At 63.1% G+C, this 113904-nt stretch carries 106 protein-coding genes, 2 tRNA genes and 1 pseudogene (2 of these 109 running past the window's edge); 64 read left to right on the plus strand and 45 right to left on the minus strand.

Annotated features, from left to right (window positions below):
* The 3 genes from PCO31110_RS26155 to PCO31110_RS11050 all read left to right on the plus strand — a co-directional run.
* A protein-coding gene (locus tag PCO31110_RS26155; protein WP_281350620.1) for a hypothetical protein crosses the window boundary here: on the plus strand, window positions 1–34 show its 3' end. 98 nt of this gene lie to the left of the window's left edge; the window shows 34 of its 132 coding nt (coding positions 99–132); the start codon falls outside the window, past its left edge; it ends in the stop codon at window positions 32–34.
* A 12-nt stretch (window positions 35–46) separates the two neighbouring features.
* Window positions 47–1294 carry a formyl-CoA transferase gene (frc, locus tag PCO31110_RS11045; RefSeq protein WP_010806390.1) on the plus strand — a complete coding sequence of 416 codons (1248 nt, stop codon included), beginning with the start codon at window positions 47–49 and terminating at the stop codon, window positions 1292–1294.
* Between the two features lie 121 nt (window positions 1295–1415).
* A complete protein-coding gene (locus tag PCO31110_RS11050) occupies window positions 1416–2189 on the plus strand; it encodes a fumarylacetoacetate hydrolase family protein (RefSeq protein ID WP_150586974.1) in 774 nt (257 codons plus the stop codon).
* Window positions 2190–2251: 62 nt separating this feature from the next.
* On the opposite strand, the gene PCO31110_RS11055 is transcribed toward PCO31110_RS11050, so the two are convergent.
* Window positions 2252–3277: a LysR family transcriptional regulator gene (locus PCO31110_RS11055; protein ID WP_010806392.1), complete on the minus strand. Its 1026-nt coding sequence runs from the start codon at window positions 3275–3277 to the stop codon at window positions 2252–2254.
* A gap of 252 nt (window positions 3278–3529) precedes the next feature.
* Here PCO31110_RS11055 and PCO31110_RS11060 point away from each other — a divergent pair, with 252 nt between their 5' ends.
* The 6 genes from PCO31110_RS11060 to PCO31110_RS11085 all read left to right on the plus strand — a co-directional run bounded on the left by PCO31110_RS11060 (window position 3530) and on the right by PCO31110_RS11085 (window position 9616).
* Complete coding sequence (locus PCO31110_RS11060; protein ID WP_010806393.1) at window positions 3530–3904, plus strand: HAD family hydrolase; 375 nt, start codon at window positions 3530–3532, stop codon at window positions 3902–3904.
* Between the two features lie 42 nt (window positions 3905–3946).
* Window positions 3947–5077 carry a Re/Si-specific NAD(P)(+) transhydrogenase subunit alpha gene (locus tag PCO31110_RS11065; RefSeq protein ID WP_150690449.1) on the plus strand — a complete coding sequence of 377 codons (1131 nt, stop codon included), beginning with the start codon at window positions 3947–3949 and terminating at the stop codon, window positions 5075–5077.
* Between the two features lie 16 nt (window positions 5078–5093).
* Window positions 5094–5432, plus strand: coding sequence for an NAD(P) transhydrogenase subunit alpha part 2 (locus tag PCO31110_RS11070; protein WP_010806395.1), 339 nt, complete (start codon window positions 5094–5096; stop codon window positions 5430–5432).
* A 1-nt stretch (window position 5433) separates the two neighbouring features.
* Complete coding sequence (locus PCO31110_RS11075) at window positions 5434–6873, plus strand: NAD(P)(+) transhydrogenase (Re/Si-specific) subunit beta (RefSeq protein WP_150690450.1); 1440 nt, start codon at window positions 5434–5436, stop codon at window positions 6871–6873.
* Between the two features lie 108 nt (window positions 6874–6981).
* Window positions 6982–7932, plus strand: a complete 951-nt coding sequence (locus tag PCO31110_RS11080) for a LysR family transcriptional regulator (protein WP_150690451.1) — start codon at window positions 6982–6984, stop codon at window positions 7930–7932.
* A gap of 433 nt (window positions 7933–8365) precedes the next feature.
* Complete coding sequence (locus tag PCO31110_RS11085) at window positions 8366–9616, plus strand: MFS transporter (RefSeq protein WP_174979517.1); 1251 nt, start codon at window positions 8366–8368, stop codon at window positions 9614–9616.
* Between the two features lie 25 nt (window positions 9617–9641).
* On the opposite strand, the gene PCO31110_RS11090 is transcribed toward PCO31110_RS11085, so the two are convergent.
* A complete protein-coding gene (locus PCO31110_RS11090) occupies window positions 9642–10400 on the minus strand; it encodes a 2-keto-4-pentenoate hydratase (protein ID WP_150690453.1) in 759 nt (252 codons plus the stop codon).
* A gap of 287 nt (window positions 10401–10687) precedes the next feature.
* Between PCO31110_RS11090 and PCO31110_RS11095 the strand changes: the two genes are divergently transcribed.
* Window positions 10688–11407, plus strand: a complete 720-nt coding sequence (locus PCO31110_RS11095; RefSeq protein ID WP_010806400.1) for a GntR family transcriptional regulator — start codon at window positions 10688–10690, stop codon at window positions 11405–11407.
* A 75-nt stretch (window positions 11408–11482) separates the two neighbouring features.
* Here PCO31110_RS11095 and PCO31110_RS11100 read toward each other — a convergent pair whose 3' ends face one another.
* The gene (locus PCO31110_RS11100; RefSeq protein WP_010806401.1) at window positions 11483–12157 is read right to left on the minus strand and encodes a GntR family transcriptional regulator; all 675 of its coding nucleotides are present in this window, start codon (window positions 12155–12157) and stop codon (window positions 11483–11485) included.
* 210 nt (window positions 12158–12367) lie between these two features.
* Between PCO31110_RS11100 and PCO31110_RS11105 the strand changes: the two genes are divergently transcribed.
* From PCO31110_RS11105 to mdtD, 5 genes are all read left to right on the plus strand, one after another.
* Window positions 12368–13147 carry an enoyl-CoA hydratase/isomerase family protein gene (locus PCO31110_RS11105; RefSeq protein WP_036662718.1) on the plus strand — a complete coding sequence of 260 codons (780 nt, stop codon included), beginning with the start codon at window positions 12368–12370 and terminating at the stop codon, window positions 13145–13147.
* Window position 13148: 1 nt separating this feature from the next.
* A complete protein-coding gene (locus PCO31110_RS11110) occupies window positions 13149–14387 on the plus strand; it encodes a CaiB/BaiF CoA transferase family protein (RefSeq protein ID WP_010806403.1) in 1239 nt (412 codons plus the stop codon).
* Window positions 14388–14553: 166 nt separating this feature from the next.
* Window positions 14554–16425, plus strand: a complete 1872-nt coding sequence (locus PCO31110_RS11115) for a glycoside hydrolase family 15 protein (RefSeq protein WP_150690455.1) — start codon at window positions 14554–14556, stop codon at window positions 16423–16425.
* Between the two features lie 131 nt (window positions 16426–16556).
* Window positions 16557–17108 (plus strand): FlxA-like family protein, encoded by a 552-nt coding sequence (locus PCO31110_RS11120; protein ID WP_150690456.1) that lies wholly within the window; start codon window positions 16557–16559, stop codon window positions 17106–17108.
* Between the two features lie 125 nt (window positions 17109–17233).
* Window positions 17234–18673, plus strand: a complete 1440-nt coding sequence (mdtD, locus tag PCO31110_RS11125; protein ID WP_150690457.1) for a multidrug transporter subunit MdtD — start codon at window positions 17234–17236, stop codon at window positions 18671–18673.
* 9 nt (window positions 18674–18682) lie between these two features.
* On the opposite strand, the gene PCO31110_RS11130 is transcribed toward mdtD, so the two are convergent.
* The 3 genes and pseudogenes from PCO31110_RS11130 to PCO31110_RS26340 form a co-directional block, all read right to left on the minus strand.
* On the minus strand, window positions 18683–19942 hold the full coding sequence (locus tag PCO31110_RS11130; RefSeq protein WP_150690458.1) for an ABC transporter substrate-binding protein: 1260 nt from the start codon (window positions 19940–19942) through the stop codon (window positions 18683–18685).
* 413 nt (window positions 19943–20355) lie between these two features.
* Complete coding sequence (locus tag PCO31110_RS11135) at window positions 20356–23763, minus strand: autotransporter outer membrane beta-barrel domain-containing protein (protein WP_442417704.1); 3408 nt, start codon at window positions 23761–23763, stop codon at window positions 20356–20358.
* A gap of 6 nt (window positions 23764–23769) precedes the next feature.
* Window positions 23770–23919 (minus strand): annotated as a pseudogene (locus PCO31110_RS26340) (ESPR domain-containing protein); the annotation flags it as partial.
* Window positions 23920–24073: 154 nt separating this feature from the next.
* Between PCO31110_RS26340 and PCO31110_RS11140 the strand changes: the two are divergent.
* The gene (locus PCO31110_RS11140; RefSeq protein WP_150690460.1) at window positions 24074–24907 is read left to right on the plus strand and encodes a helix-turn-helix transcriptional regulator; all 834 of its coding nucleotides are present in this window, start codon (window positions 24074–24076) and stop codon (window positions 24905–24907) included.
* Window positions 24908–25152: 245 nt separating this feature from the next.
* Here PCO31110_RS11140 and PCO31110_RS11145 read toward each other — a convergent pair whose 3' ends face one another.
* The 4 genes from PCO31110_RS11145 to PCO31110_RS11160 are packed head-to-tail and all read right to left on the minus strand — an operon-like array spanning window position 25153 to window position 28745.
* Complete coding sequence (locus PCO31110_RS11145) at window positions 25153–25806, minus strand: PqiC family protein (protein ID WP_010806410.1); 654 nt, start codon at window positions 25804–25806, stop codon at window positions 25153–25155.
* Entirely contained in the window at window positions 25803–27467 is a 1665-nt protein-coding gene (locus PCO31110_RS11150; protein ID WP_010806411.1) for a PqiB family protein, read from the minus strand. Before PCO31110_RS11150 ends, PCO31110_RS11145 begins: the two co-directional genes overlap by 4 nt.
* On the minus strand, window positions 27460–28104 hold the full coding sequence (locus PCO31110_RS11155) for a paraquat-inducible protein A (RefSeq protein ID WP_010806412.1): 645 nt from the start codon (window positions 28102–28104) through the stop codon (window positions 27460–27462). Before PCO31110_RS11155 ends, PCO31110_RS11150 begins: the two co-directional genes overlap by 8 nt.
* Window positions 28101–28745 (minus strand): paraquat-inducible protein A, encoded by a 645-nt coding sequence (locus PCO31110_RS11160; protein ID WP_010806413.1) that lies wholly within the window; start codon window positions 28743–28745, stop codon window positions 28101–28103. Before PCO31110_RS11160 ends, PCO31110_RS11155 begins: the two co-directional genes overlap by 4 nt.
* Before the next feature lie 205 nt (window positions 28746–28950).
* Here PCO31110_RS11160 and fdnG point away from each other — a divergent pair, with 205 nt between their 5' ends.
* The 7 genes from fdnG (at window position 28951) to PCO31110_RS11195 (ending at window position 38238) form a co-directional block, all read left to right on the plus strand.
* Window positions 28951–32019 (plus strand): formate dehydrogenase-N subunit alpha, encoded by a 3069-nt coding sequence (gene fdnG / locus PCO31110_RS11165; RefSeq protein ID WP_144265792.1) that lies wholly within the window; start codon window positions 28951–28953, stop codon window positions 32017–32019.
* Window positions 32020–32028: 9 nt separating this feature from the next.
* On the plus strand, window positions 32029–32979 hold the full coding sequence (gene fdxH, locus PCO31110_RS11170; protein ID WP_010806416.1) for a formate dehydrogenase subunit beta: 951 nt from the start codon (window positions 32029–32031) through the stop codon (window positions 32977–32979).
* Between the two features lie 2 nt (window positions 32980–32981).
* Window positions 32982–33620, plus strand: coding sequence for a formate dehydrogenase subunit gamma (locus PCO31110_RS11175; protein WP_010806417.1), 639 nt, complete (start codon window positions 32982–32984; stop codon window positions 33618–33620).
* A 51-nt stretch (window positions 33621–33671) separates the two neighbouring features.
* Window positions 33672–34703, plus strand: a complete 1032-nt coding sequence (fdhE, locus tag PCO31110_RS11180; RefSeq protein ID WP_150690727.1) for a formate dehydrogenase accessory protein FdhE — start codon at window positions 33672–33674, stop codon at window positions 34701–34703.
* A gap of 10 nt (window positions 34704–34713) precedes the next feature.
* Window positions 34714–36144: an L-seryl-tRNA(Sec) selenium transferase gene (gene selA, locus PCO31110_RS11185; protein WP_150690461.1), complete on the plus strand. Its 1431-nt coding sequence runs from the start codon at window positions 34714–34716 to the stop codon at window positions 36142–36144.
* A complete protein-coding gene (selB, locus tag PCO31110_RS11190) occupies window positions 36141–38051 on the plus strand; it encodes a selenocysteine-specific translation elongation factor (protein ID WP_150690462.1) in 1911 nt (636 codons plus the stop codon). The genes selA and selB overlap by 4 nt, the downstream gene beginning before the upstream one ends.
* A 91-nt stretch (window positions 38052–38142) precedes the next feature.
* A tRNA-Sec gene (locus tag PCO31110_RS11195) sits at window positions 38143–38238 on the plus strand.
* A gap of 251 nt (window positions 38239–38489) precedes the next feature.
* Here the strand turns inward: PCO31110_RS11195 and PCO31110_RS11200 are convergent.
* Window positions 38490–39002, minus strand: coding sequence for a P-loop nucleotide/nucleoside kinase family protein (locus tag PCO31110_RS11200; RefSeq protein ID WP_150690463.1), 513 nt, complete (start codon window positions 39000–39002; stop codon window positions 38490–38492).
* Between the two features lie 25 nt (window positions 39003–39027).
* The gene (locus tag PCO31110_RS25665; protein ID WP_174979523.1) at window positions 39028–39186 is read right to left on the minus strand and encodes a hypothetical protein; all 159 of its coding nucleotides are present in this window, start codon (window positions 39184–39186) and stop codon (window positions 39028–39030) included.
* A gap of 367 nt (window positions 39187–39553) precedes the next feature.
* Here PCO31110_RS25665 and PCO31110_RS11205 point away from each other — a divergent pair, with 367 nt between their 5' ends.
* From PCO31110_RS11205 to PCO31110_RS11240, 8 genes are all read left to right on the plus strand, one after another.
* Window positions 39554–40246 carry a GntR family transcriptional regulator gene (locus tag PCO31110_RS11205; RefSeq protein WP_150690464.1) on the plus strand — a complete coding sequence of 231 codons (693 nt, stop codon included), beginning with the start codon at window positions 39554–39556 and terminating at the stop codon, window positions 40244–40246.
* Between the two features lie 54 nt (window positions 40247–40300).
* On the plus strand, window positions 40301–41602 hold the full coding sequence (locus PCO31110_RS11210) for a dicarboxylate/amino acid:cation symporter (protein WP_217427282.1): 1302 nt from the start codon (window positions 40301–40303) through the stop codon (window positions 41600–41602).
* Window positions 41599–42690: a threonine aldolase family protein gene (locus PCO31110_RS11215; RefSeq protein ID WP_150690465.1), complete on the plus strand. Its 1092-nt coding sequence runs from the start codon at window positions 41599–41601 to the stop codon at window positions 42688–42690. Before PCO31110_RS11210 ends, PCO31110_RS11215 begins: the two co-directional genes overlap by 4 nt.
* Before the next feature lie 172 nt (window positions 42691–42862).
* Entirely contained in the window at window positions 42863–43510 is a 648-nt protein-coding gene (gene ribA, locus PCO31110_RS11220) for a GTP cyclohydrolase II (RefSeq protein ID WP_010806430.1), read from the plus strand.
* A 505-nt stretch (window positions 43511–44015) separates the two neighbouring features.
* Window positions 44016–44363: a hypothetical protein gene (locus PCO31110_RS11225; RefSeq protein WP_150690466.1), complete on the plus strand. Its 348-nt coding sequence runs from the start codon at window positions 44016–44018 to the stop codon at window positions 44361–44363.
* A 318-nt stretch (window positions 44364–44681) separates the two neighbouring features.
* A complete protein-coding gene (gene mgtA, locus PCO31110_RS11230) occupies window positions 44682–47435 on the plus strand; it encodes a magnesium-translocating P-type ATPase (RefSeq protein WP_150690467.1) in 2754 nt (917 codons plus the stop codon).
* Window positions 47436–47569: 134 nt separating this feature from the next.
* Window positions 47570–48304, plus strand: a complete 735-nt coding sequence (locus PCO31110_RS11235) for a transporter (protein WP_150690468.1) — start codon at window positions 47570–47572, stop codon at window positions 48302–48304.
* Window positions 48305–48449: 145 nt separating this feature from the next.
* The gene (locus PCO31110_RS11240; protein ID WP_010806434.1) at window positions 48450–48992 is read left to right on the plus strand and encodes a MarR family winged helix-turn-helix transcriptional regulator; all 543 of its coding nucleotides are present in this window, start codon (window positions 48450–48452) and stop codon (window positions 48990–48992) included.
* Between the two features lie 24 nt (window positions 48993–49016).
* On the opposite strand, the gene PCO31110_RS11245 is transcribed toward PCO31110_RS11240, so the two are convergent.
* Complete coding sequence (locus tag PCO31110_RS11245) at window positions 49017–50249, minus strand: IscS subfamily cysteine desulfurase (protein ID WP_010806435.1); 1233 nt, start codon at window positions 50247–50249, stop codon at window positions 49017–49019.
* Between the two features lie 414 nt (window positions 50250–50663).
* Between PCO31110_RS11245 and PCO31110_RS11250 the strand changes: the two genes are divergently transcribed.
* From PCO31110_RS11250 to PCO31110_RS11305, 12 genes are all read left to right on the plus strand, one after another.
* Window positions 50664–51182, plus strand: a complete 519-nt coding sequence (locus tag PCO31110_RS11250) for a flavin reductase family protein (protein WP_010806436.1) — start codon at window positions 50664–50666, stop codon at window positions 51180–51182.
* 26 nt (window positions 51183–51208) lie between these two features.
* On the plus strand, window positions 51209–52690 hold the full coding sequence (locus PCO31110_RS11255; protein WP_010806437.1) for a 4-hydroxyphenylacetate 3-hydroxylase family protein: 1482 nt from the start codon (window positions 51209–51211) through the stop codon (window positions 52688–52690).
* 65 nt (window positions 52691–52755) lie between these two features.
* Window positions 52756–53136, plus strand: a complete 381-nt coding sequence (locus PCO31110_RS11260) for a cupin domain-containing protein (RefSeq protein ID WP_010806438.1) — start codon at window positions 52756–52758, stop codon at window positions 53134–53136.
* Between the two features lie 106 nt (window positions 53137–53242).
* Entirely contained in the window at window positions 53243–54484 is a 1242-nt protein-coding gene (locus tag PCO31110_RS11265) for an ABC transporter substrate-binding protein (RefSeq protein WP_246189811.1), read from the plus strand.
* 35 nt (window positions 54485–54519) lie between these two features.
* Window positions 54520–55209 carry a DUF2848 domain-containing protein gene (locus tag PCO31110_RS11270; protein WP_010806440.1) on the plus strand — a complete coding sequence of 230 codons (690 nt, stop codon included), beginning with the start codon at window positions 54520–54522 and terminating at the stop codon, window positions 55207–55209.
* 4 nt (window positions 55210–55213) lie between these two features.
* A complete protein-coding gene (locus tag PCO31110_RS11275; protein WP_150690730.1) occupies window positions 55214–55993 on the plus strand; it encodes an ABC transporter ATP-binding protein in 780 nt (259 codons plus the stop codon).
* Complete coding sequence (locus PCO31110_RS11280; protein WP_150690469.1) at window positions 55990–56745, plus strand: ABC transporter ATP-binding protein; 756 nt, start codon at window positions 55990–55992, stop codon at window positions 56743–56745. Before PCO31110_RS11275 ends, PCO31110_RS11280 begins: the two co-directional genes overlap by 4 nt.
* A gap of 66 nt (window positions 56746–56811) precedes the next feature.
* Window positions 56812–57657, plus strand: coding sequence for a branched-chain amino acid ABC transporter permease (locus PCO31110_RS11285; protein ID WP_370855827.1), 846 nt, complete (start codon window positions 56812–56814; stop codon window positions 57655–57657).
* A gap of 7 nt (window positions 57658–57664) precedes the next feature.
* The gene (locus PCO31110_RS11290) at window positions 57665–58696 is read left to right on the plus strand and encodes a branched-chain amino acid ABC transporter permease (RefSeq protein WP_150690471.1); all 1032 of its coding nucleotides are present in this window, start codon (window positions 57665–57667) and stop codon (window positions 58694–58696) included.
* A 126-nt stretch (window positions 58697–58822) separates the two neighbouring features.
* Window positions 58823–59314, plus strand: coding sequence for an Rrf2 family transcriptional regulator (locus tag PCO31110_RS11295; RefSeq protein ID WP_010806445.1), 492 nt, complete (start codon window positions 58823–58825; stop codon window positions 59312–59314).
* Between the two features lie 268 nt (window positions 59315–59582).
* Entirely contained in the window at window positions 59583–59873 is a 291-nt protein-coding gene (locus PCO31110_RS11300; RefSeq protein WP_174977295.1) for a DUF4148 domain-containing protein, read from the plus strand.
* A 101-nt stretch (window positions 59874–59974) separates the two neighbouring features.
* Window positions 59975–60862, plus strand: a complete 888-nt coding sequence (locus PCO31110_RS11305; protein ID WP_010806447.1) for an AraC family transcriptional regulator — start codon at window positions 59975–59977, stop codon at window positions 60860–60862.
* Between the two features lie 124 nt (window positions 60863–60986).
* On the opposite strand, the gene PCO31110_RS11310 is transcribed toward PCO31110_RS11305, so the two are convergent.
* From PCO31110_RS11310 to PCO31110_RS11325, 4 genes are all read right to left on the minus strand, one after another.
* Complete coding sequence (locus PCO31110_RS11310; protein WP_150690473.1) at window positions 60987–62222, minus strand: porin; 1236 nt, start codon at window positions 62220–62222, stop codon at window positions 60987–60989.
* 202 nt (window positions 62223–62424) lie between these two features.
* Window positions 62425–63414 (minus strand): glycerophosphodiester phosphodiesterase family protein, encoded by a 990-nt coding sequence (locus PCO31110_RS11315; RefSeq protein WP_150690474.1) that lies wholly within the window; start codon window positions 63412–63414, stop codon window positions 62425–62427.
* A 43-nt stretch (window positions 63415–63457) separates the two neighbouring features.
* The gene (locus tag PCO31110_RS11320) at window positions 63458–64231 is read right to left on the minus strand and encodes a DeoR/GlpR family DNA-binding transcription regulator (protein WP_010806450.1); all 774 of its coding nucleotides are present in this window, start codon (window positions 64229–64231) and stop codon (window positions 63458–63460) included.
* 103 nt (window positions 64232–64334) lie between these two features.
* A complete protein-coding gene (locus PCO31110_RS11325; RefSeq protein WP_010806451.1) occupies window positions 64335–64820 on the minus strand; it encodes an Lrp/AsnC family transcriptional regulator in 486 nt (161 codons plus the stop codon).
* Between the two features lie 158 nt (window positions 64821–64978).
* Between PCO31110_RS11325 and glmS the strand changes: the two genes are divergently transcribed.
* Entirely contained in the window at window positions 64979–66808 is a 1830-nt protein-coding gene (gene glmS / locus PCO31110_RS11330; RefSeq protein ID WP_150690475.1) for a glutamine--fructose-6-phosphate transaminase (isomerizing), read from the plus strand.
* Window positions 66809–67087: 279 nt separating this feature from the next.
* Here the strand turns inward: glmS and PCO31110_RS11335 are convergent, their stop codons facing one another.
* From PCO31110_RS11335 to PCO31110_RS11355, 5 genes are all read right to left on the minus strand, one after another.
* Window positions 67088–67795, minus strand: coding sequence for a COG4705 family protein (locus PCO31110_RS11335; protein WP_150690731.1), 708 nt, complete (start codon window positions 67793–67795; stop codon window positions 67088–67090).
* A gap of 229 nt (window positions 67796–68024) precedes the next feature.
* Window positions 68025–68378: a VOC family protein gene (locus PCO31110_RS11340; protein ID WP_010806454.1), complete on the minus strand. Its 354-nt coding sequence runs from the start codon at window positions 68376–68378 to the stop codon at window positions 68025–68027.
* A 20-nt stretch (window positions 68379–68398) separates the two neighbouring features.
* Window positions 68399–68818 (minus strand): DUF3224 domain-containing protein, encoded by a 420-nt coding sequence (locus PCO31110_RS11345; protein WP_150690476.1) that lies wholly within the window; start codon window positions 68816–68818, stop codon window positions 68399–68401.
* Window positions 68819–68979: 161 nt separating this feature from the next.
* Complete coding sequence (locus PCO31110_RS11350) at window positions 68980–70386, minus strand: MFS transporter (RefSeq protein WP_150690477.1); 1407 nt, start codon at window positions 70384–70386, stop codon at window positions 68980–68982.
* A 6-nt stretch (window positions 70387–70392) separates the two neighbouring features.
* Complete coding sequence (locus PCO31110_RS11355; RefSeq protein ID WP_150690478.1) at window positions 70393–71046, minus strand: DsbA family oxidoreductase; 654 nt, start codon at window positions 71044–71046, stop codon at window positions 70393–70395.
* 304 nt (window positions 71047–71350) lie between these two features.
* Here PCO31110_RS11355 and PCO31110_RS11360 point away from each other — a divergent pair, with 304 nt between their 5' ends.
* The 3 genes from PCO31110_RS11360 to PCO31110_RS11370 all read left to right on the plus strand — a co-directional run bounded on the left by PCO31110_RS11360 (window position 71351) and on the right by PCO31110_RS11370 (window position 74438).
* Window positions 71351–71863 (plus strand): cupin domain-containing protein, encoded by a 513-nt coding sequence (locus PCO31110_RS11360; RefSeq protein WP_150690479.1) that lies wholly within the window; start codon window positions 71351–71353, stop codon window positions 71861–71863.
* Window positions 71864–71947: 84 nt separating this feature from the next.
* The gene (locus PCO31110_RS11365) at window positions 71948–72568 is read left to right on the plus strand and encodes a flavin reductase family protein (protein ID WP_150690480.1); all 621 of its coding nucleotides are present in this window, start codon (window positions 71948–71950) and stop codon (window positions 72566–72568) included.
* Between the two features lie 304 nt (window positions 72569–72872).
* Window positions 72873–74438: a complex I subunit 4 family protein gene (locus tag PCO31110_RS11370; RefSeq protein ID WP_150690481.1), complete on the plus strand. Its 1566-nt coding sequence runs from the start codon at window positions 72873–72875 to the stop codon at window positions 74436–74438.
* A 61-nt stretch (window positions 74439–74499) separates the two neighbouring features.
* Here the strand turns inward: PCO31110_RS11370 and PCO31110_RS11375 are convergent, their stop codons facing one another.
* The 11 genes from PCO31110_RS11375 to ybgC all read right to left on the minus strand — a co-directional run bounded on the left by PCO31110_RS11375 (window position 74500) and on the right by ybgC (window position 85015).
* Entirely contained in the window at window positions 74500–75126 is a 627-nt protein-coding gene (locus PCO31110_RS11375; protein WP_246189812.1) for a hypothetical protein, read from the minus strand.
* Window positions 75127–75129: 3 nt separating this feature from the next.
* On the minus strand, window positions 75130–77580 hold the full coding sequence (locus PCO31110_RS11380; protein ID WP_150690733.1) for a cation-translocating P-type ATPase: 2451 nt from the start codon (window positions 77578–77580) through the stop codon (window positions 75130–75132).
* Between the two features lie 427 nt (window positions 77581–78007).
* Window positions 78008–78083 (minus strand) — tRNA-Lys (locus PCO31110_RS11385).
* Between the two features lie 106 nt (window positions 78084–78189).
* A complete protein-coding gene (locus PCO31110_RS11390) occupies window positions 78190–79305 on the minus strand; it encodes a YeeE/YedE family protein (RefSeq protein ID WP_150690482.1) in 1116 nt (371 codons plus the stop codon).
* Window positions 79306–79637: 332 nt separating this feature from the next.
* The gene (gene ybgF, locus PCO31110_RS11395; protein ID WP_254435394.1) at window positions 79638–80381 is read right to left on the minus strand and encodes a tol-pal system protein YbgF; all 744 of its coding nucleotides are present in this window, start codon (window positions 80379–80381) and stop codon (window positions 79638–79640) included.
* Between the two features lie 10 nt (window positions 80382–80391).
* Window positions 80392–80892 (minus strand): OmpA family protein, encoded by a 501-nt coding sequence (locus PCO31110_RS11400; protein ID WP_150690483.1) that lies wholly within the window; start codon window positions 80890–80892, stop codon window positions 80392–80394.
* 30 nt (window positions 80893–80922) lie between these two features.
* Entirely contained in the window at window positions 80923–82215 is a 1293-nt protein-coding gene (gene tolB / locus PCO31110_RS11405; protein WP_150619356.1) for a Tol-Pal system beta propeller repeat protein TolB, read from the minus strand.
* 102 nt (window positions 82216–82317) lie between these two features.
* Window positions 82318–83361 (minus strand): cell envelope integrity protein TolA, encoded by a 1044-nt coding sequence (gene tolA, locus PCO31110_RS11410; RefSeq protein WP_150690484.1) that lies wholly within the window; start codon window positions 83359–83361, stop codon window positions 82318–82320.
* Window positions 83358–83792 carry a protein TolR gene (gene tolR / locus PCO31110_RS11415; protein WP_023873635.1) on the minus strand — a complete coding sequence of 145 codons (435 nt, stop codon included), beginning with the start codon at window positions 83790–83792 and terminating at the stop codon, window positions 83358–83360. The genes tolA and tolR overlap by 4 nt, the downstream gene beginning before the upstream one ends.
* Before the next feature lie 21 nt (window positions 83793–83813).
* On the minus strand, window positions 83814–84488 hold the full coding sequence (gene tolQ, locus PCO31110_RS11420) for a protein TolQ (RefSeq protein WP_150586409.1): 675 nt from the start codon (window positions 84486–84488) through the stop codon (window positions 83814–83816).
* A 44-nt stretch (window positions 84489–84532) separates the two neighbouring features.
* Window positions 84533–85015: a tol-pal system-associated acyl-CoA thioesterase gene (gene ybgC / locus PCO31110_RS11425; protein WP_174979525.1), complete on the minus strand. Its 483-nt coding sequence runs from the start codon at window positions 85013–85015 to the stop codon at window positions 84533–84535.
* A gap of 292 nt (window positions 85016–85307) precedes the next feature.
* Between ybgC and PCO31110_RS11430 the strand changes: the two genes are divergently transcribed.
* Both PCO31110_RS11430 and PCO31110_RS11435 read left to right on the plus strand, forming a co-directional pair.
* Window positions 85308–86219: an NAD(P)-dependent oxidoreductase gene (locus tag PCO31110_RS11430; RefSeq protein ID WP_150690486.1), complete on the plus strand. Its 912-nt coding sequence runs from the start codon at window positions 85308–85310 to the stop codon at window positions 86217–86219.
* 307 nt (window positions 86220–86526) lie between these two features.
* Complete coding sequence (locus PCO31110_RS11435) at window positions 86527–87285, plus strand: IclR family transcriptional regulator (protein ID WP_150690487.1); 759 nt, start codon at window positions 86527–86529, stop codon at window positions 87283–87285.
* Between the two features lie 74 nt (window positions 87286–87359).
* Here the strand turns inward: PCO31110_RS11435 and PCO31110_RS11440 are convergent, their stop codons facing one another.
* The 5 genes from PCO31110_RS11440 to PCO31110_RS11460 form a co-directional block, all read right to left on the minus strand.
* Window positions 87360–87989, minus strand: coding sequence for an SRPBCC family protein (locus PCO31110_RS11440; protein WP_150690488.1), 630 nt, complete (start codon window positions 87987–87989; stop codon window positions 87360–87362).
* Window positions 87958–88488: a glycine cleavage system transcriptional repressor gene (locus PCO31110_RS11445; protein WP_150690489.1), complete on the minus strand. Its 531-nt coding sequence runs from the start codon at window positions 88486–88488 to the stop codon at window positions 87958–87960. Before PCO31110_RS11445 ends, PCO31110_RS11440 begins: the two co-directional genes overlap by 32 nt.
* Window positions 88489–88640: 152 nt before the next feature.
* Window positions 88641–89303 (minus strand): phosphoribosyltransferase, encoded by a 663-nt coding sequence (locus PCO31110_RS11450; protein WP_150690490.1) that lies wholly within the window; start codon window positions 89301–89303, stop codon window positions 88641–88643.
* Between the two features lie 116 nt (window positions 89304–89419).
* Complete coding sequence (locus PCO31110_RS11455; protein ID WP_150690491.1) at window positions 89420–90172, minus strand: sulfite exporter TauE/SafE family protein; 753 nt, start codon at window positions 90170–90172, stop codon at window positions 89420–89422.
* A 233-nt stretch (window positions 90173–90405) separates the two neighbouring features.
* Window positions 90406–91113, minus strand: a complete 708-nt coding sequence (locus PCO31110_RS11460) for a phosphatase PAP2 family protein (RefSeq protein WP_174979528.1) — start codon at window positions 91111–91113, stop codon at window positions 90406–90408.
* 468 nt (window positions 91114–91581) lie between these two features.
* On the opposite strand from PCO31110_RS11460, the gene PCO31110_RS11465 reads away from it, so the two are divergent.
* From PCO31110_RS11465 to PCO31110_RS11485, 6 genes are all read left to right on the plus strand, one after another.
* A complete protein-coding gene (locus PCO31110_RS11465) occupies window positions 91582–93204 on the plus strand; it encodes a restriction endonuclease (protein WP_150690493.1) in 1623 nt (540 codons plus the stop codon).
* A 108-nt stretch (window positions 93205–93312) separates the two neighbouring features.
* Window positions 93313–93810: a DUF2501 domain-containing protein gene (locus tag PCO31110_RS11470; RefSeq protein WP_150690494.1), complete on the plus strand. Its 498-nt coding sequence runs from the start codon at window positions 93313–93315 to the stop codon at window positions 93808–93810.
* 172 nt (window positions 93811–93982) lie between these two features.
* Complete coding sequence (locus PCO31110_RS11475; protein WP_150690495.1) at window positions 93983–94627, plus strand: FMN-binding negative transcriptional regulator; 645 nt, start codon at window positions 93983–93985, stop codon at window positions 94625–94627.
* Window positions 94628–94753: 126 nt separating this feature from the next.
* The gene (locus tag PCO31110_RS25670; protein WP_174979530.1) at window positions 94754–94912 is read left to right on the plus strand and encodes a hypothetical protein; all 159 of its coding nucleotides are present in this window, start codon (window positions 94754–94756) and stop codon (window positions 94910–94912) included.
* Window positions 94913–94963: 51 nt separating this feature from the next.
* Complete coding sequence (locus PCO31110_RS11480; RefSeq protein WP_246189813.1) at window positions 94964–95896, plus strand: DNA/RNA non-specific endonuclease; 933 nt, start codon at window positions 94964–94966, stop codon at window positions 95894–95896.
* Between the two features lie 99 nt (window positions 95897–95995).
* A complete protein-coding gene (locus PCO31110_RS11485) occupies window positions 95996–96277 on the plus strand; it encodes a hypothetical protein (RefSeq protein WP_150690496.1) in 282 nt (93 codons plus the stop codon).
* Window positions 96278–96952: 675 nt separating this feature from the next.
* Here PCO31110_RS11485 and PCO31110_RS11490 read toward each other — a convergent pair.
* Window positions 96953–97273 carry a hypothetical protein gene (locus PCO31110_RS11490; RefSeq protein WP_144265786.1) on the minus strand — a complete coding sequence of 107 codons (321 nt, stop codon included), beginning with the start codon at window positions 97271–97273 and terminating at the stop codon, window positions 96953–96955.
* Between the two features lie 234 nt (window positions 97274–97507).
* Here PCO31110_RS11490 and PCO31110_RS25675 point away from each other — a divergent pair, with 234 nt between their 5' ends.
* The 3 genes from PCO31110_RS25675 to PCO31110_RS11500 all read left to right on the plus strand — a co-directional run bounded on the left by PCO31110_RS25675 (window position 97508) and on the right by PCO31110_RS11500 (window position 99737).
* Entirely contained in the window at window positions 97508–97675 is a 168-nt protein-coding gene (locus tag PCO31110_RS25675; RefSeq protein WP_158453307.1) for a hypothetical protein, read from the plus strand.
* A gap of 35 nt (window positions 97676–97710) precedes the next feature.
* Window positions 97711–98028, plus strand: a complete 318-nt coding sequence (locus PCO31110_RS11495) for a hypothetical protein (RefSeq protein WP_150690497.1) — start codon at window positions 97711–97713, stop codon at window positions 98026–98028.
* A 248-nt stretch (window positions 98029–98276) separates the two neighbouring features.
* The gene (locus PCO31110_RS11500; RefSeq protein ID WP_010806851.1) at window positions 98277–99737 is read left to right on the plus strand and encodes a M20 family metallopeptidase; all 1461 of its coding nucleotides are present in this window, start codon (window positions 98277–98279) and stop codon (window positions 99735–99737) included.
* Window positions 99738–99839: 102 nt separating this feature from the next.
* On the opposite strand, the gene PCO31110_RS11505 is transcribed toward PCO31110_RS11500, so the two are convergent.
* The 6 genes from PCO31110_RS11505 to PCO31110_RS11530 all read right to left on the minus strand — a co-directional run bounded on the left by PCO31110_RS11505 (window position 99840) and on the right by PCO31110_RS11530 (window position 106096).
* Entirely contained in the window at window positions 99840–101102 is a 1263-nt protein-coding gene (locus PCO31110_RS11505; RefSeq protein WP_150690498.1) for a hydantoinase/carbamoylase family amidase, read from the minus strand.
* Between the two features lie 60 nt (window positions 101103–101162).
* Window positions 101163–102113, minus strand: coding sequence for a dihydroorotate dehydrogenase (locus PCO31110_RS11510; RefSeq protein ID WP_150690499.1), 951 nt, complete (start codon window positions 102111–102113; stop codon window positions 101163–101165).
* On the minus strand, window positions 102106–103038 hold the full coding sequence (locus PCO31110_RS11515) for a dihydroorotate dehydrogenase electron transfer subunit (RefSeq protein ID WP_150690500.1): 933 nt from the start codon (window positions 103036–103038) through the stop codon (window positions 102106–102108). Before PCO31110_RS11515 ends, PCO31110_RS11510 begins: the two co-directional genes overlap by 8 nt.
* A 78-nt stretch (window positions 103039–103116) precedes the next feature.
* Entirely contained in the window at window positions 103117–104379 is a 1263-nt protein-coding gene (locus PCO31110_RS11520; RefSeq protein ID WP_150690501.1) for an MFS transporter, read from the minus strand.
* 167 nt (window positions 104380–104546) lie between these two features.
* Window positions 104547–104873, minus strand: coding sequence for a hypothetical protein (locus PCO31110_RS11525; RefSeq protein ID WP_246189814.1), 327 nt, complete (start codon window positions 104871–104873; stop codon window positions 104547–104549).
* Between the two features lie 170 nt (window positions 104874–105043).
* Window positions 105044–106096, minus strand: a complete 1053-nt coding sequence (locus PCO31110_RS11530) for a porin (RefSeq protein ID WP_010806857.1) — start codon at window positions 106094–106096, stop codon at window positions 105044–105046.
* Window positions 106097–106511: 415 nt separating this feature from the next.
* Between PCO31110_RS11530 and PCO31110_RS11535 the strand changes: the two genes are divergently transcribed.
* The 6 genes from PCO31110_RS11535 to PCO31110_RS11560 form a co-directional block, all read left to right on the plus strand.
* Window positions 106512–107354 (plus strand): helix-turn-helix domain-containing protein, encoded by an 843-nt coding sequence (locus PCO31110_RS11535; RefSeq protein WP_246189815.1) that lies wholly within the window; start codon window positions 106512–106514, stop codon window positions 107352–107354.
* Window positions 107355–107484: 130 nt separating this feature from the next.
* Window positions 107485–109035, plus strand: coding sequence for a hypothetical protein (locus PCO31110_RS11540; protein ID WP_010806859.1), 1551 nt, complete (start codon window positions 107485–107487; stop codon window positions 109033–109035).
* A 387-nt stretch (window positions 109036–109422) separates the two neighbouring features.
* The gene (locus PCO31110_RS11545) at window positions 109423–110145 is read left to right on the plus strand and encodes a gluconate 2-dehydrogenase subunit 3 family protein (RefSeq protein ID WP_010806860.1); all 723 of its coding nucleotides are present in this window, start codon (window positions 109423–109425) and stop codon (window positions 110143–110145) included.
* A 3-nt stretch (window positions 110146–110148) separates the two neighbouring features.
* On the plus strand, window positions 110149–111924 hold the full coding sequence (locus PCO31110_RS11550) for a GMC family oxidoreductase (protein ID WP_010806861.1): 1776 nt from the start codon (window positions 110149–110151) through the stop codon (window positions 111922–111924).
* 29 nt (window positions 111925–111953) lie between these two features.
* Window positions 111954–113336 carry a c-type cytochrome gene (locus tag PCO31110_RS11555; RefSeq protein ID WP_168162900.1) on the plus strand — a complete coding sequence of 461 codons (1383 nt, stop codon included), beginning with the start codon at window positions 111954–111956 and terminating at the stop codon, window positions 113334–113336.
* 153 nt (window positions 113337–113489) lie between these two features.
* Window positions 113490–113904: the 5' portion of a hypothetical protein gene (locus PCO31110_RS11560; RefSeq protein ID WP_150690503.1), read on the plus strand. 53 nt of this gene lie beyond the right edge of the window; only the first 415 of its 468 coding nucleotides appear in the window; the start codon lies at window positions 113490–113492; its stop codon lies beyond the right edge, outside the window.

A 113904-nucleotide genomic window follows, 5' to 3' on the forward strand; every position in this document is an offset into this window, starting at 1 on the left:
CGTCCCGGGCGCAAGTGCCCAGGCTGCCTGCTGAACGGAGACGACCATGGGCAAGGCACTCGAAGGTGTGCGCATTCTCGACTTCACGCACGTGCAGTCCGGTCCGACCTGCACGCAGTTGCTGGCTTGGTTCGGCGCCGACGTGATCAAGATCGAACGCGCCGGACATGGCGACGTCACGCGCGATCAACTGCGTGACATTCCCGACGCGGACAGCCTCTACTTCACGATGCTCAACAGCAACAAGCGTTCGATCACGCTCGATACCAAGCACCCCGAAGGCAAGGCGGTGCTCGAGCGCATGATTCGCGACTGCGACGTGCTCGTGGAGAACTTCGCACCCGGTGCGCTCGATCGCATGGGCTTCACGTGGGAGCACATCCACGCGCTGAACCCGCGCATGATCGTGGCGTCGGTCAAGGGCTTCGGCCCCGGTCCGTATCAGGACTGCAAGGTCTACGAAAACGTGGCGCAGTGCGTGGGCGGTGCGGCATCGACGACCGGCTTCGACGATGGCCCGCCCATGGTGACGGGAGCGCAGATCGGCGACTCCGGCACGGGCTTGCACCTGGCGCTGGGTATCGTCACGGCGCTGTATCAGCGCACGATGACGGGGCAGGGGCAGCGCGTGCTGACCGCGATGCAGGACGGCGTGCTGAATCTGTGTCGTGTGAAGCTGCGCGATCAACAGCGTTTGGAGCGTGCGCGAGTGATGGAAGAGTATCCGCAGTTCCCGAACGGTCAGTTCGGCGATGCGGTGCCGCGCGCCGGCAACGCGTCGGGCGGTGGTCAGCCGGGTTGGATTCTCAAGTGCCAGGGCTGGGAGACGGACCCGAACGCGTACATCTACTTCATCACGCAGGCGCCCGTGTGGGGTTCGATCTGCAAGGTGATCGGCAAGCCCGAATGGGTCGAGCATCCGGAGTACGCCACACCTCGTGCGCGTCTGCCGCGTCTGCGCGAAATCTTCGACACGATCGAGCAGTGGACCATGACGAAGACGAAGTTCGAAGTCATGGCCATTCTCAACGAGTACGACATTCCGTGTGGCCCGATTCTCTCGATGAAGGAAATCGCGGAAGACATGTCGCTGCGCGAGACCGGGACCATTGTCGAAGTCGATCACCCGAAGCGCGGCAAGTACCTCACCGTCGGCAACCCGATCAAGCTCTCGGACAGTCCCACGCACGTGGAGCGTTCGCCGTTGCTCGGCGAGCACACGGACGACGTGCTCTCCGAATTCGGCTTCAGCGCGCAACAGATCGCCGCCTTGCGCGAAGTCGGCGCAGTGTAAGCGGCGCCGGACGGGCGCAAGTGTCTGCACGAGGCAGATGTGAACGACTCAAGACATCGAGCCCGGCGCGCGCGCGGCGAATCCTGCCGTGCTGCCGGGCCGTTACAGGAATGGCAAACGCATGAAGCTCTGGACCCGTTTCAAGACCGCACATGGCCGCATCGGCTTCGGCCTGCTGCAGGGCGATCACATTCTCGAACATCGCGGCAGTCTTTTCGATCAGCCGATTGCCACGGGCGCGACGATTGCCCGCGATGCCGTCGATCTGCTGTGCCCCTGCGAGCCCTCGAAAATCGTGGCGCTGTGGAACAACTTTCACGCGCTCGGCGCGAAGCTCGGCAAGGCCGCGCCGTCGCATCCGCTCTTCCTCATCAAACCTGCGACGTCGCTCTCCGGACCCGACGCCGTGATTCGTCGTCCGGCGTCGTATGCCGGCAAGATCGTTTTCGAGGGCGAGCTTGGCGTGGTGATCGGCAAGCGTGCGAGCAACGTGAGCGAGGAAGCCGCCCGCGATTGCATCCTCGGCTACACGTTGGTCAACGACGTCACCGCCGCTGAAATCATCGAGCAAGACGGCAACTTCGCACAGTGGACGCGGGCCAAGGGCTTCGACACGTTCGGCTGTATCGGCCCGGTCATTGCGCAGGATTTCGACTGGCGCGAGGCGGAACTGGTCACGCGCCTCGACGGCACGGAGCGTCAGCGCTACGCGCTCGCCGACATGATCTTCAACCCGTGGCAACTCGTCGCGCGTCTCTCACAGGACATGACGCTGCTGCCGGGCGACGTGATCGCGGTGGGCACATCGCTCGGCGTCGGCTCGATGAAAGAGGGCGCGCTGGTGGAAGTGAGCATCGACGGACTGGGGACGTTGGCCAATCGTATGGGCGGCTGACGAAGCAACCGATTTCACGGTGGTCGGCCGGGGTGGCAATGGCCTGAGTCGATCGCCCTTTTTCATTCGGCAGATTCGGCACGCCCCGGATCTGCCCGGCGCGGGGCGGCCCGATCGGCACCGGAGGCAGCGTGGCTTTTCCCCCTGCCTTCGGGCGGCGGCACGGGGCTCTTGTACGCCATCATGCCGTCGATGCGTTCGGCGCCTTCGGCCAGCAGGAATTCCCGGAAGGCCTGCGCAACCGGTGGCAGCCGCTTGCTGCGGCGATGCACGACGTACCAGCTTTGCCACGCGGGAAAGCCCTGCACGTCGAGCACCGTCAACTGGCCGGTCTGCAGTTCCATGCCGACGGTATGCGCCGACAGGAAGCTGATGCCCATACCTGCCACGACCGCTTGCTTGATGGTTTCCGTGCTGGCGATTTCCATCGTGATCTTCAGTTGCTGGGTGCGATGACCGAACGCGTCTTGCAGGGAATTCCAGGTGTCGGATCCGCGCTCGCGGCTGATGAACGGTTCTTGCGCGAGTCGCGAAAACGGAATCTGGCGTTCACCGGCGAGCGGATGATCGGGCGGCGCCACGATGACATAGGGGTGGGGCGCGAAGGCTTCGTTGATCGTGTCGATCTCGTGGGGCGGACGCACCATCACGGCCAGATCCGTGAGGTTTTCGCTGAGCTGGTGCAACAGTTCCTCGCGGTTGTGCACCGTAAGACCCAACGTCACGCCGGGATATCGCACGGTAAACGCGGCGAGCAGCCGGGGGAAGAAATAGTCGCCCGCGCTGATGACGGCCACGTTGAGTTTGCCGCCCGTAATGCCCTTGAGGTGATCCATTGCCTCTTCGGTTTCGCGAAAGAGCGCAATGATCGCGCGGCTGTAGTGAAGCATTTCGCTGCCCGCCGGGGTCAGGAAGATTTTCTTGCCTAGTTGCTCGAAGAGCGGGAGTCCGGCGTGTGTCTCAAGTTGCTTGACCTGTGTCGAGACGGCCGGTTGTGTGAGGTGCAATTCTTCGGCGGCGCGCGAAAAGCTCAGATGGCGCGCGACGGCTTCGAAGACCTTCAACTGACGGAGCGTGGCGTGTTTCATGCGGCGGGCTTTCGGAGTTCGAGGCGTGCGGCGGAACGGTTTCCGCTCGCGAAGTGAGATTGAGGAAGTATAAGTAATCGTTGATGGTTTGCATAATTAACTTTAACTGTCTTTTATGGGTTGGGCTGCGTAATCTGCAATGGCAGGCCCGCATGAAAGTGATGTGACAGCAAAGCGCCGGTGACATGTCGCGTCAGGCGAGAGCGGGTTCGCGTGTTCTGGAGACGATCACTGTTTTGGGAGAGCGCCATCATGTCTGTCATCGAAACGCATATCAAACCCGCCGCCCTGGCGCCGGTTGCCAACGCCCATCTGCATGCGTTCAACAACGCATTCGTCGAGTTGGGGCTGGACTGGTATTGGGATCACCACACGTACACCCGTTTGTTGCATACGACCGGGAATCAAGATTTGCCGCTGGCGTACCTTGAAGGCGCTTCGGCGCAGGCGTTGCGCATGGCTGAACTGGTGCTGATCGGGGCCTATCTCGACGGACACCAGCCGCATCTGCTGCGCGCCTACGAGCCGGAGTTCCTGTGCGACCTGATTCATTGCACGAAGGTGCGTTGCTTCGAAGCGGCCAATGACGGGCGTTCGATGCAGCCCGCGCGAGCCGCAGTGGCCTGAGTTTCACAACACGACAGGGGCTCAGACCCCGAGACAATAACTATGCATATTGGCATTCCAAAGGAGACGGCCGGCGGCGAATCCCGCGTCGCGGCCACACCGGAAACGGTGAAGAAGCTGGTGAGCGCAGGGCATCGCGTCACCGTGGAGCGTGGCGCCGGCGATGCCGCGAGCGTGCCCGATGCGGCGTATGTCGCCGCGGGCGCGTCGAGCGGCAGCGCGGCCGAGACGCTTGGCGCCGAACTGGTGCTCAAGGTCCGCGCGCCGTCGGTTGCGGAAGTTGCCCAGATCCCGCGCGGCAGCGTGGTCGTCGGCATGCTCAATCCGTTCGATGCCGAGAACAACGCTCGCATGGCGGCGGCCGGCATCGTCGGCTTCGCTTTGGAAGCCGCGCCGCGGACCACGCGTGCGCAAAGCATGGACGTGCTGTCCTCACAGGCCAACATCGCCGGCTACAAAGCCGTGATGCTCGCCGCCAATCTCTATCAACGCTTCATGCCCATGCTCATGACGGCGGCCGGCACAGTCAAAGCCGCACGGCTGGTCGTGCTGGGCGCGGGCGTTGCGGGCTTGCAGGCCATTGCCACGGCCAAGCGTCTGGGTGCGGTGATCGAAGCGTCGGACGTGCGTCCCGCCGTGCGCGAGCAGATCGAATCGCTCGGCGCCAAGTTCATCGACGTCCCCTTTGAAACCGACGAAGAACGCGAGATCGCCAAGGGCGTGGGCGGCTATGCCCGCCCGATGCCCGCCGCGTGGCTCGCGCGTCAGGCGCAACTGGTGCACACCCGTCTCACGCAGGCCGACATCGTGATCTCCACCGCGCTGATTCCGGGACGCGCCGCGCCAACGCTCATCAGTGAAGACACCGTCAAGGCCATGAAGCCGGGCTCGGTCATCATCGATCTGGCGGCCGGACGCGGCGCGAACGGGGGCGGCAACTGCCCGCTGTCGGTCGCCGACGAGGTCGTCAAAGTCCACGGCGTGACGATTGCCGGGTACACCAACCTCGCTGGCATGGTCGCGGCAGACGCCTCGGCGCTGTATGCACGCAACGTGCTCGACTTCCTGAAGCTCATCGTCGACAAGGAAGGCAAGCTCGTCATCGATACCAACGACGACATCGTTGCCGCGTGCCTGATGTGCCGCGACGGTGAAGTGCTGCGTGCAGCTTAAGGGGGGAGTCACAACCATGGAAATGATCAATCACACGGTGATCAATCTGATCATCTTCGTGCTGGCGGTGTACGTCGGCTATCACGTGGTGTGGAACGTCACGCCTGCGCTGCACACGCCGCTCATGGCGGTGACGAACGCGATCTCGGCCATCGTGATCGTGGGGGCGATGCTCGCGGCGGGTCTCACGGAAGGCAGTCTCGGCAAGACGATGGGCGTGGTTGCGGTGGCACTTGCTGCGGTGAACGTGTTCGGGGGCTTCCTCGTCACGCAGCGCATGCTCGAGATGTTCAAGAAGAAAGACAAGCCGGCAAAGGCTGCGGCTAATGACGAAGCAGCAAAGGGAGCGCACTGACATGAGCATGAATCTTGTGACGCTGTTGTATCTGGTCGCGTCGATCTGTTTCATTCAGGCGCTCAAGGGCTTGTCGAATCCGAAAATGGCGCGTCGCGGCAACGCGTTCGGCATGATCGGCATGACGATTGCCGCGCTCACGACCCTCGCGCTGATCTTCGAACTGCGCAAGCTCTCGAACGGCAATTTTTCAGGCCTCGGGCTGATTCTCGCGGGCCTCGTCGTTGGCGGCGGTATTGGCGCGTATGTCGCGCGCAAGGTCGAGATGACCAAGATGCCGGAGCTGGTCGCGGCCATGCACTCGCTGATCGGTCTGGCGGCCGTGTGTATCGCGGTGGCCGCCGTCGCCGAACCGGCTGCGTTCGGCATCGTTGCGGCGGGTCAACCGCTGCCGCCGGGCAACCGCATCGAGCTGTTCATCGGTACGTTCGTCGGCGCGATCACGTTCTCGGGCTCGGTCATTGCCTTCGGCAAACTCTCGGGCAAGTACAAGTTCCGCCTGTTCCAGGGCGCACCGGTGGTCTTCAAAGGCCAGCATATGGTGAATCTGGCGCTCGCGATTGCGATGCTCGGCTTCGGCGGCGCGTTCTTCGTCTCGCAGAGCTGGACGCCGTTCGTCATCATGACGGCCATTGCTTTCGTGCTGGGTGTGCTCATCATCATCCCGATTGGCGGGGCCGACATGCCGGTCGTGGTGTCGATGCTGAACTCGTACTCCGGCTGGGCCGCCGCAGGCATCGGCTTCTCGCTGAACAACCCGATGCTCATCATCGCGGGTTCGCTGGTTGGCTCGTCAGGCGCGATTCTCTCGTACATCATGTGCCGCGCCATGAATCGCTCGTTCTTCAACGTGATTCTCGGCGGCTTCGGGGCAACGCCCGGCGCAAGCGCAGCGGGCGGCGAGCAACAGCAACGCCCGGTGAAATCGGGCTCGCCGGATGACGCCGCGTTCCTCATGAGCAACGCCGAATCGCTGGTGATTGTGCCGGGTTACGGTCTGGCCGTGGCCCGCGCACAGCACGCGCTCAAGGAACTGACCGACAAGCTGATCGAGAAGGGCGTGAGCGTGCGTTATGCGATCCACCCGGTGGCGGGCCGTATGCCGGGCCACATGAACGTGCTGCTCGCCGAAGCCGAAGTGCCATACGATCAAGTGCTGGAAATGGATGAGATCAACGGCGAATTCGGCCAGACGGACGTGGTGCTGGTGCTCGGCGCGAACGACGTGGTGAACCCGGCGGCAAAGAACGATCCGCAATCGCCGATTGCCGGGATGCCGATTCTCGAGGCGTACAAGGCCAAGACGATCATCGTCAACAAGCGTTCGATGGCGGCGGGTTACGCCGGTCTCGATAACGAACTGTTCTATCTCGACAAGACCATGATGGTCTTCGGCGATGCGAAGAAGGTGGTGGAGGAGATGGTCAAAGCGGCGGCTTGACCCGATCGATCGGCTTGATCGGGGTATCACCGGGGCGCGCCGCCGGACGCGGCGCGCCAGCGTCATTTCAATGACTCGTTTGCTCACTTTCTGGCAGGGCACAAGCACATGAACGTATCGCTGAGACAACTCAAGGTCTTCATGGTCGTGGCGCGCAGCAAGAACTTCAGCCGCGCGGGCGCCGAGATCGGCCTGACACAGCCGGCCATCAGCCGCTGCATCAACGAACTGGAAGGGCAACTTGGCCTGCGCCTTGTCGACCGCACCACGCGCGAGGTCGCGCTGACCGATGCGGGGATCACGCTCGCCGGCAGTCTCGACCGTGTGCTCGACGAACTCGAGATCGCGCTGTTGCAGACGCACGGTGCCGAAGCACGCACGACCGGTCGCGTACGCATCGGCGCCGCACCGACGATCTCCGCGACGCTGCTGCCGCGCGTGCTGCTGGCATCGCAGGCGACGTACCCGGATATCGCACTCGCGCTCGTCGATCAGATGCAACGGGCAGTGCTCGATAGCGTGCGTGCCGGCGACGTGGACTTCGGCATCGTGGTCGCCCCGCAAGGCGCGGACGATCTCACGACCGAGCATCTGATGAGCGAGCCGTTCTGTCTGGTGTGCCGCAACGATCATCCGCTCGCCTCACAGGCGGCTGTGCACTGGTCCGAACTCTCGGGCGAAAATCTGGTGCTGCTCAATCAGAGTTCGGGCAGCCGTCCGTTGATCGACCGCGCGCTGACGACCCAGAAGGTGCAGGGCACGATCACGCAGGAACTGGGCCATGTGAGCACCATCTTCCGCATGGTGCAGGAAGGACTGGGGATAAGCGTGCTGCCGCCGCTGGCGTTGCCGCTGCCGGAGAATTCGACACTGGCCGTGCGCCCGCTGTTGCCTGCCTTCGAGCGCAATATCGTGCTCGTGCGCCGCAAGAACCGCTCGCTCTCGCCGGTGGCGCACACGGTGTGGGAGCTGATTCACTGCGTTGTTCGGGAACGCAACAAGGGGTTCGCGATAGGGGCAGAGCGTCACGTTGCTGCTGCGGCCCCTTCGGGGAATTGAATCTCCGATTCGAATCAATGACTTGCGTCCTGTCATCAAGGACTTTTCCACAGACTTGAACACAAAATCTGTGGATAAATCGGCAGCGCTTGCGGGCCGTTTGCCTGCGGGGGCGGCCGTCTGATCGCTTCTGCCGAAAACGCCATACCGATCAATCGCTTGGCGATTTTTCCGCGCTCGTTGTCCACAGCCTTGTGAACAAAAACGGTGGATAACTCGCGCCTCATCGCGTGCGGGGTGACGTCGACTTCCGACAGGTTCGTGTCGGATTGCCAAGATGCCCCGGCGCGCGGATGCACAGCACTGCCACACGGGGTGCGTTAGAATTCCTGACCTGAACGGCTCCGCATCGCGCCGGGGCTTCGCCGGTCTTTTCTTCAAACGACAACGCAGTTTTCTCTGTCGCGTCACTCCCGCGTCTCTTGCGATTCCCATGACTTCCGAAACGACGACGCCGCGCACGGGCTTTTGGCCGGCACGCGCGGCGACCATGGCATTGCTGTTTTGCAGCGGCTTCCTGTATGCGACGTGGGGTGTTCACGTGCCCACCGTCAAGGCGATGTTCGACCTGAACGACGCCAGCCTCTCTGTCGCCATGTTCGCCGTGGCGGGGGGGGCCATTGTCACGATGTCGCGCACGGCGCGCTGGGTCGGCCGCGCGGGCAGTCAGCGCGCCAGCCTCCAGTCGGGCATGGCATTGGCGCTAACAAGCGCCTTCATTCTCTCGATGCCGAGCTACTGGGGCCTCGTGGGCTGGCTCGCCCTTTACGGCGCGGCCAACGCGACTTACGACGTTGCCGTCAACGCGCAGGCCGCCACGCTCGAAGCCCGCTATCGCCAACCGATTATGGCGTCGCTGCATGGTTGCTTCAGTCTGGGCGGCATGGCGGGGGCACTCGTTGGTGGTGCGTGGCTGGCGCATCACGGCTCGCCGCAATGGCACATCGGTCTCGCCGCGTTGGTATGCGCCGTGGTGATCGTCGCCGGCGCGCGCTTCATGCAGCCCGACGTGAGGCCCGGTGAAGCGCCGGTCGCGAGCCAAGGCGCCGACAAGGCCGCCGTCCCGGTGCATCCACTGCCTGCGCTGAACGATGCCGAGCGTCGCCGGCTGCATCGCAAGCTCACGGGCTTCGGTGTTCTTGCGTTTCTGGGGCTGGTGGTCGAAGGCGCGATGTACGACTGGACGGCGGTGTACATGCGGGAAGTGGTCGCCGCGCAAGGGGCGTGGGTGGGGGCTGGGTATGCCGCATTCTCGCTCGGCATGGCGGGCGGGCGCTTTGGTGGCGACCCGGTGCGCGCCCGTATGGGCGGCGCGCGACTGTTGAGGATGAGCAGCCTGCTATGTGTCGCCGGCGTGTTGCTGGCGCTGTTCTGGCGGGCGCCTGCGGCGGCTGTCGCGGGCTTCGCACTCGCGGGCCTCGGATTGTCCAATGTAATGCCGGTCATGTTCGCCGCGTCGGGCGAGGTGGCGCGCGGTGCTGGCATGGCAAGCGCCGAAGCCATTGCGGTCATGGCGCGGCTTGCCTATCTGGGACTGCTTGCCGGACCGGTGCTGATCGGGGCGATTGCTCACGGTATCAGCTTGCCGGTGGCGCTGGGCGCGGGGCTGCTGTGCATCGTACCGATCGCCTTGCTCGCGCCGAAAATGCTGGCAGGGGCGGACGGGCGCGCAGCGCAGCACTGAAACGCCGCGTGCGCGCCGAACCCATTTACTTCAGTGTGACGGACACTTCGCCGATGCCGTCGATCGTGCCGCTCAGCTTGCCTTTGCTACTCGCGGGGATCATGCCGACGTACGAGCCGCAGGTGATGATGGCGCCTGCGCGCATGGTGATGCCGCGCTTGCCGTTGTGATTGACTAGCCACGTGAGCAGGGCGCGCGGGTCGCCACCGGTGTTGCCGGTGTGCGCCGGGGTGAGGTCGGTGCCGTCGAGCGAGAACCTGAGTTTCGGCGTCAGGTAGTTGAGCGATGCATCGTAGTCACGGCCGCTGCCGATCACCAGCGCACCGTTGTTCTGCAAATCGGCGAGCGTGAATCGGCTGTCAAGTCCTTTCGATGCGAAGCGACTGTCAGTGATTTCAATCGTGGCCAGCGTTTCGCCGACAAACATCATGGCCGCTCGCTCGTCGTAGTTGCCCGGCTTGATGTCGCGTGCCAGACGGAACGCGATTTCCAGTTCCAGTCCCGGGCGGAAGAAGTCGTCGAGGGCCAGCGTACCGCCTGCATCGCTCACGACGGATGCCGGAATCGGCGCGCAATTCGGAAGGTCCGACGGCTTTTTGGCACCCACTTTCCACGCAGCAATCGTCTCGCCGAGCAGGTCGAGCGTGCGCAACTGCACGGCATAGGCAGCGCCAGCGTCGGCCGGGAGCAGCGCCGGCGCGGGCGCGTCGATCGGCGTGTCGCCGCGACGGGTATCGGCCAGCAGTTGGGCCAGCGATTCGACAGCGGCTTGATTCTCGAACATGTTGCAGGTCTCCTGAGGGAAGGGCGATGCGCCAGGCATTTGCCGGCAGCACATAGCCCCACATCGTATACAAAATTCATGCGCCATTGCGCAGTGCAGCGAACGTGACGGCTACTTAGTGAAAACACCACCTAACGTAGTCAAAGTCGCGTTGATCTGCGAGAATCGGACTTCGAAATAATTCGTAATATTTCGTGCGGCCTGGCAGCGGTGGTGAACGCCGTCGCCCACGAAAGTGCAGTGCGTGCAGTCGATGACCTTCTTCTCAAAGTGAACGACCCGAACCTATGCACTCCGTGACCCTGAATGCCGTGCGCGATACCCTTATCCATCCGCCGGACAGCAGCGCGGCGCAGCCGATCAGCCGTCAGGCGCTGCATCATGCCGTGATGGATCGTTTGCGCAAGATGATTACCGAAGGAGCGTTGTTGCCGGGGGCTCATCTGAACGAGCGCGCTTTGTGCGAGCAGCTCGGTGTATCGCGTACGCCGCTGCGCGAGGCGCTCAAGATGCTCGCCGTCGAACGGCTGATCGAATTGTTGCCGAATCGCGGCGCGCGCGTTGTGACGCTGTCGGTCAGCGATATCGCCGACGCGTTCGAATTGCTCAGCGGTCTCGAAGCGCTGGCGGGCGAATTGGCCTGCGAGCGTATCACCCAAGCCGAAATCGACGAGATTCAGGCGTTGCATTGCGCGATGGACGCGTGTCACGCGAACGGCGATCTGTCCGGCTATTTCGACTGCAATCAGCGAATTCACGACCATATCAATGCGGCCGCCCGCAACCCCGCGCTCACACACATGTACCAATCGGTCAATCAGCGCCTGCAAGCTCTGCGATTCCGATCGAATCTGCACGCGGGCAAATGGGAGCAGGCCGTCGACGAGCATGTGGCGATGCTGCGCGCTTTGCATCGGCGCGACGGTGCCGCATTGGGACGACTGCTGCGCGCTCACCTGATGGTCAAGTGCGCGACGGTACTCGCCAGCATGCGAGCCGCCGCGTAACCCACAAGCGGCACAAGCGGTACAAGTGCGCCCCCGATACGCGCGCGCGGACGTTGCACGTTGCACGCCACCCGTTCAGGCCGCGCGGCTCATACTCACCAGCCCTTCGTTGAGCATCGCCGCCACGTAGGCGTCGGTCTTGCTGCGCAGGTGCGCCTCCATCAGCGAGCGCAATCGCTTGCCATCGCGTCGACGCAGTAGCGCAAGCATTTCCGCGTGTTCGTCGACCGCCTGACGCCAGCGCTCGGGGGTGGGCGTGAGCCGTTCGCGTACATACCGCAGACGGGCATTGAGATTGTGGAAGTACTCGGCCAGCGGGCCGTTGTCCGCCATGCGAAGAATGCTCAGGTGGATCTGCTGGTTCAGCGCAAAGTAGGCCGCGTGATCGGCACGCGCGTATGCCGATTCCATCTCATTCTGTAGCCGCGCCAATGCGTCGAGATCGGCGTCCGACGCTTTCTCGCACGCCTGCTCTCCCGAGAGTCCTTCGAGCACCGCCATCACGGCGAGCAGATTCACCACTTCATCGACGCTCACGCGTGCCACGCGCGCCCGGCGTGTGTCCGAAATCTCCACCAGCCCTTCGTTCGCCAGCCGCTTGAGCGCTTCGCGCAACGGTGTGCGAGAGACGGCCAGTGCTTCGCAGAGGGCGCGTTCCGAGAGCGGCGCGCCGGGGCGCAAGTCACCGCGCACGATGCGTGCCTTGAGGGCTTCGTATGCGGTGGCGTTCAGCGAGGCGGACGTGCTCATGCGTTATGGGCCATAAATTGGAATGCCAATTCTGATGAGGATGTGCTAGATCGTCAATCGGAAATCTCCATTTTTTGCATGTTAACCCTGATTATTTGCTTTTCCGCTTGCCAACTATCCGACGAGGAATCTATCGTTTACCGAAAATTGGTATACCAAAAATCGAAGCCGGCCGACATTGGGTACGTGCCGGTATGTGAAGGAGGCAATGTGACATCGACCGTTCTGACCGAGCGACACGGCGCAGTTGCGCGGGTCACGCTCAATCGTCCAGAGAAGCTCAATGCGTTGACCAAGCCGATGTGGCAGGCATTGGGCGATACGATTCTGACCTTGTCCGAGACACCCGGCGTGCGCTGCATCGTGCTGCGCGGCGCGGGGGAGAAATCGTTTGCGCCGGGAAACGACATTGCGGAGTTCGAAACGGATCGGGCCAACGTCGAGCAGGCGCGCGCGTATGGCGCGCTCATGCATCGCACGCTCGACGCGCTGGTCAATTGCCCGGTGCCGCTTGTCGCGATGATTCATGGCATTTGCGTTGGCGGCGGTATGGAAATTGCCGCTGCCTGCGATGTGCGTATTTGCGGGGAGTCGAGCCGTTTCGGCGCACCGATCAATAAGTTGGGGCTGGTGATGGCGCACGCGGAACTCTCGGGGTTGGTGCGGCTGCTCGGCCCGGCACGCGCGCTGGAGATCCTGCTCGAAGGCCGGATCTTCGATGCGCAAGAGGCGTTGCGTATCGGTCTCGTCAGCCGTGTGGCGGCGGACGCCGAGGTGACACGCGAAGCGCTAGCAAGTGCGCAGCGCATCGCTGCCGGAGCGCCTCTGGTCGCGCGCTGGCACAAGCGTTTCGTGCGTGAACTGGCGAGCGGTCAGCCGCTCACGCCGGCGCAGATCGATGAGGGTTTCGCGTGCTTCGGCACGGCCGACTTCCAGACGGGCTATCGTGCTTTTCTCGCGAAGACGGCCCCCGTGTTCGAGGGGCGCTGAGATGACCTGTTCCGAGCAGCGGGCCGGCGGGCCGTTACAGGGCGTCAAGGTCATTGAACTGTCGCACATCATGTCGGGCCCGGTGTGCGGCATGATGCTCGCGGACATGGGCGCGGACGTCATCAAGGTCGAGAAGATGGAAGGCGACGACGCGCGTCGATTCGCACCGATCTTGCCGCACGGCGAGTCGGCCTCGTTCATGATGCTCAATCGCAACAAGCGCGGCATTGCGCTCAATCTCAAGACGGAGGGCGGTAAGGCGGTACTGCGCAAGATGCTCGCCAGCGCCGATGTCGTCACCGAAAACTACCGTAAAGGGACGATGGAAAAGCTCGGCCTTGGCTATGAGACGCTGCGCGAGGCCAACCCGGGCCTCATCTATTGCGCCATTTCCGGCTATGGCCGCACTGGCCCGTATGCGGACAAGGGCGGCTTCGATCTGATTGCGCAGGGGCTCTCCGGCCTGATGAGTGTGACAGGCGAACCGGGGCAGGCGCCCATTAAGGCGGGCTCGCCGATTGCCGACATCAACGCGGGCATTCTGGCGGCGCTCGGCATCTCGGCAGCCTACGCGCATCGACTGCGCACCGGGCAAGGGCAGATCGTCGATACGTCGTTGCTAGAGGCCGGTTTTCAGCAAATGTACTGGGCTGCGGCCAACTTTTTCGCGAGCGGTGAGAATCCGCCGAAGCTCGGTTCTGCGAATCCCACGAGCACGCCTTATCAGGCCTTTCGTACGCAAGACGGCTGGATCAACATCGGTGCGGCCAATCAGGCGAACTACGAGCGTCTCCTACTGGTGCTCGACGCCCCCGAGATCGCTAGCGACCCGCGCTTTGCCACCAATGCAGGCCGCACTGCCCACCGCGCGGAACTTGTCGAGCGGCTCACGGGTTATCTTGTGCGCGACACCACGCAGCACTGGGTCGAGCGTCTTGATGCGGTCGGCTTGCCGGTGGGGCCTGTGCTGCCGATCTCCGAGGCGGTGACGCACCCGCAGATTCTGGCGCGTGAGATGGTGGTGGAGACGGTGCATCCGCTTGACGGCCCGACGCGCAGTATCGGTTTGCCGATTCGCTTTTCCGAAACGCCCAAGTGCACGGGCGGTCCCGCGCCCCGGCTTGGCGAACACACTTGCGAGGTGTTGGGCGAGTACGGTTTCGATGCGCAACAGGTTCACGACCTGATCACACAGGGGGCGGTGCACGCGTTGGAGGAGGTGGCACGAGCGGGCGCATGACGTATGGGGTGCGCTTGCGATGCGGATTCTCCGCGTCTTCGCAAATTGTGTAGAACTTCCCTCCCGGTGGCCGCATGCCGACGAGGCGCGTACCATAGGGCTTCACGCGCTCGCGTTCCCCGGCGCAAGCCGGGGGCACCGTTCCTCCCCTGTTCGCGAGGTGAGCATGCCGGCACGTATTGAAGATTACGCAATGATTGGCGACTGCCGCAGCGCCGCGCTGGTTGCGCGCGACGGCTCGATAGACTGGCTTTGCTGGCCATATTTCGATTCCCCTGCCTGCTTCGCTGCGCTCCTGGGCGGCCCCGAGCACGGCCGATGGAAGCTCGCTCCCGATGATCCCCACGCCACGTGCACACGGCGCTATCACGACGACACGCTGATTCTCGAGACCCGTTTCGAGACGGTGGAAGGTTGCGTTGCCGTGATCGACTTCATGCCGTTGCGCGACGGCGCCGCCGATCTGGTGCGGCTGGTCAAGGGCATACACGGCACCGTTTCGATGTCGATGGAACTGATCCTGCGTTTTGACTATGGTGCGTCGGTGCCGTGGGCGCGAGCGCTCGATGCCGACGATTCGACCGGGCCGGGCATGCGGCTCATTGCGGGCCCCGACAAGGTGGTCGTGCGCACGCCGGTGGCGATTCAGGATGTGCCGGGCAGTCTGCGCGCGCGATTCGACGTGAAGGCGGGCGACACCGTGCCGTTCGTGCTCTCCCGCGTGCCGTCGCATCATGCCGACCCGCGCGAGATCGATCCGCTCGCGGCGCTGGCCGATACCGAGCGTTATTGGCGCACGTGGGCCAACCGCTGTCAGCTTGACGGCCGCTGGACCGAAGCGATTCGCCGGTCGCTCATCGTGCTCAAGGCCCTCACGTTCGTACCGACGGGCGGCGTGGTCGCAGCGCCCACCACATCGCTTCCCGAGCAACTCGGGGGCGAACGTAACTGGGACTATCGCTATTGCTGGTTGCGAGACGCTACGCTCACCCTGCAAGCGCTCATGCTCGGTGGCTATTACACCGAGGCGAGCGACTGGAGTCACTGGCTGGTGCGCGCCGTGGCAGGCGCGCCATCGCAGGTGCAGATCATGTATGGCCTTTCGGGCGAGCGACGGCTTCCCGAATGGGAAATCGACTGGCTGCCGGGCTACGAAGGGGCGAAGCCCGTGCGCGTGGGCAATGGGGCGGTCGGACAATTGCAACTCGACGTTTATGGCGAGGTGATGGATGCCTTGCATCAGGCGCGTCTGGGCGGCCTGGAGCCGGACGATGCCACGTGGGAGGTGCAGACGAAGCTGGTCGCCCATCTCGAGACCGTCTGGCGCAAGCCGGACGAGGGCATCTGGGAGGTGCGCGGTGGACGTCAGCACTTCACGTATTCGAAGGTGATGGCCTGGGTGGCGTTCGATCGCGCGATCAAGTCGGCCGAGCGCTTCGGATTGCCGGGGCCGGTCGATCACTGGCGGCACCTGTGCAGGGAGATTCATGCGGACGTCTGCGCGCACGGCTTCGACAAGGTGCGTAATGCGTTCATGCAGGCCTACGGTTCGACAGAGATGGATGCGAGCGCGCTGATGATTCCGCTGTCGGGTTTCCTGCCGGCGGACGACCCTCGCGTCATCGGCACGATCGAAGCGGTCGAGCGCGAACTCATGCATGACGGACTGGTGCAGCGCTATCGTACGAACCGCGTCGCCGATGGCTTGCCGGCGGGCGAGGGCGCATTCCTCGCATGCAGCTTCTGGATGGTCGATTGTCTGGTGATGATCGGCCGTCACGCCGACGCCCGGAAGTTGTTCGAGCGATTGCTGTCGTTGCGCAACGACGTTGGCCTGCTGGCCGAAGAGTACGACACGCATCACGGGCGTCAGGTCGGCAACTTCCCGCAGGCGTTTTCGCACATCGCGCTCGTGCACGCGGCGATCCGTCTGGAGGCGCTTGCCGACGATGATCGGGCAGACAATGCGACGGACGAAGGTGCCGACGAAGACGAGGCACGCTTCGAGCATGTGGGGTATCGGGCGATCAGGGCCTGACGGGCGAGGAGAGGGGCCGCCGCTGGCGCGTTCTCCGGCTGACGGCGGCTACGGCTTAAGGAAATCGATCGGCTTGCCGTAAATGCTTATAAGTCCTTACTTTCTCGGTTTTTGCCGAACTACCCGTTCTCATGACCATCCTCATTTCTGCCCAGGGAAGTGCGACATCCAGGTTGCAGGACCTGTGGCAGTCGCATATCGAACAGCAACAGGCCGAGAAGGCGAAAACGGCAGACAGTGCAGTCGATAGCGCAGCCAAGTCGGGGGTGCCCGCCAGTGCCTCGAACTCGGCGGGCGCGGCCAATGCCACCAGCGCCACCGGCAACAGAGGCGCCAGCACGAATATCGGGGCGAGCGAGCGCCGCACCGATACCAATAGGGTCGATACGGCGCGTGGCGCTCAGGAGGGCGCCACGCAGACGGGCAACGCGGTGAGCAGCGGTGCAGACGCGGGCGGCAGTGGCAACCCCATCGTCGCCGGGACGATCAAGAACCTCAAGGCGATGCTGGCGAAAGTCATGGCGCAGCTCGACGCCGTGCGCAACAACAATCGGCTCCCGCCGGAAGAGAAACTCCAGCAGACGACGGCGTTGTCCGCGCAGGCGATGTCGATTCAGGCGCAGATCATCTCGCTGATGAACCCGACCAAGACGAGCGGCACGCGCGTCAATACGACGGCCTGAGACGCTTTGCCGTGACCGCTGATGCAAGATTCGCATCAGTCGGCGAAGCCAGGCGCGCTAGAATTCGGCTTTCGTTTGATTCTTCATCGCGGCATGCCCAGCCGTCATGCCTCGTCAAGGCGCGCATGAAGCAAGACAAGACTCTCACCGCCCTGCTATGGATCGTCGCGGCGGGCTTTTTCATGCAGGCGCTGGACACGACCATCGTCAACACGGCGCTGCCCGCGATGGCGGCGAGCCTTGGTGAGAACCCGTTGCGCATGCAGCCGGTGGTGGTCTCCTACTCGCTGACGATGGCCCTGCTGACCCCCGCGTCCGGTTGGCTGGCGGACCGGTTCGGCACGCGCCGTGTCTATTTCGTTGCGATTGTGCTGTTCGTCCTCGGCTCGATTTGCTGTGCGATGGCGCATACGCTGCCGCAGTTGGTGGTCGCGCGCGTGCTGCAGGGCGCGGGCGGCTCGATGCTGTTGCCGATCGGGCGTCTCGCCGTGCTGCGCACTTTTCCGGCCGGCGAATATCTGGCGGCGCTGGCCTTCGTGTCGATTGCGGGGCAGGTGGGGCCGATGATCGGTCCGGTGCTGGGCGGCTGGTTGGTGCAAGTCGCTTCATGGCACTGGATATTTCTCATCAACGTGCCGATCGGCGTCGTTGGCAGTCTGGCGGTACGGCGTTACCTGCCACATCCCACGCAAGATGAAGTGATCGACACGGGTTTCGACTGGATCGGATTCGTTTTGCTCTCGGTCGCGATGGTGTCGTTCACACTGGCGCTCGATCATCCGTTCTCCGATACGGGGTGGGGGGTGTCGTTGGGGCTGGCACTGCTTTGCATCGTCACCACGCTGGGGTACTGGCCGTATGCCCGGCGTCGTACCGCTCCGCTATTCCCGCTTGAACTCTTCGAGACGCGCAGTTTCAGTCTGGGCCTGCTGGGCAATCTCGTCGCCCGTATCGGCAGCAGCGCGGTGCCGTTCCTGTTGCCGCTACTGCTTCAGGTGGCCATGGGCTACAGCCCGCTCGCCTCGGGGCTGATGCTGCTGCCGATCGCGCTTGCCGGGGTGGTGGTCAAGCGCATGGTGACGCCGCTGGTGTTGCGCCACGGCTACACGCGCTTTCTGATGGTCAATACGGCTGTCGTCGGGGGCTCGATCGCCAGTTTTGCGCTGTTCGGCCCGGGCTGGCCGATGTGGATTGGATTGTTGCAGTTGGCGGTATTCGGCGGCGCGAACTCGATGCAGTTCGCCGCGATGAACAGCGTTACGCTCAAGGATCTCGGCACACGTCGTGCCAGTGCAGGTAACGGTTTGTTCTCGATGGCGCAGATGCTGGCGCTGGGGTTGGGGGTGACCATTGGCGGTCAGTTGCTGGCGCTGTTCGGTCATCTGGCCGGGCAGGCGGGCGAGGTGGGCATGGGCGGCACGGTGACGGGCTTTCGCCTGACGTTCGTGTGCGTTGGCCTGATTACGCTTGCTTCGGCGCTAGTGTTCCGCCGCGTGGCAGATCCGGCCGCAGTCGCTGGCGGTGGCGAGACGCAACCCGCGTCTGCCACCGATCTCAAACGCTAAGCGCGCGGCTTACTTCTTCACCAGCGCACACTTCGACTCGGCCAACGGGGCAAACGCCTTGTCGGCCGGAATTGTCTCCAGAATCTTGTACAGATCCCATTCCGACTTCGATTCGGCCGGCGTTTTGACCTGCACCAACAGCATGTCGTGCACCAGTTTGCCGTCTGCGCGAATCTGGCCGTTGCGGATCACCGGGTCGTCAATCTTCATCGACTTGAGCTTGGCCATGACGGCATCAGCCTCGTCTGTGCCCGCCGCCTGCACCGCCTTCAGATAGTTCAGCACCGCCGAATAGACGGCCGCCTGCATCATCGTGGGCATCTTCTTGTGCTGCGCGTAAAAGCGCTGGGCGAACGCCCGCGAGCGGTCGTCCTGATCCCAATAGAAGCCGTTGGTGAGAATCATGCCCTGCGCATTCTTCAGACCCATGCCATGGACTTCCGTAATCAACGACAGCAACGGCGTGAAGACCTGTTTGCCACCCTGAATGATGTTGAACTGCGAGGCCTGTTTGACAGTGTTGAGCGTGTCGGTGCCCGAGTTCGCCAACGCAATGACCTGTGCGCCGGATGTTTGCGCTCGCAGCAGATACGACGACAGATCGGGCGAGTTCACCGGGTGTTTCACCGAGCCCACAACCTTGCCGCCCTGACGCGTGAGAATCTCGCTGGCGTCTTTCTCCAACGCCTGACCGAAAGCATAGTCGGCAGTGATGAAGTACCACGACTTGAGGCCGCGACGCAGCAGCGCCTGCGAGGTCGAATTCGCGAGCGCATAGGTGTCGTACATCCATTGCACACTGTGCGCCGTGCATTGCTCGTTGCTGATGGCGGACGAACCCGCACCGGTCACAAGCGCGATCTTCTTCTTCTCGTCAGCGATGCGATCAACCGCAAGGGCGACGTTCGAGAACGTCAGGTCGGTAATCATGTCGACCTTGCCCCGGTCGTACCACTCGCGCGCAATGGTGGCGCCAGTGTCAGTCTTGCCCTGCGAATCCGCAGAGACCAACTCGATCGGCGCACCAAGCACCTTGTGATCCCGCGAGAAGTCGTCGATTGCCATGGTGGCAGCAAGCACACTGCCTTTGCCCGCGTTGTCGCTCGACACGCCGGACAGGTCAGTCAGTACACCGATCTTCACTACACCATCCGAAGTGCCGCCGGTCGGCGCGGCATGGGCGGTGGTGACGGCGTAGCCAAGCGCCGTGAGGGCGACGGATGCGGCGACGGCTATCGTGCGGCGCAAGTGGCCGGTGAGGCTGGGCATGTCTTTGTCTCCAATGTTCAAGTGATGACGCCTCGTCGGCCGCCCTCTCTTTTGGATGACTGACGCCGCAAGGCCTCGAACATATTAAACATTTCGTAATCGATTGCGCAATCCGTAATGCTGGCCGGGCGTATCGGGATTTTCCTGACCTTTCGCATTTCTGCTAGACGGCGTATGCGCCGACGTTATGCGCGGTTCACGACGCGTCGTCACGCCCCAACGACGGACCGGAGCCCCTTTCCGCCTCTCAGACATAAACCCAACTCGCTGCAGAAAGGGGCCCCGATCCGTCTCTCCCGATTCCCTTCGCTCCTCGTCCTCCCCGCTGCCTGCCGCAGCGGTGAGGACTCGCTCGACAGTTCGTCGCTGCAACTGACCACGCACGTTCAATGGCAGCGAACAATAGCAGAGCGTCAAAACCGATGGTTCACCCGTACGTAGGCAGATATTGCCGACGCATGGCTCGTGTTGATCAGCGCGTCTACACCCAGCGACACCGCGGTCGCCTTCGAGGCCTGCAGACTCACGCTGGCTCCCGTGGTCAGGAATGAACGTGGCAGATCGGTGCCCGGCGCAATAAACACGGTGCCATCCTGGCTCTGCACCTGCACGACGCGACCTCCGCCCAGCACTTCGCGCGCATACCCGAGGCGCAATTGCATATTGACGGGGCGCGCCGTATCGCCAAACGCTTTGTCAAGGGTTATACCCACGTACGGCTGCAAGCTGCGGACGTTGTCCGCACCCACTTGCAGATTCTGGCCGCTGGCTCCGTCTTCTGTGAAGCGATTGCCGTGTACGTAGGCGTAGCGCAGCCCGATATGCGGCGCAAGCGTGAAGCCGGCCACCTGCATCGGCAGGCTGGCCTGCGTGGCAGCCGTAAATTCCTGGCCGATGTGGTCACCCTCTGCGGTACCGATGCCAACGAACGAGCGCTTCTGCGAGAGGAAGTTGAGCCCGTAGCCCAGCGTGCCCGATACGTTGACCGCGCCCATCGGCTGGCTACCGTAGAGTGCCAGGCGCAGCGTGTCGATGGCGCCCGACGCGCCCGTGCCATCTTCGCCGAGCGTGGTGTGAGTGTAGCCGCTGGCCGCACCCACCATGGCGGTGCCAAGCTGACGGTCCGCACCAGCCAGGAAGCCGTATTCGTGCGTCAGGAAGCCCGGTGCGCTGCCCGTGCCTCCTACCTTCGTGCTGGTGCCTGTGGCGGTGATCCACGCGTCGGTCGATGTGGCCAGGTCCGATTGCAGGTTGCCCAATCGTCCCAGCAGTGCCGCGTTGGCCCCCTGGGCCTGCAGGAGAGCTGTCGTGCCGACGGCGGTGTAGATCGACGTGTTGGTCGGCGCCACCACCAACGGATCAGCCGCCGAGCCGGCTGCCGCCGCCAGCGTCAGGTCCACCGCATTGGCGCCGTAGTTGACGGACGACTGCAGCGTACCCAGATTGGCGCCCGCCGTGGTGGTGTTGGTGACGGCGCTAAAACGGCCCGTCACGCCATTGGTGGCGGTGAGCAGCGTGTACTGGCGTGCCGTATACGTGCCCGGATCGTACACGATGGCCAGCGTACCACCGAGCGTCGCCGAGCCACCCACATGCAGTTGCGAACCTTGTGTCGGGCTGACCTCGATCGACAGCGTGCCGGTGGCCGCCTGCACGTAATTGCCGTTCACGGTCAGCGTGCCGATGGAGCCGCCGGGCGCCACCGTCCCGCTGTTGTTCACGTTGCCCAACACCGTGCCATGGCCGCGCAGCGTTCCTCGCGTGCTCACCTGCACGTTGCCGCCCAGCACTGCGCCGGCGCTGGCCGCATCGCCCACGGCGACGGTTCCGCCCGATACCGTCGTGGTGCCGGTGAACGCGCTGCTGATGCCGTTGAGCGTGAGTGTGCCAGTGCCCTGTTTCACCAGGCCGCCGCTGCCGGTCAGGCTGCCGCCGAAAGTCTGCGACGTGTTGTCCGTCAGCGTAAGCGTGTTGGCCCCGAGCGCCAGTTGACTGCCCGATACACCGGAGAGGTGCGCCAGCGACTGGTTGCCGCCGGCCGACAACGCCAGTACCGCGTTCGACCCGGCCAATGCCACCGTCGCTGCCTGGGAGAGGCTGCCCACGCCGGACAAGACCAGGGTGCCCGCATTGACCGTCGTGGCGCCAGTGTAGACGTTCGCCCCCGACAGTGTTTGTGTCCCGCCGTTGAGCGTGAGCCCGCCCGTGCCGGCCATGCTACCGCTGAACGTGCCGCTGGCGTTGGTGAGCGTTAACGTTTGGCCCCCTAGCCTGACGGTGCCGGTGCCGGACAACGTCGTCACTGTCGTGCCTCCCTCGGTGCCGGAAATATCGAACGTGCCGTTGTTGATTAGGCCGCCGGAATTGGCAATGCTGCCCGAACCGCTCAACGCCAGCGTGCCGCCGCTGATCGTGGTGCTGCCGGTATAGCCACTTGCGCCGGCCAGCGTCTGGGTGCCGGTTCCCGCTAGCGTCACGCCACCCGTGCCGTTGATCGCGCCGCTGAATGTGGCGTTGCCAGTGTTATTGACGGTGAGCGTATGGCTGCCGAGGTTCACATTCGAGCCTGCCGCACCGGCTAGCGCGCCGATGGTTTGCGCGCCGGCCGCGCTGATATCGAACTGTGTGCCCGCGTTCGCAAGGTTGATCCTGCCGGTCGAGGCCAGGCTGCCGCCCGCGCCGAGCGCCAGCGTGCCATTGCTGATGGTCGTGTCGCCGGTGTAGGTGCTGGTGCCCGTCAACGTGAGCGTACCGGCCCCCGCTTTTGTCAGGCCGCCCACCCCGCCAATGCCGCTGGCCAGTGCGATGTTGTTGCCATTGGTGTCGAGCGTGCCGCCGTTCATGCCCAGCGCACTGAGGCGGCTGGAAATATCCGTGGTATTTCCCACGGCCCATTGCAGGCCGCCGCCGTTCAATGTGACGCTGCCCGTGCCGAGATTGCCGCCGTTGCTGAAATTGATCAGGCCGGCGTTGACGGCCGTGCCGCCTGAGTACGAATTTGCACCGGTCAGAAAGGTCGTGCCGCTGCCGTTCTGTACCACCTTGCCTGTGCCGGCGATGGCAGTGGAAAACGTGTACGAGGTGTCGGACTGATTGAAATTGATGGCGCCGAGATTACTGATACTGCCCGCCAGCCCGGTGACCGTGCCCGCGCTCGTGCCGTTGGCCGTGGCGTTGCCGATGTTGAGCGCGCCGTTACTTCCGATGGTGAAGGTGGCGCCGCTCAGGTTCAGCGAGCTGCCATTGCCCAGATTGAGCACACCGGCACCGCCAGCACCGCCGTTGCCAGAGCACCCGCAGTTGCCGCCCGTGCCACCCAGGCCGCCAATGAAGAGCTGACTACCCACCGTGACGACCGCCCCGCCGGTGAGTGTGAGCGTTCCGCTGCCGCCATCGCCACCGTTGCCGCCCCGCGTGCTGCCGGCTCCGCCCGAACCGCCGCCACCGCCGGCTCCCCCGACCAGCAGCGTGTTGACAACGTTCAGCGTCGTCCCGTTCAGGTCGAGAGTTCCCGCCCCTCCGGCGCCACCGTTGATGCCACCGAGATTGCCGCCGTCCCCGCCGCCCCCGGCACCCCCGATCCCCACGTAATCGTAAGTCGCCAGGAGTCCGCTGCTGCCATTGGCCGGGCTGGCAATTACCTGTGTTGGGTCCGGAACCCCGCTGGCGCCGCCGCTACCGGGCAAGAAAAAGTCGGCGCCCCCGTTGCCGCCGCGCACGCGCCCCGCGCCGCCATCGCCACCGCCCACGCCCTCTGTGCCGACGAGGAGCACTTCGGCCGCACGCGCAAGCGGCGCCGTCAATCCTAGCGACAGGGCCATCGCAGCACTTACCGCAACGTGCCGGCCGCGCTGGCGGGGCCCTCCCGTGCAGGTACCCTTTGCATGTGACACCGCCAATTCCGATACGGCCTGCCACACCCTCGCCGTCGCATTCCAGACCACCCGGTAAGTGCGATTCATCCCGTCAACCCTCATGATTTTTTGTGGATCGAGTCTACATAGCCGTAGCCGCGATGCTTGGCATGCTGATCGCGGCGTCCGCACAGGGCGGCCATATGACGTTCAGCACTCGAAAACAAGCAAATGTAAAATTTGTCGCAGCGATATTCCATTACCCGGAAGAGTAGTCATGCACACCGACCCGACCTTGTTGCAGGAAATCGTCCGCCTTTACGAAGCTGAGGCTGACTTGCTGACGCTGCCTGCCATCCTGTTTGAGGGGGTGGTGCGGCTGACCAACGCTGACGTGGTCACCTTGACAGAGGTTCACCATCGCACCGGCGAACTGCGTGCGCTGGTGTCGGTGGAAGACGATCCGGCCCGGCGCCAGGCGGCGTTCCAGGCTTACGCACGGCACGCGCCCAGTCACCCGTTCTGGCAGAAAGACCCGGCGTTCTTTGGCGAGCGCGCGGTGCGTGAGTCGGATGTCTTTACGGATGACGAATTCATGACGCTTCCGATGGCGCAGGAAGTGTTTTTGCCGTCCAACGCGCGCCGCATCATGGGCTTGGTGATGCTGCAGGAGGAGTACTTTTTGGAGCTCAGCGCGCACCGCTTCGTCGGCCGGCCCGCCTATAGCGATGCCGAACGCGATCGGCTCCAGGCCTTTCGCCCGCACGTGCTGCGGACATATCGCCAGGCCCAGCAGCGCACGATTGACAAGCTCCCGCCGGCGGATCGGCTGGGCTATGCGTTTCCCGAGTTGACACAGCGACAGGTGGAAGTGGCGGTGTGGGTGGCGCAAGGCAACTCGAACGAAGCCATTGCCGCCGCCATGAACATCAGCCCGGATACGGTCAAGGCGCACCTGAAAGCCATCTTCAGCAAGATCGGCACAGACAGCCGCCTCGCGCTGGCCAAACTCGTGCATACCGTGCCGCCGTTCTCGCAGATGCCGCCGCTGTGGAAACTTCCGTTGGAAACTTGGGGCACACAAACGTCGCCCGTTAGCCAATCCGTTTGATTCGGGCGCCAAGAAAAAGCGAGAAACACGGAAGGTCGACCCGGCGCCGATTCCTACATCGTGACCGTGGTGTCCTGCGGCCTCGAACAACTGGATCTGGGGGCGCTGTTTGGCATCGTTGGTCGGCATGGCGCCAACCTTGCCGGGCCATCGTCAGGTTGCGCGCGACATACGTCCCGGCTTGGTCGGGCCGGTCTTGCTCAGGGGCAGGACCGGCCGTTTTTTGAGAAAGCGGGTGAGCGCGCTCAGCCCTGGCAGCGAGGCGTTGCGCCCTGCGCGCTGGTGGCAATGGCGTTGCCGATGCCTTCCACCAGACGGTCGACCAGCCGGCGTTGTGCGGCAACCACTTCGGCAACCCCACCCGAGGCAGGCTCCGTGCCCGCAAAGCGGCAGGTCAGCATCATGTCGCCCGGCACCCGGCGAACGCTCCAGACCGCGGTGAGCGCAGCCTGTTCACCCGGCGTGGACTCAAAGCGCTGGACCGACGTCGACACCCGATACACGGCGAGCGCATCGGCACGGGGCAACCCATATACGTCCATGGCACCGAGACGCTGCGTGAGGCCGCGCGAGATCGTCGACGTCAACTCGTTCTTGAGCGGCGCGGCCCAGCGAGATTCCTCGAGAATATCGACGCGGCCACCACCGCGGGTAACGACGATTTGCGGCCGGTCAACCTGGTCGGGCACGGCTACCGGAGAGATTTCGATGGCGTAAGGCGTTGCCGGCGCGTTGGCGCTGGCCGCGGCGGCGGGGCCGGTGGCATCGGTCAGCGTGTAGAAGCTCGACGGCGGTGATGCACAACTGGCGAGCATCAACGTGAGGGCGGCTAGTGCGGCACCGGCCATCGGCGTCGCACGGCGGCGCGGGCTGCGGTTCATCTCAATGGGCCTCGTCATGGTTGCGGATCCTTCGGTTTGCCGCGCAGCAACGCCTCGGGGTGCTGCTGCAGATAGTCGGCGAGCGTGTTGAGCGAACGCAGGGTCTTGGTGAGTTCCTGCATGGCCTGACGAACGTCTTGTTGCACCGGGGCGTCTTCGGAGAGCGTGCGCTCGGCAGCGCCGAAGCTCTTCTTCGCCTCGCCGAGCGTAGCCTTTGCCTCGGGCGCGATCTCGCCGTCGAGCTGGCGGAACAGGCCCTGCGCACTGTCGAGTGTCTTGTCGAGCTTGCGCAGCGACGAGTCGAGGCTCTGCCCGATGCTGTCGAACGGAATCTTGTCGAGCTTGCTCGCAATATCGGCGATCTGCAGCTGCAACTGGTCGAGCGTGTTGGGCACGGTCGGCATGATCACCACGTCGTCGACATGTTCGGCTTTCGCGGGTTTCGCGTTCGGGAAGAAGTCGAGCGCCACATACAACTGACCGGTCAGCAGATTGCCGGTGCGCAACTGGCCACGCAGGCCACGCGCCACGAGCGCATCCAGAATCTGATGGCGGACGGCTTCAGTAGGCTCTTCGTTGTTTTTCGGGTCGCGGCGGCGCAGACGGTCGGGATAGACCTGCACCGTCACCGGCATACTGATCCGCTTGCTCACCCGGTCGAATTCCACGCCGATCGACGTCACTTCACCCAATGCAATGCCCCGGAAGTCCACCGGCGCACCGACGGACAGACCGCGCAACGACTGCTGGAAACGGAACACGACCGTGACCGGATGTGTGTCCGGCGCCTTCATCGCCGTGGTTTCATCCGGCGCCAAACGGAATTCCTGACCCGGCTTGGCCATCACCCCGGCACCCGAGTCGGCCGGTGCCTGGAAGGCAATGCCGCCAATAACCACGGACGTCAGCGACTGCGTGTTGACCTGGAAACCGCTCGAGTCGAGCCGAAGGTCGATGCCGCTTGCGTGCCAGAAGCGAGTGTTGGAGCCGACGTACTGATCGTAGGGGGCTTGTACGAAGGCGCGCAGTGTCACGCCCTTGCCGTCCTGATCGAGCGAGTAGGCTTCGATCTGTCCGACCTGAATCCGGCGGTAATAGACGGGCGAGCCGATGTCGAGCGAGCCGATGTCTGCGGCATGCAGGATGAACGGCTTGCCAGGCTGGCCGGTGGAGACGACCGGCGGCACTTCGAGACCGGTGAAGTGATTCGAGGTGTCCGCCGATTTGCCCGCGTCGGCGCCAATGTAGGCGCCCGAGAGCAGTGTCGAGAGACCGGAGACGCTGCCCCCCGCCACACGCGGGCGCACGATCCACCAGCGTGAATCCTTGACGGCGAATTTCTTGGCGTTCTTGGTGAGGTCGACGGTGACGCGCACGTGAGACAGATCGTCCGACAGTTCGATGTTCTTGACCGTGCCGATGTCGACGTCTTTGTATTTGACCTTCGTCTTCCCGGCTTCGATGCCTTCGGCCGATTTGAAGTTGATAACGACACTCGGTCCGCGCTCGATGAGTACCTTGGCAACGAGCGACAGGCCAATCAGGGCGGCCACCAGCGGAATCAGCCAGACGAGCGACGGCGCCCAGCGTTTGCGTGGTTCGATGACCGGCATGGGCAGGTCGTTGGCCCCGGACGGCGGCACCGCCTTCGGGTCTTGCGAGTCTTTCGGTTCAGTCATGATCGTCCTGTTCGGAATCGTCGTCTCGGATCTGATCCCAGATCAGGCGAGGGTCGAACTGCATGGAGGCCAGCATCGTGAGCACGACCACCGAGCCGAAGGCCAGGATGCCCGGCCCGGCCTGAATGACAGCCAGCGATTGAATATTCACGAGTGCCACCATCAGTGCGACGACGAAGACATCGAGCATCGACCAGCGGCCGATGAACTCGATCATGTGGTACAGCTTGGTGCGTTGATGCGGATTCCAGCCGGCGCCCCGCTGCGCGGTGAAGCACAGCAGCGAGAGCGCAATGAGCTTGAGCATGGGGACGAGAATGCTCGCGGTGAAGACGACGATGGCCAGATCGTATTCGCCGCTGCTCCAGAAGTAGATCACCCCGCTCATGATGGTGTCACTGGAGTTTCCCAGCAGCGAGCGCGTCTGCATCATGGGCAGTACGTTGGCGGGTATGTACAGGATCGCGGCGGCGATCAGCAAGGCCCAGGTGCGGGCAAGACTGTCGACTTTGCGCTGGTGCAGGACGGCGCCGCAACGCGGGCAGCGCGCCTTCCCGGTCGTTTTGACGGCGCGCGAGAGCTGCCCGCACGCGTCGCATGCCACGAGTCCGGCGTCTTTGGCGGAACGGAATTTCATCGTTGCACCGCCCGCGATTGTGCGGTGCCGGCCGCGTCCGGGGCCGGCGTGTGGTCGATCACGATCCAGAGATTGCGCAGGTCGTACGACAGCACCAGTGCCAGCAGCACGGTGAGCGCCCCGAACGCCCACAGCGCCACGCCAGGCAGCACGCTCGCCATGGCCGAGAGTTTGACCAGTGAAACCAGTACCCCCAGCATGAAGACTTCGATCATGCCCCACGGGCGGCAGAATTCGATGGCACGCATCACATGGAAGACGCCATATGGCTGCCGGCCCAGCGAGAGCGGGGTAAACAGATGCACCAGTGCGAGCAGTTGTAACAAGGGAAACAGCACGGTCGTGGCGAAGACCAGCAGGGCGACGAGCCACATGCCTTCGCGATACAGCGCCCAGGCGGCGCCCACGAGAGTGGTCTCCATATAGATGCCTTGCACCTCGATCTCGACAATGGGGAAGGCGTTCGCGATGGCGAACACGATCAGGCAAGTCAGGGTGAGCGCGAGCACGCGCGACAGGCGCAAATCCGGCGCGCGGTAGAGAACCGAATGGCACCGCGCGCAGCGAGCAGTCTCCTGCGGCGGCAGGTCCAGGCGACGGTGCAGCGTGTCGCAGTTCGGACATGCGATCAGGTTCGTCACGTCGTCTTCTGGGGGCAACGTATCCATTACCGGGGGGCGTGACCAAAGTGACGCACAGAATACCAAATTGGCAAGGAAGTTCCCTCGTAGTCAGGCTCAACGCATGATGCGGCACGATTTGTGCTAAGTCACGGAAAACATGCTGTCTTTGCTCTATACTCGACAAACTCCCGCATAGATTCAAAAGATTTGAGGAGAAATCCCCATGCTAAACATGTCGAGGCGCCAGTTTCTCAAAGTGAGTGGCGCAACGCTTGCCGGGTCCAGCCTGGCAATGCTCGGGTTCGCGCCCGACGCGGCACTGGCGGAAGTCCGTCAGTTCAAGCTGGCGCGAGCGACCGAAACCCGGAATACCTGCCCGTACTGTTCTGTCGCTTGCGGCATTCTCATGTACAGCTACGGCGACGGTGCGAAGAACGCGAAGAAGAGCGTTTTCCACATCGAAGGCGATCCAGATCACCCGGTCAATCGCGGTACGCTGTGCCCGAAGGGCGCCAGCCTGATCGACTTCATTCACAGCCCGAATCGCCTCATGTATCCGGAATACCGCAAGCCGGGTTCGGACAAGTGGGAACGCATTTCCTGGGACGATGCGCTCGACCGCATCGCCAAACTGATGAAGGCCGACCGCGACGCCAACTTCGTTGAAAAGACGGACGACGGCATGACGGTCAACCGCTGGTTGACGACGGGCATGCTCGCCGCATCGGCATCGAGCAACGAAGTCGGTTACCTCACGCACAAAGTCATCCGCAGTACCGGGATGCTGGGATTCGATAATCAGGCGCGTGTCTGACATGGCCCGACGGTGGCAGGTCTTGCCCCGACGTTTGGCCGTGGAGCGATGACGAACCATTGGGTCGACATCAAGAACGCGGATCTGGTACTCATCATGGGCGGCAACGCAGCCGAGGCACACCCGTGCGGTTTCAAATGGGTGACCGAGGCGAAGGCGCACAACAAGGCGCGCCTGATCGTCGTCGACCCGCGCTTCAACCGTTCGGCATCGGTCGCGGATTACTACGCCCCGATTCGTACCGGCACGGATATCGTCTTCCTCGGCGGGTTGATCAACTACCTGCTCACGAACGACAAGATTCAGCACGAATACGTCAAGAACTACACCGATTTCACCTTCCTGGTGAAAGACGAGTTCGCGTTCGAAGACGGCATTTACTCGGGTTATAACGCCGAGAAGCGTACTTATGACCGCAGCTCCTGGGATTACCAGAAGGGCGCCGACGGCTACGTGCTTACCGACCCGACGCTGCAACACCCACGCACGGTGTTCCAGTTGATGAAGCAGCACTACTCGCGCTACACCATCGAGATGGTGGAGCGTGTGTGCGGCACGCCGGCCGACAAGGTCGAGTACATCTTCAAGCAGATCGCCGAGTGTTCGACGCCGACGCGCACCATGACCATCATGTATGCGCTGGGCTGGACGCAGCATTCCATCGGTTCGCAGATGATTCGAACCGGCGCGATGGTGCAACTGCTGCTGGGCAACATCGGTGTGGCGGGCGGCGGCATGAACGCGCTGCGCGGGCACTCGAACATCCAGGGTCTGACCGACCTCGGATTGATGACCGACTTGCTGCCGGGCTACATGTCGTTGCCGAAGCAGGCCGAGCAGAGTGTCGACCAATATTTGACGGCGCGTACGCAAAAGCCGTTGCGTCCGAACCAGCTCAGCTACTGGCAGAACTATCCGAAGTTCTACGTGAGCCTGATGAAGGCGTGGTGGGGCGACGCGGCCACGGCCGAGAACAACTGGGCGTACGACTATCTGCCCAAGCTCGACAAGCCGTACGACCTGCTGCAGGTGCTCGAGTTGATGAACCAGGGGAAGATGACCGGCTACATCGCGCAGGGCTTCAACCCGCTCGCGGCCGCGCCGGGCAAGTTCAAGTGGGATCAGGCGCTCGCCAAGCTCAAGTTCCTGGTCGTCATGGACCCGCTGGCCACCGAGACGTCGGAGTTCTGGAAGAACTTTGGCGAGCACAACGACGTCGACTCCAGCAAGATCCAGACGGAGGTGTTCCGCCTGCCGACGACCTGCTTTGCCGAAGAAGACGGCGCGCTGGTCAACTCGGGCCGCTGGCTGCAATGGCACTGGAAGGGCGCCGAGCCGCCGGGCGAAGCACGCACCGACATCGAGATCATGACGGGGCTGTTCTTGCGCCTGCGCGAGATGTACAAGACGCAGGGCGGTAAATTCCCCGACCCGATCGTCAATCTGTCGTGGCCGTACGCCCAGGCGGAGAGCCCGTCGCCCGAGGAAATCGCCAAGGAATACAACGGCCGTGCGCTCAAGGACATCGTCGATCCGAAGGACCCGACCAAGGTCACACGCAAGGCCGGCGAGCAATTGGCCGGCTTCGCGGAACTCAAGGACGACGGCAGTACCTCGTCGGGTTGCTGGATCTTTGCCGGTGCCTGGACACAGGCGGGTAACCAGATGGCGCGCCGCGACAACAGCGATCCGACCGGTATCGGTCAGACGTTGAACTGGGCGTGGGCGTGGCCGGCGAACCGTCGCATTCTGTACAACCGTGCCTCGGCCGACCTCGCGGGCAAACCGTTCAATCCGAAGCACAAGCTGGTGTGGTGGAACGGCAAGGCCTGGACGGGGGCGGACGTGCCCGACTTCAAGGTCGACGAGGACCCGGCGGGCGGCATGAGCCCGTTCATCATGAACCCCGAGGGCGTGGCGCGCTTTTTCGCGAAGGCGGGTATGGCCGAAGGGCCGTTCCCCGAGCACTACGAGCCGTTCGAGACGCCGCTGGGCTACAACCCGCTGCATCCGAAGCAACCCAAGGCCACCAGCAATCCGGGCGCACGCGTGTTCCCGGACGATCTGGCGACGATGGGTACCGTGGATAAATTCCCGTATGTGGCGACGACCTATCGTCTGACCGAGCATTTCCACTACTGGACCAAGCACGCGTTGCTCAATTCGATCATCCAGCCGGAGCAGTTCGTCGAGATCGGCGAAGCGCTGGCGAAGGAGATCGGCATTGTGGCGGGCGACACGGTCAAGGTGTCGTCCAACCGGGGCTTCATCAAGGCCCGCGCGGTCGTCACCAAGCGCATTCGTGCGCTCAAGGTGGACGGCAAGACGATTCACCACGTCGGCATTCCGATTCACTGGGGCTTCAAGGGGGTGGCCAAACCCGGGTTCCTCGCGAACACGCTTACGCCGATCGTCGGCGACGGCAATTCGCAGACCCCCGAGTTCAAGTCGTTCCTGGTGAAGGTCGAGAAGGCATAGGGAGGCGCCATGGCACTGCAATCACTTGATATCAAACGGCGCTCGGCAACGACCTTGCCGTCGCCCTCTGTGCGCGAGGCGCACACGGGCGACGTCGCCAAACTCATCGACGTCTCGAAGTGCATTGGCTGTAAGGCTTGCCAGACGGCGTGCATGGAATGGAACGATCTGCGCGACGAAGTCGGCGAGAACGTGGGCGTGTACGACAATCCGCGCGACCTGTCGGCGGACTCGTGGACGCTCATGCGCTTCACCGAGTACGAAAACCCGAAGGGCGACCTCGAGTGGCTCATCCGCAAGGATGGCTGCATGCATTGCGAGGACCCGGGCTGCCTGAAGGCCTGCCCGTCGCCGGGGGCGATCGTGCAATACGCCAACGGCATTGTCGATTTTCACGAAGAGAACTGCATCGGCTGCGGGTACTGCATTACCGGGTGCCCGTTCAACATCCCGCGTATCTCGCAGAAGGACCACAAGGCCTACAAGTGCACGTTGTGTTCCGATCGCGTGTCGGTCGGGCTGGAGCCGGCGTGCGTGAAGACGTGTCCGACCGGCGCGATCATGTTCGGCACCAAGGACGCCATGAAAGATCAGGCGGCCGAGCGCATCGAAGACCTGAAGTCGCGGGGCTTCGATAACGCGGGGCTCTACGATCCGGCGGGGGTGGGTGGCACGCACGTGATGTACGTGCTGCATCATGCCGACAAGCCGTCGCTGTATCACGGCCTGCCGGATAACCCGCGCATCAGCCCGATGGTGACGTTCTGGAAGGGCATCGCCAAGCCGCTGGGCGTAGCCGCCATGGCGTTCACTGCGATTGCCGGCTTCTTCCACTACATCAAGACCGGTCCGAACGAGACGACCGAAGAGGATGAGGCGCAAGCCCGCCGGTACGATGCATCCCGCAAGGGCGATGGTCCCGATGGCCAGAAGGGCGCCGTCACGCACGAGGAGGTCTGACCATGTCGCACGAACCAAGCGATCGCAAGGACGATCTGATCGAGCGTTACAACGCCGCGGAGCGCATCAACCACTGGATTGTCGCGGGCACGTTCATTCTGCTCGCGCTTTCCGGGCTGGCGCTGTTCCATCCGTCGATGTTCTGGCTCACCCATCTGTTCGGCGGCGGGCCGTGGACGCGGATTCTGCATCCGTTCGTCGGGCTGGTGATGTTCGTCGCCTTCGTGTGGCTCGCGCTGCGGCTTGCCCGCTACAACAAGTTCGAGTCGCGCGACACGGAGTGGATGAAGAAGATCGGTGACGTGCTCGACAATCGCGAAGAGAATCTGCCGGAGGTCGGGCGCTACAACGCCGGACAGAAGCTGCTTTTCTATGTGATGGTGTTGTGCATGATCGGACTGCTGCTCTCGGGTATCGTGATCTGGCGCGCATATTTCGCGTTCTACTTCCCGATCTGGGTTGTTCGTCTGGCATCCGATGTGCATGCGGTGTGTGCATTCGTGTTGATTTGCGGCATCATTACGCACATCTACGCGGCGATCTGGATCAAGGGTTCCGTGCGCGCCATGACGCGCGGAACCGTCACCCGCGGCTGGGCGTGGAAACACCATCGCGCCTGGTACAAGCAACTCAACAAATGAGTCCGGCCCAGGTGGCCGGACGCTCTTACGAGGCCGGCCACCTTGCAACGCATTCTTGAACCCGGACAGATCGAGTCGCTCGATCGCACTTCCATTCCCCGTTTGCGCATGCCGCAGCGTGCCGAGGTTTTCTCGGCACGGGCGGCGCGCTTGCGTCAACTTGCCGACGGCCATCCGCTGGGCGACTACCTGCGGCTGATGGCCGTACTTGTCGACGCGCAGCAACGCGTGCTCGACAACTTCCAGCCAGAACGCCCGTCCGTCGAATCCATCGAGCAGGCACAGCGGCACTGCATGCCGCTCGTGCCCGCCACCGGCGGATACGACGCGGGGCGCTGGCAGCCGCTGCTCACACCGCTGCTCGACGCTGTGGCGGCGCAGCCGGACTTGCCGGCTCCGGTTCGCGGGGTACTCGATCGGATTCGTGCAACCGATCCGGCCACGCTCGAAGCTGGGGCGCTATCGCTGCTCGCCGGGCACGGCAAAGGCGTCGATGCCGCGAGCGCACCGTTTCTGATGGCCGCGCTGCAAGTGCTCTGGACGGGCGTGGCAAGCACGTTCGATGCAAGCGAAGTGCCGATGCTCGACGTGCCCAACGTCTGCCCGGTGTGCGGCACGCTGCCGGTGGCGAGCGTCGTTCGTATCGGTGGCGCGCACGAAGGCTACCGCTATCTCGCCTGCGGACTGTGCTCGACCGAATGGCATATGGTTCGCGTGAAGTGCACCCATTGCGAAGCGAGCGAACATGTCGCGTACCACGTCGTCGACAAGTCGGGGGACGCAGCGGCATCGAACGCACAAGCTTTGGCGGCAGTCAATGCCGAGGCAGACGTCGCCAAGGCCGCCGATGGCCGTCCGAAGCTCGACGAAGCGGCCAAGCGCGTTGCGTCGTCACCCATCCGGGCAGAGTCGTGCGACGACTGCCACGGCTATCGCAAGATCTTCTATCAGGACAAAGACCCGTTCGTCGAGCCAGTTGCCGATGACCTCGCGAGCCTCGCCCTCGACGTATTGATGGGCGAAGCGGGATACGCGCGGGCCAACGGGAACCCGTTGCTCTGGCAGAACACTGAAGACGCTTAAGGGGATGGGGATGGCCGAGCACGATCACGGGCTGGCGGGGGCGGCGGATCTGCCGTCGCTTGACCGGCTGCTGGGGATGCCGGAGTTTCAGGCCGCGCTGGCCGACTTTGGCCGCACACAAGTCACGGCTGCCTTGCGTCGTGATCTCGACGAATGCCGTGCGGCGGCGCTCACGGGCACGCTGACGCGTGACACGCTCACACCGGCTGCTTTCGGGGGGCGAGTGACGCACGCCCTGACCGAGCGCAACCGGGGGACGCTGCGTCCGGTCTTCAATCTCACGGGTACGGTGCTGCACACGAATCTCGGACGCGCGTTGCTGCCGGAGGCCGCCGTCGAGGCCGTCATGCAGGCGCTCACCGCCCCGGCCAACCTCGAATTCGATCTCGCTACTGGCGGACGCGGCGACCGCGACGATCTCGTCGCGCCCTTGCTGTGCGAGTTGACCGGCGGCGAGGCGGCAACTGTCGTGAACAACAACGCAGCGGCGGTGCTGCTGATGCTGGCGACGCTCGCCAAGCGTCGTGAGGTCGTCGTCTCGCGCGGCGAACTGGTGGAGATCGGCGGCGCGTTTCGCATCCCCGACATCATGACGCACGCGGGCGCGAAGCTCGTCGAGGTGGGCACGACCAATCGCACCCATGCCGCCGACTATCGCAATGCGATTGGCGACAAGACGGCGTTGCTGATGAAAGTGCATTGCAGCAACTACGAGGTTTCTGGCTTCACCAAGAGTGTCGACGTTGCCGAGGTCGTGCAGATTGCCCGGCCGCACGGTGTGCCGGTGGCGGTGGATCTCGGCAGCGGCACGCTCGCGCCGCTGGAGCGCTGGGGCCTGCCGCACGAGACGACCGTGCAGGAGACGATTGCGGCGGGCGCCGATCTCGTCACCTTTTCCGGCGACAAATTGCTGGGCGGGCCACAGGCGGGCATGATCGTCGGACGCAAGGACCTCATCGCCAAAATCAAGAAGCATCCGCTCAAGCGAGCACTGCGCGTCGGCAAACTGACGCTTGCTGCGCTCGAGCCGGTGCTGCGCCTGTATCGCGATCCGGATCATCTGACCGAGCGGCTCACCACGTTGCGGCTGCTCACGCGTACACGTGCCGACATGGCGGTGCAGGCGGAGCGTCTCGCTCCCGTTCTTGCGCAGTCGCTGGGCGATGCCTATACCGTCACCGCCGCGCCGATGGTGAGTCAGATCGGCAGTGGCGCGTTGCCCGTCGAGCAGCTTCCGAGTTATGGACTGGCGATTGCGCCTGCCGGTGGTGGCAAACGTGGCAGCGGTCGTGCGCTCGCCAAACTCGAAGCGGCGTTGCGCGCGCTGCCGTATCCGGTGATCGGCCGCATTGCCGATCAGACGTTATGGCTCGATCTGCGTTGTCTCGAAACGGAGGAAGAGGCGCGGCTCGCGCTGCAATTTGCGGAGCTTCGTGCATGATCGTGGGCACCGCAGGTCATATCGACCACGGCAAGACGAGTCTCGTTCGCGCGTTGACCGGTGTCGACACCGACCGGCTGAAGGAAGAAAAAGCGCGCGGCATTTCCATTGAATTGGGGTATGCCTACACACCGTTGCCGGATGGGGAGGTGTTGGGATTCATCGACGTTCCCGGACACGAGAAGTTGATTCACACGATGGCGGCCGGTGCGGTCGGCATCGACTTCGCGTTGCTGGTGATCGCGGCAGACGACGGCATCATGCCGCAGACGCGCGAGCATCTCGCCATTCTGACGATGTTGGGCGTGCGGCGTGGCATGGTGGCGCTGTCCAAGGCGGATCGTGTCGACGCGGTGCGTCTGGCGGCGGTGACGCAAGAGATCTCGCAATGGCTCGCGCACACCCCGCTGGCCCAGGCTGACGTGGTGCCTGTGTGCGCGACGACGCCGGGCGACGCTGGTGTGGCGCTGTTGCGCGAGTCGTTGACGCGTGCGGCGCAGGCGCTGAGCGAGTCCGGCAACGCATCGCGCCGCAACGACGCCGTGTTTCGACTGGCGGTGGACCGCGTCTTCACGCTGGCGGGCCAAGGCACGGTCGTGACCGGCACGGCGTTCGCCGGCACCGTGCACGTGGGGGACTCCCTCACGGTGATGCCGCAGGGACTGCCGGTGCGCGTACGCAGCATCCATGCACAGAACCGGCCGGTGGAAGCGGGCAAGGCAGGGCAGCGCTGTGCGTTGAATCTGGCGGGTGTCGAGCGTGACCAGCTCGGGCGCGGCGACTGGATCGTCGCTGCGGGATTGTCGGCGCCGTCGACGCATGTGGACGTCGAGCTGCATTGGCTGGAAGGCAGTGCGCCGCTCACGCAATGGTTTCCGCTGCACGTTCATTTAGGCACGGCGCATCGGCAGGCCCATACGGTGCTTCTCGAAGGCGACACGCTGGCGCCGGGGAGTACGATGCGCGTGCAGTTGGTCTTCGATACGCCTGTTTGCGCAATGCCGGGCGACCGCTTCATCGTGCGCAATCCGCAGGCGACGGCAACCGTTGGCGGCGGACGCGTGCTCGACCCGGCGGCGCCCGAACGAAAGCGTCGTTCGGCTGCGCGTCTGGCGTGGCTCGATGCCGTTGCGCGTTATCTCGATGATGACGGGCTCGATGCGCTTCTCGCGCAGTCGGCATTCGGACTGACGAGTGCGCAGGTGGTCGCGCTGACGGGGTTGCCTGCGGGGCAATGGCAGTGGCCGGCGAACGCCGTGGTGCTTCCCGAGGCGGAAGGGGGGGCACTGGCGTTTGCGCCGCAGGCGTGGGACATCGTTCGCAGCCGGGTGCTCGATGCGCTGCGCGACTATCACGCACGCGTGCCGGACGAGCCGGGTCTCGATGCTGCGCGTCTGGGCCGCATGACGTGGCCGTCGCTGGACACCTCGTGCTGGCGCATTGTGGTGCGCGCGATGTTGGCCGAAGGTGCGCTGGCGCGCACGGGTGCGTGGTTGCACCTGCCGGCGCACCGCGTCGAAATGACGGATGAGGAGAATGCGCTGGCCGAAGTGTTGCTGCAGTGCGTGGCGCGGGGGCACTTCGATCCGCCTTGGGTCCGGGATATGGGACGCGAGCTGAACGTGCCCGAAGAGCGGGTACGCTCGGTGTTGCGCAAGCTCGCGCGGCAGGCACGCGTGCATCAGATCGTTAAGGACCTGTTCTACGACGACGCGTGCATGCAGACGCTGGCGGGCATGATCGCCGGCGCGGACGGCAAGGTCGAAGCCGGCGTGTTTCGGGATGCGACGGGATTGGGGCGCAAGCGTGCGATTCAGATTCTGGAGTTCTTCGATCGTGCGGGATATACTCGCCGCGTTGGCAATTTTCATGTGCGGCGTCCCGGAGTGGTGTGGGGGGCGGCGTAAGTCAATGTTGGGGTGACGTTATCGTTAGGTCGCCTGCGCAATGCAGGAGCACTTCCCTCGTCATTGGGCAAGTGAAATTGTTTTGAATTAAGGAAGGCATCCGTATCCGGTGATGCGGCCGGGCTTCAAACCCGGTTGGGGGCGTCAGCCGCTCCCAGGTCGGTTCGACTCCGGCTGCTTTCCGCCAGAGATTCTTGTGTGGTCCAACAAAATGCCCGTCGACGCCTTACGGCCGTCAACGGGCATTTTGCTATGACGAGGGCGATTGCTCAGAGGGGCCTTCGCCGATTCAGGTTCGGCGCGTACAGCATGCGGGAATTTGAGAACAGGAATGAGTGCGTCACAGACATAAACGACACAAACAACATGGCCGACATGGCGAGCGCGGCGTTCGGGAAACCGGCCTTGCTCAGTGGCGGCACATAGGGCGAGGCTAGGTTAGCCTTGTCGGTCCCGCGGCAGATGACGAAGGATCGTGGCGACAGCCTGCTTCACCGACAGGCCGGCAGTGTCGATGACGAGAGGCTCGGTATCCCAAGCATCGTATTGACGTTCGAGCACGCTTTCCCATGTCGGCAGGTTGTGGCCGGGAATATCGGCACGTCGGCCCTCGACCCTGGCGCGGTGCATGGCTGCATCGGAGCAAATCAGCGCGACCTCGACGATAGGCACACCGGTTTCGCGCGCCACACGTCGCCAGGCACTGCGCGTCACCTGCAAGGCATTGACCGAATCCGCGACGACGGTCTGCCCAAGGCGCAAATTGTCTTTCGCCACGGCATACCCGGCGAGATAGCCGGCAGGCCCCACATCGGCACCGCAGCTTCCAGACGCGATAAATGCCTGCTCCAACGTATCGATACGCAGATAGACTGCGGCCATCTCGCGAGCGAGGGCTTGCGCCACGGTTGTTTTTCCGGCACCTGGCAGTCCGGCGAAGGCGATCAACATTTGCGAGGTTCTCACTAAGGTGCGATCACGCCGTCGCGCCGTTCGATGTTGTCAGCGCGGCCACGCCGAATCGGAAGCCCCGGCTGGCGCTGGCCGTCGAGATGTAGACGGTCGTTGGTCCGGGAATCGCGACGAGCACGGCGACGGTCGCCAGAAAGTGCGGCAGAAGATTGAAATTGATCATTCCGATGGTTTTCTGCGAAGTATCGGCAATACGGCGGAGAACGGAGGAGGGTGAGTCTGTCGCTCGTGCACCCATACGGGCCATAGCGTCGTGCGCATCGTAACACTGCTTTCACTGACAGCTTTCCTGCGTCGCGGCCGCCTTCGCCCGATCCTCAACGCTCGACGGGGTATGACAACGGGGCGTTGAGCGAAGCGATTCAACTTCACGATCGCACATCTTCCCGGCGCCTGGCGTGATCCCTTGCCGTACGCTTCCCCCCTGCCTCGCTGGCAGGGGGAAGCGGGGCTATCGTTTACCCGAAAATCCCACTGTTCAACAGATTTTCACGTTGACCGGCCAATTGTTTTTTGCTGGTATACCAGTCATGAGCCAGACACAACATACTCCCGCCCTGAGCGATTCGGCCTATAACGCCATTCGCGCCCTGATCGTCTCCGGTGAAATTCGCGCGGGCGAAGCGCTCTCCGAGCGTGCCCTGTCGGAGCGCTTCGGCGTGAGCCGCACGCCCGTGCGCGAGGCGATTCGCGCGCTCGCCAACGACGGCCTGCTGGAGATCGTGCCGATGCGCGGCACCTTCGTGCGGCAGTTGTCGGTGCGGGACCTGAGCGAGATTCACGAAGTCCGGCTCGCGCTCGAAGGCATGGCCGCGTGGCTCGCGGCGCAAAAGGGCGTGACGCCGGCGCTCCAGGAAGTCGCCGTTCGCTTGCGTGCACTGGATGCGCAGGGCGAGCAGGGCTTGCCTCTTGACGTCGACATCACGCAGCGCGTGGGCTGGCAGTTTCACGAGGCGATGTTTGCCGCGGCCGACAACGTGCGGCTCACCGAGACCTATCACGCGTTGCGCACCCAGAATGGTCTGGCGCTGCAACGCATCCCGCATTACGACGCCGAGCGCACGCGCGCCGCAGTTCGCGAACACCTCGCGATCTTCGATGCCATCGCCGCCGGGCGTCCCGAGGCGGCCCAGCGTCATGTCTGGGATCACCTCACGCACGCCATGCAAGCGCGCCTGCAGGCGCTCGTTCCTCCCACCGTGCCGCCCGGTACTCAGCGCTGATCGCCTCTGACAAGCGAAAACCGCGTCGCCACGCAATTTCCGGAGATTGTTGTCATGTCGTCACGTTCCGCCAGCAAGAAACGTCTCATCCCGTTGCCCGTCCAGATGCTCATCGGTCTGGCGCTCGGCATCGGCTGCGGTATGTTCGCCCCGGCGCTTGCCACGAAGCTCATGCCCTTGGGCACGGCCTTCGTACAGGCCGTGAAGATGATCGTCGTGCCACTCGTTTTCACCGCGATCACGCTGGGCATCTATCAGATGGGGCACAACGCCCGCGCGCTCGGAAGGGTCTCGGCCATCAGCCTCATCTACTTCTTCATCGCCACGCTGGTCTCGATCGTGATCGGACTGGGCCTGAACGCGATCTTCCATCCGGGACTCGGGGCGAATCTCGCGGCGGCACATGCGTCGGCCAAGCCGATTGCCGCCTCGGTCGACTGGACCAAATTCTTCCTGGAGATGATCCCGTCGAACATCTTCGCGGCGATGAGCGGCAGCAACCTGTTGCCGGTGCTGGTCTTCGCGGTGCTGCTCGGTCTGGCGCTCTCCACCATCGGTGAGCGTGCCAAGCCGCTCGTGGGGGTGCTCGATGCCCTCATGGGGGCCGTGTTCAAGCTGACGGACTGGATCATCTCGCTCTCGCCGCTCGCGATCTTCGCCATCATCTCCTGGCTGTTCGCAACGCAGGGTATCGGCACGATTCTCGCCCTCGTCAAACTCGTGGGCACGATGTACCTCGGCCTCGGCGTGCTGCTGGTGCTGTTCTGGATTCTGCTCAAGGCCATCGGCGAAAAGCCGCTGGAGACAACGCGCGCCATCGGTGAGCCGGTGATTCTCGCTTTCGCCACGCGCTCATCGGAAGCCACGCTGCCATTGCATATGGAGAAGCTCATCGCCATGGGGGTGCCCAAGGCCATCGCGTCGGTCGTGCTGCCGCTCGGTTACGCGTTCAACCGCGACGGCTCGATCATGTACTTCGCACTGGCCGTCGGTTTTCTGGCCGATGCGTATCACGTGCCGCTCGACATGCCGACGCTGCTCTCCATCGTGCTCGTCACCACGCTCGCCAGCAAAGGCAGCGCAAACGTGCCGTCTGGCGGGCTGGTGGCCATTGCAATGGTGCTCACGACCATCGGCGTGCCCATCGAAGCGCTCGCGATCATTGCCGGTGTCGATGCCTTCCTCGACATGGGCCGTACTGCCATCAACGTTTTCAGCAACACCGTGGCCGTCAAGCTCGTCATGAAGCTGGCCGGCATTGCCTACGAGTCGCCCGAGGCTGTGCAGGTGGCGCTTGCTGCCGAGGCCTCGTCCGCGAGCACCGGCAGCCATGCCCACGCTCAGGAGTTCGCATGACCTCAGGTAACACGGGGCGCTTTGTCGATCTGCGAAGCGATACCGTCACCCGTCCCACGGCACTGATGTGGGAAGCAATGCAGGCCGCGTCGCTGGGTGACGACACCCTCGAGGGCGACCCCACGGTACGCGCACTCGAACATCTCGCGGCGGTCATGACCGGGAAAGAGGAGGCGATGTTCGTCGTCTCCGGCACGATGGGCAACCTGATCGCCTCGCTGTGTCATGCCACACGCGGTGGCGAGGCCGTGGTCGACGCACAGTCGCACATGGCAAAGTCGGAGGCGGGCGGCATGTCGCGGCTCGCGCATCTGTATCCGGTGCTTATCCCGTCGGTGCGCGGCGAGATGGATCTCGATCAACTGGCCGGGGCGTTGCGTCCCGGCTTTTCGCGTTACGGGCAGCCCACGGCGATGGTCGGTGTGGAGTCGACCCATAACCATTCCGGCGGCTACGTGCCGTCGCTGGGGTATTTAGCCGACGTGCACGCGCTGGCGTCGCGTGCGCGGGTGCCGGTGCACATGGACGGTGCCCGCGTGTTCAACGCGGCCGCCGCGCTGGGCGTCGACGTCGGCCAGATCACCACCCATTGCGACAGTCTGACGTTCTGCCTGTCAAAGGGACTCTCCGCGCCGATGGGCGCCATGCTCGCCGGTTCGCACGCGATGATCGAACAGGCGCGCACATTCCGGCGCATGACGGGCGGCGGCTTGCGTCAGGCGGGCATTATGGCTGCGGCGGGCAAGGTGGCGCTGGAGACGATGATCACGCGCCTGTCCGACGACAATCGGCGCGCGCAACGCTTGTGGGCAGGACTCGCACAGATCGATCCTCAACTGGTGGACGCCGTGCCGTCGAAAAGCAATATCGTGCGGTTGCGTGTGGCGGAGCAGCGAGAATGCAATCCCAGCGCGTGGGAGGCGGCGCTCGCGGAGTGCGGCATTCTGGCGCGCGCGAGCGGCACTTCCATGCTGCGGCTGGTCACGCACCGTCATATCGGCGACGACGACATCGATGACGCCATCGCCGCCATTGCATCGATTCGCGATAGGTTGGTGGCGAACGCCTCACCGTTTGGCGCTGTTTGATTTCGTCCGAAGGAACGCACCGGGGGCCGAAGCCGCCGATTCGGCAGCGACTTGCAACAGTGTGTTGCACGCCGCTGCCGGCCGAAAATCGGAAATGGCGGTACACTCCGAGCACACGCCACCGCTGTCTGGTGGCACGCGACTCTCCATTTCGGCCCGTTTGAACGTCATCATGAAGTCCCCTGGTAATGCCTCTGCCACGCCCGCGTGCGACGCTGGCGAATGCGTCGAGCTTGTCGCTACCGCGACCCTGCCGACCCGCTATGGCACTTTCACCTCCCACGCATTCCGCGTCAAAGGCAGCAACAACGAGCATCTCGCGCTGGTCATGGGGGATGTGTCGACCGATGCGCCTACGCTGGTGCGTCTGCATTCGGAATGCCTGACGGGGGATGTCTTCGGTTCCTACCGCTGCGATTGCGGCGAACAACTCGACGCGGGTATGCGCAAGATCGCCGAAGCCGGCTGCGGCGTCATGCTGTATCTGCGAGGCCATGAAGGACGCGGCATCGGCCTGAGCAACAAGATTCGCGCGTATCTGCTGCAGGAGCAGGGCCGCGATACCGTTGAAGCGAACCTTGATCTGGGGTTGCCCGACGACGCTCGCGAATACGACTCCGCAGCCGCGATCCTGCGCATTCTGGGCGTGCGCTCGGTGCGTCTCATGAGTAACAATCCGAAGAAGTTCGATACGCTCACGAAGCACGGCATCCCGGTCTGCGAACGCGTGGCGCTCGACATTCCGATGCGCGAGGAAAACGAACGTTACATCCGCACCAAGCAGGTGAAGTTCGGGCACTACTTCGAAGAGAACGAATAAGGGCTGGCCGGCGAGTTCGGCCGGTGGCGCGCCGCCCCGCATTCATGCTCACAGAAATGCCGTTCGGCAGGCGCGCAAGCCCGGTCCTGTGGCTTTGGGCGGCGGTAAAGCGCCTCAATCGATAGGTAAATTCCCAACTAGGTTGCGGCGCAGCATTTTACGCTTGACGCTCCAATTTGGCCTCAGTTACCATCCGCCCTGTCTTCAATTTAAGGGGTTGTCCGTGAATTCCGATGCCAGTAGTAGTCGACCGTTGATCGACTGATTGCCTGAGGATCCACAGCCTTCCCTGTGCCGCGTCCTCATGCAGGATGCGGTGTCTAGCGCCGATAATCGCTCTTCCTGAGCGTCACCTCTTCGGCGCGATTCCCGCAGAAATTCCACTGTTGTGCCCGTGATGGGTGTTGTCGTCTTGCGCATGCCTCTGGCATCGAGACGGCACGCGCACGCGCCGACTGCCCTTGCCGCGTGCGGTAGGGGCGAATCGCAGCCATGCGAGGAAGTCATGCGAGTTTTTCAAACGTTTCAGGCTTCTCAAAGCCAATCGACGCGCACCACGCCGGTGTCGCGCCTGACCATCGTCTGCCTGGCCGAAGCCCTGGGGGCATTGCGCAAGCAGATGTTCGTCGATCTCACCGCGCTCGGGCTTCGCGCGACGCACGTCAGCATTACGCGCTGGAACGACCGCGACGAAGCGTCTGCCACCGTCACGCTCGATTGTCCGCTCGCCTCGCGTGCGTCGCTCACGTCGCTCGTCATGCGCCTGTCCGGCGAGCGTAGCGTGCGTCGCGTGGTCTGGTCCGATGACGGCACCCGTCGCGTGCCCGCCGATGCCATGCCCGCGCACGCATAGCGCGACACCGCCGATCGATGCGTCATTTCTTTGCCGCGCAGCGCGATAGCGTCTGCCGGTATGCCGAATAGCAAAACATAAGGAGTCCGATATGGAAGACGGAAGTAGCCGAATGAGGCCCGTCGGAACCGCGCGCCTGTCGCACGGACTTCCGGCGGGCGCTCCGATGCCAGATCCAAGAATTTTCGTTACTACCGACCGCGCGCCGCGCGGCGCGGCTGGGTGCGTTTGCGCGTTTTTCCGGAGACATGACATCCGGTAGCGCTTGACGAGACCGGCCGGCCGCCATGCCAGCGTAAGCCGTGCCAGGAAATCGTCATGAACAAGAACCTTCGCTCGCGCCATAAACAGCGCGGCTTTGTCGAACACTCGACAACCTCCGACCTGCCGCTCTCGGGCCCCGACGCCGTCGCCCGGCTGGCGACCGAACCACTGCAGGACGTCTTTCACACACTCGGCACCGACGAGAGCGGTCTCACGCTCGAGGATGTCGGCCAGCGCCAGACCCGCTTTGGCCCCAACGAGATCGCGCACGACAAGCCGCCCCACTGGACGGTGCAGTTGTTCAGTGCCTTCAAGAACCCGTTTGTCATGGTGCTGCTCGCGCTCGCCATCGTCAGCTTCTTCACCGACGTCTACTTCGCCGACCCGGACGACAAGGAGTACACGGGCATCATCATCCTGTTGACGATGGTGACGATCAGCGGCCTGCTGCGCTTTTTCTCCGAGTTCCGTTCGTTGCGCGCGGCAGAGAAGCTCAAGGCGATGGTGCGCACCACGGCGTCCGTTCGCCGCCGTGTCACCGTCTCGGGTGAGTCGGAACGTCACGAAGTCGCCATGCGTGAGCTGGTCGTGGGTGACATCGTGACGTTGCAGGCGGGCGACATGATTCCGGCCGACCTGCGTCTGATGGAATCTCGCGACCTGTTCATCAGTCAGGCGGTGCTCACCGGCGAGGCGTTGCCCGTCGAGAAGTACGACACGCTGGGCGCCGTTGCGCAAAAGTCGGCAGAGACGACCGGCGGGCAGGGCAATGCCAGCCTGCTCGACCTGTCGAACGTCTGCTTCATGGGCACCAACGTGGTGAGCGGTACCGCCACCGGTGTTGTCGTTGCAACGGCGGGCGACACCTATTTCGGTGCGCTTGCGAAGAACGTCGTGAGCCACAAGCGAGTCGAGACGAGCTTCGACCGTGGCGTGAACAGCGTGAGCTGGTTGCTCATCCGCTTCATGTTGGTGATGGTGCCGGTCGTCTTCATGATCAACGGACTGACCAAGGGCGACTGGGTGAGCGCCCTGACGTTCGCGCTTGCGGTGGCCGTCGGCCTGACGCCGGAAATGTTGCCCATGATCGTGAGCGCCAATCTGGCGCGCGGTGCAATGGCAATGGCGCGCCGCAAGGTGGTGGTCAAGCGTCTGAACTCCGTTCAGAACTTCGGCGCCATGGACGTGCTCTGTACCGACAAGACCGGCACGCTCACGCAAGACCGCATCATTCTCGAGCGGCATCTCGACGTGACGGGCGACGAGCAGGAGGACGTGTTGCGCCTTGGCTGGCTCAACAGCTATCACCAGAGCGGACAGCGCAATCTGATCGACGTGGCGATCATCCGTCGCGCCAACGAGATCGGTGACGCCGTGCGACCGCGCACGTTCGCCAAAATCGACGAGTTGCCGTTCGACTTCGTGCGCCGGCGTTTGTCGGTCGTGGTCGCCAACGACCGTGGCGAGCACCTGATGGTGACCAAGGGCGCCGTCGAAGAAATGTTGTCCGTCTCCACGCACGTGAAGACCCCGGCGGGCGTGCGCGCGCTCGACGACACGGCCCGCGCCATGCTGCTGGCCCGTGCCGAGGCTTACAACGAAGAGGGCTTCCGTGTCCTTGTTGTCGCGACGCGCGACATTCCGGCGGGCGAGACCAAGACGCAATACAAGACGACTGACGAAGCGGGCCTGACGGTCTGCGGTTTCCTGACCTTCCTCGATCCGCCCAAGGATTCGGCCGCGCCCGCCATTGCCGCACTGCGCGAGCACGGCGTGACGGTCAAGGTGCTCACTGGCGACAACCCCATCGTCACGATGAATGTGTGCCGTCAGGTGGGCATTGAGCCGGGTACCCCGTTGCTGGGATCGGACATCGAGCCGATGGACGACGCCAGGCTACGTGAGATCGTCGGGCACACCACGGTGTTCGCGAAACTCGCACCGCTGCACAAGGCGCGCGTGGTCAAGGCATTGCAGGCGAACGGCCACACCGTGGGGTTCCTGGGTGACGGCATCAACGACGCCCCCGCATTGCGCGATGCAGACGTTGGCATCTCGGTGGACACCGGTGCCGACATCGCCAAGGAGACCGCTGACATCATCCTGCTCGAAAAGAGCCTGATGGTGCTGGAAGAGGGCGTGATCAAGGGACGGGAGACGTTCGGCAACATTCTGAAGTACCTGAACATGACGGCCAGCTCGAACTTCGGCAACGTGTTCTCGGTGCTGGTGGCCAGCGCGTTTCTGCCATGGCAGCCGATGCTCGCGATGCAACTGCTGGTGCAGAACCTCGTGTACGACATCTCGCAGATGTTCCTGCCGTGGGATCGCATGGACCCCGAGTTCCTCAAAAAGCCGCGCAAGTGGGATGCCGGCAATATCCGGCGCTTCATGTTGTGGCTCGGGCCGACCTCTTCAGTGTTCGACATCACGACTTACGTGCTGATGTGGACGGTCTTCGGTGCGGGCGCGCTGTATCACGCCCAGGGTGGCGACGCGGGGCAGGTCATCATGAACTCCGGCTGGTTTGTCGAAGGCCTGGTGTCGCAGACGCTTGTGGTGCACTTGCTGCGCACCCAGAAGATCCCATTCCTGCAAAGCACGCCGGCGCTGCCGATCATGCTGTCGACGTCGGTGGCCATCGCGATCGCCTGCTGGTTGCCGTACTCGCCGTTTGCCGAGGCACTGGGCTTCGTCGCACTGCCGGGCTCGTACTTCTACTGGCTCGTGGCGACCATGCTCGGTTACATCGCGCTGGCTCAGATGGTGAAGACGATCTACATCCGCCGCTTTGGCCGCTGGTTCTGATCGAGCCTCGACCCGGCGCACCACTCACATTGAAATGACGCGACCCTCCCGCCCCTTTGGGCGGGGGGCGGGCGACCCACATGCAAGCACCGCGCAGCGCGCGGTGCGACATAGGCTTAACAAGAGAACGAATCATGAAGAAGCAACTGATGTATCTGGCGCTGTTTTGCCCGCTCAGCGCTTTCGCCGCCCACCCGCTGGTCACCGACGACACCGGCACGCAGGGCGACGGCAACTGGCAATTCGAGACGAATAGCGAAGTCACGTCGAAGCAACCGGACATCGGGCACCAGAGCCTTTGGAACAGCACGCTAACGCGCGGCGTGGGCGAGGCGATCGACCTCTACGTCAACGTCCCCTACACGACCATCCAGAATCGCTCCGATACTGCGGGCAGCGGCATTGGCGATGTGGAGACGGGCGCCAAGTGGCGCATGTACGACGACGGGGCTTTCAGTGTCGGCCTCAAACCCTACCTGACGTTTCCGTCGGGCAACGATCGGCGCGGGCTCGGCACTGGCCGGGTGAATGCCGGTGCGACGTTGCTCACCCAGTATGCGATCGGTGACTGGACATTCTTGTTCAACGCCGGGGCAACCTATGAGCCGAACCGACAGTCGCAACGTCAGGCATTGTGGAAGGTCTCTGGGGCGGTGATGTACCGTGTGTTGCCGTCAACGCAACTGATCTTCGATGTCGGCACGTCGCAAAACCCCGACTTCGCACAGCGGACCCATCCGGCGTTCATGATTCTCGGCGCGATCTACAGCCCGAAGCCTTGGCTGGATCTCGACGTCGGCTACCGGCGCGGGCTCAATCCCCAGACCTATAGAGACTCCTGGATGGGCGGGATGACCGTCCGCTGGTAAAGACGCCGGCCGGCCAGGCGCGTTGGGCCGGGGCGCGGCAGGGCGGGGCATCGAACCTCGCTCGCCAGGACGCAGATAACTTTGCAGTATAATTTTTTTTCAAAGTGATTGTCCTGGCGCGCCGCGCCGCTTACCGAACGCTTCCATGCCAAAATTGCCGGCCCAGAAGGCCCTTACCGTCACCAATCCAGCCTGTCTCATCGACGGTTCCGACGCCGAATTCCGTCATCTGATCAATGGGTTGCTGCCATTCGCCGCACGGCTGTTGTCGGTGCGCGATGGTTTTGGCAGCCTGATCGGTCTGACGGGTATTCAATACTCGCTGCTCCAGTCAGTGGTGCATCTCTCGTCGCAGGGGGATGTCACCGTCAATCAATTGGCCGAGCACTTGCACCTGTCGGGTGCGTTCGTGACCATCGAGACGAACAAGCTCAAGGCGCTCAAGCTGATCGACAAACGTCAGAATCCGGAAGACCGCCGCAAGATGAGCCTGACGGTCACGGCGGCCGGCGCAAAACTGCTCCACGAACTGACACCCTCTCAGCAGCGTATCAACGACGTGCTGTTCGAGGGCGTAACGCGTACCGAATTCAAAGTGCTGTGTGCCGTCGTCGACAGACTCGTGACCAACGGCGACCGTGCCACGCTGGATCTGAGCCACCTGCTGGCGACCCGCGACAAGCGCTGAACCCGGCGCGGCACCGGCGTTCCCTCAGTGAGCCGCCCACTGAATCGAGTTCAGATCGACACCGTCCTGATACATATCCCATAGCGGACTCATTGCGCGCAGCTTGCCGACGGTGCCGCGCACCTGTTCGATCACGCTGTCGACTTCCGCCTCGGTCGAGAAGCGCCCCAACGTGAATCGGATCGAGCTGTGTGCGAGTTCATCGCTGCGCCCGAGCGCGCGCAGCACGAACGACGGTTCGAGCGACGCCGATGTGCACGCCGAGCCTGACGACACCGCTACGCCCTTGATCCCCATGATGAGCGACTCGCCTTCCACGAAGTTGAAGCTCACGTTCAGATTGTGTGGCACGCGGTGGGTCATGTCGCCGTTGATATACACCTCGTCCATCGTCTGAAGGCCCGCGAGCAGGCGGTCGCGCAGCGTGCCGACGCGTGCGGCTTCCGACGCCAGTTCGAGCTTCGCCAGCCGGAACGCCTCGCCCATCCCCACAATCTGATGCGTCGGCAACGTGCCCGAGCGCATGCCGCGCTCGTGGCCGCCGCCGTGAATCTGCGCTTCGATACGAATGCGGGGCTTGCGGCGCACATATAGGGCGCCGATGCCCTTCGGGCCATAGAGCTTGTGGGCCGTGACCGTCATCAGATCGACCTTGAGCGTTTGCAGATCGATCGGGATCTTGCCTGCGGCTTGCACGGCGTCGCAGTGAAACACGATGCCGCGCTCACGGCACAGTTCGCCGATCTCCGCGATCGGCTGAATCACGCCGATTTCATTGTTCACCATCATCACCGACACCAGGATGGTGTCCGGGCGCATGGCGCTGCGCACCGTATCGACCGTAATCAGGCCGTCTTCCTGCACGTCGAGATAAGTGACCTCGAACCCTTGCCGTTCCAGATCGCGCATGGTGTCGAGCACGGCCTTGTGCTCGGTCTTCACGGTAATCAGGTGCTTGCCCTTGCCGCTGTAGAAATTCGCCGCGCCTTTGATGGCGAGGTTGTTGCCTTCGGTCGCACCAGATGTCCAGACGATCTCGCGCGAATCGGCACCCAGCAGCGCGGCAACGTGTTCGCGGGCCGTCTCCACGGCCTCTTCGGCCGTCCAGCCGTAGCTATGACTGCGCGAAGCGGGATTGCCGAAATTGACGTTCAGGTACGGAACCATTGTCTCGACCACGCGCGGATCGACCGGGGTCGTTGCGCTGTAGTCCATGTAGATGGGGGCTTCGAAAAGCGACGGCGTAGTAGACGGCATAGGGAACTCCGAATCGTCCGGTGGACATCTTGAATTGCGGCCGAGTGTAGCACCGCATCTCTCACGAATCGCACTCTCCCACATTGAAAAAAGGGTTTCATGCGACCCCTTTCACATGCCGTACGGCTCGGGTCGGCGAGATAAGTTGTACGCAATCAGGTTGTGTCTTGTGCAATGCGATCCCCATGAAACCCCATAACCAGTAAGGGTTTTGCCCGCTTAGGGTGCGGCGATGCACCAGCGAAAAGCATATGCACTTTCTTCGCGCTCAGGGTTTACCTTGCTTGATTAGCTATTTTTGTTAACGTTCAATAATCACTAACAAACAAAGCTAAATGCGAAAGACGGTTTGCTGGGTGAGACGACGGGAAGCGCGTCGTTTCGCAGCGAGGCCGCTTTGAGAAGGAGGTAATCATGAACGACGCATCGACCGCAGTACAGGCTTCGGAAGACGAGGGGCGACAGTTCCGTCGCACGCTCGCCATGTTTGCCACAGGCGTGGCCGTGATCACGGCGCCCCGCGACGACGGGCCGCCCATCGGTATCACTGTGGCGTCGTTCAACTCGGTCTCGCTTGCGCCGCCGCTGGTGCTGTTCTCTGTCGACCGGCGCTGTCTGAGCCTCGACGACCTATGCACGGCTGCGCGCTACACGGTGAACGTGCTCGACGAGAGCCAGCGCGACACCTCCAACCGTTTCGCGACTGCCCGGGGTAACAAGTGGGACGGCGTGAGCTTCGAGGGCGAGGGCATTGGCCGGTTGCCGGGTGCGCTGGCCGCCATCGAATGCGAGCCGTATGCGCAACACGACGGTGGCGATCACGTGATCTTTGTCGGACGGGTTGTGCGCCACGCGGCGCGCCACGACGGCCGGCCGCTCATTTTCTTCGGCGGGCAGTACCGCTCGCTCGACACCACGCCGGTCGCGGCGTGAGTTCCCCAGGGTTTCAGGAGAGAGTCATGGTAAAGAACGGTAGTCAACATATCGGCCAACTGCGCGACGGACGTGAGGTGTATATCGACGGCAAGGCCGTCGGTGACGTGACCACCCATCCGGCGTTCCGCAACTCCATTCGCAGCTACGCGAGTCTGTACGACTTTCAGGCGCGTCCCGAGAACCTCGAGGCAATGACCTTCGCGTCGCCGGACACGGGCGATCGGGTCTCGCGCATCTGGCAGTTGCCCACGAGCTACGACGAACTGGTGCAGCGCCGCGAGATGCTCGAAGCGTGGAGCGAGTTGCATTACGGCTTCATGGGGCGCTCGCCGGATCACGTGGCCTCGTGCATTTCCGGCATGGTGATGGGTATCGACGTTTTCGAACAATACGACGCCGGGCGCGCGGGGGCGCTGCGCGACTACTACAAATACGCTCGCGACAACGATCTGTTCCTGACGTATGTGATCGTCAACCCGCAGGCCAATCAGTCGAAAGCTGCGCACGAGCAAGAGGACAAGTACCTCGCGGTCGGCATTGTGGATCAGGACCACGAGGGCATTACGGTGCGGGGGGCGAAGATGCTCGCCACCAGCGGCATCATGGCCAATGAGGTCTTCTGCAGTTGCATCCAGCCGCTCAAGGCGGGCGACGAGATGTACGCACTGTCGTTTGCGATCCCCATGAATACCAAGGGCTTGCGCGTCCTGTCGCGCAAGTCATACGAGGGCAGCGCCACGTCGGTGTTCGATAACCCGCTCGCGTCGCGCTTCGACGAGAACGACGCCGTGCTGTATTTCGACGACGTGAAGGTGCCGTGGGAGCGCATCTTCGTCGCTGGCGACACGGCCATGTGCGCGAAGCAGTTCCACGCTACGCCTGCCCACAGCTATCAGAACTATCAGTGTCAGGTTCGACTGATGGTCAAGCTGCGCTTCCTCGTGGGCATCGCATTGCGCATTACCGAGGTGAACGGCACCAATGCCTTCCCTCAGGTACGCGAGACGCTCGGACAACTGGCGGCCGAAGCCGCGATGGTCGAGGCGTGGGTGCACGGCATGGAGGCGAAGGGTCATATGGAGAAGGGTTACTACGTGCCGGACCGCAACCTGCTCTACGGCTCGCAAGTGCTCACCCAACAGCTCTACGGCAAGGTACTCGGCACGCTTCGCGAACTGGCGGGCGGCGGCATGATCATGCTGCCGTCGAGCATCCACGACTTCGAAAACCCGATGCTCGCCAGCATTATCGAGAAGACCCAGAAGTCGCCGGTGGCCGACGCCGAAGCGCGCGTGAAGTTCTTCAAGCTCGCCTGGGACGCCGTGGGCTCCGAATTCGCCTCGCGCCATAACCAGTACGAGATGTTCTACGCCGGTGCGACCTTCGTGACCAAGGGCCATGCCTATCGCACGTACGACTGGCAGAAGGCCACGCGTCTGGTCGACAACCTGCTCGGCACCTATGCGCTCTCGGACGAGATCGTCCGGCAGCCGGTCGCGGCCTGAGCTGCACTGCATTCCCACGACAACCGCATTACGACGGTATTACCCGCCACAGACAAGGAGTTCCCATGGCGATCAACAAGTTGCATGACGAGTTTCACTCCATCGATATGAAAGAAGGATGGGAGGTGCCTCCCGGCTATCCCCCGGGCATCGAACAGAAGATTCTCGCGGGCTCGCTCGACGAGCCGAACCGCGCGGGCAGCCGCACGCGCTTGCTGCGCTTCGCACCGGGCATCTACACCACGGCCCCGTTCGTGCATACCTACTGGGAGGAGGTCTATCTCGTCTCGGGCGATCTGACGGTCGGCAACGACGCACAGGGCGAGGGCGGTGAAGCGTTTGCGCCGAACACCTATGCGTGCCGCCCGCCGGGCGCGTTCCATGGCCCCTTCAAGTCGAACGGCGGCTGCCTGCTTCTCGAAATTCACTACTACGACCCGGCCTGACACGTTCAAGGCAGGGCATTGGGCGCGGCGAACGTGAGGGCGTTGCCGCGCCGCCGGGAGACGGTTTCACCCACACCACACCTCTACAGGCTATCGGGAAAACATCATGTTTACGTTTTGCGCAAGTCGTACCACGTCAATGGCTGCCCTGGTGCTCGCCGCCGCCTTCGCCGTGCCGTTCGCCGCACAGGCCCAGCCCGGCAAGATGAGCGACGGGGTCGTGAAGATCGGCGTGCTCACCGACATGTCGTCGATCTTCTCCGACATCGGCGGCAAGGGCTCGGTGATTGCCGCGCAAATGGCCGTCGACGACTTTGGCGGCAAGGTCAACGGCGTGCCGATCAAAGTGATTTCGGCCGATCATCAGAACAAGACCGACGTGGCGGCGACCATCGCCCGCGATTGGTTCGACAACCAGCAGGTCGACGTGGTCGAGGATTTGCTGCCGTCGTCCGTGGCGCTGGCGGTGGCCAACGTCGCCAAGGCCAAACGCCGTATCGCCATCGTGACGGGCGCGGGCACCACACGGCTCGTCAACGAAGACTGTTCGCCGTACACGGTGCAGTACTCGTACGACACCTATTCGTTCGCGTCGAACACGGTCAAGGCGATGACGCGCAGCGGCGATAACAGCTGGTATTTCCTCACCGTCGACTACGCGCTGGGCGCGTCGCTGGAGAAGGATGCCACCGAAGCGCTGCAACACGTGAACGGCAAGGTCGTGGGCCGCGCGAAGCATCCGCTCAATTCGGCGGACCTGTCGTCCTATCTGCTGCAAGCGCAGGCGTCGCGCGCCAAGGTGATTGCGCTGGCCAATGCAGGTGCGGACACCGTGAATGCGATCAAGACGGCGCGCGAGTTCGGCATCACCGCCCCCGGCAAACAGAAGATTGCCGGTCTGCACATGTTCATCAGCGACATTCACAGCCTCGGACTCGAAGCGGCGCAGGGCATGACGTTGACCACCGCTTTCTATTGGGACCGAGACGACGCCTCGCGCACCTGGGCCCAGCGCTTTTTCGCGAAGACCGGCAAGATGCCGACGCTCGTGCACGCTGGCACCTATTCGTCTGTCATGCACTACCTGCAAGCCGTGCAGCGCACCGGCACCGACGAGGCCGACACGGTCATGGCGTCGATGAAACAGGCACCCATCAACGACTTCTTCGCCAAAGGCGGTCAGATTCGCCCCGATGGCCTGATGGTGCACGACATGTATCTCGTGGAAGTGAAGTCGCCCAAGGAATCGAAGAAGCCCTGGGATTACTACAAGGTGCTGCAGACGATCCCCGCCAACGAGGCGTTTCGTCCGCTCGCCCAGAGCCAGTGCGCGCTCGTGAAGAAGTGATCCCAGGAAGTCAGGCCATGACCGGAGTTGGCAAGATGAATCTCATGCATTTCGTTGTACAGACGGCAGACGGTATCGTCGAGCGCGATGTCGCCATCAAACAGCTTGTGATTGCGGGCTGGACGGGGCGGGATGTCGAAGCGATGGAGCATCACATCCGTGAATTGGAGGTGCTGGGCGTGAAGCGCCCGGCGGCCACGCCGATGTTCTACCGGGTATCGAGCGACCGGCTCACGACGCAGGCCCACATCGAGGCGAGCGGACGCGCAAGCAGCGGCGAGGTCGAGTTTCTGCTCGTACGCAGCGGGGGAGAAACGTATGTCGGTGTAGCGTCGGACCACACGGACCGCGAGGTGGAAACCTACGGGGTGACCGTCTCGAAGCAGATGTGCGAGAAGCCCTGCGCGGCGATGCTGTGGCGGCTGGCCGACATCGAGCCGCATTGGGACAGGCTCATGCTGCGCAGCTACGCCAACATCAACGGCGAAAAGGTGCTGTACCAGCAGGGGCCGGTCACGGCGATGCGCTCGCCGCAGGATCTGCTCGCGCGCTTCGCCGAGGCAGGCGGGCGCTTCGAAGACGGCACCGCCATGCTGTGCGGCACGCTGGCGGCCATCGGCGGTATTCGTTCGGCCGAGCGTTTCGATTTCGAGCTGGAAGACCCCGTGCTCGAACGTCGATTGCAACATGGTTACGGTATTACCCCGCTACCGGTGGTGGGGTAAGCGCATGCATCACGACGACATCATTCTCGAAACCCGCCAGCTCACCAAGGCGTTTCGTGGCTTCACTGCGGTGGACGGCGTGGATCTGAAGGTCAGGCGCGGGGCGATTCACGCGCTCATTGGCCCGAACGGTGCGGGCAAGACAACGTGCTTCAACCTCCTGACCAAGTTCCTGACACCGACGTCGGGCCAGATTTTCTATCGCGGCGAGGACATCACCCGTCTCGCCCCGGCGGCGGTGGCGCGGCGCGGCATGATCCGCTCGTTCCAGATCTCGGCGGTGTTCGGACATTTGTCCGTTATCGAGAACGTGCGCGTGGCGTTGCAACGCGCCACGGGCCAGTCCTATCACTTCTGGCGCAGCACGCGCGGGCTGGGCGACCTGGATACGCGTGCGATGGCGTTGCTCGATGAGGTAGGCATTGCCGCCTATGCGCACGAGTTGACCGTATCGTTGCCCTACGGACGCAAACGGGCGCTGGAAATCGCCACGACGCTTGCCATGGAGCCGGACGTCATGCTGCTCGACGAGCCCACGCAAGGTATGGGACATGAGGATGTCGAGCGGGTGGCTGCGCTCATCCGGCAAGTCGCGGCCGGGCGTACGGTGCTGATGGTCGAGCACAACATGAAAGTGGTGTCGGGCATCGCCGACACGATCACCGTATTGCAGCGCGGCGAGATTCTGGCCGAAGGCGACTACGCCACCGTCACGGCCGATGCTCGGGTGCGTGAAGCCTACATGGGGTCGGCGGATGCCACGCTGGAAGGAGCGCACGCATGAAAGCCTACGAATCGTCGCTCGTCGCGGCCAGCGTTCCGGCGCTGGCGGTGACCGGCCTGCAAGCGTGGTACGGCGAATCGCACATCCTGCATGGCGTCGATCTGGTGGCGGGGCAGGGCGAGGTCGTCAGCCTGTTGGGACGAAACGGCGCGGGCCGCAGCACGACGTTGCGCGCCATTCTCGGGCTCACGGATACGCGTGCCGGTTCGGTGCGCGTTTTCGGACGCGAGACCATCGGCCTGCCGACGCGCAAGATCGCACGATGTGGCGTGGGCTTCTGTCCGGAGGAGCGGGGCATCTTCGCCAGTCTGTCGTGCGAGGAAAACCTGCTGCTGCCGCCGGTGCTGGCGACGCGCGGCGCCGCACCGGGGCAGGCCGGCATGTCGCTCGACGAGATCTACGCGATGTTTCCGAACCTGGCGGAGCGCCGGCACAGTCCGGGCACGCGACTCTCGGGCGGAGAGCAGCAGATGCTGGCCATCGCGCGCATTCTGCGCACGGGGGTCCGGCTGTTGCTGCTTGACGAGATCTCCGAAGGGTTGGCGCCCGCCATCGTGCGCACACTCGCCCGCATGATCGAGACGCTCAAATCGCGCGGCTACACCATCGTGCTTGTCGAACAGAACTTCCACTTTGCCGCGCCGCTTGCCGAGCGCTTCTATGTCATGGAGCACGGCCGCATCGCGCTGCAATTCGACGCCGACCGGTTGTCCGCCCATACACAGGCGCTGCAAACGCTGCTCAACGTGTAACCCGCTCAGAAGGTCATTGCCGTGATTCCTTTCGATATTCCTCTGCCGGCGTTGCTCAGCCAATTGATGCTCGGGCTGGTCAACGGGTGCTTCTACGCCGTGCTGAGTCTTGGCCTGTCGGTCATCTTCGGCTTGCTCAATGTCATCAACTTCGCGCACGGGGCGCTGTTCATGATCGGCGCGCTCGTGGCCTGGATGGGCGGCCAGTATCTCGGGCTGAACTACTGGGCGATGTTGATGATCGCGCCGTTGGCCGCCGGGTTGCTCGGTGCGGTCATCGAACGCGGGCTGCTCTCGCGCATTTATAAGCTCGATCATCTGTACGGTCTGCTGCTCACGCTTGGCCTCACGCTCATCATCGAGGGGCTTGGCCGGTCGGCGTACGGCGTGTCGGGCATGTCGTTCGAGGGGCCGGCGCTGCTCGCCGGCGCGACGCGTCTGCCGTTCATGGTGTTGCCGAATTACCGCGCGTGGGTGGTTGCGGCGTCGCTCGCCGCTTGTGCGCTCACGTGGTTCGTCATCGAGCGTACCCGCATCGGGGCCCTGCTCAGAGCCGGTACCGAGAATGCGCGGCTCGTCGAGACCTTCGGCGTGAACGTGCCGCTCATGGTCACGCTTACCTATGCCTTCGGTGCCGCGCTGGCGGCATTCGCGGGGGTGCTGGCCGCCCCCATCATGCAAGTCTCACCGATCATGGGGCAGCCGATGATCGTGACGGTCTTCGCCATTGTGGTGATTGGCGGCATGGGGTCGATTGCCGGATCGGTCGTCACGGGGCTCGCGCTCGGGGTGCTGGAGGGACTGACCAAACTTTGGTACCCGGAGGCTTCGGCCACGGTCGTGTTCGTGATCATGGCGCTCGTGCTGCTCGTGCGTCCGCATGGTCTGTTCGGTGGTTATGCCTACAAATGAGTCGTCGATGATGCGTCAATACCGTTTCGATTTTGTGCTGCTCGTGCTGTTGGCCGCGTTGCCGGCCCTCGGGGTCTATCCCGTCTTTGCGATGAAGGTGCTGTGCTTCGCGCTGTTCGCCTGTTCGCTCAATCTGGTGCTTGGCTACACGGGGTTGTTGTCGTTCGGTCATGCCGCGTTCTTCGGCGGGGCGGCGTACTTCGCGGGTTATGTGATGCGCGATCTCGCGTGGTCGCCGCTGGCCGGTATGCTGACCGGCGTGGTGACCGGCGCCGTGTTCGGGTTGGGTTTCGGGCTGTTCGCGATCCGGCGTCAAGGCATCTATTTCGCGATGATTACGCTCGCCTTCGCGCAGATGTTCTACTTTTTCTGTCTGCAAGCACCATTTACCGGCGGGGAGGATGGGTTGCAGGGCGTGCCTCGCCAGACGCTCTTCGGCTTGTCGCTGGACAACGATCTCACGCTGTATTTCGTGGTGCTTGCCGTGGTTGCGGCAACGTTTGCGTTGATGTCGCGGGGCATTGCGTCTCCCTTCGGCCGCGTGCTGGCGGCGATCAGGGAGAACGAGCCACGCGCGATTTCGTTGGGCTATGAGGCGACGCGTTTCAAGCTGCTGGCGTTTGTGCTGTCGGCCGCGATAGCGGGCCTCGCGGGGGCGCTCAAAACGCTGGTGCTCGGCTTTGCCACGCTGTCCGACGTGCATTGGTCGCTCTCGGGGTCGGTCATTCTGATGACGCTGGTCGGTGGCATGGGCACGCGCTTCGGGCCGGTGGTGGGCGCGTTGCTCATCGTCTCGCTGGAGACCAAGCTCGGCGATATCGGTAACTGGCTGGCGCAGGCGACCGGCTGGCCGGCTTTCGCCGGACTTGGTTCGATGGTGAGTGTGGTGACGGGGGTGATCTTCGTGCTCTGCGTGTTGCTGTTCCGTCGCGGCATCGTTGGCGAATGGCTTGCCTGGCGGCAACGCTGGGTGGCGCGCCGTAACAACGTGGTTCGCCCGGCGGCGTTGGCTGGCGCGATCAAAGGGTCGGGGCGATAGCGGACGGGGGTGGCGCAAGGGCCTGGCGGGACATAAGATGCATGTCAAGGCCATGTTAAACTGCCTCGCAAGACTACCGGGCGGCAACATCGTGCCGCCCTGTCCGCTCCCGCTGCTCCCCGCCGAATGCGACTCACCGACCATACCGATTACAGTCTGCGCACCCTGATCTACGTCGCGGTTCATCCCGACGAGCTGGTGCACGTGCAGTCCGTGGCTGAGGCGTTCGACATTCCCAAGAATCATCTCGTGAAGATCGTGCAAAAGCTCGGTCAACTGGGCTTCCTGCACACCGTGCGCGGACGCTCGGGCGGGATTCGGCTGGGGCGGCCGCCGGAGCGCATCGGACTCGGCGACGTGGTGCGGGCGATGGAACCCGACTTCGCGATGGTCGAGTGCTTCCATCCGGGCGAGAGCGCCTGTGTCATCACGTCGGCATGCAACTTGCGCGGCGTGTTGGGCGAGGCGCTGCGCGCCTACTTCGCGGTGCTCGATCGCTACACACTGGCCGATCTGGTGGGCAAGCCCGCCGTGTTGCGACGCCTGCTCGGCGACGCGGTGGCCGCCGTCGTTCCGGTCGCGGATATCAAAGTCAAACGGCGCGTCACCGAGTCGTAATCCCGCCGCAGCGCCCGTTTTTTCCGCATTCCTCCGATTTTTTACGCGCTTATCGACGTTCGCTATCGATGCCATAGCGCCGGTTAATGGCTATCGCAAGATCTGGACGATTGGTCGCATCTTGCAGACGCGCAGCCGCGAAATTTGCCTCACCCTTTTGTAATCTTGAGTCGTGCCCGATAACGCCAGCCCAGCGATTCAACGCATGAGGTACGCGGTCGAGCAAACCAACACCCGGCGCTTGTTGCCGAACGAAAGGAGTCTCATCATGAACGCCCGTATTATTGCCGCTGCCCTGATCGCCACCGCTACGCTGGCTTCCGCTTCTGCCTTCGCCGAAACCCAAACCGCCGATGCGGGTCAACCGGCCGCGACGCAAGGCGTCACCCGTGCACAAGTGCGCGACGAGTTGCGTCAGGCGCGTGCCTCGGGCCAACTCGACCAGTCGCTTCAAACCTATCCGTCATTGCTGCAACAACGGTCTTCAGCCGGTCGTTCGCGCGCGGAAGTTCGCGCGGAAATCGGCACAGGTGCGCCCGTGGGTGACGACCGCGCCTGAGGCGTCGGTCGTGGTCGAAGGGAGGGGATGCCGGTTGCAAGCAAGCGTTGGCCAAATCCCCGATAATTGGCGCACCAGGTTAGACAACACTCGAGTGCGCCATGGACCGGCTCTCCACCTTGATTTCGAATTTCGGCGTTCGCGCCGGTGTGTTTCATAGCGGCGGCCTTTGTGGCATTGCCAGTTACGGTGTCGACGCACATGACGGCGGACATCTGCATTTGCTGCGTACAGGCGAAGTCGCGCTTGTGCTTGAAGATGGCTCGCGGCAGGACATCGTCGAGCCATCGTTGATCTTCTTTCCGCGCCGCAACCATCATCAGTTGCTCTCGGGAGAAGGCGCGAGAACGGAACTCGTGTGCGGATCGCTGTCGTTCGACGGCGGACAGAACAATCCGCTCGTGGCGGCGCTGCCGGAGTATCTCGTCTTGCCGACGAAATCGCTTTCCACGCTCGAACTCACGTTGAACTGGTTGTTCATGGAAGCGTTCGGCACGCAGTGCGGGCGTCTTGCTGTGATGGACCGCTTGTTCGAATTGCTCGTCATCCAGTTGCTGCGCCATGTGCTGGAGCAGCGCATGGTGAGTCATGGCATGCTTGCGGGGCTGGCCGATCCGCGCCTTGCGCGGGCGCTGCATGTGATTCACCATCAGCCGGGTGAAGCATGGACGGTGGAGTCGCTGGCCGGCACCGCCAACATGTCGCGAGCCAACTTTGCCGCGCAGTTTCGCGAAGTCGTCGGGCAATCCCCGGCGGATTATCTGCTCGACTGGCGCATCGGCCTTGCGCAGAAACGTCTGCGCGATGGCCAGCCGATTGCGCGCGTGGCCGAAGAAGTGGGGTATGAAAGCGCGTCGGCGCTCGCTCGCGCCTTCCGCCGTAAGACAGGAAGCAGCCCGCGCGACTGGTTGCGCGCGCAGATGCACGCCGTGACGATGCTGCCGCCGCCGCGCGTGACGCTCGTACCGGCGCCGGCTCAGGCGGCTTAAGCACTGTAGTACCGTGGAGACGTTCAGTACGAAAGCCCGGCGCAGCCGGGCACAAGTCATGCGTCACAAGACCGGCCGGAACGTGCGCTGATGCGCAACGTCCCGGCTGGTTTGTTTTTCAGCCTTAGAAAACGTGGCTCACGCCCAGGCGCACGACGGTTTGCGCGTTGCTCGCCGACGACATGCCGTTGGCGGCGTCGCCAACCGAGGCCGTCGCGTCGATCACATTGCCGAAGGTATCGAGCGTGCTGCCGGAGGCCTTCTGGTAGCCCGCCAGCGCGTACAACTCCGTGCGTTTGGACAGGTTGTAGAACGCCGCGAGGTTGAACTGGTGGTACTTCGCGCCCGACGTGTTCGCGGCCGGAGCATTCACGTTGGTGAAGCTGTAGCCGCCGCCCAGCCGGAATGCTCTGGTCACGCGATACATTGCCAGCACGCCGACAGAATCGAACTTGGCTGTGCGGGTAAAGCGCGAGTAGCTGCCTGCCGAGTACTCCGTATGGCTGTAGTTCGCGCCCAGCGTGGCGTCGCCGATCTGGTAGGTCATCGAGGTAGCGATGATGTCGCGTGCCTTGGCGCTGGCATAACCGGCGTTGATCGACGATGCGAATGCCGATTCGGACGAGCCTGCCCAGCTTCCGATCGTCGTGTCCGTGGCACTCGCCTTGTCGTTGTTGGCGTGCGAGTAACCCGCACCCCACGCGATCGGGCCGTTCGCGTACTGCCCGGCGAGACCCCAGGTGTTCTGACGTCCCATCGTGCCCGGCTGGCCGCCGAAGCCGTACATGGCGCCGAAGGTGAAGCCGCCCCACGTCGGGGAGCGGTATTTCACGCTGTTGTTCACGCGCGAGCTGTGATCGAGGTTGTCGACGTCGCCCGGATGCGCAGCGACGCCCGAGAGCAGTGCCGTGCCACCGACAGAGCCGACCAGATCGATCAGCGGGTCGTACTGGCGGCCGAGCGTGACGGTGCCGTAAGCCTTGTCTTGCAGGCCGACGTATGCGTGGCGGCCGAACTCCGCACCTCCCTGACTCGCGATACCGTTACCGATATTGAAGCCGTTCTCCAGGCGGAACAGCGCCTTCAGGCCGTTGCCGAGGTCTTCCGTTCCCTGAATGCCCCAGCGGCTGCCCTGCCACGTGCCGCTCTGGAACGCGTAATTCGATGCACCATTGACGAGCGCCGGGCGGCCGGCCGCGCCTGCACGGGTAACGCTGGCGACATTGCTGGCATAACCGATGCCGCCGTCGACGATACCGTACAACGTGACATTGGACTGGGCATGAGCGAGCGCGGCAACACCGCAGCCGATGACCAGTGCGGCAGCACGGGCGAGAGGGGGGAGAGCAAGTGGCTTCATGGTGTGTTTCCTGTGTGTGGCAGTGGGGGGGCGATGCCTATTCCGGCTTGACGAATCCTGTTGTCGCATCGCGATTTAAATTAGGAATACTACAAATATGACAATCGTTTCTCCGTGGGGAAGCCGTTTGACTTCGGCGGAGAATCAGGCGGTGCGTCGGTCGCCCGTCGCGCGGCGGCAGAAAGCCGCGCGAACGGACGATTTACTTCGACGCGCTCGGCGCCTGATTGGCCAATGCCGCGCGCAAGCGAGCGGGGGAATCGGTCATCACGGCATCGAAACCCAGCTGTGACGCCGCTTCGAAGTCCTGCGGCGTCTCGACACCGAAGGCGACGAGATGCACGTCGCCGCGCGACTTGAAGCACTGCACGGCGGCAGGCGTCCACCAGTTCGCCACGACTTTCGAGATCCCCTCGCCGAGCGTGAAGCGCTCAACCACTTCCACCTGACGATGCAATTCGATGCCGGCCCATGTGCCGGGCGCGGGCGGCGCATCGCACCGTCCTGCGAGTGCAGCGGCAACGAGGCGGCTACGGGTCGCGTCGCGCGACTCGAACAGTTGTGCCTGAGGGCGGCGAGCGCGCAGGCGGTCGGTCGCTTCGGCTTCGGTCGAATAGAGGCGCACGCGCGACCAGGCGTTGGTCTCGTCGAGCACCTTGATGACGGCTTCCACCAGCGGTGCGGCGGGCGTTTGCTTCATGTCGAGCAGCACGGGCACGTTGGCGGGCACGGCGGCGAGCGCCTCGCGCAAGGTGGGGATGGGCAACGGGTGGTCGCGGTACGGGAAGACGGTCTGCCCGTTGGTGTCCTTGCGAGAGAAGGCAAAACCCGCATTGAGCCGATGCACGTCGGCGTAGTCGATGTCGGCGAGCTTGCCGCGTCCGTCGGTCAGTGTGGAAAGATCGGCCGGACGGTACATCACCGGCACCCCGTCGCGCGTGACCTGCACGGTCATCCACAAGGCCTGCGCGCCGTTCTGTAACGCATTGGTGAAGGCCTGCACCGTGTTCTCGGGGGTGTCGCCGGTGCCGCCGCGATGCGCGACGATCAGCGGGGTGGCGCTGGCAACGGCCGGGGTGAGCGTACCGAAGACGAGGGCGAGCGCGGCGACGCCGGCCGCCGCAAGGCGTGTCCACTCGGGCCGGGCGGGCGGGGCGGCGAAGCGATTGAAGCGGGGGGAAGCGGAGTGCATGACGGGCGGTCTCGAGGCGAAGAGGTGAGCGATCGGTATCGGGTCAGACAATGAGAATCTCGGGCGACGCGAGTGAGGCGGACGGTGCCTGCAAGTGTTCGCGCAGCGGCTCGGGCAGTGGAGCGTCGGTGATGACGAGATCCTGTTCGTCGAGTTGGCCACCCCGCACGCTGGGTTTGCGGGAGAACTTGTAGGTGTCCGCCACGAGAATGCGATAGCGGCTCGCGTCGCGCAGAGCTTCGCGCGATGCGGCTTCGTGACGGTCGTAATCGAGCAGCGTGCCGTCGTCGTCGATGCCGCCAACGCTGTACACGCCGACATCGGCGCGATAAGCACGGAACAGGCGGTCGGCTTCGTCTCCGAGAATCTCCGGGTTGGGCGAACGCAGTTCACCGCCGGGAACGATCACTCGGTGTTCGGGGTTGCTTGCCAGAACCAGCGCGGCGCGCAGGTTATTGGTGATGACGCACAGCCGCTTGCGAGGCACGAGGGCGACGGCGACTTGTTCGGGCGTCGTGCCGATGCCGAGCAGCACCGTGGCGCCATCGGGGATACGCTCGGCGGCCGCGTGACCGATGCGCAGCTTGCCTTCGAGGTTGCGCACGCGACGCACTTCGTACGGTTGGTTCGGACCCGGCGTGAGCAGGCGCGCGCCGCCGTGATAGCGACGCAACACATTGGCATCGCACAGTGTGTTGACGTCACGGCGAATCGTCTGGGTAGCCACACCGAAGTGATCGGCGAGCGCATCGACACTCATTTCGCCATGCTGGCGAAACAGGGCAACGATGCGGGTCTGGCGTTCGGAAAGGTCCATCGGGCGGTCGTGTCGCGCACATTCGTTCTGGAATGGGCGCCACTTTGACAGCCGAGCGTGACATTCAAATGACGATGGGGAATGTTCAAATGAACATTTTCAGTCAGCGAGAAATGTTCGGACGAATGGGGGCATTGGCTTCGAATTTCGCGCGACGCGTTGAAAAGAACGTGCGCACGTTGCGAATATTCGCCGAGCTTTTGAACAGCCGGCGCGCGAGTTCGTCGTACTGCGCCATGTCGCCGACTTCGGCGATGACCACGAAGTCTGGCCCCGGCGACACGCGGTAGCACTGGGTGACGACGGGCTCCGCGCAGATGTAGGACTCGAAGGTGTCGTAATCCTCGGCGGTTTGCCGGTCGAGACTCACTTCGACAACGGCGGTCAGCGTCGGCCCCAGCTTCGACGGATCGATGATGGCGATCTGTCGCTCGATCACGCCCGCGTCGCTGAGTGCCCGCACCCGGCGCAGGCAGGTTGGAGCGGACGCATGGACGCGCTGCGAGAGTTCAAGGTTCGAAATAGACGAGTCGGCTTGCAGCTCGCTCAGGATTCGCAAGTCCAGATCGTCCAGGGTGATGCCCGTCATGGGGTCTCCTGCGGAATGGGATTGTGTGAAATTTAATTTCATTTGTAGTTTATTGTGAATTTATATTTCACGTAATAGTGAATATTGACAATTAATTTCAGTGCATCAACTCTACCATCGCCTCACTGAGTGACAACGAATCAATTCGGAGAGGCGTTATGTGTGGAATCATCGGCGCGGTCGCGCAACGGGATATCGTCCCCAACCTTGTCGACGGTCTGAAGCGTCTGGAGTACCGCGGGTACGACTCGTGTGGCGTCGCGCTGTATCGCGAGCGGGAGTTGGTGCGCGCACGCAGCGTCGAGCGCGTGGCGAATCTACAGGATGAAATCGGCCGACTCGGGCTCACCGGTTACACCGGGATTGCCCATACGCGCTGGGCAACGCACGGCAAGCCGGTCACCGACAACGCGCATCCTCACTTTTCGCCGAGCGCCGACGCGCCGCGCATCGCGCTTTCGCACAACGGCATCATTGAGAATCACGAGTCATTGCGTGCGACGCTGGAGTCGCATGGCTATTGCTTTGCGAGCCAGACGGACAGCGAGGTCATCGCGCATCTGATCGACCATCTTTACGATGGCGATTTGTTCGAAGCCGTGAAGGCAGCCGCATCGCAGTTGCGTGGCAGCTACGCCATTGCGGTGATTTGCCGCGACGAGCCGCATCGCCTGGTCGGCGCGCGCGACGGCATGCCGCTGATCGTCGGTGTGGGGGATGGGGAGAACTTCCTCGCCTCCGATGCGATTGCGCTCGCGAACGTCACCGACCAGATCGTGTATCTGGAGAACGGCGACGTTGCGGACGTCCAGCTTCACCGCTTCTGGGTCTCGGATGCGCAGGGGCAGCGGGTCGAACGTCCGGTCAATCGTGTCGCCGCGCATAGCGGGGCGGCCGATCTGGGGCCGTATCGCTACTACATGCAGAAGGAGATCTTCGAGCAGCCGCGGGCGGTCGCGGACACGTTGCAGGATGTGACGTCGATCATGCCTGAGCTATTCGGTGACAACGCCTGGCGGGTGTTCAATGAGGTGGACTCGGTGCTCCTGCTCGCTTGCGGAGGGAGTTATCACGCGGCATTGACGGCGAAATACTGGATCGAGAGTCTTGCGCAACTGCCGGTGAGCGTGGAAATCGCGAGCGAGTATCGCTATCGCGACAGTGTGGCCAATCAGAAGACGCTGGTCGTCGCCGTTTCGCAAAGCGGCGAGACTGCCGACGTGCTGGGGGCCGTGCATGTAGCGAAGCAGCGAGGAATGCGTCACACGCTGGCGATCTGCAATGTGGCGACGAGCGCGTTGGCGCGCGAGTGTGCGTTGACGTTTTTCACGCGGGCCGGGGTGGAGATCGGTGTGGCGTCGACGAAGGCGTTCACGACGCAGCTCGTCGCTCTGTTTCTTCTGGCGTTGACGCTGGCACAAAGCCGTAAGCGTTTGTCGGATGGCGATGAGCAGCAACATCTGCGCGCCCTGCGGCATCTGCCGGACGCCATCGCAAAAGTGCTGGCGCTGGAGCCGCAGATCATTGCGTGGGCAGAGCAATTGACGCGCCGGCAGGACATCCTGTTTCTCGGCCGGGGGCTGCATTATCCGGTCGCAATGGAAGGGGCGCTGAAGATGAAGGAGATTTCGTACATCCACGCGGAAGCGTATCCGGCGGGCGAACTCAAGCACGGACCGCTCGCGCTCGTGAGCGATGAAATGCCAGTGGTGGCGGTGGCGCCGAACGACCGGTTGCTGGAGAAGCTGAAGTCGAACATGCACGAGGTCAGCGCGCGAAACGGCAAGCTCTACGTATTCGCCGACAGCGATTGCGGCTTGTCGCCCGGCGCAGATATCGACGTGATCCGGTTGAATGAACATTACGGTCTGCTGTCGCCCATTCTCCATACCATCCCGATGCAGTTGCTGGCGTATCACGCCGCCGTTGCACGCGGCACGGATGTGGACAAGCCGAGAAATCTGGCGAAATCGGTCACGGTGGAATGACGTTTGTGACAGGTCTGGCGGCCCGTATTAATCGCAGTTGTGGCATTTCCTTACGAGGCTGAGAATTGCACTCAACCCGACGCACTGTCGACGACAAGTGAACACGGGAGAACCGATAGATGACCTTCAAGGAGATTGACATGGGCGACTTCGAAAACCCTCTCTTCGCGCTTCTCGATTACCTCATCCGCGTGGCGTTCTGAGCAGTTCCCGGCTGCTCATGCTTTCAGGCACCACGGCGCGTTTTTCGCCGTGGTGTTTCGTTTGGCAAGGCCAAGGTTAATGCGCTTTCGCGGAGGCGCGTTGCCGTACCAGCAGCAAGCTGGTCAGAATGAACGCCAGCAAGGCAAAGGAAGCCGAGTATCGGCTCAACGCAAGTCCGCCGGCACTAATGGGCTTATCCAGAAAATCACCGACAACGGCGCCTAGCGGCCGGGTGAGGATGAATGCAGCCCAGAACAGAAAAACACGCGACGTTCTGGTCCAGAAATACGCGCCGACGAGACCCAGCAGAAGGGCGCCGAAGACGACCGCCGCGCCGGTATAGCCAAGCCCGGCCGTATCGGCAGTCCAGTCTCCCAGCGCTGTCCCCAGCGTCTGGGAGAACATGATCGTGACCCAATAGAATGCTTCCGCCTTCGGCGAGTTGACCGTATCGATAGCCACCGAGCCCATCGTGCGGTGCCAGACCCACAGCGAACCGAGCAGCAATGCCAGCAGGATCGACGTTCCACCCGCGTACCCAATGCCCAGTGAACGGTCGGCAAAGTCAGCCAGTGTCGTACCGACGGTCGTCGTGGCGATGATCGTTACCCAATACAACGCGGGATGAAACGATTTCGCCCGGATTTGCGCCGTAACGGCAACGACGAAAATCAGGGCGAAGATGGCTGTGGCGACAAGGTATCCAAGATTCATCGACATGGAAACGGCGTCGCCACCTGTTTCACCCAAGGTCGTGGCTGCAATCTTGACCACCCAGAACATGAGTGTGACCTCAGGCACCTTGCCTAGAGTCTTCTGAATATTGGCATTCACGGCTTAACCTATTGTGCAGACGCTCGTGCTTTTCCTGCGCTCGCGGCCGGTGATGAATAGGTTAAGTTTCGCGTGTGATTCTTAGTTCACGCATAGTCCGACCGGCTGAATATCCGCCGGGCTCAGCGTGAGCGCCGAGGGACGCATGCGCAAAAGGGACGCTGCCCGAACGCGCGCCTCACTCTGCCGCCGACCAGACGGCGAGTTCGTAGCCGTCAGGGTCGGTGAAGTGAAAGCGGCGGCCGCCCGGGAACGAGAAGACGGGGAGGCTGATCCTGGCGCCCGCGGCTTCAACACGGCGTTGGGTTTGAGCGAGGTCGTCCGCATACAGGATGATCAGCGGACCGCCCGGTCGAGCTTCGCCGGGAGTGAATCCGCCAGTGAGCCGGCCGTCGCTGAACTCGGTGTAGGCCGGGCCGTAGTCGGTGAATGTCCAGCCAAAAACACTGCCGTAGAAGGCTTTGCTGCGGGCGATGTCGCTCACGTTGAATTCGATATTGTCGATCTGACGGTCGAGACCTCGTGTGCTCATGTCTGTCTCCTGGCGGGGGTTCAGTGGTGCGAGTCGTTGTGCCCTTCTGGCAGGGCATAGTCGAACGCATAGGAATGCTGGCCGTCGGTAATGGTGATGACCGGCGTCCCCGAAATTCCAGACAATGCGTCGGTACCGGAATCGGGAACAACGCTGATGGACTGGACAGGCGCGCCGCGCATCATGGTCGCACTGTGCTGGAGCACGAAAGTGCCGCTGCGGCCTTGCAGCGCGCCACGCACCGTTTCCATCGCCACGTAGCCGGCGGAACCCTGAGTGCTGCTGCGGAACGACAGCATTTCTCCCTGGCTTGTCGCCTGCAAGTCACCGTGATACGTCTTGTTCAACGATAGACGGCCAAGCCCGGTGCTGTCGGCAACGGGGCTTAGCGGCTGCGGCTCAAGTTCAATGTCGAAGCACCCTTGGGCTGAGTAGTTCACTTGCTTGGTCCTCGGTTGGAGTGTGCGAAATACTGTGTTTTTGTACAGTATTCAGTGTACTCAAGCTTCGCCAATATGCAAGCGTTGGATGTCATTGCACCGCAAAACGACGAAGCCCCGCACGAGGCGGGGCTTCTTTGCATAACGGCTTCGAGGTGTTCTCAGGCGCGTTGCGGCACCAATCGCAAGCCACTGGCAAGGCAGCCTGCGGCCGAGAATATCGCCCCCCACGCCAGCGCCCACGTGGAACCGTGCGTGCCCGCAAGACCCAGGGCCAGGGCGACGAGCGCCGCGCCCGTCGCCTGACCCAGCAGTCGCGACGTGCCCACCATGCCACTTGCCCCACCGCTGCGCTCAGGCGGAGCGCTGTGCATGAAGGCCTTCAGGTTCGGCGACTGGAAAAAGCCGAAGCCCAGACCGCACAACGCCATCCGCCAGCCGATATCCCATAGCGCGGCATGCTCGGGCATGACCGCGAGCAATGCCATACCGGCGCTTAGCATCGCCAGACCGATCGCACCCAAGGCACCGGGCGGATAACGATCCGACAGGCGCCCGGCCAACGGCGCAATCGCGGCCACGAAGAACGGCCACGGCGTCATCAGAAAGCCTGTCTCGATGGGGCTGCGATGCAGCACGTTTTCGAAATAGAACGGCAACGACACGAGCCCCAGTCCCTGCGTTGCAAACGCACAGACGGCGGTGATCGTGGAGAGTGCGAACGCGGGCAGACGCAGCAGATCGACCGGCAGCATTGGCGCACGATGGTCGCGCTCGCGGCGAATGAGCGCCCATCCGAACACCAGCGCCCCGACGAAGCAGCCCAGCGTCAGATGCCAGTCGGCCTGTTGCGCGCTCTGACTCAACGCGAAGATCAGCAGCGAGAATGTCAACACGTTGAGCAGCGCGGCGATCATGTCGGGCTTATGTTCGCTGCGCGGCGTGTCTGGCAGGTTGCGGCGCGAGAACGCCAGCGCCAGCAGCGCCGTGGGCACGTTGATCAGGAACAGCCACGGCCAGCTTGCGAACGCGAGTACGAGCGACGCGATCGTCGGCCCGATGGCAAAGGAAATGCCGACGATGAGTGCGTTCAGCCCGACGCCGCGTCCGAGCTGATGGGCCGGATACAGGAAGCGGATGAGCGCGATATTCACACTCATTACCGCCGCAGCGCCCACGCCTTGCATGAGGCGAGCCGCCGCCAGAAAGCCGAGCGTTGGCGACAGTGCGCACAGCAGCGACGCAACGAGAAACACCGCCACGCCCCACATGAATACGCGCTTGTGGCCCATGCGCTCGCCCAGCGAGGCAAAGGGGAGCAGTGTCGCGACCATTGCCAGTTGATAGGCGTTCACGATCCAGACCGAAGCCGACGGCGTCGTGTTCAGATCGAGCGCCATTTGCGGCAGGGCCGTGTTGGCGATGGCGGTGTCGAGACTGGCCAGCGAGACGGCAAGCAAGACCGCCGTCATCGCGAGGCCGCGTCCGGTGGCTGGCGGCTCGTGCGATTGCACCCCGGCAGGGGCGCCAGCCGTGGGCGTATTGGCGGTCGGGGGCAGCGACGACATGACGGATCAGCCCTCGGCCAGAATCTGACGGATGGCCTGTTCGAAAACTTCCGGTGGTTGGCCGCCGCTCACGAGATGGCGGTTATTGAAGATGACCGCAGGCACCGAGCGGATGCCGAGGTTCTGGTAATGACGCTCGAGCGCGCGTACCTGCTCGGCGTATTCGCCGGTGGAGAGAATCTCACGGGCTCGCGTCGCGTCGAGGCCGGCTTGCACCGCAGCGTCGACCAGCACTTCCGGATCGCTCGTGCGCTTGCCTTCAACGAAATAGGCGCGAAACAGGGCTTCCTTGAGCGCCAATTGCTTGTCGTGACCGACCGTCTGTGCCCAGTGCAGCAGGCGATGCGCGTCGAACGTGTTGTAGGCGCGTGTGCGCAGATCCATACGCATCGGGAAACCTTCGGCGGCCGCACGTGCGCTGATGTTCGCCTGATTCTGTGCCAACTGCTCCGGCGACAGACCATACTTGCGCGACATGTAATCGGCGAGCGGCACGCCTTCTGCCGGCATATCGGGATTGAGCTCGAAGGGGCTGAATTGCAGGTCGGCGTCAACCTCGTTGCCCAGGTGGCCGAGTGCCGTCTTCAGCGAGGCAAGGCCGATGGCGCACCAGGGGCAGGCGACATCTGAGACAAAATCGATCTTGAGTGTAGCGGGCATGATCTGACGGCGCTGTGGCGGCGCGGGCAATGAAAAACGCGTCGCCTTGCGCGACGCAACGCCGCAATCGTCGCATAATTCGGCAATTCTCGCCGGTCGCCACCGAGATTGCGCCGAAAGCCTTTATTCGTGCCGTGTTCGGGGCGCGTATGCCCGAGTGGCGATGACGAGCCGTTGTTTTGTTGTGTGAAATTATTGTTTCGCCTGATGAGGCTATTAGCATCGGGTAGCCAGGTGCCTGCTGCGATGCGATGTCGTGAGAAGCGATTTTCCGAGCGCCCCGATCAATATCAAGGAGTCCGTCATGCCGTCCGCCGCCGATCTCGTCAAGTCCCTGGGACTGCAGCCGCATCCGGAAGGAGGGCACTATCGTGAGACGTATCGCGCGTCGGGCACGATTGCGGCGCAGGCGCTACCGGAAGGGTTTTCGGGGCCGCGCAACATTTCCACTGCGATTCTCTACTTGCTCGAAGCCGATGATTTCTCCGCCTTCCACCGGATTCGCAGCGACGAGATCTGGCATTTCCATCTTGGCGGCACGCTCTGGATTCACGAGATCGACCCGGCGGGCAAGTTGACAACGACACGTCTTGGCACCGATGTCGCGGGCGGTGAACGTCTTCAACACGTGGTTCCCGCAGGGCATTGGTTCGCTGCGCAGCCCGCGCCATCGACGAGCTACTCACTGGTCGGATGCACCGTCGCGCCGGGTTTCGCGTTCGAGGATTTCGAGATGGCCGATCCGGCGGCGCTCGCGGCGCACTGGCCGGCGCACCGTGCGCTGATCGAGCGGCTCGGCCGGCGCGCGCCTGCATGATCGCGGCGCGGCGGTGGTCGAGCCACGCGAGACGCCCGAGTACGTTAGCATCACCGAAAATCCTTTCACTTTGTCTCTGCCCCCATGTCCAACGACGTTCATTTCTACGACCCGGCCAAAGGCCACGGTCTGTCCCACGACCCGTTCAAGGCCATCGTTGCACCGCGTGTGATCGGTTGGATTTCCAGTCGCGATGCCACGGGCCGGACCAACCTGGCGCCATACAGCTTCTTCGGCGCGTTCGCGACATTCCCGCCGATCATCGGCTTTTGCAGCGAAGGCTTCAAGGACTCCATCGCGAACATCGAGGCCACGCGCGAATTCGTCTGGAATCTGACGAGCAAGTCGCTCGTCGCGCAGATGAACCAGACGTCGGCCCCCGTGCCGCATGCGGTCGACGAATTCGAACTGGCTGGACTGACGAAGGCACCCGGCATCAACGTCGATGTGCCTCACGTCGCGGAGTCGCCCGCGTCGCTCGAGTGCAAATTGCTGCAGATCGTGCGCTTGCAGGATCTCGATGGCAGACCGATGGACAACTGGCTGGCGCTCGGGCAAGTGGTCGGCGTGCACATCCGCCGCGAGTACTTGCGAGAGGATGGCCTCTTCGATACGGCGAAGGCGCATCCCGTGATGCGTGCCGGTTATCTCGGTGACTATGCCGAGATCGGGCCGATGTTCGATCTGCGCCGCCCGAAGGCCTGAGTGGCAGAAATCGTCTTAGCGTTGCCGTGCGGGCATGGCAACGCAGACACAATCGTCGACCGTCCGGTCGGACGAAGTGCTCGCAATCATTTGTAAAATTTGCTGCGATGCAAAACATTTTCGAGGCGCGTATGCTTGCCACCTTCATTGACGCCCTCGCGCCTGGCGTTCCCTCCCGAGGGCATTGATTTGCCTTGATTTGCGTGCGTCGCACACTGCGATGCGTGCGGGATTGGTTCGTCCATGGCTGCGTCCAAATGGTGCGTTTTCGCTGGATTTTTGTTGCACCACATCAGGCCCTCCAATGTTCCCCATCCTGTCCCTTCTCATCTGGCTTCCTATCGTCGCTGGCGCGCTCGTCATGCTGCTGGGCCAGGATCGTCATCCCAACATCGTTCGATGGGTGTCACTCGCTGCTGCCGTGATGTCGGCGGTGCCCATTGTGCCGCTGGTGCATGGTTTTCGCACCAGCATGGCGAGCCTTCAATTCGTGGAGCGGTTTCGCTGGATCGAATCGTTCGATGCTTCATGGCACGTAGGCATCGATGGTATTTCCCTGTGGCTCGTGGCGTTGACCGGGGTGACGACCATCATCGTGGTGCTGGCGTCGTGGCGTGCCGTGACGACGCGCATGAGCTCGTACTTCGGCAGCTTTCTGGTGCTGTCGGGTCTGATGCAGGGCGTGTTCACCGCGCAGGACGGCATGTTGTTCTTCGTGTTCTTCGAGGCGACCCTGTTGCCGCTGTACTTGCTGATCGGCGTGTACGGACGCGCCAATCGCACGCATGCAGCCGTGAAGTTCTTCTTCTTCTCGCTGACCGGCTCGCTGATGATGCTGCTCTCGATGCTTTATCTGTACATGCAGACGCAGAGCTTCGACATCGCGCGCTGGCAGACGCTGCATCTGCCGTTGGCGGTACAGGTGATGCTGTTCATCGGGTTTCTTGGGGCGTTCTCGGTCAAGGTGCCGATGTGGCCCGTGCATACGTGGCTGCCCGAGGTCCATCTCGATGGTCCGACGGGGGCGGCCGTCATGCTGGGGATGCTGAAGCTCGGCGGCTATGGGCTGCTGCGATTCAACTTGCCGCTGTTGCCGGACGCGAGTCATTTCCTCGCACCGCTCATGGTGGTGTTGTCGCTGATCGCCGTGATTTACGCGAGTCTGGTCGCGCTGGTGCAAACGGATCTGCGCAAGCTGCTCGCCTATTCGGCCGTTGCGCACATGGGGTTGGTGACGCTTGGGTTGTTCCTCTTCTCGGAGATGGGTACCGACGGCGCGGTGATGCAGATGATCTCGTATGGCATCGTCTCGGGCGCAATGCTGCTGTGTACGGGAATGTTGTATGACCGTACCGGCAGCGCATCGATCGACAGTTATGGCGGTGTGGCGGCAACGATGCCGCGTTTCGCTGCGTTCTCGATGCTGTTCTCTATGGCGAATGTCGGCATGCCGGGAACGTCGGGTTTCGTGGGCGAGTTTCTCGTGTTGATGGGCGCGATCAAGGTGAATTTCTGGATCGGTGCGTTGGCGTCGCTGACGTTGGTGTTGAGCGCGGCTTATACGCTGTGGATGTACAAGCGCGTGATTTTCGGACGCGTGGGAAATGCGCGCGTGGCGTCGCTCAAGGATGTGAGCCGTCGCGAGTTCGCGCTGCTCGGCGCGATGGCGGTGATGGTGCTCGGCATCGGCCTTGATCCGAAACCGCTCACGGATGGCATCGACGCTACCGCGATGCAGGTCGTGCAGGACATCGAAAACCATCGCTTGCCGGCAGGCGATCCGGGCAGCAGCGAGATGGCGGGGCATCGGCATGGCGATGTCGCAGGGCACGCTGCGGCGACGGTGAAGGGCACACGGCCTGACGCGTGACGGCGAATCGGCCGATGCGACGGCAGCGCTTACGCAACGTATGCTGCCCAAGCGACGATTCTCATCGCGGCGGGCGCTTGATGAATCTGATTTTGTGTTGATTCAGCAACGTAAGCCAGTCCAATTGTGAGAGACCATAGATAAGGCCAAGCAGAACCAGTTGCGACCCGACAAAGTAAATGCCCGGATAACCGCCAAGAGCATCGGCTTTTTCATCCAGTTTGGCCGACGCGAACTGTGCGAGGCTTGTCCATGCAAGGTAGCTCGTCGTTCGGCCAAGAAAGAATGCGAGTGCAATGGTCTTCAGGCCAAGTCCCGTCAGACCATACGCGATGAAAAGATAGTTCGACGGAAGCGGGCTGAACGCATATAGGAGAAAGACTGTCGCGGTCACGGTCTTCTTGCGTCCCAACCACGCCGCAGCCACGGCGATGTTCTGTCGGTCGATGTCGCGCATCAGCCGCCCGAGGATCAGCCAGTGAGAGCCCTTCGCGAGCACCACCCGGCCACCTGTCGCCGCCAGCGCGGCGACCACGGCCATGAGTACCGGATTGAGGTCAGGCTGCCGGAAGCCGATCCACGACAAGACCATCCACGTCGGCGGCGCGAACGCGGGCACCACGTTGAGCACAAAGACCGTGCCGAAAAGCAAGATTAGCGTCATCGTGACCTGATCGTATGCGCCCATGCGTCACCTTGCGAGCAGCGCTGTCATGGAGAAGAGCCGCGCGAACATGGGGACAGTCATCAGTAGCGTCAGCGCCGCGCCGGTTGCCAGAAGCACCAGCCAGAGATAAGGGTTGCGCTGACCCGCGCCCGCAACAATGTGTCTGTGGTTCATCACGCGAACGGCGAAAATCAACGCGACATTGCCTAAGACGAGTGACAGAAAGCCGTAGGTGCGGGCAATGGTTGGATCCAGGCCGCGATAAACCAGCAGTGCATAGACACCGAGCACGGCAAGAGCAACGATGGCGCCAATCGCGAAGCACTGGATCATTGCCTTGCCCGACAGCAACGCAATGCCGCCAGCCCGGGGCGGCCGGCGCATCAAGCCGTCGCGCTCCGGCTCATTTTCAAAGACGAGCGAACATACGGGATTGATGATCAATTCCAGAAAGACAATGTGTACCGGCCCAAGAAGGGGGGGCCAGCCGAAGATGATCGGGATCATCACGGCGCTCACCATCGGCACGTGAACGGCGACCGTGTAGCTGATCGCCTGAACGAGGTTGTCGTAGATGCGACGACCCAGGCGGATCGCGGTGACGATTGGCGCGAAGTCGTCTCGCAGCAGAATCAGTGACGCAATCTCGCGTGCGGCCTCGGCACCGCGATTGCCCATCGCGATACCGATGTGAGCCGACTTGAGCGCAGGTGCATCGTTGACGCCGTCTCCCGTCATGGCGACCACGTCGCCGCGCGCTTTGAACGCTTCGACAAGCCTTAGCTTTTGTTCCGGCCGGATGCGCGCGAAGACACTGGTCGTGAGAAGCGCATTTTGAAGCGATGCATCGTCCATCGTGTTTAGCGCCTGACCGGTCAGCAGGTGCCGGGGGTCGATGCCGACCTCCGATGCAATCGCTCGTGCCGTGGACGGGTAATCCCCTGTGATCATCACGACCCGAATACCTGCTGCACGGCAATCGCCGATCGCTGCGGCCGCATCGGGGCGCACCGGGTCCATCAGACCGACCAGTCCGACGAAACTGAAATCGAACGCGTGCGGGTCTGTGGGCCACGGTGAGCCGGGATGATTTGCCTTGGCCACACCAAGCACGCGCAGTCCGCTGGACGCCATGCGTTCGGCTTCGGCAAGGATGGCTTCGCTGCCGGCACCGTCGAGATGACAGAGCGTACAAACGGCTTCTGGTGCCCCTTTGCATGCGATGGCGTGGTGCCCGCGCTCAGGTGCGTGCCATGCGTGCGCCATTGCGGGCAATGCCGACGATAGTTCGTATTCATGGACGAGCGTCCAATCGGTATGCAGGTGCTCCGCCGGGCGGAGAAATTGACGGCTTGTCTGGTGAAAGGCGCGTTCCATCGGATCGACGGGCTCAATCTCACTGGCGAGGACAAGGTATTCGAGCAGTTCCTTTAGTGACTCGTCGATTTGTGGTGTGTTCGCATCAATGATCTGTTTCCGCCCTCCGGCCCAAAGGACGCGAACGGACATCAGGTTCTGAGTAAGTGTGCCGGTTTTGTCGACGCACAATACCGTGGTCTGGCCGAGTGTTTCGATCGCATTCATGCGACGCGTCAGAACGCCGGCGGAGACAATGCGGCGTGCGCCCAACGCCATGAACACCGTCAGAATCACGGGAATTTCTTCCGGCAGGATTCCCATTGCCAGCGAGATGCCGGCCAGCACGCCGGGCAGCCAGCTATCGTAGCGCCATCGATAGAGCACGACCAATGCTGCGCACAGCAGTATCGCGAGCATGGCGAAACGCTTGACGAAAAGGCCCGTCTGAATTTGTAGCGGCGAGCGGCCTTCCTCGATGGTCGACAGCGACTTGCCTATCCGCCCAAGCGCCGTTTGCGCGCCTATCGCGCTCACCGTCATCCAAGCCTGACCCTGCACCACCATCGAACCGAAAATGAGTCGATTATCTTCACTGTCGATCGCGCTCTTTGCGACCGCCTCCGATTCCCCTGTCAGCAGTGACTCGTCAACGCACAGACCATGGACTTCGACGACGACGCCGTCTGCGGGAATCCGTGCACCTTCGTCGACGAAAACCAGATCGCCCGGCACCAGTTCGGCAGCGGATATCAAACGCCGCTCACCATCTCGCAGCACCTGTGCACGCGGTGCAGACATTTCGCGAAGCGACGCCAGAACGCGCGCCGTTCGATGACTCTGCACCGCCGTCAGGGCGACGATGGCGAGAACGAACCCAAGCAACAGGAAGGCTTCGGCCGCGTCGCCGATCACGAAATAGATCGCGCTCGCCGCGAGTAGCAGAATGAACATCGGCTCGCTCAGTACGTCGCGAGCGGAATTCCACCAACTGTGGCCCTGCTGTGAATCGATGATGTTCTTGCCGAACTTGGCCCGCAGGCGCTCGACGTTTTCGCTAGAGAGACCTTGGCGAGCGGGGGCGCGAGGGCCCATGGCAACCGCCTCGCGCGCAGACATGTCGAGCGTGCCTGAATGCGGCTGAACGTCTGATGATTGAGGCATCTGCGTGGCGTCCGATCCGGAAGAAGATGCTCACGAATTCCGGTGTTGATGGCTGAGTGAACTCCATTCAGCATTACACCACGTTGCGCAGTACCTCTTGACACGCGTCAAGGAAGCGCCGAAGGGAGCACATTTACAGTGTCGGGATTGAATGGACAGCGTGCCGAAAGGGCTCGGATCTCTGCCCGGAAGCGGGCACCGACAAAGCCGATAGGAGGGGGTATTCGTGCCGCGCAGCTACAACTCGGTCACAAGTCTTTGCCGATGACTGCGGATTGCGTGCGTGCGGGAAGGAAAGGGCGATCGCGTTGCCCCGGCAAACTAAGTTTTTGCGGAGCGAAAGGAAAAGGGCCTGCATCTCTGCAAGCCCCTTGAATTCGTTTGGTAGGCCGTGCGGGATTCGAACCTGCGACCAACGGATTAAAAGTCCGCTGCTCTACCAGCTGAGCTAACGACCCAACGAAGAAAAAGATTATAGCGTCGCGGCCTTTTTACTGTCAATACCCGTGCGGCGCAGATACGTCCGAATCGCGGGTATTTCCCGCATACGCGTGCGAATTTCCGTCAAACGCTGCGCTCGATGCGCCACATTTGGTACTTGAATGCGCAGACGCCGCCCGCGAGAATCGCCATGATCGCGAGAAACGATCCCAGCGCCAGCGTCGATACGCCCGACAAGCCTTGGCCGACCGTGCAGCCCAACGCCGTCACACCCCCGAAGCCCATCAGCACCCCCCCTACCATGTGGTTTGCCGTGTCTTCAGTGCCCTGAAATCCTTCCCAGCGGAAATTACGCGACACCAGCGCGTAGACGAATGAGCCGGCGATGACGCCCAGCACGCTGGCGATGCCCAATGTAATGACATTGCTCGTGTCGCTCCACATCATCAACCAGTACAACGTGAACGCCAGCGGCGAGACGAACGACAGGGCTTCCATCTTCCCGGAGTTCGTGGCAACGAAGCTCTCCTCCAGCGTATTCGGATTCTCGGCAACATAACCGATCTTGCCCGAGACATACCACAGCGCCACGATGATCGCTCCCACGACAAAACCGCCCAGCAGATTGTCGAATGTCCAGAATTCGCGTCGTGCAAGCGCCGCAATCACGAATGCACCGCCAATCACCAGCCCGAGAACGAGCTGCGCGCGGTGGACGTCTGCGCCGAACAGGCCACCCAGCAACGTGGGCAAATCCTGTGACGTCGCGAACGTCGTCTGCACGCTGTCGATCGCCGCCACGCGCAGCACCGCGAACACGCCCTTGAGCGTCATGTAAGCCGACAAGCCGATCATCGTGAAGACGAGCAGCGACTTCAGATTGCCGCCGCCGATGCGTACCAGCGTCTTGCTGCCGCAACCCGAAGCCAGCACCATGCCGAAGCCGAACAACCATCCGCCAACGATATACGACAACCAGGTGAAGCGCGGTGTCGTGTAAATCGCTTTGACCGGATCGATGATGCCCTGCGACGCGAGGATGCCGGTGCCGATGGTCGCCACACCGATGGCAAGCCACCACATGCGCATGCGATTCCAGTCACCGATGTTCACGATGTCGGAAAGGGCGCCCATCGTGCAGAAATGCGTGCGTTGGAGCACAGCACCAAACACGAAGGCCAGACCAAAGGTGAGCCACACAACAGTGTGGGACAGGGCGGTGAGATCGACGTCGGTCATGAGGCGAGAAGGCGATAGCGGCCGTGCCCGGCCGTTCGATACATTGTCGCGAGCCACGGGGTGCGGCCGGCATTGTTGTCATCAGACGTGCTGCACAGTTCGTGCGCGAACACGTCGCGGGTGCGGTCGTCATGTGAGCCTGGCAGTGTTCTGCTGGTGCACACATCCCCTGAGACGCCGCGCCTCGAGCGCTTGGAAAGTCCGTATTCTACTTGAGGCAGCCCTCGCGCTTGCAAACCCCAAAAACGACAACGCCGCCCAAAGGCGGCGTCGTGCGTTTGACGAGTGTCCTCACACGGAAGGCAGGTTCGCGCAACCTCCCGAGGGGCGTCTTACTTCAGCTTGGCCACACGCTTCTTGGCCTCCGATGCCGATTCGCTGTCCGGGTACTTGGCCACCAAATCATGCAACGTCTTTTTCGCTGCCGCAATCTGCCCGGATTCCGCCTGGTTGCTGGCGATTGCCAGCATAGCCTCGGCAGCCTTCGGGCTCGTCGGGTACTTCGTCACGATCCCTTGCAGCGTCGCAGTCGAACCCTTCAGATCCTTGTTGGCGTACTGCGCATTGCCAAGCCAGAACTGTGCTTCGGGTTGATACGGGCTGCCAGGATACTTAGCCGAAAAGGTCCGGAAATCCGTTTGCGCACCCTTGTAGTCACCGTTGCGGAATTTCGTCAGCGCGGCGTCAAAGACATCTTTCTCGCCCGGTTGGACGGTGCCTGTCACGCCGCCGACGGTCATCTGCTGCGGTTCGAATTTCTTCAGACGGCCATCGAGGTCGTTGTAGAAATCCTTTTGACTTTGTTGCAGGTTCGCAAGCTGGTTTTTCAGATCTTCGTTCTGACCGCGCTGGTCGGCCAGATCACGCTGCAACTGCTGGATCTGGTTGTTCAAATCCAGCACGTTGCGCGTGAGCCCCTCGATCCGCTGCTTGTCCGAATCCAGACGGCTGCGGATGTCGAGGATCGCTTTGCGCGCCTCGTCGTCGTCGAACAATCCGGCATGCGCGAGCGGACTCAGCACCGCAGTGCCGAGCATCCCCGCGCAGATCATGTTTTTAAGCAAACGAGACGTCATGACGATTCAATCAATAAGCCAGATCGGCGCGACGGTCCTGGGCCCAACTAGCTTCGTCGGTACCCGTGGCCTTTTCCTTACCCAGCGAAACGGCTTCCATCTGGTTGGTGTTGGCACCCAGTGCCGACATGGCCTTCACCACGGCTTCGGCACGTTTCTGACCCAGGGCCAGGTTGTACTCGCTCGTGCCGCGCGGGTCGGTGTTGCCCTGAACCAGCACGTGACGTTGCGAGTACTTGTTCAGGAAGGCCGAGTGTGCCTGGAGCATCGGCGTGTACTGAGCATCGACGTTGTACTGGTCGAAGCCGAAGTACACGCTACGCTTGGCGAGCGGGCCGTTCGGGTTGTTCAGTTCGTCAGCCGATGCGTCGACGGGGGCGACAGCGCGGGCGTCGGTCGTGGTCTGACCCTTGTTGGCGTTAGCCTGGTCGTCGAGCTTCACGCCCGACGAGCAAGCGGCCAGAGCGGCCAGCGAAGAGATGGCGAGGATGTTACGAAGCAGGGAACTCATATGAGCCTCCGATTGATGTTGCTGTTGATGTTATTGCATGAAAGGGCCCCAGGAGGGTTCGCGAACTTCCCCTCCTCGGACCTGAAGAATCTGCCGGGTTTGCCCGTCCACCGAGACTGCTGCAAGAACCTTGCGGCCGCCAGACTGCGTTGCATAAAGAATGTACTTGCCGTTTGCGGCAAAACTCGGTGACTCGTCGTGGCTGGTGTCGGTCAGAGCCGTAACATCGCCAGTACTCATATCCTGCACGCACAGCTTGAATCCGCCGCCTTGACGCGCGATAAACGCGAGCAACTTGCCATCGGGACTGATTCGCGGGCTGACGTTGTAACTCCCCTTGAAGGTGACGCGCTGCGCTCCGCCTTCACCTTCGCCACCGGCCGGCATCTTGTAGATTTGCGGACCACCGCCACGATCGCTCGTGAAGTAGATCCATTTGCCGTCCGGGGAATACTGCGGTTCGGTGTCGATCGCGCCGCTGCGCGACAGACGCTTGAGGCCACCGCCATTGGCGTTGACCTGATAGATCTGCGTATTGCCGTCACGCGAAAGCGCCACGGCGAGCCTGCTGCCGTCCGGTGACCACGACGGTGCGGAGTTGTTGCCCTTCTCGTTGGCCAGCACGGCGCGGCGGCCCGTCGGCAGATCGTGGATGTACACGACCGGCTTGCGCTTCTCGAACGAAACGTACGCCACCTTGGTGCCGTCCGGCGACCATGCAGGCGAGATGATCGGCTCGCGGCTATTGAGCGCGACGCGCGCATCCTGACCGTCGGAATCCGAAATTTGCAACTGGTAGTTGCTGCCGCTATGCAGAACGTACGACAGACGCGTGGCGAACACACCGCGGTCGCCCAGCAGCTTCTGATAGATGTAGTCGGCAATCTTGTGTGCGGTCAGCCGGAGATTCGCCGCAGAAGAGGTGAGGGCCAGGCCGCCGAGCGGTTGACCGTTCACGGCGTCGTACAGACGGAAGCTGACCTGGAAGTTGCCGTTACCCGCCGGGGCGATCGTGCCGGAGACGAACGCGTTCGCGCCCTTGGCGCGCCACGTGCCGAGATCGACCGAATCGTCCACGCCAACGGTGGCGCCGCCCGTATCGATCTGGTTGAAGCGGCCGCTGTTGCTCAGGTCGGCCTTGATCACGGACACGATGTCCGTCGGCGCGACGCCTTTGAAGTTCGACACGGCGATCGGGTAGCGATTGGTACCGACGCCATTGATCTCGACGGTGAGCGGGGTCTGCGCATGGGCGATCGTGCACGCTGCGGTGAGCCAGGTGGCTACCAGCGCACGCCATGCATATTGACTGGAAATTCGCATGCGTTAGATTAGTCAGTTACGCGTTGCAACGGCCATTTTTACCACATCCAGATGAAAATGGACTCGCATCGCTCGGTTTTCGTTCCCGTTTGACAACATTCCTCAGCCCTTTGGCCGGAGGTGAATGTCGAGCGTCGGGGGCGGAGCCTTACCGTCGACACCGCGCGGCAAGGGGTCTGATTTCTTGATGGCAGCCATGGCGGCGGCGTCCCACGCGGGATTGCCGCTCGACTTCGTCAATTGCATCGACAGGATGCTGCCGTCCGGTGCAATACGTACGGCGACAATGGCTTGCGGGTTGCCCGTCGTATCGCCGGCATAGGCAATATTCGGCATGACCTTGGCACGCACACGTTCGGCATAGCCGGCCGCGCCGGTACCGCCGCCGCCGGCGCCCGTCCCACCCGCCTGTGTGCCGAGACCGTTGCCGTTGGCGCCTGGCGTGCCGTTAGCCATGCCGCGCAATGCTGCCAGTCGCTCGGAGCGCGCGGCATCGGCCGCCTTCTGCGCGGCTGCTTCCTTCGCGGCCTTGGCCTTGGCAGCCTTGTCTTCCGCAACCTTTTTCTCGGCGTCTGCCTTCTTCTGGGCATCGGCCTGTTGCTGCTGCTTCACCTGTTCGGCCTTCTTGGCGTCCTCTTCTTTCTGACGCTTCAACTCGTCGGCCTTCTTCTGATCGTTCAGCTTCTGCTGGCGTGCGGCGTCCTCTGCGGCCGCTTTCTTGCGGGCGAGTTCGGCGGCCGCCTGCTGCTCGGCGAGTTGCTTCTGCTTGAGGGCTTCCTGACGCGCCTTTTCCTGTTGCGCCTCGAGCAGACGCGCCTGCTCGGCGGCTTGCTGTTCCTGCTTGCGCTTCTTCTGCTGGAGGGCGATGTCGGCGTCTTCTGCCTGCGGCGTGGGCGCGGCGATGGCGGGCGGCGCGGGTGTCGGCGCAGGCGTCACCACCGGTGGTGTCGGCTCAACAACTTCAGAAGGCGTCCACAGTTCGGCTTCGGAGCCGGCTGGCGAGCTGTTCTGCCAGCGCATGCCGTAGAAGAGCAGCGCAAACAGCAACGCATGCATGAACAGCGCGAGGAGAAATGCCCGCCCCGTGCCGCGCTCATCCTTGCGCGGGCCAATGGGACGGTCGGAACGGGCTACAGTGCGGCTCATTTCTGCTTGACGAGCAGGCCCACGCGCTTGACGCCCTGGGCCTTGAGATCGGACATCACATTCATGACGATTTCATAGCGCACCGATTTATCGGCGGCAATGACGACCGGCTGATCCGGGTTCGCGGCCTGACGGCCTTGCAGGAAACCGGTCAGATCGCCCCCGCTCATGCGCTGCTCGATGGTGTTCTCACCATCCTTGTAGCGCACCAGCATGCGGTTATCGGCTTCGATATTGACGACCACCGGCGGTGTTTGCTGCTGCGGGCTCGCGTTAGCCACGCTCGGCAAATTGACGATCGACGGCGCCACCAGCGGTGCGGCCACCATGAAGATGACGAGCAGCACCAGCATCACGTCGATGTACGGTACGACGTTGATGTCCGCCATGGCGCGACGGCCGCGGCGAGCGTTGCGCATAGAACCTGCCATGTCTCGGCGCTCCCGGAGTGCTTAGTGAATCTGCCGTTGCAGGATGTTGGAGAACTCTTCGATGAAGCTTTCGAAGCGGATCGACAGCCGGTCGATGTCGGTGGCGAAGCGGTTATAGGCAACCACGGCAGGGATAGCGGCGAACAGACCGATGGCCGTGGCCACCAGCGCCTCCGCGATACCCGGCGCCACATTGGCGAGCGTCGCTTGTTGCACGTTCGACAGGCCGCGGAATGCGTTCATGATACCCCACACCGTACCGAACAGGCCGATGTACGGACTCACCGAGCCGACCGACGCGAGGAACGGCAGGTTGGCTTCGAGCGAGTCCATTTCACGTTGATAGCAAGCACGCATGGCACGGCGCGCGCCGTCGAGAATGGCGTGCGGATCGTTCAGCCCCTTTTCGCTGGCCTTGATGTACTCGCGCATGCCCGATTCGAAGATACGTTCGAGCGAACCCGTCTGATGGCGGTTGTTCAGCGCGCTTTGGTACAGCGCCTGAAGGTCACCGCCCGACCAGAAATCACGCTCGAAGCGCTCGGTTTGGGTGCGGGCGCGGCGAATCGCGAAGATCTTGCGGAAGATGTGCGTCCACGAGAGCAGCGAGAGCAGCAGCAGCAGGCCCATGACTGCCTGGGCGAGCACGCTGGCATGCATGACCAGCGAAATAATGGAAAGATCTTGATCGGGCATGGTGTGGTTATTGACTGGACTGACCGGAATTCTTGTCGTTGGCTTCAGGCGGCTGCCGGACGGGCAGGCTCCCCCGTTGCGGCGTTGACCGACTTGGCGGCCGATTGCATGACGAGGCGCACTTGTGCTGGGATTTTTCCTGGGCGCAGGGTGTGCGCTGCCACGCAGCCGATTTTGATGCTTCCGCGCGCCAACAGTTCGCTGCGGCCGTCGGGTGCGGTGCGCCAGGCTTCCTGTTCGAAATCGACGGAGGCGCCGCCAATGCGCTCGATACGGCTTTTGATGGTGAGGAGATCGTCTAGCCGCGCGGGGCTCAGATAGTCGACGGCCGTCGAGCGCACGATGAAAATCATCCCGGTGCTGCGGGCCAGTTCGAGTTGCTCGATGCCGAGCGAACGGAGCCACTCGGTACGGGCCCGTTCAAAGAATTTTAAGTAGTTGGCGTAGAAGACGACGCCCCCGGCGTCCGTGTCCTCGTAGTAAACGCGAATTGACCAACTGGTATCAAAATCAGCCATGCCGCGCATTGTATCGGAACCGGGCCGCAACGCCAGTCACGGAAACAGAATTTTTCAAACCGGGACGGTGACGTGAAGTTTACGGATGATTAGGCGACGGGCTGCGGCGCACCAAACTGGGGCGAAATTGCGCGAATGCCCCGTGTGGCGGGGGATCGCGCTGGCGCCTGAGCGCAGCCCGTCTCTATATAATGATGGCTCGCAAGCCCCCTGAATTTCCGACAGGGCCGTCGTATGCGCACGTCGGCATCGCGCCCCGTTTGAGCCCTTTCTTAGCGAATCAACCTGCGAGGCCCTCGAATTGACTTCCCCCTCATCGCAAGCATCTTCCCTTCGCGTCGCGTTTCTCGGTCTGGGCGTGATGGGTTATCCCATGGCCGGTCACCTGCAACGTGCGGGTCATCAGGTCACGGTCTATAACCGCACCGCTGCCAAGGCGCAGCAATGGGCGAAGGAATATGGCGGCGCAACCGCCGCCACGCCGGCTGACGCGGTGCGCGACGCCGATATCGTTGCCGCCTGCGTGGGCAACGACGACGACCTGCGCAGCATCGTGCTCGGCGAGCATGGCGCCTTCGCCGGCATGAAGGCGGACGCTGTTTTCGTCGACCATACGACAGCGTCGGCCGATGTGGCTCGCGAACTTTACGCGGTCGCTCGCGAGAAGGGCCTGCACTTTGTCGACGCCCCCGTGTCGGGCGGCGAAGCCGGCGCCAAGAACGGTGTACTCACGATCATGTGCGGGGGCGACGCCCCGGCGTTCGACCGGGTGGCCGCCACGCTCGGCGCCTACGGTCGCGCCGTCACCCGTATCGGCGAGGCCGGCGCCGGGCAACTGGCCAAGATGGTCAATCAGATCTGTATTGCCGGGCTCGTGCAGGGGTTGTCCGAGGCGGTCAACTTCGGCGAGCGCGCCGGTCTGGACATGCCGCTCGTGCTCGACGTTATCAACAAGGGTGCAGCCGCGAGCTGGCAAATGGACAATCGCGGTCAGACCATGATCGACGGCAAGTTCGATTTCGGTTTCGCCGTGGACTGGATGCGCAAGGACCTGGGGCTGTGTCTGGCCGAAGGGCAGCGCAACGGCGTGTCGCTGCCGGTCACGGCGCTTGTCGACCAGTTTTACGGCGACGTACAGGCGCTCGGCGGTTCGCGCTGGGATACGTCCAGCCTGATTCATCGCTTGCGCGTGCTGTCCGGCAAGAAGGCCTGAGGCGCTTTGGCAGCATGAGCGTCACGGTGGCGGCAGGATGCCCGGCGGCACGCCGCGCTGTCGCCGTCCACCGCCGTCAGGTGGCAGGTATCAGGTATTTGGAATATCTCCGGGTTTGTCTCCAATCGTCAGCGGGTGCCGATTGGCACTAGAATGCGGAAAACGGGACGTCGCGGCGCGACGGTACGGCGGCGTGGGGGCTTGGGAGCGGGCTTGCGCGGTGGCGTGTCGACGTTGGGCAGAAGGGAGACCGCCGCGAGCGATAACGATCTAGAACACAACTCGAACCCGGGATCCAGATACCGACATGAGCAATCAGTCGAACGCTGCGGCCGTCCGCGCATTTCGCATTCTCGAAATTCTCAGTGCCTCGGGCACGCCCATGACATTGGCGGAGATTGTTGCCGCCATCGGTCTGCCCAAGCAGACTGTGCACCGCATTCTCAAACAACTCGAAGCCGCCTGGCTGGTCACGCGTGAGGCTGGCAGCCGGCATTACGAGCCGTCGTCGCGGGTGCGGGCGATGGCCGTCAATGCGCTGATGCACGTGGGCCCGGCGGCCGCGCGTCATGCCATTCTTCAGCAACTGGTCGACAAGCTGGGCGAGACCTGCAATCTGTCGATGCTCTCGGGCGACGACCTCGTCTATCTCGATCGTGTGGAGACCGAATGGTCGCGCCAACTCAAGCTCTCGCCCGGTTCGCGCGTGCCGCTGCACTGCACGGCGAGCGGCAAGCTGCTGCTGGCGTTTCTGCCGCGCGCGCGTCGTGAGAAGTTGATCGCACATCTGCCGTTGCGCCCGCGTGCGGAGAACACCATCACCGATCTCGAAGACCTGCGCGAAGAGTTGACGGAAACGCGCAAGCGCCGCGTGGGCACCAATAACGAAGAGCATGTGCCGGGCATGATCGCGGTGGCCGTGCCGGTGATGCTCGACCGCAATCGTGCGTGTGCCGCTATCGCGGTGCAGGCGAGTGCGCAGCATTGCACACTCGACAAGCTCATGACGTTCCTGCCCGACCTCGAGGCTGCGGCCGAGACGATGGCGGCGACGTTCAACGAATGAGGCGCGAATAGCGCCCGAGTCGGGAGCGTTATCGCCGCGCCACTTCACATGCCGTCGCTATCCTCTCTATCCCCTCACCGCGCCGGAACGGCACTCGCAACGGCGTCTGGCATCGATGCGGTGGCAGGAACGGCCGGGGCGAGCGTCGCGAAGATCTGCTCGAGTTGCTTTGCACCTTGTGCAGACTCTGCCCGCATGCGCGGCCCGATGAAGATGGGATCGAGAATCAGGAAAAGCAGATTCGGCGTGCGATAGATGAAGTCGCGCTCGAAGCGGGTGCCGGTGCCGTCCGGCGTGAGCCTGTAGCGGACTTCGCCCGACGGACGCCGGTTGACCTCGCCTTCGATGCGCCATTCGAGCGGCGGATTCGCGCCGGCGACTTTCCAGTGAATGATCCCGTGCCGGCCTGCGAGCCGGAATTCTTCGGCCACTTCCTCTCCCACCTTGAGCGGATGGTCGGTCGCCCCTTGCACGGTGATCGACGCCGGATGCCACTTGGGCCAATGGCTCGGCGTGGTGGCGTAGTCGTAGACGACCTGCGGCGGCGCGCTCAGCGTGACGGTATTCACCACGTGTGTCTGGCGCTCGAAGGGGAGGGGGAGCAGCGAGAGCAGGGCGAGCAGAGCCACGGCGCCGAGGACGAACAGGAAGGCTCGCTTCATCGGCGCGCGCTCAGGCACCGGCAGGCGAATCGAGTTCGACATCGACCATCAGATCGTCGGCAAGGCTTTCCAGCGTCTCGCGCAGCGATTCCGTACTGACACTCGCCGGCACACGAAGTCGGGCCGTCGCGCGAAACAGCGTGCCGCCCGACATCGACCCCTCGACGCATTCCGTCGCAAGTTCGTCAATGCTGATGCCACGCGAGAAGAGCACGTGCGAGATTTCCTTGACGATGCCGGGATGATCCTGCCCGACCAGATCGAGCTGAAGCGTACGGGCGGCCGGATCGGTGGCGGCGCTTTGCGCGCGCGTCACGGTAATACGCAGCCCGTGCGTTTCCAGCGCGTGCAGGGTTTGCGTGAGCGCGTCGGCATTCTCGTCGGGGACTTGCAAATGAATGATGCCGGCAAACTGGCCGGCAAGATTGGCGAGGCGGCTCTCCAGCCAGTTGGCTCCGGAGGCGCTTGCGCGATCGGCGATCGCATTGACCAGCCCCGGACGATCCGGGCCGATCACGTTGAGAATCAGGGACGTCGTCATCACAGGCTCCATCGAAACTGAGGGGCAAGAGGCGGCGCAGACCGCGCGCTTGCTCCGGCGGGGCCGTTGCGCGCAGCAGGCTCAAGTGTAGTGCAATTGCAGGGGGTGCCGCTATGGCGCGCCTTTGCGGCAATGCAGATTTCGGCGCCGGCTCACGGACGGTCCGCCGCCATGGCGAGCAACGCGATCACGGTGGCGTCGTCGGTTGGCACGAAATCGCTGTACGCCACGCTCACTGCGTAGAAGGGCTGCGGCGTTTCCAGACAAACGACAGCGTCTGCGAACGAGGAGAGCCGGGCAATAGCGTCGCGCGCACCGACCGGCGCACAGGCAATGAGAGGCGTCGCGCCGAGGCGGCGCATCGCCCGCAATGCCGCGATCATCGTTGCGCCGGTCGCAATGCCGTCGTCGACGACCACGACCGGCCGGCCTTGCACATGTGGCGCACCGCGTCCCGGCGTATACGCCTGACGCCGTTGCTGGATAAGTGCTCGCTGACGTGCCGTTTCATGCGAGAGATACGTGCCGGTGGCACCGATCGATAGCGCGTGATCGGCGAGGAAGATGCCGCCGAACTCGTCGACCGCGCCCACGGCTAGCTCGGCTTGATGCGGCGCACGCAATTTGTGGGAGAGCAGCACGTCGAGCGTGCCGTTCAGTTGGCGGGCGATGGGCAGTGCGACCGGTACGCCGCCGCGTGGAATGGCCAGCACCAGCGGCGGCGCGCAGCGTGCGATCAGTTCGTGTGAGGCGAGCACGTCGGCCAGCGCGTTACCTGCGGCGGCACGATCGAGAAACGAGGCAACGGCGGGCATGGTGCAAGGGCGGGGGTGAACCCCGCAGAGGGCATCGGTACCGCCATCCTAACGCCGAGCCCTGATGCCCGTTTTTGCTAATCCACGCGTACGTCGCATTAGTTGTGTGCGGTGGCTCAACGGGCAAGCAATTCGGGCACGGTGCCGACGAGTAGCGTCACACCGGAGCACGCGAGCAGTGCGAGCACCATACGCCGGAAGGTGTGATCGGAGAGGAATCGATAGGCCCACGCGCCGGCGAGCGTTGGCAGGATCATCGACGGCACGGCAATCGTGAACATGTGCAACGTCTGGGCCGTAATGACACCATGCACCGCGTAGAGGGTGATGGTGAGCGTGTGCATGACGATGAAGAAGATCTGCATGACGGCGCGCTGCATGTCTTTGTCCCAGCCGCGCAGCGTGCACCATAGGGTCGGCACTACGCCGACGAGTCCGCCAATGCCGCCCATCACGCCGCCGATGAAACCGACCACGCCGTCCGCCTTACGCCCGCCGTGCCGGATACGAGGCAGGTGTGCGGCGAGTAGCAGGATCGAGCAATAGATCACGAGTACCGCGCCGATGCCTGCCCGGAACCACACCGGATCGAGATAGCGAAGCATCCACACCCCGACCGGCACACCGATCAGGCCGCACAGTACGAATGGGGCGAGGCGATCGAGTGGCACGGCCCGTCGGACGGCGCGCAACCCCAGCAGTTGGCCGATGAGAGAACAAAATGCGGCGAGCGGGCCCGCCAGCGTGGGCGGCAGTGACCACGCCCAGAAGGACAGTGCGACCAGACTGAATGCAAAGCCGGACAAGCCTTGCACGAAACCGGCGACGCAGGCACCGACAATGAGGGGAAGCAACGGATCGGCAGTCATGAATCGGGCGGCGTAGCGGTGTCGTGGCGCGCCAGCGCATCAGACGCCGCCGTGGAGATGCTCGGAGGACTTTCGGCGGCGCTCACCGCTAGCCGTTGCGGGCAGTCTCGGGTTTATCGTTATCAGCGGCCATTATGCGGCGATCTTGCCGATTCACGAAATTCATCAAATGGCTGGCAGCGGCCTTGCACAGCCTTTCGCGATCCCAGACACCCTTACGCCCCTTACGCCCCTCATGCCCCCGAACGGATGCCGCAGCGTTGCCATGCGGCAACGAACGCCGTGCCGACTGCGATGCCGAGTGCTGCGCCCGCGAGCACGTCGCTCGTCCAGTGATAGGCGGCAGCGATCTGGCCGAAGCTCGTCAGGGCAACAGCGATGGCGCACGGCCAGCGCAGCGCACGGTGCCTCAGTGAGAGCACCGTGGCGAACGCGAGCATAACGCTCAGGTGGCCCGACGGGAACGACGCGTACGCCGCGCCGTCGCCACCGAAGAGATGAAACTCGAAAACGCCGTCGCGCAGATACGACGGATTCTCGTGAATCCACGTGGCCGGCCAAGTGCGCCCGAACGCGAACTTCAAGCCCTGCTTGAGCACACTGCTCACCCCCACCGCGCCTGCCGAGAGCCACAGCGTGACGGCCCATGCGGGCAATTGCCGGCACCAGACGAACACCGCGCCAACGATCGCGAACGTCGGCCAGGCGAGAACGAACAGCGGCGAGGGCAACTCCGCGACATGCTGAATCCAACGCGTGCCCTGCGTGTGCACATGTGCGAAGTCCACCACCGGCCGGTCGATCCACACGATGGCGACCAGCGCCAGCAGGAGACAACCCGCGGCGCTCAGCCATGCGGTGCGCAGGCAAGGACGCGAAGTCAGGGCAGCGCCCGAGGCCGGTGACAACGCCGGAGGGGCGTTAGAAGTCGGTTCGTTCATAACGTGGGTTGAATTGAACAAAAAATGAGCATCGGCGCGCGAGGCAACCGCCACATGGTAGTGGCTATCGGCGGCGCAACCTCGAACGCCCCATTTCGGACTGCATGCCGCGTTGAATGTTGCCAGACATAGCGATGGGCGCGCGCGCATCTGCCAACGCAGGCAGGTAAGACACAACGTCAGACACTGCGCCGCCGTCGTGGCGATTTGATGACGGTCAGAGCGTACGCGTTGCGCTCATGACATGCTTGCGCGGCGAGGAAGCGAAAGATTCTTTGCGATGCGAGGGGGCAACGTCCTACAATCGTCCCCTACGTGAATGTCGTGCCGCGCTTCGAGGCGTGGCAGCCGGGCCGTTGAGCCGGCAGCAGGATTTCCGTGAACACAGACGTCGAATGGCGTCACAGCAGTTTCGGATGGTGTAGTTCGCTTGGCAAAACAAAATCAATATCACATGCGGGGGCAGTAGTGACTCGGGGATTCGAAAGCATCATCGATCGTCTGGCGCGTGAGTTCTGGCACGCCGCGCACACGCGTGAGCAGCAGCACGCCCAAATGCAGGCACGCTCGCTGGCGGAAGTCCGTGCCGTAGATCAGGCGCAGCGTGCATTGGAAGACGCGCCAACGGCCGACGCCGCCGCTCGCGAGCGCCTGCAACTGGCGTGGCGGCAGGCCGAAGCGGCGGCGCAAGGCGCAAGGGCCAAGCTGGAAGTCGGGCGGCTCGAACGTTTGCTCGCCGATGGCCTCACGCGCGATCTGCGGATCCCGCCGGCCGATCTGCGCGCACGTAACACGCCGCCCGTGCTCGATACCCGGCACCTCCCGAAGATCCTGGCCAAACCTGAATGGGAAACCTTCGCGCCCGAAAAGCCGGGCCGGCTTGCGCTGGCCGTGCCGGGTGCTTCGGGACGTTACGAGCAGGCCGTCACGAAGGCGCGCAGTGAATTCGTACATGCGGAGCGCGAGTACGAGGCGTCGAAAATCCGTCGCACGCAAGGCTCGATGATTCTCCAGATCGCGCAGCAGAAGGCAACGGAAGCTGCGCGTGCCGACAGCGCCCGTCACAACGCGGCCGTGGCTGAATTCGAAGGGGCGCTGTTGCGCGGCGAAGCGGCGGCCGTCACCGGCTATGCGCGCATCGTGCTCAGCCGCAGCCCGTATCCGGAAGCGTTTATGCAGACGCTCGCGGCGCATTACGTTGAAAACCACAAGCTGCTGGCCATCGGTTACGACGTGCCGACGCTCGACGCCGTCGTGCCCGTCGCGCTCGAATACCACTACAACGCTGCGGAAAATCTCGTGCAAGGTGTGCCTGCGGAGCAGGCGCTGCGTGCGCGCGTCTATGCCGACGCGTTGCGCCAGATCGTGCTTCGTTCGCTACACGAACTGTTCTCGGCCGACCCGCTGCGTCACGTGAATGCCGTCGTATTCAACGTCTACGCCAGCAACGGCGACGCACGCGTGTGCCTGGCGAGCGTGCATGTGGCGCGCGCCGACTTCGCGGCGCTCGCCCTCGCGGAGGGCGATCCGGCGACGCATCTGGCGGCGCTGGGGGCTCGCATTTCCGCGCGGCCCGAGATGTTGGAGGCGGTGGCGCCGGTGGCGGGTGTCGACATGACGCAGGTCGTCACGGATGCCGATGTTGCCGTTGACCGCCGTTTCAATCTGATGATGCTCTCCGACAAGGACTTCACGCAGGTGATGTTCCACTTGCTGCGCTCGCACGGTTTCGAAGGGCCGCCGCTGCTGCCGGGTGAGGCGCCGGGCATGCTGATGTGCCGCGCGTGGGACCCGCATCCGATTTTCGGCGGTGACGTTGTCGTGCACATCTACCGCGAGATGGACCGTGGTGCGCGCCTCGAAATGGCTGCCGCCCGTGCCATGCTCACGGAGATGCAGCAAATTGGCGCGGCGCGCGGCATGTTGATCACCACCGGGGAGTTCGAAGACGGTGTCGAGGAGTTTGCACGGGATCGTCGCATCGAACTGCTCGCCGGGCATCACCTGGTCTTCCTGCTCAAGGAGAACGCAGGCGTGGATGCGAGTGTGGTGGTGCCGGAGGTGCTTGATCCCGCCGCAACGTTGTTCTGACGTTTTTTCACGCCGGCGGCGATTCATCGCCCCGGTGTGGGCGTCCTGCTATAGTGAGCCGACCTGACCCACGTCATTCGCATTACGGAGGATCGTATGTCACGACACATGGCAAGTTCGGTTGGTGCAGGTTGGAGGCTGTCCAGAGTTGGGGTGGTGGGCGCAAGCGTTGCACTGGCACTGGTTTTGGGCACACCGATGCAGGCGCAGGCGCAACTCGACCTGCTCAAGAACGCCGTGGGCGGAAGCTCGGGCGGTGGCGACACTGGCGGTCTGGCAGGCAGTCTCGGCGGGCTTGGCTCGATCGGTTCGCTGACGTCCGGCAGCGTGGGTAATGCGACGGGCGTGTTGCAGTTCTGCATCAAGAACAACTATCTCAGTGGCGCGAATCTGAACTCGGCGACCAACGTCAAAGACAAACTTCTCGGCAAGATCGGCGCCCAGTCGGGGGCGCCGGCTGCCAGCCCCGGCTATCTCGACGGGGCCAAAGGGTTGCTGTCCTCTCCGGATGGCAAGACGGTCGACCTGAACGGCGGTGGACTCAAGGAACAATTGACGCGCCAGGTCTGCGACAAGATTCTCGATCAGGCGAAGTCCTTCCTCTGACCCTGTCTTCCAGAGCGCATCGGCGGGCTGCATTGCCTGCCAGTGCTCAGGACGGGGGACGCTGACGGGCATCCGGATGGCACCAAAAAAATTCCGCACATTGGGTCTTTGCCGAGGGCCATGCGGGGAGATACGCTGGTCAATCCCCGCCGCTTTTTGTTTGGAGCCATCGATGTATCTGCCCGCCCCATTTGCCGAGTCTCGTCTGGATGTTCTGCACGATCTCATTCGCATGCATCCGCTCGGTTTGCTCGTGAGCGCCGGTGCACAGGGACTGGTCGCCGACCCGATTCCTTTCCTGGTGTATCCCGGCGAGGGCGAATTCGGCACGTTGCGGGCGCATCTGGCGCGGGCCAATCCACATGGTCGGGCGCTGCAAGGTGTCGACGATTGCCTGATCGCGTTCACGGGGCCGCAGGGGTATATCACGCCGTCCTGGTATGCCGCCAAGGCAGAGCACGGCAAGGTGGCGCCGACGTGGAACTACGCCGCCGTGCATGCATGGGGCAAGCCGCGCGTGATCGACGACGCGGCATGGTTGCTACGTTTCGTGGGCGATCTCACACAATCGCAGGAGCAGGCGCGTACCGCGCCGTGGGCGGTCGAAGACGCGCCCGCCGACTTCGTCGACGGCCTGCTGCGGGCCGTCGTTGGCGTGGAAATTCCGATTCGCCGCATCGAAGGCAAATTCAAGATGTCGCAGAATCGCCCGATGCCCGACCGTGTCGGTGTGGTGGAAGGACTGCGTGCCGAAGGACCGATGAACGAGCCGCTGGCCGCGCTCATCGCTCAGCGGGGCGATGTGCCCGGCGCCTGAGGCCCAAATCTTCCGAGGGCGGCTATCGCTGGGGGCCGTAACGAATCGAAACAATTCAGCAGGGCGGGGGCGGGTTATACCGTGGTGTCCCCGCATACAATGCGGCTACCCAACTCGGATGCTGCAATGAAGACGCTGCTCCTCATGCTCGCGCTGGTGATTTGCCTGCTCTTTCTCGAGCAGGCATGGTTGCCGGCCGCGCAAGCGGACGAGTGCGATAACCTCGGCCCCGCCCAGACCCTGCAATGCGCCGCCTATGGCGCGGCGAACGTCGTCCCCGAATAGGCGATCATCCGCTACAATCGCACCCCCTGAAGTCTTACCCTAAGTCGTGCGATGAAGCAGTTTCGATGGACGGTCACCGCAGTGCGCGCAAGCCGCTTGCGCGCGATGACCGGGCAGTTGGCAGTGTCCTTTGCCTCTCTGATATTCCTTTCTTCCGTAGTTGCCTTCACGGCATTGCCGGGCGATGCGTTCGCAGCCGCCACGGCGTGTGGCGACCATTACTGGGCCGGAACGGCACCCGACATTACCAATGCCTCGATGACGCGCGATGCGCGCGAGGTGTGCTTCGGTGCGTTCGGCGTCATGCACTCGGGGGTGACGCGTACGCCGCTGTGGTCGGCCGAGCGTCTCACACGCGCCGGCTTGAGCGACGCGCGCCAGATCTCGCGCGTCAACAATTTCCACGCCGAGTCGCGGCTTCCTCCGGATGAGCGGGCTGAGCTGCGCGATTATGTGCGCTCGGGGTACGACCGGGGGCACATGGCGCCATCGGCCGATATGCCGGACGCGCAAGCGCAATCCGAGAGCTTTTCGCTGGCGAACATGGTGCCGCAGAATAGCGAGAACAACCGCTATCTGTGGGCGGGCATCGAGTCGAGCGTGCGCAAACTTGCGCAGGATCGCGGGGAGTTGTTCGTTCTCACCGGCCCGCTTTTCAAGGGCAAGACGATTACGCAGGTCGGCGATCGGGTGATGGTGCCTACGCAGCTCTACAAGGTGGTCTACGACCCCAAGCGCAAGCAGGCGGGCGCCTATCTTGTCGCGAACGAAGCCACGGGCGACTATTCGGTTGTGAGCGTGGCAGAACTCGAGACGCTGGCCGGTATCGACTTTTTCCCTGGCATGCCGGCGGACGTGAAACGCACGGCGATGCGTCTGCCCGCACCCAAGGCAGCGGGCGGCAAGCGCAAACGTGATCCCGAGGTGCCGTCGTATCGCGAGGTGCAGACGGTGCTCGACTTCTTGCGTACGATCATCCGCTAAGCACGGCGCAACGCCTTTGGCGTTGCCTGGTCGATGAGGGGCATGGCCTCGTCGACCGATCTCAACCGACCGATTTCCTCTCGATTCAGGAGCCTCCCGATGTCCGCCTCGTCTTCTGCCAGCGCGAAGTTTGCCCCGTTTGCCAACGACGCCGATGCGCTCACGCTCGGTGAACTGAACGTCGAGAACCATACGGATCACGTCGCCATCTTTGGCAACCTGGAGATTCGTCGCGATGCCGAGGGGCTGCGTCAGGCGCAGGCGCTCAAAGCGGTGCTCGACGCTGTGGTCGCGGCGCTTTCCAGCGCAGACCTTCCGGCGACCACGGAAACGTCGGGTGGCACGACTGCGCGACAGGTGAAAAATCCGTTCGAGTCGTGATATTGGCGGGCCAGGGAGGCACCATGCCCCCCCCCGGATTTACCCCAGCTTTGTGGTTTATTCGAAGAATCGATGGTGCACTGCACTACGGCGTAGGCGTCCCGCTCCTCCCATGCCCTCTCCGTCCCGGTAGCCCGGCCTACCGCAGACATCACTCCTGCCGCACGACGGCATACGCCGCACCCGGAAAATTTCCCAATTCCACGGTCCATGCGGGTTGCGCGACAACTTGTCGCACCTGCGACATTCTGTCGCATTGACATGCCTCGCCATAAATCTCGAATCACGTCACGGTGACGGTATTCCCGGTCGTCTTATTCGGTCTCGAAATCTATCCGAAGCAGGTGTTTGGCTTGCGGCGACGCAGCACGGACGAGGGGTTTACGGCTGCCGGACAAAGCGCATACTAGCCCTGCGTCTCGTCGATTCCGATAGCGTGAATCGATGACCGGCAAGGCTACGAACACTAAACAACGCGAGGTAACTTATGCACATCCGTTGGAAAAAAGTGTATTCGAGTGGTTGGGGAACGATTCATCACGATGCACCCCGTTCCCATCGCAGCGCCACTGAGCGCGAGCAACTCTTTCAACGCCTGTTGGCAATCGCGATCGCCTGTAGCGTCGGCGGTTTCGTGCTTTTGTCCGTAGGTGCGGCCTTCCTGGGACGCTAAAGTCACAGATCTTCCTTTTCGTGCGCGGCACCGCCTTCGGCGGACTGCCGCGCCGCGTTGCTCTGGACGACGCATTTCTCGATTTTCACGCGAAAAGTCCGCTCCCGTCCTTCCTGATGGTGCCGGGGGCTATGGCGCTTTCCTCCCGCCATTTCAATCACCTGCTTTGAACGAACGTCCGCTCTGTTTTGAAATGTCTTGTTACAAAGATGTTGTATTTCAAAAAAAGGCTGGCACGGCCAAATTCCGGCAATTCTCTGCAATTTCCCGTTAAAGATATGGCGAGAGATACGATAAAGCGCGCAATGCGCGTTGATATCCATCGTCGATAACGTGGTCTCCCGTGGTGCTATGGCTGCATTCTGCAAGTTCACGCTATTGCGTTTATGAAAGAATAGTGCGATCTTGAAATGGAGGTGCTGTGTCGGAATTTTGGGTAGTCCGCCTGTCGGAATTTGCCCGGATTTATCCGAATTGTCTTGCGCCTCAAAACTTTCGATAAAGAAGAAAAGAACAACAATAGTGCGGGCTGGTTTGATTGATTTGTGAGGTGCGCCATGGAAATTCGCTGGGAAAAGTTGTACTCGGGCGGATTGGGTCGTTTTTACGACACTTCGGAATCGAGCCGCCGTCGGGCACGGCGTGCACAGTTGGCATGGTTTGGCGTGGTCATCTCCGTTGGCGTCGCCATCGGGGCCATCGCCATCGCATGGCGCTGGATCTGATGCTCGTCACTGCGCGGCGCTTGGGGATCACAGGAATGCTGGTACTGCTTGCCGTCGCGGTGAGTGCGCCGGTTCGCGCTCAGGCACCGCCGATGCCAACGGAGCCGCTCGACATGGCGGGAAAGCCATGCGGGGCGCTGCGTGCCCTGCCGGCTGACGTTACGCACTATCGCTACGAAGTGGCGAACCGGTGCGAACGTCCCATCGTGTTCTTCTGGCGTTGCAATGGCACTGACACAGAGCATTCTCTGGACGTCGCCGGCAAAGTGACGCAGTCCGCCACATGCATGAAGGAGACGGCTGCGGCCGGAGAGATCGTATTCCGCTTCGATCCGCCGGGCACGGGCAACTGAACGCCGGTTCGCTATCCTTGCTTCGCCCCCTTGCAAGGCGCATGGCCCGCGCCGCCGTTTCCCCGGCTGACGCGGCCGGGTAGATGCCCTGCATCCGGCTGGCCGGTCGCCATCGCTGGCGGGAATGGCTATCATGACGTCATATGGCCCGCTGGCGTCTCCGGCGGTGCCCGTGACGGATCTGCGCGAGCGCTGCGACCCGATCTGTCGCGATCACGTCAACCGGTACACCCCCCAAGGACTCCCCCATGACCGACACCGTCACCCCGACCCAGCCGTCGCTCGACACGGCGGCATTGCGTGAATTCGTCGAACGCAAATGGAATGACGAAATTCTGCATGCACTGACCGACTACATCGCGGTACCCGCCAAAAGCCCCGGTTTCGATGCCGATTGGGCACGCAACGGCTACATCGATCGCGTAGTGCGCGACGCCGCCCAATGGGCGGAACGTCAACCGGTCAAGGGACTGCGGCTCGAAGTGATTCGTCTGGAAGGCCGCACACCGGTAATCTTTTTCGAAGCGCCGGCCACGCGCTCGGGCAGCACCGAGACGATCGTGCTCTACGGTCACCTCGACAAGCAGCCCGAGTTCGATGGATGGCGCAAGGACCTCGGCCCGTGGACGCCCAAGTTCGAAGACGGCAAGCTCTATGGCCGTGGCGGCGCGGACGATGGCTACGCGATCTACTCGAGCGTGACGGCGCTCGCCGCTCTCGATGCGCAAGGGGTGGAGCGCCCGCGTTGCGTGGGTCTCATCGAGACGTGCGAAGAGTCGGGCAGCTACGATCTGCTGCCGTATGTCGACGCACTGCGTGAGCGTCTGGGCCGTGTCGGTCTGGTCGTCTGCCTCGATTCGGGGGCGGGCAACTATGACCAGTTGTGGCTGACGACATCGCTGCGCGGCCTGATCTCGGGCAGCCTCGAAGTCCAGGTGCTCGACGAAGGTATTCACTCGGGCGGCTATGGCGGGATTGCGCCGTCGAGCTTTCGCATCATGCGTCAGTTGTTCGAGCGTCTTGAGGACGCCGGCACCGGCAACGTGCTGCCGCAGGGCTTCCATGCGCCGATTCCGCTACAGCGTCTGAAAGAGGCGGAAGCCACCGCACATATTCTTGGTGACGACGTCTGGAAGAAGGTGCCGTGGGCCTGCGGTCAGGACGGCCTGTCGGTGTTGCCGACCACGACCGATCCGAAGGAAGCGCTGCTCAATTCGACGTGGCGTCCGTCGCTGTCGGTGACGGGGGCTGCCGGTCTGCCCGCGCTGGCCGATGCGGGTAACGTGCTGCGCCCGCGCACGGCGTTCAAACTGTCGCTGCGTCTGCCGCCGCTCGTTGACGCTGCCAAGGCCGTGGCCGAACTCAAGTCGTTGCTCGAACTCGATCCGCCGTACAACGCGAAGGTGACCTTCAAGTCCGACGCCGGCGCGGCCTCGGGCTGGAACGCTCCCGACGTAGCCCCCTGGCTCACGTCGGCGCTGAATACGGCATCGCAACGGCACTACGGCGAGGATGTCGCATACATCGGGCAGGGCGGCACGATCCCGCTGATGAACACGCTGCAAGCCGGTTTTCCGACGGCGCAGTTCATGGTGTGCGGCGTACTCGGTCCGAAGTCGAACGCTCACGGCCCGAACGAGTTTCTGCACGTGCCCTACGCGAAGAAGCTGACCGCTGCGGTGGCCGAGGTGATCGCATTGGCGCCTTGAGCGAGGTCAGGCGATGGGCGCGAAAGGCGCCGTCGCGACGAAAGACCCATCGGGCCGCCTGAGTGCGGCCCGATTTGTTTTGGCTGTGTGGGCAGGACGGGGTCAGAGCCGATGCGTGGCGGCGTCCAGCACCTGCACGCCGCGCATGAAGTCATCGAGATCCATGCTTTCCAGCGGATTGTGTGAGCCATTGGCGTTACGTACGAATACCATGCCGCTCGGAATGCCTGCGTTGGCGAAGATGGCGGCGTCGTGTCCGGCGCCACTCGGCACCCGTTCCTGAGGAAGATCGAACGTGCGGCAGACGTCGACCAGCAACGACGACACGTGCGCATCCATGATTGCCGGGGGCGACGAGAGTCGCCGGTCGAACACGAACTGCACGCCGCGATCGCGTTCGATGGCGCGGCACTCCGTGCGCATCAACTCGTAGAAGACATCGAGCGTATCGGTGCTCTGGCTGCGCACTTCCAGACTGAAATCCACCTTGCCCGGAATGCGCGAGATGGCATGCTCGGCGGGATCGGTGCCGACGATACCGGTGGTTACCACCAGATCGATGCCACGCTCGAGCAGGGCGCGCCAATGCTCGTCGAGACGCGTGATGAGATCGGCCACCGCGAACATGGCGTCGTGACGCAACCAGCGCGGCACGGCCCCCGAGTGACCCGCCTCGCCCACACACGACACGCGATTGTGGCGAACATTGCCGCGAATGCCGGGCACGATGGCCACGGGCAGGTTGCGCGCGACCATCACCGGACCCTGTTCGATGTGCAGCTCCAGCCACGCTTTGGCTCGCGAGGCGTCGAACAGCATAGCCCCGTCGCGAATCGCGTCGACGTCGGCGCCGGCCTGCGCCATGCAGGCCGCGAGCGAGCGGCCATGCGTGCGATGGGGCATGGCCAGATCGGCGTCGTTCAGTTTGCCGAACAGCGCACTCGATCCCATGTATGCACGGCCGAACCACGCGCTTTCTTCGCCACGCAGTGCGAGCACGCGTACCGGTGTGGCGGGATGACGCTGGCTGCGCCGCTGTTCGACCAGGCACAGCAGACCGGCCACGATGCCGGCGAGACCGTCGTAGTTGCCGCCTTGCGGTACGGAGTCCAGATGCGAGCCGATCCATGTAGCGGGGGCGTTGCTGGCGTCACCGATATCGTCGGGCAGCGTGAAGATCAGGTTGGCGGCGCGGTCGCGCGTGACGGCCAGTCCCTGATGTCCGGCCCATTCCGTCAGATACGAGGCTGCGGCATTCTCGCCTTCGCCGTAGCTGTCGCGGGTAATGCCGACGCCATCGTCGCCAAGACGGCGCAGGTCGGTGAAGAGTTGCTCGGCCAGCGGGGCCAGCGCGTTCAGTTCCATGAGTGTGCTTCTTTTCGCGTGAGGCTTTGCGAGGGTTGCGTGTAACGTGTGACGGCGTGCTCAGCCGGATTGCTGTGCAAAGCGCAGCCAACGGTCGGTCAGTTGGGCGTCGAGGGCGACGGCGCCGGTGAGCGTCGCGACGTGATCGATGGCCTGTGCGTCGCAGTACGCCGCGAGTCCGTCGATGATGTGTCCCATCACGGCCGGATCGCGGAACGACGCCGTGCCGACCTGCACGGCCGACGCGCCCGCGAGCATGAATTCCACGGCGTCGTCTGCCGTTTCGATACCGCCGCAGCCGATGATCGGAATGCGCACCGCACGATGGCATTGATGCACGAGCCGAATGGCGAGTGGCTTGATCGCCGGTCCGGACAGACCGCCCATCACGTTGCCGAGCTTGGGCTTGCGCGTGCGCACGTCGATCGCCATGCCGAGCACGGTGTTGCCCATGACGATGGCGTCGGCACCGGCGTCTTCCGCTGCTTTGGCAATCAGCGCGATCTGACCGGCGTTGGGTGTGAGCTTGACCCACAGCGGGTGCGAGGTGCGCCGGCGAATGGCGCTCACGGCCTTGTATGTGGTCTCGGGCAGCATGGCGAAGGCCATGCCGTCCGCTTCGAGGTTCGGGCAGGAGATGTTCGCTTCGATGGCCGCGACTTCCGGCAGCGAGAGCGTCTCGCAGGCTTGCCCGAAAGACTCCGCCGTATCGGCAGACACCGACACCACCACGGGCGTATCGAAACGTGTATAGGCGGGCAGAACATCGCGCCGGTAGGTGTCGAGGCCCTTGCTCGGAATGCCGATGGAGTTGAGCATGCCGCTGGCGGTCTCGGCCACGCGCGGCGTCGGATTGCCCGCACGCGTGGCAGGCGAGACGCTCTTGACGACAAGCGCGCCGAGCCGGGTCAGGTCCAGCGCTTCGGCATATTCGACCGCGAAGCAACCGGAGGCCGGCATGACCGGATTGCGCAAGGTGAGCGATCCGATGCGTACGGAAAGATCAGCCAAAGTCCACCTCCCCGACGACATCTCGAATCGGAAACACAGGGCCTTCGCGGCACACGCGCAGGAATTGCTTGTCGCCATCGCGATCGAACAGGCGCACGCAGGACAGGCAAACGCCCATGCCGCACGCCATGCGTTGCTCCATCGCCACCTCGGCGGTGATGTGCGGGTGTGCGTGCAGCACACGCTGGAGCAGCATCAACAGACGATGCGAGCCGCAGGTGTAGACGGCGTCGTGCGGTGTGGCGTCGAGCAGGGCGCGTATGCGCGGCGCCAATGCCTCGACGGCCGACGAGCCGTCGGTGTCGAACACGCAATGCACGTCGGCCAGTGCGCGGGCCTGCGGCGAGCGCAGGAATTCGTCGCGCATCAGATCGGCCTCGCTGCGGGCCGACATGACGACCGTCAACTTCAGCCCGGCCGCCGCCGCGCGCTGCACGAGCGGCGCCATTGTCGCGAGCCCCACGCCGCGCGCCACCAGCATCACGCGCTGCCACTGCTCAGGCTGCGTGTTGAGCGTGAAGGTGTTGCCCAGCGGGCCGACGATATCGAGCGTTGCCCCTTCCGGCAGGGTGGCCAGCGCACGTGTGCCAACGCCCGTCACGTTGTAGAGAAATTCAATGGTGTCCGGCTCGGGGCCGGTGCCGTACACGCTCATGGGGCGCAGCAGGAAGGGCGCGTCGCTGTCGGTGACCGGGCACTTCAATTGGTAGAACTGGCCGGGCTGCGTCGTGAGGGCGACGGGCGCATCTGCCTGCAGACGCAGATAGCGGTAACGCGCATTGACGGCGCGATGCGCGAGCACGCGGCAACGATGCGTCGCAACCGTAGGGGTGGGGCATGTCGCCTCTTGCGCGGCATGTGTGTCCGGGGGCACCGGCGCCCATGGGCGGGTGACGTCGGCACACGTCAGAGTGGCAACTGACATGGGGGCTCCGAATAAATGGGGGCGGGCGTTGTGAGGCGACGCGACGACGTCGTAACGTCGCACGCGTCGTGTCTCCCGTTACTCGAGTTCAACGCCTTTGAGTTCGGGGATCAGGAAACGCGTCGCGAACATGTCGAGCACGTAAAGACTCGCGAGCAGCGCGATGGCGATCTGGAACGAGTAGCGGGCAGCGAGTGCACCGACGACGACAGGCCCCAACCCGCCGATGGCGCGTCCGATGTTCCACAGCACGTTCTGCGCGGTGGCGCGTGCAGCGGTGGGGTAGGCCTCGGACATGAGCGTGCCGTAGCCGCCGACCATGCCGTTGACGAACATGCCCATCAAGGCACCGGCGAAGAGCATCACCATCGGGTCGGTCAACTGGGCGTAGACGAGCACCATGACCACGGCCCCCGCCTGATACAGCAGGAACGTGGGGCGGCGTCCGATACGGTCGGCCAGTTGCCCGAACGCCCAGACGCCGATCATCATGCCGATCACGGTGACTGCAGTCCAAATGCCAGACTTCGTGAGCGAGAAGCCGAGCTTCTGCGAGAGGAACGTCGGCAGCCAGATCATGATGCCGTAGTAGCCGAAGTTCTGGACCGAGCAAAGAATCACGATGCCCAGGCTCACCCGGGTGGTGCGGGCGTCCTTCACGAGCAGACGGAAGGCGTTGCTGCCCTGACCTGACTTCGCAGGCTTGCCGGTGCGTCGCACGAAGACTTCGGGCTCGTGCAGCTTGTTACGCAGCACCCACGCGACGAGTGCCGGCAGCACCCCCACGAGGAACATGCCGCGCCAGCCGATATGCATCAGCAACAGCGGTGTGAGCAGTGCCGCGGCGAGTACGCCCGTCTGCCAGCCCAGCGCGACGTAAGACGAGACGCGTGCGCGTTTGGCCGCAGGCCACGCTTCGGCGGCCAGCGCCATGCCGATGCCGAATTCGCCGCCGAGTCCGATGCCCGCAATCGTGCGATACACGAGCAAGTCCCAGAAGCCCTGCGCAAATGCGCACAGCCCGGTGAAGACGGCGAACAGCAGGATCGTCCACGTGAGCATACGCACACGGCCGTAGCGATCCGAGAGCGCACCGAACAGAATGCCGCCCGCGACGGCGCCGATCAGTGTCCACGTCACGAGTGCACCGGCCTGGCCCGGCGAGAGTTGCAGCCCAACCGTAATGGCCGGGAGCATGAAGCCGAGGATCAGCAGATCGAAACCGTCCATCGCATAGCCGATGGCAGAGCCCGCAAGCGCTTTCCATGCGTAAGGGGTAACGATGTCGTCGGACGTGGCGCCTGGGCGTTGGGCACTCGGTGTGTTCAGGTTGGCTTCCATGATCGGTTCCTGTGGGACGGTGAATCGACGCAGCGGGGTTAAACACCGCACCGCGCGGTTTTCGTCAAATTGTCTAAATTTTTAGACGATCAAGTGAAAAAAATACCGCCGGGGAGATGCGAGCCAAGCGTCGTCCATCGTCACGCATCGTCATCATGCGTTATGCGTTATGCGTAGACCTCGGTCGTCAACTGTGCGGCGAAGCCGTTCAGCGTGGCGAGGAAGGTGGCATCGGAGGTGGCCGCTGCATCGCGCAACATCGTGGCATGGGCTTTGGTGCGGGCGAGAAATGCCTGAAACGTCTCGCCGTTGGCGGCAATGCCCGACTGGCGTTCCGCGAACGTTTGTGCGGCCTGCGCGAGCAACAGCAACGCAGCGGATTCCCGCGTGGCCGTGCGCGACGCATTGAGACAACGTGCAGCAAAATCCTCGATGTCGGACAGACCGACCGTGTCGCGTTGTAACCAGACGCATGCAAGCTGCAGATCCATCATGCTCTCCATCTGTCTAAATATTTAGACTAAACGAACCCGGCAGGGCAGGCAAGACGAAAATAATCGGGTCAAACCCTGATATCGAGACGCCATGCGACGGCAGCCATTGCTGATGAGCATTGCGTGCCGTCGCGTGCCTCGGGAAGGCTGGCGGTATCGCCAGCCCTCACTCAGAACTTCATGCGCAGGCCGGCGCCGTAGGTCTGTCCGGTCGACATGTCGCTCATGTGGTCGTACTTGTATGCGGCGTAGATGTCCGTGCGCTTGGACAGCGGGTAGTCGTAGCCGAGGGCCCATGTGGTGCGGCGCTGGTTGTCGCCCGAACCGTTCGAACCGGTATAGGCCACCGATGCGAGCACGCTGCCGCGGCCGAGCGGGACCGATGCGCCCAACTGACCCGTATTCGCGTGGAAGTTGCCGCTTGCGGCCTGACTTGCTACGAGCATGTACTGGGCGAAGACCTTCACCACGGCGAAGTCATACGAGAGGCCGAGTTGTGCCGTGTTCTGGTTGGTCAGCCCGGCGACGCCCGGCAACTGCGTGCCGAAGTCCCCCGGTGTCGCGCTGAAATTCACGTACTGATAGTTCGCGGCCGCGGCGAACGGGCCATTGGCGTAGGTGACGGACGCCGCCCATTTCTTCGCGCTATGGTCGGTCGCGCTGTTGCCGGTGGCGTAAAGCAACGTGCCCGCCAGCCCGGCGTAAGTCGGCGACGTGTACGCCACGGCGTTATTCCACGCCGAGTCGCCCACCACGCCCTGTGTCCCCAGACCCTTGTAGGTGTGGAAGATCATCGGCGAGAAGGTGTACGAGTTATTGAACGGGTTGAACTGGATCGTCGCCAGATAAAGCGGCGTCGTGATGCGGCCGAGGCGCAAGGTGCCGAGTCCGTTGGACAGGCCGACATACGCGTTGCGCGAGAAGAAGCTGTCGCCGGCGAAGCGGCCGTAGGTTCCGTTGTTCGGCTGGAAGTAGCTCTCGAGCACGAACAGCGCGCTGTTGCCGCCACCCAGGTCTTCGGTGCCGGCCAGGCCCCAATACGACGTGGTCATACCGCCGCCTTGCTGCACGACGGCAGCGTTGCCGCCCGGGTTCTTCACCGAGCCGACATAAGCGTCTGCCAGGCCGTAGAAGCTCACGCTCGATTGGGCGTGGGCCGTGGTTGCGAGCGTTGCGGCGCTCAGTGCGGCGGCACCAGCCACCTTGTGCCAGGTCTTCATCATTTCCTCTTTGTTGTATAAATTTCTGGACGGCGCGCAGGCTATCACTGCCGGCGCGTGCGGTCACCCCCCAAACCACGGCAAACCTGCTCCCGGTGCAGGGCATTCCCACGCAATGGGGTATCCGTGTTCGGGATCGTGCAGATGTCTAAAAAAATAGACAACAGGAAAAATATTCGCCGGGCGAATGTGGGGTGTTTGCGACAGTGCACCCAACGGGGCGGGGTGAGTAGGGACTGTCATGGCGCGGCATCGGGACGTGCGGGCGACCGGTATAATCCCCGCACTGCAATGCGGGTGCGGCGCGATTGGCCGGGCCGGGCATTGGCATCCGACAGGGGGCGATTTGAATCGAGCTGCGACGACATCCCGGGCGCCGAGGGGCGCGCGTTTCAATTTCCGAGCCATTGGCGAGCGCTTGCGCGCCTACCGGCTGGCGGCGGAATTACGTAGCGAGGATGTGGCGGAGCGCCTCGATATCTCACGCGCGGCCATCTATAAGCTTGAGCGCGGCGAGATCGTCAAGATCGATACGCTTGAGCGGCTCGCGGCACTGCTGGGGGTGTCGCTCGCCAATTTGCTGGGCGTGGAAGTCGAATATCACGACTCGGCGGTGAGCTATTTCGAGCGGATGCGCCAGTTGGAGAGCCGCTCCGAGCGTATCGTCGCGCACTTCGACCCGATTTCGTTTCTGCTGACCTCGGAAGACTATGACGTGTGGCTGCGTCACATGCTCGACGAGAGCATTCCCCCCACGCTCGCCGACCGCCATTGGGCGAACACGATCGATCGCGTGCTGGGCATCTTGCAGGATCGCAAGTCGAGTTTCTCGCGTCAGCGGCTGGCGGTGACCAGCCTCATCGGGTTGCGCCAGATCGAGCAGTTCCTGCATCACGGACTCGTCGGGCGGCTGGGACTGCCGCCGGGCGTGCAGCTCGAGCGGAAGATGGCGGCACGTCGCGAGGTCGCGCGCATTGTCGAGTTCCTCGAGGCCGACACGACGGGCGTGCAGATCGGCATCGTGAGTGACAACATGCCGAACGAGACGTTCCAGATCTTCGAAGCGCAGGGCGAAGCCTATGTCGCTGTCTCGCCGTTCCGTCTGGGCGAGCTACCCAACTTACGTACTGGTATTGCCACGATCACGACCTCGCCTGACGGGGTGGGCATGTATCGCGCCATGATCGATCGCCTGTGGGCCGATTCGGCCAAGGGGAGGGAAGGCGCGGCCCTTTTGGGGCAACTGCTCGCACGTTTCTGATGGCGGTGGGAAACGGATGCGCTGGTGCCACAAAGCGAAGCCATTCGACATTATCGATATCCCCGCACGGCGAATCCATTTAGTCTCCACGCGCCTGAAGACCATCCGGTCTGTTTATCTGGAGACGATCATGGGAACAATTTCCGCAGCATCGAGCCATTCGCCGGTGCAAATCCTTTCCGCTAACTGGTCGAAGCCGCCTGAAGACGGGAACAGCTTCGGCTCTGACTTTCAGCGACTGGGGTCGGTCGCCACCTCCGCGCTTGCGCCAACCGGCAAGTCCTGGCAGACGTATCCCGCACGGCAGAGAAGTGATCTGGAGAAGTGTGGCATTCCGCTTGGCACTTGGTGCGGTGAGCGCGATCGGGATGTGCTTCATGCCAAGCGCCTGCAAGCCCACCCGCTGATGCCCAGGTTCGTCGGTGAAGCACTTGAGCGCTGGCGCTCCACCTATCTCGACGGTATTGGCAAGGACGTGAGCTTCGAGCGCGATCGCGCGTCGTCCATGCAATCGGTGCGCTACGGCATTCCGCCTGTCGCCAAGCCGTTTGTTCGCGCATTCGACGTGGCACGGGTACGTGCCCAACTCGAGGAGATTACGCCACTGAACAACGAGATCCGTCAGTTGAATATGACGGTGCAATCGTTGCCGGAGGGAGAAACGAAGCGGATCGCGCGGGGAAATCTCGTTGACCTCGCTTCGCTCCGGGATGCCATGCTGGACCTGACCCTGGGGGCGCACGAACGCAAGCGCGACGAACTCAAGGCGGAAATCAGAGTACTGATCGCGCTCAACGACATGGCGCGCGAAGCCGAGAGAGAAATGACCAACGGCGGTGCCGACGTGCCATTGCGACTTTCCGTGCGCGATGGCAACTGGGTGCTCAAACCTGCGGCTTCGACGTCCTGGTTCGCCAAGAACAAGACGCGTGCCGCCAACGACGCGGCACGGTTGGCGTTGCTGCTTGGCTATCCGGCAGATCAGCCGGTCTCGCTCAAGATGATTCGGGACCGAGGGTTCGGGGTGCACGAGTATTCGTCGGTGCTCAATCACGCCAAGGAAGGGGGGCGCGGGGCAGGGCGTTCGTGGCTTGCGGCCAGAGCGTTGGATATCGATGCGTGGAAGACCGAGGGCAGCACCGTGATGGACGATGCCATGCGCCCCCAGGAGAGCCGCAGACTTAGCGTCACGTCGTTGCCGGAGTCCGACGACAGTCGGTCCGATCCCGGCCTGTCCGGCGACGGACTATTCGACGAGCATCACTATGCGGTGCTGCCTCTGCGCACCGGCGAGCGCCAGGAACCTGGCGACACGCCCACGCCAGTGCGTGGCGAGCATCACAACGAGGGACTTCATCGGCACGCCGGTGCGCGAAGCGCGCTTGGCAATACACCCGTGCCCGTGCACGACGACACACTGCTTGACGAGGGTTTCGACGGCGTGCCGCATTTCGCCGGCCCGGACGGTAGCGAATACGCACTCGTGAGGCGCGCTGAAACGTCGCCGGGGAGCGTGAGACGGTCGCTGACGTCTGGCGCGGCGCGCTTTGCGCAGATGCTCAACGTGGCGCGTTCGCTTGACCCGCAGGCTTCGGAGGAACTGACGCCCCCATTGCTGCGGCGCTTGCCGGCGTCATCGCCACCGCACCTGCCGTTGTCGTTGCCGCCTATCCTTGAGTAATTCACCACAATCACTGCATTAAGCACCAAGGCCGCTGCCGGAATACGGAGCGGCCTTTTTCGTGCTTGAAGGCGTCTCCGCCTGCGATCGCAGGCTTCTCATCCCGCGGGAGAAAGCGACTCCGAAATTTCGCTCGCCGAAACGCTTCGTGCGCGCGTAACTAATAAATATTTTAATTATTTGCAAGTCTTTCCAATCAATATGTTGCGAGATTTTTGCAACGACCCCTTGCTTTGCTATGTAGGGAACTTGTAAGTAGAATTGCCGCGTTAAATTGCGCTACGCGAGGTGAATGGCCTGTCAGGTTTTCTTCGCGCATGGCGAGCCACTATCGCTTGACTGTCATGCGTGATTCGTCCCGTCCCCCACACAAAAACGGAGAACTCCATGTCACAGGACAAGGAACCGCGCCGGCGCTTTCTGCGCCAGGTGCTGGCGATCGTGCCTGCTACGACGCTTGCCACCGGTGCGACGCTTACGCAGTCCGCCTGTAGCAGCGACAAGTCTGCTACCCCCGCTGCTTCGACCACGCCTTACGAGCCCAAGTACTTCACTGCCGACGAATGGCGTTTCGTGAATGCTGCCGTCGACCGTCTGATTCCTGCCGACGATCTCGGCCCGGGCGCGCTGCAAGCCGATGTGCCGCAGTTCATCGACCGTCAGATGGAAACGCCCTTCGGGCACGGCAAGCTCTGGTACATGCAAGGGCCGTTTCATACCGATCAGCCGCCCGAGATGGGTTACCAGTTGAGCCTCGTGCCGCGCGATATCTATCGTCACGGCATCGCGGCTTGCGATGCGTACTGCAAGAAGCAGTACAACAAGGTCTTCGCCGACCTCGATCACGCCACGCAGGAAACTGTGCTGGGCGATCTGGAGAAAGCGAAGATCGCGTTCGATAGCGTGCCCGCGCGCACGTTCTTCTCTTATTTGCTGGCCAACACGAAGGAAGGTTTCCTCTCGGACCCCATCCACGGCGGCAACAAGGACATGGTCGGCTGGAAGCTGGTGGGCTTTCCCGGCGCTCGTGCCGACTTCATGGACTGGGTGGACCAGCCCAACGTCAAATACCCGTACGGGCCCGTATCGATTTCCGGAAAGCGGGGCTAATTCATGGCAATCAAGAAAGATAAGGTCGACGCCGTCATCGTGGGCTTCGGCTGGACCGGGGCGATCCTCGGCCAGGAACTCACCGATGCAGGGCTCAACGTCGTGGCGCTCGAGCGCGGCGCCATGCGCGACACGCCGACCGACGCCCAGTACCCGAAGGTCATCGACGAACTCGAATACTCGGTGCGCGGCAAGCTTTTTCAGGAACTGGCGCGCGAGACCGTCACGATTCGTCACACGCCGGACGACCTCGCAGTGCCTTATCGCCAGAACGGCTCGTTCTTGCTGGGCAATGGCGTGGGCGGTGCGGGGTTCCACTGGAACGGCATGCACTATCGCATTCTTCCGGAAGAACTGAAGCTGCGCAGCCATTATGAAGAACGCTACGGCAAGAAGTTCATCCCCGAGGGCATGACGATTCAGGACTTCGGCGTGAGCTACGAAGAACTGGAGCCGCACTTCGATTTCGCTGAGAAAGTGTTCGGCACGTCGGGCAAGGCGGGCAACCTGAACGGCAAGATCGTGCCGGGCGGCAATCCGCGTGAGGGCGCGCGCTCGAGCGAGTTTCCCACGCCGGCGTTGCCGAATACTTACGGCGCGACACTTTTCGAAAAGGCCGCCCGCGAAGTGGGCTTCAATCCGTATCCGGCACCTGCCGCGAACACGTCCGAGCCGTATACGAATCCGTACGGAGTGCGTCTCGGACCGTGCAACTTCTGCGGCTTCTGCGAGAACTACGGCTGCTACATGTATTCGAAAGCGTCGCCGCAGACGACCATCCTGCCGGTGCTGCTCAAGAAGACCAATTTCGAGTTGCGCACGAATGCGTATGTCGTGAAGGTCAATCTCGACAGCGACGGCAAGAAGGCGACGGGGGTGACGTATATCGACGCGCAAGGCCGCGAAGTCGAGCAACCTGCCGATCTCGTCATCATGGCCGCGTACCAGATGCACAACGTGCGCTTGCTGCTGCTCTCGGGCATTGGCAAACCGTACGATCCGAAGACGGGCGAGGGTGTCGTCGGCAAGAACTACGCGTACCAGATGAACGGCGCGGTGAACGTGCTGTTGCCCAAGGGCACGCAGTTGAACCCGTTCGTCGGTACGGGCGCAGGCGGCGTGTCGATGGACGACTTGAACGGTGACCAGTTCGACCACGGACCGCTGGGCTTCATCGGTGGCGCGAGTATTCGTCACGTGCGCTATGGCGGACGTCCGATCAAGATGACCCCGACCGTGCCGGGCACGCCGTCGTGGGGCAGCAAGTGGAAGGCGGGCATTACCGACGCGTATCAACGTTACATGACCATCGGCATTTCCGGCTCGGTCATGTCGTATCGCGACGCCTGCCTCGATCTCGATCCGACGTACAAGGACGCCTATGGCGTGCCGCTGCTGCGCATGACGTTCGACTGGCATGACAACGAATACGCCATGCTGGGCTACATGGGCGACCGGATGGAAGAGGTCGGCCGCGCGATGAATCCGGAGAAGGTGTTCCGTGCGATTCGCAAGAAGGGCACCCATTACGACACGCGGATCTACCAGAGCACGCATACGACCGGGGGCGCCATCATGGGCACGAATCCGTCGAACAGCGTGGTCAACAAGTACCTGCAGAGCTGGGACGTGTCCAATGTGTTCGTGATGGGCGCATCGGCCTTCCCGCAGAACATGGGTTACAACCCTACGGGCGTGGTGGCGGCGCTGGCGTACTGGTCTGCGAAGGCGATTCGCGAACAGTACCTCAAGAACGCCGGCCCGCTGGTGCAGGCTTGAGGAGCGCAAACATGATCCGCAAAACGATGATGAAACGCTCCGTTGGTGCGCTCACGGCCGGTGCCTTGGCACTCGTGGCCGTTGCCGTGTGGGCGCAGACTGCGACGGCACCCTCCGGGGCAGCCGTCTCGCCGGTGCCCACGCCCGCAGTGCCTGCCACGACGGTGCAAGGCGGCGCTCAGACACCCGCCGCTAACGATCCGCAAGCGCAGCTCGTGAAGCGGGGCGAGTACCTCGCCCGCGCCGCCGATTGCGCTGCGTGTCACACGGCGCCCAAGGGCAAGCCGTTTGCCGGCGGTCTGCCGATTGCCTCGCCTATCGGCACGATCTACTCGACGAATATCACGCCGGACAAGGACACCGGCATCGGCAGTTACAGCCTCGAAGACTTCGACAAGGCGGTGCGTCACGGCGTCGCCAAGAATGGCTCGACGCTGTACCCGGCCATGCCGTACACGTCGTACGCGAAGGTGCGTCCGGCCGATGTGAAGGCGTTGTATGCCTACTTCATAAACGGCGTGCAGCCGGTTGCGCAAGCGAACAAGTCGACCGATATTCCGTGGCCGATGTCGATGCGCTGGCCGCTGTCGATCTGGCGCAAGATGTTCGCGCCGGCGGTCGTGGCCGACGTCGCGTCGACCGATAACGATCCGATCTCGCGCGGTCGCTATCTGGTCGAAGGGCTGGGCCATTGCAGCGCATGCCATACGCCGCGCGGCGTCGCCTTGCAGGAGAAGGCGCTGACGGACGACAGCACGGCGTTCCTCTCGGGCGGCGTGGTCGACAACTTCCTCGCGAAGAACTTGCGTGGCGATGTCACCGACGGTCTGGGCAACTGGAGCGAAGGCGATATCACGGCGTTCCTGAAGGGCGGACGTAATGATCATTCCGCGGCCTTCGGCGGTATGTCGGACGTGGTGCAACACAGCACTCAGTACATGAACGACGACGATCTCACCGCCGTTGCCAAGTACCTGAAGACACTGAAGCCGGTCGATCCGAACGCCAAGGCGCTCGCCTACGACGACACTGTGGCCAAGGCGTTGCGTACGGGCTCCGACAAGAGCAATGGCGCGCTCACGTTCCTCGACAACTGTGCGGCATGCCACCGCAGCACGGGCAAAGGCTACACGCAAACGTTCCCGACGCTCGCGCTCAGTTCGACGGTGAATACGGCAGATCCGACTTCGCTCATCCATATCGTGTTGCGCGGTGCGGAAATGCCGTGGACGAAGACGGCGCCGACGCATTACGCGATGCCGGGCTTCGACGATCGTCTGACCGATCAGGATGTGGCCGACGTGTTGACGTTCGTGCGCTCCAGTTGGGGCAACAAGGCGCCGGCGGTGACGAGTGCACAGGTGGCCAAGGTGCGCAAGGACGTTGGCGCGGCACCGCAGCCGCTGCGCTAACCGCCGTGGCGTTTCGCGCGCGACCGGGCATACCGGCGCGAGCGCTTCGCCCGGGGTGAAATGAAGCCCCGCCGGGCAGTTCTGCCGGCGGGGCTTTTCAATGTCCGCGATCTGCCGGCGCGAACGGTATCGATGCAAAGGGGGGGGGACGCATTGCCATTCATTCTTCTGGCGCTCGTCGTGCTGGCGGGCATCGTGTACGGCGCGGCGCGGTTATACGCTGCCGTTTCGCTCAGGTTCGGCACGCTGGCGGCCGTGGCGACGATTGCCGGGTGCGTGCTGATCGCCGTGTGGCTCGCGAGGGATGCGGTGCGGCGCTATCGCGCCGTGCATGGCGTGCGGCGAGACGGCAAGCGGCTAGTCGGTGTCGTAGGCGAGTGGGGCGAACTCACGCTCGACGCCGATCGCAAGATGGGCACGATTCGCGTGAACGGTCACGAGACGCGATTTGTGTTTTCGGATGTCTCGTCGGCGCATCCGGTCAGCGAGGGCGGGCGTTGGTGGCTCGTGCTTGAACTCGCCCACAACGCGCAGGCGAATTGGCGTGTGCCGATGCCCGGCCGCTCGC

The sequence above is a fragment of the Pandoraea communis genome (assembly GCF_902459745.1).
Classification (GTDB): Bacteria; Pseudomonadota; Gammaproteobacteria; order Burkholderiales; family Burkholderiaceae; genus Pandoraea; species Pandoraea communis.

What these genes read in the sequence shown, in the direction of transcription:
- PCO31110_RS11140 (WP_150690460.1), top strand. Translation starts at nt 24,074, where the DNA reads ATGCACACCGACCCGACCTTGTTGCAGGAAATCGTCCGCCTTTACGAA.
- PCO31110_RS11375 (WP_246189812.1), bottom strand. Translation starts at nt 75,126, where the DNA reads ATGGGCGCATACGATCAGGTCACGATGACGCTAATCTTGCTTTTCGGC.
- PCO31110_RS11445 (WP_150690489.1), bottom strand. Translation starts at nt 88,488, where the DNA reads ATGACGACGTCCCTGATTCTCAACGTGATCGGCCCGGATCGTCCGGGG.
- PCO31110_RS11100 (WP_010806401.1), bottom strand. Translation starts at nt 12,157, where the DNA reads ATGAGCACGTCCGCCTCGCTGAACGCCACCGCATACGAAGCCCTCAAG.
- PCO31110_RS11435 (WP_150690487.1), top strand. Translation starts at nt 86,527, where the DNA reads ATGAGCAATCAGTCGAACGCTGCGGCCGTCCGCGCATTTCGCATTCTC.
- tolB (WP_150619356.1), bottom strand. Translation starts at nt 82,215, where the DNA reads ATGCGAATTTCCAGTCAATATGCATGGCGTGCGCTGGTAGCCACCTGG.
- PCO31110_RS11555 (WP_168162900.1), top strand. Translation starts at nt 111,954, where the DNA reads ATGAAACGCTCCGTTGGTGCGCTCACGGCCGGTGCCTTGGCACTCGTG.
- PCO31110_RS11300 (WP_174977295.1), top strand. Translation starts at nt 59,583, where the DNA reads ATGAACGCCCGTATTATTGCCGCTGCCCTGATCGCCACCGCTACGCTG.
- fdxH (WP_010806416.1), top strand. Translation starts at nt 32,029, where the DNA reads ATGGCACTGCAATCACTTGATATCAAACGGCGCTCGGCAACGACCTTG.
- PCO31110_RS11315 (WP_150690474.1), bottom strand. Translation starts at nt 63,414, where the DNA reads ATGCACTCCGCTTCCCCCCGCTTCAATCGCTTCGCCGCCCCGCCCGCC.
- PCO31110_RS11285 (WP_370855827.1), top strand. Translation starts at nt 56,812, where the DNA reads ATGCTCGGGCTGGTCAACGGGTGCTTCTACGCCGTGCTGAGTCTTGGC.
- PCO31110_RS11355 (WP_150690478.1), bottom strand. Translation starts at nt 71,046, where the DNA reads ATGCCCGCTACACTCAAGATCGATTTTGTCTCAGATGTCGCCTGCCCC.
- mdtD (WP_150690457.1), top strand. Translation starts at nt 17,234, where the DNA reads ATGAAGCAAGACAAGACTCTCACCGCCCTGCTATGGATCGTCGCGGCG.
- PCO31110_RS11380 (WP_150690733.1), bottom strand. Translation starts at nt 77,580, where the DNA reads ATGTCTGCGCGCGAGGCGGTTGCCATGGGCCCTCGCGCCCCCGCTCGC.
- tolA (WP_150690484.1), bottom strand. Translation starts at nt 83,361, where the DNA reads ATGAGCCGCACTGTAGCCCGTTCCGACCGTCCCATTGGCCCGCGCAAG.
- PCO31110_RS11310 (WP_150690473.1), bottom strand. Translation starts at nt 62,222, where the DNA reads ATGAAGCCACTTGCTCTCCCCCCTCTCGCCCGTGCTGCCGCACTGGTC.
- PCO31110_RS11245 (WP_010806435.1), bottom strand. Translation starts at nt 50,249, where the DNA reads ATGCCGTCTACTACGCCGTCGCTTTTCGAAGCCCCCATCTACATGGAC.
- PCO31110_RS11235 (WP_150690468.1), top strand. Translation starts at nt 47,570, where the DNA reads ATGAAGAAGCAACTGATGTATCTGGCGCTGTTTTGCCCGCTCAGCGCT.
- PCO31110_RS11145 (WP_010806410.1), bottom strand. Translation starts at nt 25,806, where the DNA reads ATGACGAGGCCCATTGAGATGAACCGCAGCCCGCGCCGCCGTGCGACG.
- PCO31110_RS11485 (WP_150690496.1), top strand. Translation starts at nt 95,996, where the DNA reads ATGTCCGCCTCGTCTTCTGCCAGCGCGAAGTTTGCCCCGTTTGCCAAC.
- PCO31110_RS11075 (WP_150690450.1), top strand. Translation starts at nt 5,434, where the DNA reads ATGAGCATGAATCTTGTGACGCTGTTGTATCTGGTCGCGTCGATCTGT.
- ybgC (WP_174979525.1), bottom strand. Translation starts at nt 85,015, where the DNA reads ATGCGCGGCATGGCTGATTTTGATACCAGTTGGTCAATTCGCGTTTAC.
- PCO31110_RS11525 (WP_246189814.1), bottom strand. Translation starts at nt 104,873, where the DNA reads ATGATGGATCTGCAGCTTGCATGCGTCTGGTTACAACGCGACACGGTC.
- PCO31110_RS25665 (WP_174979523.1), bottom strand. Translation starts at nt 39,186, where the DNA reads ATGATCAATTTCAATCTTCTGCCGCACTTTCTGGCGACCGTCGCCGTG.
- PCO31110_RS11050 (WP_150586974.1), top strand. Translation starts at nt 1,416, where the DNA reads ATGAAGCTCTGGACCCGTTTCAAGACCGCACATGGCCGCATCGGCTTC.
- ybgF (WP_254435394.1), bottom strand. Translation starts at nt 80,381, where the DNA reads ATGACGTCTCGTTTGCTTAAAAACATGATCTGCGCGGGGATGCTCGGC.
- PCO31110_RS11500 (WP_010806851.1), top strand. Translation starts at nt 98,277, where the DNA reads ATGACCGACACCGTCACCCCGACCCAGCCGTCGCTCGACACGGCGGCA.
- PCO31110_RS11130 (WP_150690458.1), bottom strand. Translation starts at nt 19,942, where the DNA reads ATGCCCAGCCTCACCGGCCACTTGCGCCGCACGATAGCCGTCGCCGCA.
- PCO31110_RS11460 (WP_174979528.1), bottom strand. Translation starts at nt 91,113, where the DNA reads ATGAACGAACCGACTTCTAACGCCCCTCCGGCGTTGTCACCGGCCTCG.
- tolR (WP_023873635.1), bottom strand. Translation starts at nt 83,792, where the DNA reads ATGGCAGGTTCTATGCGCAACGCTCGCCGCGGCCGTCGCGCCATGGCG.
- PCO31110_RS11505 (WP_150690498.1), bottom strand. Translation starts at nt 101,102, where the DNA reads ATGGAACTGAACGCGCTGGCCCCGCTGGCCGAGCAACTCTTCACCGAC.
- PCO31110_RS25670 (WP_174979530.1), top strand. Translation starts at nt 94,754, where the DNA reads ATGAAGACGCTGCTCCTCATGCTCGCGCTGGTGATTTGCCTGCTCTTT.
- PCO31110_RS11275 (WP_150690730.1), top strand. Translation starts at nt 55,214, where the DNA reads ATGCATCACGACGACATCATTCTCGAAACCCGCCAGCTCACCAAGGCG.
- PCO31110_RS11295 (WP_010806445.1), top strand. Translation starts at nt 58,823, where the DNA reads ATGCGACTCACCGACCATACCGATTACAGTCTGCGCACCCTGATCTAC.
- PCO31110_RS11255 (WP_010806437.1), top strand. Translation starts at nt 51,209, where the DNA reads ATGGTAAAGAACGGTAGTCAACATATCGGCCAACTGCGCGACGGACGT.
- PCO31110_RS11400 (WP_150690483.1), bottom strand. Translation starts at nt 80,892, where the DNA reads ATGAGTTCCCTGCTTCGTAACATCCTCGCCATCTCTTCGCTGGCCGCT.
- PCO31110_RS11240 (WP_010806434.1), top strand. Translation starts at nt 48,450, where the DNA reads ATGCCAAAATTGCCGGCCCAGAAGGCCCTTACCGTCACCAATCCAGCC.
- PCO31110_RS11475 (WP_150690495.1), top strand. Translation starts at nt 93,983, where the DNA reads ATGTATCTGCCCGCCCCATTTGCCGAGTCTCGTCTGGATGTTCTGCAC.
- PCO31110_RS11175 (WP_010806417.1), top strand. Translation starts at nt 32,982, where the DNA reads ATGTCGCACGAACCAAGCGATCGCAAGGACGATCTGATCGAGCGTTAC.
- mgtA (WP_150690467.1), top strand. Translation starts at nt 44,682, where the DNA reads ATGAACAAGAACCTTCGCTCGCGCCATAAACAGCGCGGCTTTGTCGAA.
- PCO31110_RS11280 (WP_150690469.1), top strand. Translation starts at nt 55,990, where the DNA reads ATGAAAGCCTACGAATCGTCGCTCGTCGCGGCCAGCGTTCCGGCGCTG.
- tolQ (WP_150586409.1), bottom strand. Translation starts at nt 84,488, where the DNA reads ATGCCCGATCAAGATCTTTCCATTATTTCGCTGGTCATGCATGCCAGC.
- selB (WP_150690462.1), top strand. Translation starts at nt 36,141, where the DNA reads ATGATCGTGGGCACCGCAGGTCATATCGACCACGGCAAGACGAGTCTC.
- selA (WP_150690461.1), top strand. Translation starts at nt 34,714, where the DNA reads ATGGCCGAGCACGATCACGGGCTGGCGGGGGCGGCGGATCTGCCGTCG.
- ribA (WP_010806430.1), top strand. Translation starts at nt 42,863, where the DNA reads ATGAAGTCCCCTGGTAATGCCTCTGCCACGCCCGCGTGCGACGCTGGC.
- PCO31110_RS11495 (WP_150690497.1), top strand. Translation starts at nt 97,711, where the DNA reads ATGCTGGTACTGCTTGCCGTCGCGGTGAGTGCGCCGGTTCGCGCTCAG.
- PCO31110_RS11335 (WP_150690731.1), bottom strand. Translation starts at nt 67,795, where the DNA reads ATGTTCTGGGTGGTCAAGATTGCAGCCACGACCTTGGGTGAAACAGGT.
- PCO31110_RS11480 (WP_246189813.1), top strand. Translation starts at nt 94,964, where the DNA reads ATGAAGCAGTTTCGATGGACGGTCACCGCAGTGCGCGCAAGCCGCTTG.
- PCO31110_RS11520 (WP_150690501.1), bottom strand. Translation starts at nt 104,379, where the DNA reads ATGGAAGCCAACCTGAACACACCGAGTGCCCAACGCCCAGGCGCCACG.
- PCO31110_RS11095 (WP_010806400.1), top strand. Translation starts at nt 10,688, where the DNA reads ATGCACTCCGTGACCCTGAATGCCGTGCGCGATACCCTTATCCATCCG.
- PCO31110_RS11540 (WP_010806859.1), top strand. Translation starts at nt 107,485, where the DNA reads ATGGGAACAATTTCCGCAGCATCGAGCCATTCGCCGGTGCAAATCCTT.
- PCO31110_RS11150 (WP_010806411.1), bottom strand. Translation starts at nt 27,467, where the DNA reads ATGACTGAACCGAAAGACTCGCAAGACCCGAAGGCGGTGCCGCCGTCC.
- PCO31110_RS11360 (WP_150690479.1), top strand. Translation starts at nt 71,351, where the DNA reads ATGCCGTCCGCCGCCGATCTCGTCAAGTCCCTGGGACTGCAGCCGCAT.
- PCO31110_RS11530 (WP_010806857.1), bottom strand. Translation starts at nt 106,096, where the DNA reads ATGATGAAGACCTGGCACAAGGTGGCTGGTGCCGCCGCACTGAGCGCC.
- PCO31110_RS11080 (WP_150690451.1), top strand. Translation starts at nt 6,982, where the DNA reads ATGAACGTATCGCTGAGACAACTCAAGGTCTTCATGGTCGTGGCGCGC.
- PCO31110_RS11270 (WP_010806440.1), top strand. Translation starts at nt 54,520, where the DNA reads ATGAATCTCATGCATTTCGTTGTACAGACGGCAGACGGTATCGTCGAG.
- PCO31110_RS11365 (WP_150690480.1), top strand. Translation starts at nt 71,948, where the DNA reads ATGTCCAACGACGTTCATTTCTACGACCCGGCCAAAGGCCACGGTCTG.
- PCO31110_RS25675 (WP_158453307.1), top strand. Translation starts at nt 97,508, where the DNA reads ATGGAAATTCGCTGGGAAAAGTTGTACTCGGGCGGATTGGGTCGTTTT.
- frc (WP_010806390.1), top strand. Translation starts at nt 47, where the DNA reads ATGGGCAAGGCACTCGAAGGTGTGCGCATTCTCGACTTCACGCACGTG.
- PCO31110_RS11085 (WP_174979517.1), top strand. Translation starts at nt 8,366, where the DNA reads ATGACTTCCGAAACGACGACGCCGCGCACGGGCTTTTGGCCGGCACGC.
- PCO31110_RS11305 (WP_010806447.1), top strand. Translation starts at nt 59,975, where the DNA reads ATGGACCGGCTCTCCACCTTGATTTCGAATTTCGGCGTTCGCGCCGGT.
- PCO31110_RS11205 (WP_150690464.1), top strand. Translation starts at nt 39,554, where the DNA reads ATGAGCCAGACACAACATACTCCCGCCCTGAGCGATTCGGCCTATAAC.
- PCO31110_RS11340 (WP_010806454.1), bottom strand. Translation starts at nt 68,378, where the DNA reads ATGAGCACACGAGGTCTCGACCGTCAGATCGACAATATCGAATTCAAC.
- PCO31110_RS11110 (WP_010806403.1), top strand. Translation starts at nt 13,149, where the DNA reads ATGACCTGTTCCGAGCAGCGGGCCGGCGGGCCGTTACAGGGCGTCAAG.
- PCO31110_RS11450 (WP_150690490.1), bottom strand. Translation starts at nt 89,303, where the DNA reads ATGCCCGCCGTTGCCTCGTTTCTCGATCGTGCCGCCGCAGGTAACGCG.
- PCO31110_RS11490 (WP_144265786.1), bottom strand. Translation starts at nt 97,273, where the DNA reads ATGGATATCAACGCGCATTGCGCGCTTTATCGTATCTCTCGCCATATC.
- PCO31110_RS11320 (WP_010806450.1), bottom strand. Translation starts at nt 64,231, where the DNA reads ATGGACCTTTCCGAACGCCAGACCCGCATCGTTGCCCTGTTTCGCCAG.
- PCO31110_RS11210 (WP_217427282.1), top strand. Translation starts at nt 40,301, where the DNA reads ATGTCGTCACGTTCCGCCAGCAAGAAACGTCTCATCCCGTTGCCCGTC.
- PCO31110_RS11120 (WP_150690456.1), top strand. Translation starts at nt 16,557, where the DNA reads ATGACCATCCTCATTTCTGCCCAGGGAAGTGCGACATCCAGGTTGCAG.
- PCO31110_RS11135 (WP_442417704.1), bottom strand. Translation starts at nt 23,763, where the DNA reads ATGGCCCTGTCGCTAGGATTGACGGCGCCGCTTGCGCGTGCGGCCGAA.
- PCO31110_RS11090 (WP_150690453.1), bottom strand. Translation starts at nt 10,400, where the DNA reads ATGTTCGAGAATCAAGCCGCTGTCGAATCGCTGGCCCAACTGCTGGCC.
- PCO31110_RS11260 (WP_010806438.1), top strand. Translation starts at nt 52,756, where the DNA reads ATGGCGATCAACAAGTTGCATGACGAGTTTCACTCCATCGATATGAAA.
- PCO31110_RS11215 (WP_150690465.1), top strand. Translation starts at nt 41,599, where the DNA reads ATGACCTCAGGTAACACGGGGCGCTTTGTCGATCTGCGAAGCGATACC.
- PCO31110_RS11515 (WP_150690500.1), bottom strand. Translation starts at nt 103,038, where the DNA reads ATGTCAGTTGCCACTCTGACGTGTGCCGACGTCACCCGCCCATGGGCG.
- PCO31110_RS11225 (WP_150690466.1), top strand. Translation starts at nt 44,016, where the DNA reads ATGCGAGTTTTTCAAACGTTTCAGGCTTCTCAAAGCCAATCGACGCGC.
- PCO31110_RS11470 (WP_150690494.1), top strand. Translation starts at nt 93,313, where the DNA reads ATGGCAAGTTCGGTTGGTGCAGGTTGGAGGCTGTCCAGAGTTGGGGTG.
- PCO31110_RS11550 (WP_010806861.1), top strand. Translation starts at nt 110,149, where the DNA reads ATGGCAATCAAGAAAGATAAGGTCGACGCCGTCATCGTGGGCTTCGGC.
- PCO31110_RS11065 (WP_150690449.1), top strand. Translation starts at nt 3,947, where the DNA reads ATGCATATTGGCATTCCAAAGGAGACGGCCGGCGGCGAATCCCGCGTC.
- PCO31110_RS11545 (WP_010806860.1), top strand. Translation starts at nt 109,423, where the DNA reads ATGTCACAGGACAAGGAACCGCGCCGGCGCTTTCTGCGCCAGGTGCTG.
- glmS (WP_150690475.1), top strand. Translation starts at nt 64,979, where the DNA reads ATGTGTGGAATCATCGGCGCGGTCGCGCAACGGGATATCGTCCCCAAC.
- PCO31110_RS11115 (WP_150690455.1), top strand. Translation starts at nt 14,554, where the DNA reads ATGCCGGCACGTATTGAAGATTACGCAATGATTGGCGACTGCCGCAGC.
- PCO31110_RS11350 (WP_150690477.1), bottom strand. Translation starts at nt 70,386, where the DNA reads ATGTCGTCGCTGCCCCCGACCGCCAATACGCCCACGGCTGGCGCCCCT.
- PCO31110_RS11250 (WP_010806436.1), top strand. Translation starts at nt 50,664, where the DNA reads ATGAACGACGCATCGACCGCAGTACAGGCTTCGGAAGACGAGGGGCGA.
- PCO31110_RS11070 (WP_010806395.1), top strand. Translation starts at nt 5,094, where the DNA reads ATGGAAATGATCAATCACACGGTGATCAATCTGATCATCTTCGTGCTG.
- PCO31110_RS11265 (WP_246189811.1), top strand. Translation starts at nt 53,243, where the DNA reads ATGTTTACGTTTTGCGCAAGTCGTACCACGTCAATGGCTGCCCTGGTG.
- PCO31110_RS11200 (WP_150690463.1), bottom strand. Translation starts at nt 39,002, where the DNA reads ATGTTGATCGCCTTCGCCGGACTGCCAGGTGCCGGAAAAACAACCGTG.
- PCO31110_RS11325 (WP_010806451.1), bottom strand. Translation starts at nt 64,820, where the DNA reads ATGACGGGCATCACCCTGGACGATCTGGACTTGCGAATCCTGAGCGAG.
- PCO31110_RS11390 (WP_150690482.1), bottom strand. Translation starts at nt 79,305, where the DNA reads ATGACCGACGTCGATCTCACCGCCCTGTCCCACACTGTTGTGTGGCTC.
- PCO31110_RS11370 (WP_150690481.1), top strand. Translation starts at nt 72,873, where the DNA reads ATGTTCCCCATCCTGTCCCTTCTCATCTGGCTTCCTATCGTCGCTGGC.
- PCO31110_RS11055 (WP_010806392.1), bottom strand. Translation starts at nt 3,277, where the DNA reads ATGAAACACGCCACGCTCCGTCAGTTGAAGGTCTTCGAAGCCGTCGCG.
- PCO31110_RS11155 (WP_010806412.1), bottom strand. Translation starts at nt 28,104, where the DNA reads ATGAAATTCCGTTCCGCCAAAGACGCCGGACTCGTGGCATGCGACGCG.
- PCO31110_RS11060 (WP_010806393.1), top strand. Translation starts at nt 3,530, where the DNA reads ATGTCTGTCATCGAAACGCATATCAAACCCGCCGCCCTGGCGCCGGTT.
- PCO31110_RS11290 (WP_150690471.1), top strand. Translation starts at nt 57,665, where the DNA reads ATGATGCGTCAATACCGTTTCGATTTTGTGCTGCTCGTGCTGTTGGCC.
- PCO31110_RS11440 (WP_150690488.1), bottom strand. Translation starts at nt 87,989, where the DNA reads ATGTCGAACTCGATTCGCCTGCCGGTGCCTGAGCGCGCGCCGATGAAG.
- PCO31110_RS11455 (WP_150690491.1), bottom strand. Translation starts at nt 90,172, where the DNA reads ATGACTGCCGATCCGTTGCTTCCCCTCATTGTCGGTGCCTGCGTCGCC.